Raw genomic sequence first — 115,343 nt, forward strand, 5'->3', positions numbered from 1 at the left:
CTGGAATACGGGGATGACACTGCCTTGTGAGCCGAGGACATTGCCGAACCTCACCGAAACACAGCGCATGCGCGAGGGCTGGCGCGAACCGACAATCATCTCGCCTAACCGCTTGGTGCAGCCCATGAGACTGCTCGGCTTGACCGCTTTATCTGACGAGATCAGAAGAAAATCTTCGCAGCCACATTCTTCGGCAATTTCTACCAGGTTCAGCAAACCGAAGACGTTGTTCTTGAATCCTTCGTAGGGGTTCTCTTCTGTCATCGGAACATGTTTGTAGGCTGCGGCATGAAAGATCACGCGGACACCGTGCTCCAGGAGCTGCTGACGCATGCGCTTCGTGTCAGTGATATCCGCAACCGAAAAGACGGTTTCCACATCGGAACCGGCCAGGGTATGCTGCTGCAGGTTAAACAGAGGTGTCTCGGACTGGTCCACGCAAATCAGCTTCTTCGGCAGGTAACGAACGATCTGTTTGCACAACTCGGAGCCAATAGATCCAGCAGCGCCGGTCACCATAACGACCCGCCCGCTCAACTTGGAGCGCACGTTCTCTGACTCAAGCCGCACCGGTTCGCGCCCCAGCAGGTCGTCCAAGTTCACCGCGCGCAGCTCAGAGATCGTGACCTTGCCATCAATAAGGTCAGCCAGGCCGGGCAGTGCGCGGAAAGGGACTCCGGAACGCCCGCAGAAATCGGCAATCCGCAGCATCTGCGTGCCGGTGGCTGAGGGAATTGCGATCAGAATCTCACTCACCGCCAAGCGATGCGCCAGCAGAGGAAGCTGGTCAATCGTGCCCAGAACGGGAACACCACAAAGTTTGGTCCTCTGTTTTTCCGGGTCGTCATCCACCAAACCTGCGGCGAGATAGTTTTTGGTCTTCAGCCCTTGCAGTAGTAAGGCTGCTGCCGAACCAGCCCCAACGATCAGCACCGGGGTTTGCGCTCCCAAACGGCGCGCCTGTTTCCACTGGAAGACCATACGCGCACCCACGCGCAGGCCAGCAAGAAAAAGAAAAGCAAGCACCCCCTCCAAAACATAGATCGAGTACGGGAACGAACGGACCCCCAAAAACACACGCTCGACGATGAAGAACATGAGCGAGCCGAGGGAGACCGCCTTCACCAAGTCCTTCAGGTCCCCGATGCCCGTGTAGCGCCAATAGCCATGGTTCAACTTGTAGTAATACATGCCAATCAATCGAATCGCTACCAGGACCGGCACAGCCAAAAGCAGCACTCGCAGGCGAGGCAGGGTGAAATCAAAGCGGAGCAACCACGCCGCCACGAGGGCCGCGCAAACTGTGAGCGATTGCCCCAGGAATATGATCCAATTGCGCCATCGTAGCAGCATGTTTCTTCCTTCCCCACTCTTCCCGGGACGATTTAAACTTCCCATAAATTCGGCCATATATTGGAGTGAGGGAACTACACGCTCCCCGTTGTGGCCGTATATATAAGGTTGGTTCTGTTATGGCGCGTCTGCGCCATGACCTGCTCCACCACCTCGCAAGTGCGCTTGATATGCACTTCGTTGAGCGTCGGGTGAACCAAGAACATCAGACTGTCTTCACCCAGTTCGCGAGCGACTGCGAACCGTTCACGGGGCCGCCATTCCGGAGGGAACGCCTCTTCGAGATAGACTTCGCTGCAGCTTCCAGTGCCGCAGGGCACACCTTGCGCCGCTATTGTTTGGGCGATGCGGTCGCGGTCCCATCCTTCTGCCAGCTCTTCTGGCATGACGAAGGCGTAGTACTTGTAATAGGCGTGGCCGACGTATTCCGGCACCGCCGGAATACGCAGCCCCGGTACACGCGTGAGATGCTCACTCAGCATCGCGGCATATCTGCGACGGGTGGCGACCCACTGCGGCAGTTTACAAAGAGCCACGCGTCCGACTGCGGATTGCACTTCGCTCAAGCGCCAATTAGTTCCAAATGAATCGTGCAACCAGCGGAAGCCGGGAGGATGTGTGCGGCGATACAGCTTTTCGTGGCTTTTGCCATGGTCCTTGTAGGACCACATGCGTTGCCACAGCTCTTCGGAGTTGGTGGTCACCATGCCGCCCTCGCCAGCGGTGGTCATGATTTTGTCCTGGCAGAAGGAGAACGCTGCAATATCGGCGAAGGAGCCAACCGGCCGTCCTTTATACGTTGCCCCGTGCGCCTGGGCGCAATCCTCGACCACCTTCAGGCCACGTTCGCGGGCCAGTTCCAGAATAGGATCCATCTCGCAGGGCCAACCCGCAAGATGGACAACGATGATTGCTTTCGTCGCCGGAGTGAGGACTGCACGAACCGTTGCGACGGTGATGTTTTGCGAATCGCTATCCACATCGGCACACACGGGACGCGCACCCACTGCGACCGCACAACTGGCCGAGGCAATGAAGGTACGGCTGCTGGTGATAACTTCGTCGCCCGGGCCAACGCCGAGTGCGCGCAAAGCCAATTCAAGGGCCACTGTGCCATTGGCCACGGCAACGGCGTACCGGCATCCCGTAAATTCGGCGAACTCACGCTCGAACTGGCGTCCTTCATTGCCCGTCCAATAGTTAACATTTCCCGATTCGAGAACACGGACCGCGGCGGCAATTTCATCCGGCGCGAAGTACGGCCACGGCGCGAACGGCTGCTCCATCGGGAGAACCACCTTCGGTTCATGATTGGCGCAGGCATTCATGAAAAGTTTCGTAACGGGAATGGGTTGACTGCGAGGCATTATTACGAGACGCGACTACGCCTTGGACACTTGGCCTTGCGCATAAACTTGACGATAGCTGGGAAAATAGCTGAGCGCTTCATCATGGGCTATGCCGTAATGTTCGCGGCTATACAGATCCAAGAGGGCGTAATCCTGTTCGAGATGAACTCGCTTATAAATGTGGAAGGCCTGGCGCAGCCGGGAAAAAGTTGACTTGAAACGAAAGATACCATCATCAGACTTGTAGCCTCCGCCGAGGATAAGCCGTTTCTTCCCGGCTTCCTGCGCCCAGCGAATCGTCTCCCAGATCACGGCATTCGTAGGGCGTACATGCTGGAAGGCCGCGTCAGCCCCGCCGAGAAACGAGAACACATCCGTATCATCGTGCAGGTAAAGCGTAGCGGCAACAATCTGGTCCTTATATTCGGCGAAGACAAACCGCGCGTTTTCCGGCAGCTCTTCTCGAAAGGCATGAAAGAAGCTGGAAGGAAAATAGTAGCCCTCCAGGGCGTGATTTCGCCGCATAGTGTCCTCATAGATCCGGCAAAACTCACGGATATGATCATCGGTCGAAGCGGCGAAGATTCTGACACCTTCCTGATTTGCAACGGATATGTTCTTCCGGCAGGAATGCTGAAGCTGTTGGCGCCATAGCTCTTCGGAGCTAAGAGTCAGGTCTACCCATACGATATCGCGATTGTAAACACAACCATTCGGGTTCAACACAGCCCGCGCACTGGACCAGGGATGGAGATGGGCGAACTCGGTCACGATCCCTTCTGACTGAAAAAGCGCACTGCAAAGAGCTGGAAAAGCAGTGATAAGGTCATCGTCAGCGCCGAACATCAGAGGTCCTGTGAAATCTGGCGTGCCTGAATCCCATTTGCCCCTCTCTGTAGTCTTGAACGGCAAGTCATTCGTAGAACGAAGCAGCAGTGGATAGCAAATGCAGGCGCTATCTGATTCCACCACGTAGAGACGCAGAGAACTTTGCCGGAATTCCGCGCATATTCTGGCGTAGCCAATGCTCCCGAATACACTGCGGCTTTCTGGCAGATATCTCAGCCACCTCTCGCGATCACTGGTTGTCAGGTAATGCTCTCGGAGCATCTTCTCAAGCCACCGCTTCGGTGGAGCATGCCTGGCCGGTAAGTTCCACAGCCATGGCTTCAAAGCGATCTACCAGCAAGGGGATGCTGTATGCCTTTTCGATGTAGCGGCGTCCGCGCACTCCATATTCCCACAGTTGTTCCCGCGACTGGCTGGCAAGAAATTCGACGGCACGCGCAAGTTCGGCTGGATTATCGGCTTCTACGGAAATGCCGGCGCCCGAATCACGCACGACATCATCATTGGTGCAGCTTCCAAACACGACGGGACGACCGGCAGCGAGATATTCATAGATTTTCTGGAAGCTCATCCAGCTCTTCGAGGCGCCATCGTTGCGATTGTTGATGATGAATGCATTGGAGCGATGCAGCACCTCTGCTACCTGCTTCTTAGGTACGGGATCGTCGAAGCGGACATTGTGGATGCCTTCGTTTTTCGCTCTTTCGACAAGCCCGGGCTTGTTTACACCATTACCAACGAACCGAATCAGCACATTCTTCACGCCATCTCCCTGCAGAATCTTGGCGGCATCCAGAATCGCATCGAGACTGTTCCACTGGTTGTGCGATCCCAGATAGGTCACTGTGAACTGGCCATCGTCAGGGGCGGGCCGGGGTTCGGGATTCATGCCGAAGTCCACGCCCTGAGGTATCCATACGATTTTTTTTGGGTCGGCACCGTAACGCGACATGAGATCGCCAGAATGTTGGGAGAACATGACAATGCCGTCAGCCTTTGCGTACAGGTAACGCATCGTCCTATCCACCAGCAACACAAACGGATGATGCTTGGGATGACCGCCAACCTCGGTCAGTATGTAAGGCCACAGATCACGTATCTCAAGCACGAAGGGCACGGCGTAGCGAGAAGAGAGCCGTTCGGCAGCGAGCGCCGTAAACGGGTCGGGACTCGACCCAAGAATCAGATCGGGACGCGGCAGCTGCGCGGCCCAGGCTCCTCGCCAGACGTGATAGGCAAAGTCGAACATGTTGGCAACGCGGGACATGGAGTTCGACTCGTAACCACGCGACAAAATGAAAGTAAAGGGTACGCGGTCGAACATCTGACGCTCCCACTTGGCGCCCGGGTTCATGATCATGTGTTTCCGTGTCAGGTGGTTGAAGCTGGAGGCAATGATCTGCACATCGTGTCCGCGGCGGATCAATTCACGAGCATGGCTGTAATGGCGTGTGCCACCCGCGTCAGTTGGCGGCAATGCATAGTGATTGATGAGCCAGATGTTCACGATTCAGTCCTGTGTGATCAGTCTTGCTGGTGCGTTCCGCTTGCGGTGGCAGGCACCTTGACAGCAAACTGTGCCGTCCAACGCTCCAGATCGGAGCGCGTGTGAGCGTCGGCCCCGATGACAAGGGATTCGGGAGACAGAGTCGCGGCCATGGCAGGACTCAGCACACCCCACCGTAAGCTAAGCTCGATGAGAATGCCCGCGTCGCGGGCCGCCTCCAGCATTTTGCGATAGAGTGTCTCCTGCTCCAAGGCCAGGCCACGCTTTACGTACCAGAGGCCGGGATGCACCCAGACAAAATCGATCTTTGGCCAACGGCGAGGATATGTCGCAACGACTTGCAGAAAGGCCTCAAGCAACAGACCAGGATTGTCAGGGAATTTGTGTTCCGCGATTCCAATCACTGCCGCCGCACTCAGGTGCTCGTCGCTGATATCGAGTGTGCCATCGGGCAACAGTTTCGCCTCAAAGCCCAGCACGCTCTGAACAACTCCATCGTTGCCAGCGAGTTGTACTTCGGCGGAGAAGCGCTTTACATCGTACCGAGGCTCGCGCCGGATGTGTTCCAGGAATATCACCGTATCGGCCCCGGCATTTTCTGCAAAATCCACATATTCGGCAACTGTGAGATGCCCGTCGGTATAAGGCGTATGCATGTGGAATAAATAGTGACCACGCCACCAATCAGATCTCAAAGCAGTCTCCTGACTCCACGCCAACTCCACCCCAGTAACGCAGGAATTCTGAAACATACAGAGGCTCCGACAACTTGCCGACCGGGTCTTGGAACAATTCCCTCACCCCGAACCAGATCACATTGGCTCCGCTGAACACGCTGGCAACCATTGTTCCCTGGATTCGTGGGTTGCATTCCAAGACCTTGGGGGTGCCGTCGTGAGCGAGCTTGAATTGAAAACCGAATGCATAGCGAAGTCCAAGCTCGCGGCCGGCAGCCAATGTGTATTCCGTCAAGTCCTCCCGCAGCTCGGTGCGGCTGTGGAACGTGATGCCAGAACGGATGCTCTCACGCACCCGTGGCACCGCGACCGAGAGTTGCGAACCAATAAACGCATCCACGGAGTACTCGCAGCCGGGCAGGTATTCCATCACCAGCAGCTCCGGCCAAGCGCCGCGCCGTAAGATTGCGATCAGTTCTTGCAGGCTGATCTCCAAGCCCTGGGGCTTCTCGGTCAGGAAGCGTCGCACGTCCCAGGCGTCTTCGCGGAGAATCCGTACCCCGCGCATCCCGTTAGACACGGGAGGCTTTACCACCACTGGCACATCTGGATACCCGAGCTTACTCGCCGCTGTGACCAGTTCGTCTTCCGTCTTGGTTCGCTGGCAGACGGGAGCAGGCAGGCTGAGACGCTCGAAGACTTTGATCACCGCGTCTTTGTCATTGGCAGAGGCAATCGCAGATGCATCTGACACCATAACTCGAATACCTGCTTGCTCGAGTTCCGTAAGCGAAGATGCAAGCTTGGCCGTTTCCCGAGTCGTCTGCGGCAAAATCGCTGATACGTTTTCGAGTTGGCAGATCTTCAGCAATGCCCCGATATACTCTGAGGTTTCAGGTGGTGGCACGATGCAGAACTTATCTGTCAGCAACGCGCCCACGACCTTTGCCTGAGTATCCACACCGATGATGCGCACTGGACGACCATCCGGGTTGTGCCGCAGTGCGTAAAGAGTGCCGCGAATGCCGGGCGCACCTGCGCCGGTCACCAGCAAGGTCAGCGTTTCGCCACTCGTCACCATTTGACCCGTATCACTTCGAAGGCTTCCGCATATGCGGCCCGAACCTGCGCGCCGCGTACTTTGGCCAAGCCATAAATGAACTCACTGGAAAAGTAGGGGCGTTGCAGCTCCAGTTGGCTCTCATAGGCCTGCAGTGCCGCCCATTTACTCTCGATATGTTTCTGTTCGAGCACCACAAACGCCTGAGCTGAAAAGTTGATGTGGTTCCATGGCAATTCGTATCCCCACAGGGTCACGTCTTTGAATGCCCGCACCGATTCGGCATGCAGCACTTGATGATCCTGGTGAACGTCGGTGCTGGCGGTGACAAAAACAGCCTCGGGCTGGAGCCGCCGTTTGAGTTGCACCAGCTCCTCCAACACCTCCTGCCGGTGATAGGAAAGACGGCGTACCGGATAGTCGTAGACCAGTGTGCCTTCCGGTTTCACGCCAAGCAAGCCCATGGCACGCGTAAACTCACAGCGCAGCCGACAGGCAGGCGAACCGGCGGGCAGTGATTCCTCTGCAGTAGAGAACGCGGCAACCGATACTTCCGCACCACTTTCGAGCAGCCGCGCAATGGCGCCGCCGCAACCCAACTCGGCATCATCGGTATGAGGAGCCAGCACTAACACGCGCGACACACCCTCGAATAGACTCCGCATATTGTTTTTAAAGTCCGCACACGTGAGAAACGGCGCCTGACTTATCCTCGCCCTGCGGGTTGCAGTTCGGCGTAGGTATCCATGAGACGCTGCGACTCGGACTCCCAGTTATAGGTCTCAGCAACGGCGCGCTGACCGTTGCGACCCATCTCAGCCGCCTGCGAAGGATTGCGGAGCAGCCAGACCAGCGCTTCTGCTATGGCCTCTGGATTGAGCGGATCAATCAACAGTCCGCATGCCGCTGGTTCAATGACGCGCCGGCAGACAGGGAAATCAGAAGCGAGCACCGGCAGTCCGGCCGACATATACTCGAACACCTTGGTCGGTTGTCCGTGCAAGTAATTCCCGTGCGGGTGATGCAGCACCAAGCCGACCCGGGCTCGCGCCAGCAGCGCCGCGACTTGAGGACGACTAAGCTGGCCCAGATATTCGACCACTCCATTTTCGCCGCCGCCGCCGAATTCCGCCTTCGCCCCCGATCTCACCTGGCCGCCGATCAGCAGCCTCGCCGGCATCTTCTTCGCCACCAGATGAATTGCCTGCGTCATCTCTCGCAGTCCGCGTAGGTCCGCCAGGCCGCCGACATAGACCACAACAGGGTCGCGCTTCTCATAAGGCAGGCTCTCGGAACAGCGAAGCTCGTGAGTCCACGGAAAGTTCTGGACAACTCGCGTCTTGCCAGGGCGAAATTTTCCTGCGATCTTCGGCGTAACCGCGATGACACGATTGCAGGCAGCGGAGAACACGGCTTCACAAACGCGTACAGCAATGGCAGCCGGGCCGTGCAGCGCGACAGGCAGCCACTTTTTGCCGCTCATCGTACCGCTGTAATCCTCATGCACGTCGTAGATCACCTTCTTCCCCCGCATTCTCAGGAGAACGCTCATCGGTAACAATTCCGGATCGTGGAAATGGTAAATCTCCGCGTTTTCACGAACCGCGGCCCGGTAAACCTGGGGAACGGTGTGCATCAGACGTTCGCGGCGGTCGCGCGGCGGCGTAACAGCGCGCAGCTTTACACCATCCCGGACCAAATCACCTTCCGAATGCGGTGCAATCAGCGTAACATCGTAACCCGCCATGGCCAGTGACTTGCACTCCTTGTGAAAGATGCGGGTGTCAAATGGAGGATGCACCGAGGTCAAATGGACTACACGGCAAGGCATAACCGTCTCCATCTATCCAAAAGTAAGATCACGACTGAGATTACCGCCATCATTTGTGATTGGGACTGAATAACGAGCCAACTCCGCCTCGCCTGCTTGTTGTTTCGCGTATGCAATCGCTTCTTCCAGCGATTTCGGGTTCGGCTCTTCCCCGAAGAGGATCACTGCCGTTGTTCGCCACAGAATCCTCATGTCGAGCCAAAACGAGCGGTGGTCCACATACCAGACGTCGAGCATGATCCGTTCAGGCCAGGAGATCTCAATGCCGCCATTCACCTGCGCCCAACCTGTCAGACCAGGAGGGATATCAAGACGCCGGCGCTGAAAGGCTGAGTATTCTTCTACCTGCTCCAATACGGTCGGCCTCGGTCCGATCAGTGCCATGTCGCCGCACAGCACACTGAGCAACTGCGGAAGTTCATCAATCTTGAAACGACGTATCCACCTGCCAACGAGTGTGACCATAGGATGGTCTCCCCGAACCTGGCCGACTATAACCGCGGGGAGATTATTGACTCTCATGCTGCGAAACTTCAGCAGCTTGAATGGGCGGCCGAACAAGCCGGCTCGCGTTTGACGATAGAAAACCGGGCCACGATCAATAAGCCAGATCGCACAAGCAGTGATCAGGAAAATAGGCGAAACCAGCAGGAGAAGCATGGCGCTGCCAAACACGTCAACCACCCGACGTACCATCTTGTCCGAAGCCTTTCCCCGCCGTGGGATGTCCCCTTTTGGGAAAATTCGATCCGACTTCAATGCAGACTGCCATCGCGCATGAGTCAAGGGATTACTCATGCGGAGGCCTCGGCCAGAATCGCCAATTGGCTTTCCTCGATCTCGTGCTCTGGCTCTTCGCTGGGCCTGGCCATTGGAGTAAGGTAGAGCAACATAGCTACAGCCAAACCTCCGTGGGTGATCAACACAGTGGTCGGCGCCGAATTACTCAATGCCAATGCAGGCATTGCGGCCAGCAACACCGCCAGTTCGAAATTACGTCGCGCGGCGATAGAATCGTACAGCCAAATCGCAAAGGCCACTAAGAGCGTGAATCCCAGAATTCCGGCTACGCCTAAATCAGCGAAGCCCTGGGCCCACAGATTAGCGTTCGCGTCTGTATTCGAGCTGCCGAAATACACGAAACCGATTTCTCTTGAAGTCTCAAGCACGCTTGCATCCCGATAGAAATGGTAGGCAATCCCGGCATGGGACACCTGCGAGAAGTGCTCGAAGTAGAAACCCGTCAGCAACCCCGGCCCCGCCAGGGTACGGCGTGTGAACAACGAAGAAAAGAACACGTTGCCGGTGACGTGATCGGCCAGCGCGCAAATCAGGATGATCGCGATCAAACCCGAGGTGAAAGCGAAACCAAAGTTGCGCCGCCAGCGCCGCATGAACACTAACACCATCGGCAAGAACACAGCGGAGAACACGACGGTCTTGAATCCAGTCACACCAAAAATGATGGCCTGGCCGATGATTCCGGCAGCCAGGTACAGAACCCGGCGATTGGCGATCCCGAACGCAATCAGAAATGGATTGAGCGCCTGGCCCAACTGTCCGACAGCATAGCCAAGGAGAGCCCCGCGCTCGGCAATGTATTCGCTGCGAATGTCGTACTCACTTGCTCCGGCAAACACGGAAGCCACGTTCGCCAGCACATTCGAGCTCCCATACGTGCACGCAAATCCGAGGCAAACCAACCAGATGAGTACGAATGCGGGCCAGAACAGAGTAGGACTTAGAGTGATCCGGCCGATTGCGAGCAACTTGGCCGAACAAACCAGGCAGAGAACGCCCATGCTTAGTAACAAGGAAATCTGGAGCGGGAAAAGCTTCTCAATCGGCACGCTCAGGCTCAACGTGGGCACCAGAATTGACGGTACGTAGGCAGCAAGATAGAGCCACCACACAATCAAAGCCGAGGGCCGGGAGAGAGAGTACGGCAACAACAACGCCGGCAGCACAGTGAGCGCAATCAGCCAAATCATCGTCCACGAATCGGGCCACGCCAGCCTGTAACCGTCATAGGAGAACGCGGGCGATATGATGACCGCGTATGTCCACAACAGTGCACTCATGTAGGCCCCGGCCACGAAGAGGCTCAGGAGTCTTTTCATTTCGCGCTCCCGGCCATTACGTCATCCACATCATGATCATGTGCTTGCGCAATTCGCTCGACCTGTTCAATCCGCTGCCCGAGTACCCCGACGCCGTACAGCTGCTTGCCGAACAGCCGCCGGTATGTTCCCGGAGACTGCACTGCAACAAAGGCGAATCCTTGATCCTCGAACCATTCCAAGACTTCGTTATAGCTGTGCCGGTGGGCGTAACGTGGAGAGAGCCAGTCGCGTAGACCATGATTTGTATTCGCCGGCTTCCACTTGTCCTTGTGGCGGAGTGTCATCTTGATGGGCACGTGAAAAATAGCAGTCAACATGGCGAAAACAGCATCGCGCAACGGTTTCGGTGAACGACTCACCAACGGCCGCAACACTTTCTCAAAATTCCATTTGGAGCGAAGAACCACCCCTTTAAAGCCCTTCGGAAGCAGGTGTGAATCCAGACTGTAGACCCAGATAAACAGATGCCCGCCAGGGGAGGCAAACGATGCGATCGAATCAAATGCCGCTTTGGTTGAATACGTATGGTGGATTACCCCCTGGCTGTAGACCACATCGAAAGTGGCGCGCCTAAATGGGAGATGGAACAGCGACGCAATCACGAGGTGAAATCGGGGAGTGGTGCGGTGAGTTCGTCCTCTCTGCAACAAGGCGAAGTTCAGATCAACCCCAATAATCTCGGCGTTGCCCACGGCGGTTTGGACTGCCACCGTTTCCGCCCCAAGACCAACGCCTATATTTAAAACCGTCTTGAATTGATCATGCGTCGGCTGCAGCGGCCTTAACCAGACCTGCCGGTTAAGTTCGATCAAGTCGTCAAGGGTTGAAGTAAAAGAAAGCTCATTGTCCTGAAGCCGATCCCATTCATCGCTGAAGGTTTCCTGTACCGATCTTTCGCCCGCCTCCGGATTGCCCGTCGGCATGGTGTAGCCCGAGACCACACCCATATGCTGCTGGTGCTTTTCACTAAATTTCCTGTGAACACACGTGGGAAAGATGAGCATGACGGGGATATACTCCAGCACCGGGTACCAGACGCGGCAACGCGCGCAGCTCAGCACGCCTTCTTTGACAACAGTCTCATGATCCAGCCCCCGATACTGTACTGATTCTGGCTGCGCCATCTGCACGCGTTCTTCGACGAATGCGTTCAGGTTGAGATCGCCGCCGCAAACGGGACAGCAAAGTAAGTCCCGCAATCTGTTCTTCAACTTCTCCTCCTCACAATGCTCCGGGTCCTGAACTAAGTTTGGAATTTGACTCCATAAACAGGCAAAGATCTGTTAGCTGTAAACCACGCCCAAGTCTTCTGTCCATCGGATGAGATTTACCCATCGCCATATACGGAAATCAAAGGGACTTCGACCTTTGCGGACCGACTCCCACTCCTGCTGGGCGATATCAAGGTTCAAAAAGGGAACGTGATGGGCAGCATCGCTGTCCAGAGTCGCGCGTACCCAACTATCCAGCAGCTTCAGCCAACTATCTTCGGGTGTGACAAAACCGAGCTTGTCGCGCCGGTCGAGTACGACGTCGGGCACGATGCCGCGCATGGCTTTTCGAAACACGGCCTTCGATGTGCCATCGGGAGCAATGATGTACTCTTCCGGAAGACCCTGCAGAAAGCACACCAAGTCGGGGGTCAGAAATGGAACTCGACTCTCTACCGAAAAGGCCATGGAATTCCGGTCTTCGTATCGCAACAGGCAAGGCAGGGTTTGACTGACACTGCGCGAGAGGCTCTCCCTCAGAACGTCCCGAACCGTGGTGTAGTTCACAAATGCCGGCCCAACTCCCCGCTCGGAGAACCAAATGCGATTCAGCCACGCTGGGATTGCATCTTTACCCGCGAACTTGCGCGCAACCGATTGCAGAGCAGGCGGCAAGAGATAATCGGCACAGCAGGCCAGCCCCTGATACTTACCAAATCCCTCGAGGTGCGAGAAGCCTTGCAGAAACTTCGCCGCCTGCGACCAGCAGCCATGGCGGAGCAGCGAAGCAAGCCGCGCACCCAGGTAATGCCGGTAGCCGCCCAGGATTTCGTCGGCGCCCTGGCCATCGAGCATCACCTTGATGCCTGCTGCCTTTGCCGCGCGAAACACCTGGTACTGCGCATACGCGCTCGTGCCTCCGAAGGGCTCGTCATGGAAATGCATCATGGTATCGAGATCGGCGGCAAGTTCGTTCGCCGTGGCCCGCACTTTATGGACGTGCGCTCTCGCCTCATGCCCCACGATGTCGATCCAGCGCTCTTCACTGATGGCCTTGTCTTCAGCAATGAAGCTAAAAGCGTGGATCTCGGCGTTGGTATCCAAGTGACGAATTGCCATCACGATTGAGGAGGAGTCAATACCCCCGGAGAGCGCCGCGCCCAGAGGAACATCACTGCGCAAATGCAGTTCAACGTTGCGCAAGAAGAGTTCGCGGACGTGTTGCGCCGCCTCGTCGAAGGAGATATCCAGGTCGCCATCGGATTCGGGCGACCAGTAACGTTGCGGCTCACCAGGACTGCCGCCCTCCAATGATATTTCCAGGATGTGCGCCGCCGGCAGTTGCTGGATGCACGAAAGCAGCGTCTGCGAGCCGAAATCGGTCATCCCGTAGCGCAGATAGAAGAGCAGCCGTTCCGCATTCGCCTCTGGCCGGGAAAGCCCAAATGTCAGCAGCACTTTAATTTCGGACCCGAAGCAGAAAAGACCATCGCGGAATGAATAGTAAAGCGGTTTGATGCCGAAGAAGTCACGCGCCAGCAGGACAATTCGGCGCTCGGTATCCAGGAGCGCAAACGCGAACATACCCACGAAACGCTGCAATGCCTGCGTGCCCCACTCCGCGTAGGCGGCCAGCAGCACTTCCGTATCTGACTGTGACCTGAAACGATGGCCGAGCCCCTGAAGTTCCTGGCGGAGTTCTTTGTAGTTGTAGATTTCTCCGTTGTATACAACATGGTAGTGTCCATCGGGTGTGCTCATCGGCTGCCATCCCGAATTGCTGGTGTCAAGGATCGAGAGACGGCGATGCAGTAACAGCACCTCGGGTTCGCGGTCGGGTGGAGTCCATTCGCGGCCACGCTCAACTCTGGCACGCGTGAACCGCAACCATCCGTAATCGTCGGGACCGCGATGCTCTATGCACTGCAAAACTGCCGGCGCACATGAAGACTTACCCCGGTCCGGCTGCGCAATGAAACCTGCAATTCCACACATGATGATTTTCTCGTTGAATCAGGCAGCCTTGGCTTGGGCCTGTGTGCTGAGGTTTGCCTTGAAACGCGTGATGATGCGAACCAATATCAGATAGTAGGCGACGCGCAAAGCGATGTTGACAATGGTTAGAATCTTGATCGTCTGCATCACTGCCATGCCACGCGACTGCGCCACGAAAAAGACCGTCAGCAGCGACCCTACGTACACCACGTCCCAGATCAGCTTCATCTCCTGGCCACTGAGCACGAGCACGACGCGGCTGACCGGACTGACGACAAACTCCGAGAGATACCATGGCGCAATCACGGCAGCCATAGTGCCGGAGAGGGCCCACTCTGCGCCGAACACCGAGCGAAACAGCGGCGCGCCCCAGAACCAGAGGACCATTGTAGGAATGCCACCCAGCAAGAGCAGGCTGAGGCTGGTGCGACTGAACAGGCGCATGATCCGGTCTGGCGTCTCGCGCACACAAGTAGCTAGGTGAGTATGGAACGTGTCGGCTACAGCGGCCGTGATCAGTACGCTCGGAACGGTGATCGCCCTCCACACCAGCGAGTAATAGCCTCCGACCGAGATGCCGTATAACCGGATCAGCAGCGGAACCGTAAGACCAAGACAAAGCGCGTCGAGAAATGAGGATGGAAGTGAATACAGCGGAAACTTGCGGTTTTGCCACAACACTTGCATCAACTCTTTCCGGCGAAAGCTAGTGGCGTAGCTCCGCAGCACCGGCCAGGCGCTGCGAACCATTCGGGACATGCCCATACAGCGCCCCAAAGCTTCGCCGAGCAGCAACCCTGCCGAATGAAAGCTGGCAAAGCCGCAAGCGGTTTGAAAAATGGCCCGCCCGGCGCTCTGGACCACAACCCCCTGCGACACCTGGCTGAATCGCTCTTCTCGCAGGCACAAGTAGCGCAGTGCGGAAAAAACTCCGAAGGAAGCAAGGGTAAGCACCATGAGCAGCGGTGTAAACCACGGCAAGACGCCATAACCAAGCACGGAAAAGTGGATCAGCACCCACAGAATACTCCCGGCCAGAACACTCATGGGCAACGCCAGGATGAGCGATGCAAAGGTCAGATACGCAGCCTCAGACTCGTCTTTGCCCGAGACGATGCTGGTCTCATATTGCAAGGCTACTGCAACGCCCACCACGCTAATAAAACTAGTGAAGAGGGCCAGCGCTCCGAAATTGTCCGGTCCGTAAATTCGCGTGAGAACCGGTGCGGCGGCAAGTGTGAATATGTGTCCGACGGCCGTTCCGCTGCTCAATATGCCGACATTGCGGACGAACGCACTCGAACGCAGGCGCGCGAACCGCGACGACGGAATGTTGATCAAGGCGCCGCCCCACTGCCTCAGGGTCACAAACGCCGACATTAGGACTGGATACTCATGTTTGAGGGTTCTTGAATCACTGACCTGCCGCCACAGGCGAATTTTTCCGAGGAGATAATTACAGAGCCGCCCTGCATGAGCATGGCATCAGTGTGTAACAGTCATCCCTTGATACTTGATGTTGGCTGCGGTAACGCTGGTGAGGGCGGATGTATTCAATACGATCGTGTCCGGCACTGTGGCGCTGCCCGTACTATCTACGAGAGCCAGGATACGCGCATTCAGGTCCGTGCCTCCCGATCCCGCTCCCGAAATTGTGATGTTCATGCCCTCAGGCAGACAGTCATACCAGAACTGAGTACCCCCGCAGTAGGTAGAGCCAGCCAAATTCGTGATTGTGGTCTGACCCGCTGTCATGCTTCCGATGGCTTGAACGTTCGTGGTGTCGTCCGAACCAAAACCAAGCAGAGGCGCAGTGACTGTCCAGTATGCGGTCCCGCTGGTGTTATAGATCGTATCTCCATATTGACCGATCAAGACAGTACTGGTTGGGTCGGTCACGTTATACGGGATGGTATACGGGGAGACAAACTGACTGGTTTGAACGTATGTGTAGGTATTGTCCGTTCCGAGGATTATGTGATTTTGCTCGTAGAACTGGTAAATCTGATATTTGGGAGCAAATGTGCTCAGCGACGGGTTGAGTTGATTGCCACTGATCGCTATGTCGTAGTTGCCTATGCTCACGAATTCAATCTGAGAAGACCCAACATCGTAGGCGGAGATCATGTCATGAGCAATGTTGTTCTTAATGGTCCCGTGCTGGTTGAGGTACCAGATATCCAAACAGCTCTGGTTCCAATTGTTGCAGGTGTTGTTCTCGTACTTGAAGTATTGCACTGCCTTCGCATAGATTCCACCCGTCTCGTTCCCGCTGCTCGCCCCCGATGAAGTTGAACCGAAGCCGCTACAGGTGTTCCACTCCACATCCACATGAGTGACGGGAACCATAATAGAGTCAGACGATACGGCAATACAGCTACGGTTCCCATAATTTGGATTTGCCGTTGAGTAGACACTGCTGGTAAATGTGTTCCGCAGAATATGAAGATCGTCAGCAACAGGGGTTATCGCTCCGTTTACCGCCAAGCCAGCGTCAACGCCGTACGCCGCATTGCTGCAGGAGTTATTAGTAAACCATTGGTGCTGTCCGCCGTGGGAGTCATAGCACTCCCAGGTCGGAATATTGCTTACGGTATTGCCATCCACCCAAACATATGTGTTGTAGTTGGCCTCACGATAATTTTCGTAGTCCGAGGCTATGATGCCATAAGCCAAACCGCTGGCTGCGGTCGCTGTGCTAACTGTGTTATTCAGGATGGAGATGTGATCGCCGCCCATACCAGCGGCAATGCCTGCATAGCTAAAATTAGTCACAGAGTTGTTCAAGATGTAACAGAAGGAACAGTACTTCACCACGATGCCGTAATATCCCTGAATGGAGTTGACGTTAAGGTTCTGGAAGGTGCAGTTCTTGCAATAATCAGCGCGGATGCCGTCCATTCCCCCAGTGGGGTTGGCTGTAACTGGTGTCCCGTTTTGGACCTGCAAATCGGTTACTTTGATGTTGGTGACTGGTGCACTTGAAGTCCCAAGTACCCTGATAATTTGCTTTGCTCCGAGACTCGAACCGGCAGTCAAAGTGGTGGAACTTGCCCCAGTTCCCTGCAGCCATATATTGGACGCTAATACGATCTGTGTATTGATGGAATATGTCCCGGCTGGAATTGTGATCGCTCCACCAGACGAGCCCAAAGTGGCGACACAGTTGTTAACTTGCGTTCCCATATCTCCGCCAGCAGATGAGGTGTTGCAAACTTGGCCGTGCGCCAGCACGGCGGTCAAGATTACGAGTGTTGCGATTGATACACTAGTCTTATCGCGATTGGAAAACAAAGCAAAGAAGCGGAAAAAACTTCGCAAACAGTTCGGTATTGTCACGGTCCGGCCTCCCGCTCCGCACATGACGGAGCTTACGCTACGGGTTAACTTGAACCCACTCTTTCAAACAGGAGAAGGTTCGCATGGTTCTTCTTTGGCGGTACCGGGTCAAGCACCGATTTTGGCTATTGTTTCTGAATTTAGGATTTCAGCAGCTTTCTTTTGCCGCACCCTGGTCGCGACTGGTGCCACTGCTCGGTGCACAGCCTGCGCAATTTCTTGCTGGTCACCTTTGTTGAGATACGGATGCATGGGCAAGCTGACGACCCGTTCAGCAGCAGCTTCCGCGTTCGGAAAGCTTCCGCGTCCCACTCCAGGAATTGCAAACGCGGGCTGAAGATGCAGTGGGATTGGATAATGCACGGCAGTGGGAATGCCTTCGGTCTTCAACTGCTCTTGAAATGCTTGTCGGTCTTCCACCTGGATTGTGTACTGGGCATAAACCGAGGTGTTGTGAGGCTCTACGTATGGCGTCGTAACCACGTCCTTAAGCAGTTCGCTTAAGGAAGCGCCAATGCAAACGCGATTTGCGATTTCAGCGTCGAATGTTTGGAGCTTTGCCAGAAGCACGGCAGCCTGTAAGGTATCGAGGCGGCCGTTGATGCCAACCAGCGGATGGTGATAGCGGCGGTCCTGGCCATGGAGCCGAATCTGCCGCATTCGGGTTGCTAGTGCTTCATCGTTGCTGAAGCATGCTCCACCGTCACCGTAACAGCCGAGTGGCTTTGAGGGGAAGAAGCTGGTGCACCCGATTGTGGAGAGATTGCACGAAGGCCGCCCCTTGTGGGTCGCGCCGAAGCTTTGGGCCGCGTCCTCGATGACGGCGATACCATGCGCAGCAGCCACTTCGTTGATGGCATCCATCTCCGCACATTGACCATAAAGCGAGACGGCGATGATGGCTTTGGTGCGCGGCATAATCACCGCATCCAGTAGCTTCGGATCGAGGTTGTACGTGCGCGGATCAATGTCCACAAAGACCGGCCGCGCTCCAAGCAGCGCGATGGTCTCTGCCGTCGCGACAAAGCTAAACGGCGTGGTTACGACCTCATCGCCGATGCCGACGCCAAGCGCCATCAGTGCAATCAGCAGCGCGTCAGTTCCACTCGCACACCCGATGCAGTACCGGCTACCGGTGCGCGCCGCCAGGCTCTGCTCAAGTTCCGCCACCTCAGGCCCCATGATGAACTGGCTATGCTGAAGAACTGCGTGAATGCGTGCATCAACGGCAGCTTTCAGGCTTGCGTACTGTGTCTTGAGGTCAACAAATTCCATACTTGCTCTGCTCATTCGAACTCCTCGATTAGCGTTGCGAGGCTACAGCTTCGGCAACACGGAGACCAAGGACCCGCGCCGTCGTCCACTTGCCCCCGAAGACGCTGACAACGTCTCGACTTTTTTCAATGGCGTATTCGCGTGTTGCTTTGTTAGGGTTCGCGTGGGAGCGGATCAGCGGACGCAACCCTGAGAAGACACCGCAGATATCCACGTTCCGCGATGGGAAATAGTGATGGTAAAGCTCCAGCAAATAGCTCGCCTCTTCCAGACTGCAGCAGATTGGCTCGCTGAGCTTCTGGCGCACCTCGGTGGTTCCTACCAGCGTTTTCGCCTGATGGGGAAGCACGAAGCAAATTCTGCCATCACTTGGGGCCTGCAGCAGAAAAGCGTTCTCACACTCAGAGTCGAGCAGGAGGTGGCTGCCGCGAATGAGGTCCAGATGGTGTTGGGCTTCGATGCCGCTCGTCTCCAGCAACTGCCGCGCCCACGGACCGGCTGCGTTCACGACCTTGTCGTAGCACCGCTGCTGCCCGTCAACTTGCACGGTAGCATCGGGTGATATGGCTTCGACTAAATTTTCCGTATGCATCCGAACGCCAGCCGCCGTTGCTTTTTCTGCTGCCCAAAGGCCGAGAGCCTGGTCATCCATCTGCCCGTCGAAAAAGGTGAACGCTCCCAGCAGACCTTCCGACCGCAGATCGCTGCAGGAACGAAGGACCTCTTCCCGCGAGCACCAGCGCGAATAACCAAGAGAAGCTTGCCCTGCGAGCCAGTCGTAAAGAGTCAATCCGCACCAGATCATCCATCCCGGCCGGCGGCTCCCCTTATAAACAGGCACGTTGATTTGCAGAGGCTTGGCCAAGTGCGGCGCTCTTACCATCCACCACCGGCGCTCGTGAAGCGCTTCCCTTACCAGTTTAAGGTGGCCCTGCTCCAGGTAACGCAATCCTCCGTGCAGCAACTTGGTTGAGGCAGAACTGGTTGCGCCCATCAACTGGCCGCGCTCGAACAGGTCAACCGAACAACCCTTGAGTGCCAGCGCCCAGGCGGACATCACACCATTGATGCCGCCGCCAACCACCGCTACTTTTATTGCGCCGGCTTGCAGCAAGTATCCATGACTTTGTAGTTCGAGTTGCACGCCCGGCAGTGAGCGTGATCGTTCGACAATTCCAGACGGATGCCACACTGGCAGATCCAGCCGATCCTCCTCCCGGGATTGCCCACGACCAAAGCGTAGTCGGGCACGTTCTTTGTGATCACGGTTCCAGCGCCGATCATGGCATAGCTCCCGATCACATTACCGCAGAGGATCACCGCATTGGCTCCAATCGTCGCTCCTCGCTTTACCAGAGTTTCTTGATACTCGTGCTTGCGTACGATGTGACTGCGCGGGTTGATCACGTTGGTGAAAACCATGCTGGGCCCGCAGAACACATCGTCTTCGAGCACAACCGCGTCATACACCGAGACGTTGTTCTGGATTTTTACGTTATTCCCGATTCGGGCTTTGCCTACGAAGACATTCTGTCCTAGCGAGCAGTTTGTCCCAACCTCCGCAGCGGAAGTGATGTGGGTCCAGTGCCAGATTCTGGTCCCCAGGCCGATCTTTGCACCCGTATCAATAATTGCCGTCTCGTGAGCGAAATAGCAGAGTACGGGCGCGGATATGGATTCAATCATGCTGGTGTTCCAGAGAACCAGTGTTCCAGAGGCCTAGTGTTCCAGAGGTAAAGACACGCGGCGCCCATCCCGGGCTGAGATGTACATGGCGGTTAGCAACTCCAGCGACCGCAGGCCTTCGCGGCCATCGGTGTCCGGCTCGCATCTTCCCCGCAAGACCTCGATAACGTTCTCGTAGTAAAGCGCGTGACCAGAGCCGTAAACCGACTGACTTACATAACTGCTCTCCTGCGTCAGATTGTCATCCGGATCAGGCGAGTCGAATTCCCAGTGCTGGATTTCATTCGCCGCGACGCCGCCCACGCGAGCCGTCCCCCGCTCGCCGAGGATGGTGATTGACCCCTCCATGTTTTTTGGATAAGTCAGCATGGTGACATTCAACGATCCCAACGCCCCCGAGCGCCACTTGATGCCGACAACCCCGGTATCTTCGACCTCGATGTTGCGGGCCAGAGTGCCAATGTACGCCTGCACGCTTTCTACGGGGCCAACTATCCAGTCGAGCAGATCAACGTAGTGGCTGGCCTGGTTCATGAGCGCGCCGCCATCGAACTCCCATTTTCCGCGCCAGCCTTCGCTGTCGTAATACTCCTGCGGGCGGGTCCAGAATACGTTGACTGTGGCCATAAAGATGCGTCCAAAGCGGCGCTTCTCGACGGCGCGCTTGAGCAACTGCAGAGTAGGATTCTTGCGGTTCTGTTTGACGACGAAGAGCCGCAGCCCAGCCCGGTCGAAGATTTCGACCATGCGCCTGCCGTCTTCCCAGCGCGTGGCCATCGGCTTCTCGGTTATAACGTGGCATCCCGCCTGGGCGGCTTCGATAGCTTGCCGCGCATGCAATCCGCTTGGAGTCGCGAGCATGACAATATCGGCATCTGACTCGGCCAACAACTCTGTCAATGTCTTGTATCCCTGCACTCCCTGTTGCGACATGGCTGCTTCCAGGCGCTCGGACTCGGTATCGCATACTCCCACTAGTTCGATGTCCTGCGCATGAGTGCTTGCAGACGAAAAATGGTTCTTCGAAATACGCCCACAGCCCACAATCGCAAGCCGTATCTTGCGATCAGTGATCTGTAACCGGGTAGTCAGACCTAACGTGCGAGTTGAAATAGAAACCGACATTGTAGATACCTTATTTCGTTAATCGTTGGTCAGAGTTCGAATCTGGATTCGGAGTTTGGCCGGCGCTGCTTGCAGACTTTACGGGCGCGCTGCGTAAACGGCTGCAACGCCCGCAGTCTGGAGTATGACGTCAATGGTGCGGCGGCCCATTCCACGAGTCAAACTGCCGGGCACGAAGATAATGTCCCCGGCCTGTAATGGAAGATCAGGGCTTTGCGATTTCAAAATCATTTTCAGATTCAAGGGAATCTCTTGCCGCGTTTCCTGAGTTGTACGGATGAGGCTGGCCTTGGTGATCGAGGCCGAGGATTTGATGCCTTCCGCCAACGCCAGCGCCTGCATCACGCTAAGGGTCGCACGACGGTCGAGCAGAAACCCCCCAGGCCGTTCAACGTCACCAAGAACATAAACGATTCCAGTCTGACCTACTGTGATGTTATCGCCCGGCAAGATTTCAGGGTTGCTTTGGCCCTCATCCTTGTCGCTCAAATCAACGTGAATGGTCTGTGTGGAATCTCCCTCACGCGCTATGGTGACCGTGTTACCGGCGCGTGAAGTCAATCCGCCAGCAACTGAAATGAGATCGCGAAGCCGGTGCGAGCGTAACAACGGATACGCGCCTGGCCTCGAGACTTCGCCCGTGATGTAGGCCGATTGACCAGCGTATTCCGCGACGAAGACAGAAACCTGTGGGTCTTTGACGAAGTTTCCCTCAATCAGTTTGCTTCGGATTAGTTTTTCGAGTGCACTCGGAGACATACCCTGAACAGCAATTTCCCCGATCAGCGCCATCGTGATCTTTCCATCGCTATCCACGCGGATTTTTTGTGTCAGCTCCGGGGTATCGAAGACGTTGATCTCGAGCAGATCGCCGGGGCCAAGCGCAACCCGCGCGCCAGTAATGCCCGTAGATAATGAATCTCTTGCAGCGAAGGTTCCCCCTGCTGTGGGGGCGCTGCCTGCTTGCTGCGCTTGAGGCTCAGTAGCCTGCGCCTGCACCCTGTCAGTTTCCCTCGCCTGCGCCGACAAAATCACGGCAGCCAACAGGATAAACAACAGTAAAAGGATGGTTTTAGACTGCTGCATTATTGCGCTTCCTTCCGTTCTCGTTGAAATAGCGGGCGTAAAGGGATGGGCTGTTGCCGTAGTATCCATGGGCCTTCAAATCAAAGTCGTTGATGATCGCGCCCGCCACGTTGGCATCTACACGAGCCAGTATCTCCTGGGCCCGGAACAGATCCTGGCGCCGGCTTTGCTCAGCACGCAGCACGAGCACGACGGTATCAGCCATAGTCGCGAGTATGGCCGCGTCGCTGAGACCGATAACCGGTGGGGCATCAATAATGACCTGATCAAATTCCTGGCGCCACAATGAAACCAATTCACGCATCCGGTCGGAGTCGAGCAGGTCGGGAGGCTTCGATGGCCTGGCGCCCGCGGGCAGAATAAACAGATTGGGCAGCTCGGGGTGAGGCAGGTAGGATTCTCTGGGGTCGCCGCCGGTGAGCGCCGCGCTTAATCCTCCGTTGCGACGAAGATTCAAGCAACGATGCAAGCCGGCCCAGCGCAGGTCGGCATCCACCAACAGCACGCGGCGTTTTTTCTGGGCGAACACCACCGCAGTATTCACGCTGGTCGTCGTTTTGCCTTCACGGGGCAGAGGGCTTGTAATTAAATGCACCTTCGGGGCTGGTCCGCCGTTGGGGAGAAGCAGCACCGTGCGCAGAGATCGGTAGGCATCGGCCATCTCGCTTTCCGGACGTTCCAGCGCCGCAACTAGAGTCGCACCGCTCGCGCCGTTTCGGTTTGCTGATGACAGAATTCCGCGTGCAGCACTTTCGCTCAAGTGGGGCACAATACCGAGCGCCGGCAGAGAGCCGACGTCAGCTACATCATTCGGCGATGCGATGGTGGTATCAATGTTGTTGAGCAGAAAGCACAACGTCAAACCACCTAACGAACCAACAAACATTCCCATTGCGAGATTCAACACGGGGCGGGGCTCGACAGGACTTACTGGAATTGCTGCCGGATCAATGACCGCCACATTCGTCGCTTTGAGACCCGCAATGATGCCGGCTTCTTTCAGCCTCTTCACCAGTTGTTCGTACAATTCGCGGGTGGCATCCACATCATGCTTCAGCATCGCGGCTTGGATGCTGGCCTCATTGGTGTCATAGGCTTCCAGCTTCTGTTTTTCAAATTCGTCATGCAACATGGACTCGCTCTTGAGTGCCGCTTCGTATTGGTCCTTGATCTTTCCGCGGGTACGATCAAGTTCCAGCCTGGTGGCCTCAGCGGCTTTCTCTAATTGCGCTTTCACCTGGATGACCTTGGGGTAAGCGTCGCCATACTTGGCATCTAGCTGTGCGTACTGGTTCTTGAGGTCAGCCTCTTGCGTGTGCAATACCTGCAGCGTGCTGCCGGGGGTGAGCTCTGCCAGAGACTCCGGATCGCCAGTCATGGCCACGCGGTAACGGGCTTCGTGCACGATGCGGTTGGCTCGTGCGTCCACGAGTTGCTGGTTGACAGTGGTCAACCTTTCAATCACAACATTGTGGTTTTCGTCGGTGCCAAAGATGCCTGTCTTTCTCTGATAGTCGAGGAGTTTTTCTTCAGCCAACTCCGCGTCTTTCTTCACATCATTCAGTTGCCCAGACAGCCAATTCGTTGGCCGCATGGCAGCCAGGTATTTCATCTGGAAGCCCTGCTCGACGTAGGTATCGGCGAGCGTGTTCACGACACTCGCCGCGAGTTCCCTCGATTTGCAGCGGAACCGGATCTCGATGATTTCAGTCTTTGGCACCGACTGAACATGCAACCGGCTGTGAAACTCATCCAGCAGCATCCTCCTGCATTCCGGACCGATACTGTCAAAAGACTGGTTCGGCGGCGTCACACATTCTGCTGGCCCGAGGATGAATCTTCTGTGCGCTGTTTCAGGGCGCTGATCCAGACGCAGTTGCTTGATCACATCCCATGCCAGGGCATCGGTCTGCAGCACGTTCACCTGGGTTTGTAGTTTGGTCTCAGAGTCCACTCCGGCAGCCTTCGCCAGAGCATCCATGTCGAAGCTGCTCGGAGAATCGAAGTCCACGGTCAGCCGGCCAATGCCTTCGTATCTGGTCGGCAGAACCAGTGAAATGATCAGTGCCGTCAGTATGCCCATGGCAAGGCAGGCGAAGAAGGCGGTCCTGCGCTTCAACAGGATCTGCCACACCTCGCGCAGTGTGATCTCGTCACGCTCGCGCGGTGAGCGCGGTTTCATGGCGAGATACGTTCGCGCGCCATACCCGCGCGGTATGATGCTGCCATTGGGTTCGTGTTTTTCGTTCAGATCCATCAGGGTTCCAAAAATCTCATGCTGAGTATTTGCCAGCAACCACTACACACAAGGTTCAAGTTCGTCCGCATAGACGTGCACCGCGAAGCTGCGCATGATGCAATCAACGCTGACAACCACACGCAGGTGGCCATCCTTGCGAATGACCACGCCTTCTAACCCGGCCAACGCTCCCGACCGGATACGCGCGCGATTTCCGACCTTAAGATAAGGATAGGGATCTACCTGCCGTAACCGCAGTCCGGCACGAAGAGTATCAATCTCGGCGTCGGGAAGGGGCAGTAACTCTCGGCCAGTGCCGACGATGGATACGACAGTTGGCACTTCCAGAACACGCACGCGTTCGGTGAGTGCAATCCTCGCGAACAAGTATCCAGTGAACAGCGGCAGTTCGACTTTCTGGGTCGTGCGGTTCTTCCAGCGCTTGGTTACGGTGTACAGCGGCAGAAACACCTCTACCCCCTTCATCCGAAGATGCCGTTCGACCCGCTTCTCCTGGTTCGAAGCGGTATACAGGGCGTACCAGTTGCGGACTGGTTCCATGCGAGAGGGGGTAGCTGCGTTAGGCGTCGAATCTTCGGCGTCCACAGCGTAAGCGGCTTGTCTCATCATTCAAGGTTGCCGTTAGGTATTGTTGGGTTTCTTTATTGGTATGTTGGAACCACTGTTGTGAGACGGTTGCGAGGAACAACCCTCATTCGGCCAAGGCTTCGCCATCGCGGCTTAGCCACTGCAGTTTTACACATGTTTTACACAGGCAAAAATTTAGAAGACAGGCAGCCCGATTAGTGATGGTGCTAAATATATTTGGGTTCCAATCTTCCAGCGATGACAATACTTTTGGTATGCTCGCCTGGCTTGCGGAGACCGAAACCGAAAATCTAAGTTAATTACTGCAGTTCTTGAATAGGGAAAATCCCAAGTGCGGAAAATCCTCGATTCAGAAAAACTATAGAGTGCGAATGTTTCGAACGCATTAAGATTCAGTGAATCGAAAGTTAAAATCCAGATACGAAAGTGGAAAAACGGAGTCGCATATGTCCTGTTGGCGCAGCAAAGGTCGTCCAGAAGACCATGCGTGTCTTACCGCTTGTAAGAGCCTGGAAGCTTACCAGCCAATTCGAAAATTTCGAAACTGCACTGAGAACTGACAACCGAGAACTGCTTTCCTAATACGAAAACGGTCTCGGCCACAGGCGTACCTTGGTTGTAACCGTTCCACTCGTGCCGCCGGAGTCGTTTATATTCACCGTTACATTCCATCCGCCGATTCTGTTATAGACGTGTGTGCCGATCACGTTATAGTTTTGGCCGCCGGTTGAGACAACGGTTGCTGCTGTGGGTGCGGTTCCGTCTCCCCAATTGATCGTAGTGCCCGAAAAGTCACTGGCTTTACTGTTGGGGTCGCTATCGGCAAAGCTGGCGACGACAAGGGTAAACGGCTTGCCCAAACGCACGCGCAGGTTTCGCCCGTTACCACCGTTGATCATGTAGTCCGCGGTCTGGCATTGAGAAAATTCCGAGGTATTGCCGCCGGGGTCAGTTGCGGTTGCGGTGACAGATTGCCCGCCTACATTCGGTGTTTGAAGAAGGATGGCGCTAAAAGATGCGTTGCCGCTGCCATCGGTGCTTACCGTCTGCGAACCCAGAAGAATCTGCCCCTGGCCGTGGCCGGAGGGACCGCAGGCCGGGCTGCTGAAGAACTCCACCCGGAAGGCGGTATTGGGCGTACTGTTCAGAGTTCCATTGATGGTGGTCTCATCGCAGGCTGACGCGTTGCTCAGCACCGGATAGTTTTGCAGGTTATTCGGCCCGGCATGCGGACCGCCCGGTGTATTGTTCGTAACCCCATCGTTGCCCAGATCAATTCCTAAGACTGTATTGGAAAAAATTGTGTTGCCTTCGATGGCATTGCCGGTCGCCGCGTTCGTGATGACAACAACTCCTTTTTGGTTATAAGCAATGGTGTTGCCGGAGCCGACGGTGGTTCCGCCAATCACGTTGTTGGCCGCGCCCAAGTCAACGGTCACGCCATAAGCGCCATTCCCCAGAGGAGCAGAACCAGAAACATCTACACCAATAAGATTCCCCTGGACCAGATTACCGTTGGTGCCGCTGCTCAGGATCAGGACCCCGTTCTGAAAATTTCCCGAGATGAGGTTGCGCGCAGCCGGCGTGGTTCCTCCTATACTGTTATTGATCGTTCCGCCGCCGAGCTGCACGCCTTGGGCGTTGCCCACGGCAGCCGTACCTGCGGCATTTGTGCCTATGAAGTTGCCCACTACAATATTGTTGTTTGCCGTTGGCCCGGTGATGAACACGCCGTAATTATTGCCGGAGACAACGTTGCCCGCCCCTGCCGCCGTACCCCCGATCGTGTTGTTCGTGGTGACGCCTGGACCGGCGCTGCCCGCGATGCGCACGCCAAAATTGTTGCCCAGGGTTGCAGTGCCCGCTGAATTGACGCCGATAAAGTTCCCTTCCACCAGGTTGTTGCTGGCGCCGGGGCTGTTGATGTCAATACCGGAGTTGGTGTTGCCTGAGATCACGTTAGCCATCCCGGCAGTTGTGCCTCCGATGGTGTTGTTACCGGCGCTGATCAGAGAGATGCCCGTGGAGTTGGGCACGGCGGCTACGCCTGCGGCGTTGGTGCCGATGTAATTGCCCAACACCTGATTTGCGGTTGCGCCTGCGCCATTGAGGTTAATGCCTGATCCAGCGTTGCCCGAGATGAGGTTGCGCGCAGCCGCAAGCGTCCCGCCGATGGTGTTATTGGCGGTCTGGATCAGGATGCCATCCCCATTACCCGCAGCGGCCGTACCGGAAGCATTCGTGCCGATAAAATTTCCTGCAATGGTATTGTTGCCGTTTCCGATCACCAGGATCCCATATTGGGAAAAACCATGAATCACCAGCCCGCGCACAGTCGTGTTTCCGCCGGTAATCGTAAGACCGGTCGCGCTTCCCGCGCCGCTGCCATTGAGTTCAATCACGGGTGTAGGGCTGGTGGGCGACTGGCTGTATCCATCGAGAAGAACCGGATTCGTGATGGCGGGCAGCGCCGAAGCCAGTGTGATGGTCTGCACTCCCCCTCCAGGAATACTAAAGGTGATCGTGGTCAGGTCGGGATCGGCGTTGACATCAAGGATCGCCTGCCGCAATGAGCCCGCCCCGGAGTCGGCGGTGTTCGTCACCACCGGATTTACGATGACCTTCCCGGTCATTGCGGCTAAATGGACTGAGCAGTAGTAAGCGAAAGTACCGGCGCTGTTAAAGGTAAAGCTAAACGTACTAGGAGCACTATGGGCCCCTGAATCCCACTTTCCGTCTGCCGTGCATGTGCCCGAACAGGTGCCCGAAGTCGTGGAATGAAAACCCGAAACCCAATCCCACTGGACCGTATCGCCGGCGTTGATCGTCGTGCTGCTGGTAGCGCTCGCGACATCAACGAAATTGTGCAGATTATTGACACCAACGTTGACGTGCCTTGTGGCTGCCCCGGAGGGCAAAATGGAAAGCAGCACAATGGCCAGCAACCTCAAGGCAAGGGAAAAAACGTTAGGACAGTTTCCCGCTAATGCTGAGACAAACTTGGTTATCTTCATGGCTCCTGCTCGTTAAGCGGAATCCAAACCGACCCCGGAAAATTGTTTAAAGTTTGTTTGTTGCTAGATTCTTAAAAGACGCAGGGCCCAATTACAACAGAAGATAGCCTGCTCGTCCGACCTATTTTAAAGTCGTGGAGTGAAAAGTGTTGTTAAAGTGTTGTTAATCAAAATCCACAAGTGGAATCTTTAAGACAGCGCACACCTTCCAGCCCGCCACCGGTTCACTTGCTAACCTGGCTAGTTTCAACCGCTTGGACTAGCTAAGCCCGATTTTGTAATGTTCCATGTGCAGTACGGAATTTTACGAAGCAGAACGGAGCCGGAGCGACAAAATGCATTCCGGCACCATTTAGGCCCAAAACGTGCGATCAAGCGTTCTATATTGGATCGCCTCGGCCAGATGCAAACTTTCTATCTGAGACGTCCCTTCCAGGTCGGCAATCGTGCGCGCAACTTTTAGAATTCTGTCGTGGGCCCGCGCGCTTAGCCCTTGTTGTTGCATCGCGCGCTCCAGCAGCCGCTCACTCTCGCCAGAAAGTTCACAGTATGTCCTGATCTGCCTGGCGCCCATCTGGGCGTTGGAGTAAATCCGCTCGCCGGCGACAGCAAAGCGATTAAGCTGCACTTCACGAGCGCGTATGACGCGCTCACGAACCTGCTCGGAGCTCTCTGGTGTGCTGCCCGTGCGTAGCTCTTTGTAGTTCACAGCCGGCACGTCAATGTGGATATCAATGCGATCGAGCAGCGGCCCTGAGATTTTGGACATGTAGCGCTGAATTATGGGCTGCGTGCATTGGCAGTCGCGCGACTTGTCATTAAAAAATCCGCAGGGACACGGATTCATCGCCGCCGCCAGCATGAAGCGGGCTGGAAAAGTCAGCGACATGGAGGCCCGCGCAATGCAGACGCTGCCATCTTCCAGTGGCTGGCGCATGACCTCTAGAACGTTGCGTGGAAATTCCGGCAGCTCGTCCAGAAAGAGTACGCCATTGTGGGCCAGCGAGACCTCTCCCGGACGCGGCACAATCCCGCCGCCAATCAGCCCGGCATCGGAAATCGTGTGGTGCGGCGAGCGAAAGGGCCTCACACCCACCAATCCCGTACCCGCGTCCAGCACGCCGGCAACGCTGTGAATTTTGGTGGTCTCCAGAGCCTCTTCGAAGGTAAACGGCGGCAGGATGGTGGGCACACGCTTGGCCAACATGGTTTTACCCGAGCCCGGCGGCCCGATCATCAGGATGTTGTGCCCACCGGCGCATGCAACCTCAAGCGCACGCTTAGCGGTTTGCTGCCCGCGGACATCTTTGAAATCCACGGCGAAGTGCTGCGCCTGCTGCAAGACTGCAGCCGGATCGCTGGCTAAAGGAGCAATACCATTGCTGTGGTTCAGGAAGTGGACTACCTCCATCAGCGACTTCACCGGATAAACATTCACACCCGCAACCACGGCTGCTTCGCGCGCGTTGACCTCAGGCACAATCAGGTTCAGGATCTTGCGGTTGCGGGTGGCCATGGCAATCGGCAGAGCGCCACGCACCCCCCGGATGCCGCCATCGAGCGACAGCTCGCCCACCAGCACATATTCCTTGAGTTCTTTCTTAATCAGCCCGCCATAGGCGCCAATGATTCCCAAGGCCATGGGCAGGTCGAATCCTGAGCCTTCTTTCTTGATGTCGGCAGGCGCAAGGTTGATGGTGATATGCGTCGGCGGGACATCGTAGCCGCAGTTTTTCAAAGCCGCGCGGACCCGCTCCCGGCTCTCGCGCACCGCGGCATCGGGCAAACCCACGGTATGAAACCGGTCTTCGTTGATCTTGATGCCAGAGACATCCACCTCGACTTCGATGATGTTGGCGTCTATCCCATAAACCGCCGCGCTGAGAGTTTTGAAGAGCATAAGGGAATCAAAGTAAAAGGATAACAGGGGTTAAATTGCGGAGTATAACGGCAGCCACAAAAAAAGAAAACGGTCTAGGCGTGAAAAGGCAGGAAATCGAAAAAATCGTCCGATCAAGCTTTCTCCTTCAATCGGACGCACCACCGAGCGGAGCGGCCTATGAATAGGCAGCTCCGCCCGAATTGGTGGTCGGTGATTGCAAAGGCCGGATAGGGGATCCGGCGGGGATAGCAACCACCTTACCTGTCGTCAGCGTCGCGCCCGGTAGATGCGGGGGCCGCGGGCGTTACGCCGACCCGGAATCCGCTCAACACCCAGGCACGCTGGCTTGGGGCAAATCTGGGCGCCAGAATGCCGTCGTTGATCTCACGGGTTACGGCAAAGCGGTTAAACGCGGTAGGAGGAAGATACAACCGCTCGTTGTTGGGGAACCCATCGGACGGGGTATCAATATCACCCTCTACCGCCGAGATGATGCCGTCGCCGTTGGAATCCACTCTTGCGACTTCGATGGCATAAGCGTCGAACAACCGCCGTTGCAGATTTTTCACATGAGGCTCAAACGATGCCAGCCTCTCGTAAACATCCAGATAAATCTCATTGGCCAGGCCGCTGGGCACGCCACGCTCGCGGAACTCGCGTTGCGCATCAACCGTGCCATCGAATTTATCTGGGTCGCGCGGAAGGTTGGGGTCATCGCCCACTCTCACAGGATCATTTCTAACTCCGTCAGGGCCTGAGCCCGGAACAATGGAGAGCAGCTTGCCGATCTCGCCGTCAATAAAAGCGTCAGGGATTTCACCGGTGCTGTCCGCCAGTCCTCCGGTGAAAGGCAGCTCGTAAAGAGGATGAATCCAGTTCGTACCCTGGTAGTTGAACTCCCAATAAGAGTGCACATCGCTTTGTTGCATAGCGTTGTAAGCGCCCATGCTCTCCTGAATGGGAACCACGTTGGTTTGCACGTCGGGAAAGTGATCGAACGGGCTGGGGAAGTGTACCAGTCTGCCATCCACCGTGAAGATGTTGCCGGGAGTGTTGTTGCCGCTGCCCATTGCCCTAAGCCTGGCTGCGTCCGCCGGCAGGATGGTTCCAAATTGTGCGTGACCATCAGAACGCGGCGTTGGGTTCACAGCAGGAACGGTCAGGTCGTGGATCATCCAGCCCTCATACCAGCCGCTTTCGTTGTTGATAACAAACAGCGGCGAGATGTCAGTGAACACATCAACAAAAGCTCGGGGATTGTTAGGATCGGTAGGCAGCCCGGGTTTCGGCTCCAGCACAACACGAACCGAGCCCACAGTGGGAAGACCGCAATTCCCGCCAGTGGCAGTTAATTGGACCGCGTCATTCACGCCCGGAAACAGCGCGGTGAAGACATTAGGTTCAAAGCCGGTCGTGTCGAGCAGGTAGTACTGAAAGAGCTGACTCGGCCCATCCGCCTCGGCAAATGCCTGGATCGGCAAGAACGAGTGCGGCCGGTCCGCTAACTGCGTGAGCCTGTCTTTGAGCGGCTGGGGCAGTTTACGAACGTCTCCGCGATTGGCTACGGTTGCGCGGTCCTGCGCGGCATTTGGATTAGCATGGCATGGCGCCGGTGGTTGCTCCGCAAAAACAATACCTGGAAGGAGCATCGTCAAGCTGATGATGACCAACAACATTTGAGGGTTGATATTTTTGAGTTTCTTCATAAAGGGGAACTGGTGCTTCATTGCTTTCTCCTTGCAAAATCAGTTTTGGGCTTGAAGTTTTTAGGTAGAACCCGGGAAGTCGTCACTTGCGGGGTCAATGCAAAACGTCGTACTGCATTTTGTAAGGTTAGAAAGAAACCAAAGTGCAACTGTCACAGCTTTATCAACTGCCTGTAAAAGCTTTGTCAATGTTTGATCTTCTGGCTGTGACGTTCTTCGTAGGCTTGTTTCATCAATAGGGTTGTGTCAGGGCACGGATTTAGAGCTTGCGGAAAGACTCTTCGTTACAGAAGACGTGTATCAGGGCTCGACTTTAGTCGGGCCATAAGTCGTTCAGAAGGTGTTGGGCTTTAGCGCCTGCAAAACAAAAATCGTGGTGGAAAGACTTTTTCCGCAGCCTCTTTATCCGTGCGGTAACGCGCCCTAATAAATATTGGGCTTTAAGCTCCTGCGGCTCCTTAGATCCCTTAGATCAAAGTCCCGCTTTGTGGGATTCTGTCTTGCGAGACTTCTTTTCCAGTAAGTCCCATTTTGGTACTTTGTTTCATTGCACCTGTACTTAAAAATCTTGCTTGAAAAATGGGCTTATTCGCAGTAACATCGCTTAATTCCAGGGCCATTCCGGCGCGCCAATCAAAGGGGTGTGCTGGAGCAAGCAAGTTCTCAATCTCTATCTTGAAAGGGCGAGCGCGACGGCGCAGCAGCTTGATTTTGGCTGCGGAGCCCTTGGATGAAGACTTTATTTTATGGGCCGCAGAGCCGAACCACGTATTGAGATCAGCCTGCCCGTCCGAGTGTGGGGGATGGATCGAAATGGGAAACCATTCATCCAATCTGCTTATACTGCGGATATCACCAGAAGTGGCGCGCGCCTGCGCGACCTGTTCTGTCTGGATAAGACCGGCGAGGTCATCCGCATACAGCACGGATTAAAGAAAGCCAACTTCACCATCCAATGGATTGGCGACCCGGGAACCACTCGTGGCGGAGAAGCTGGCATCCACTCCATGGATCCCGAGAGATACATCTGGGGCGTTCCGCTTCCTCAAGCCAGTTCGATAGACATTTACGAAGTAAAAACACCTAAGTCCCCCTTCTTGTCTCCGGACCGCGGAAACGTGTCTGCTTTCGCTGCGCTCACTCCCACAGCTTTGGCCGCTGAAGCCGCCAGGGTCACAAGGATTGAGGGCCGTTCCGGTGAAATGCGGGCAGCCACCCGCTACGCTTGCAACGGCACGGCGGAAGTAGGCCCGGAAGGCGGCAGCATCCCAATTTGGTGCGGCCTCAGTGATATCAGCATCTCCGGCTGTTACGCCGAAACCACCTCTCCTTTGCCGGTGGATACGCGGGTTTATGTCCGACTGAAAATTTTTGGAGTGCAGGTACAAGCACTCGGTATCGTGCGCACCACGCATCACGGAGTCGGCATGGGAATCTCATTCGCAGAAATGGGGGATGAAGACCAGGTAGAACTGCGTTCCATCCTGCAAGGCCTGGCAGTAAAGTCTCAAAATGGAGAAGCCGCTTCCGCTCCCAATCCAAATTCAGTTTTGTTCGCTCCCAAACCTTCGCCTGCACTCTTGCATGACCGCAGTCTTCTCCTGGTTCATAACCGTCCACAAACCGAGAGCGCCAAGAAAACGGCGCCCGCTGCTGATCCGCAAGTTGCCGATCGTCTCGAACAACTGGTCCGTGAGTTGGAGGAGCTGCCAGCGGCCTTCCGTCCGGAGATCGTAGATCCGCGCATCCTGCAAGAATTCAAAAATAGCGTTGATCACGCTCGGCGAGCCGCAAGCGCGGTGCAGCAATGGATGGAATTGCAATCACAGAACCGTGACCCCTTCCAGGCTCTTCACAAGCTGAATGAGGACCGCGTTCGCGTCGTCGCCGGCTTGAACCACCGCATCTCTATGGATATAGACGCCGGCGATATTGATCTCGACAACAACGGCCTGAACGAACTGTATGAATCCACCAGGGATCTGTACACCCGCCTGCAGAAGCTGTTCAAGAAATGGTAATAAAGAAGCATTCAGCACTCAGCCGTCAGCCAAAGCCTTTTCTAAATCGGAATTCGGCATTTACTTTATCTCTCCACCGCCATCGCCACCGAATTTCCTCCGCCCAGGCACAGTGCGGCAATGCCTCTGTGGGCATCGCGGCGAATCATTTCGTAGAGCAGCGTTACTAAGACCCGCGCGCCGCTTGCGCCAATGGGATGTCCTATGGCCACAGCTCCGCCATTCACGTTGACCCGGGCTGGGTCGAGGCCAAGTTCCTTCATTACAGCGATGGCCTGCACGGAAAACGCCTCGTTGAGTTCGTAAAGATCAACATCGTCGGCCTTCCATCCAGTCTTCTGCCAGATCTTGCGTACGCCTGACACTGGAGCCATCATCACCCACGCCGGTTCCACACCGCTCGTTGCCTGGGCCACGATGCGCGCCATCGGTTCCGCGCCCAGTTGCTTGGCGCGCTTATAGCTGGTCACCACTAACGCTGCAGCGCCATCGTTCACGCCGGGAGCGTTGCCTGCGGTCACTGTCCCATCTTTTTTGAATGCAGGCTTGAGCGCGCGCAGAGCTTCAATAGTCGTATCTTCCCGGACCGATTCATCTTTATCAAACAAAACCGGCGCCTCGCCTTTTTTCCTGGCCGGCAACTCGACGGGAACAATCTGCGACTTGAAGCGGCATTCCTTCCATGCTTCCGCAGCTTTGCGGTGCGAGTTGAGCGCGTACTCATCCTGCTGCTCACGCGTGATGCCGTACTTCTCGGCCACGTTCTCGCCGGTCATGCCCATGTGGTAATTGTTGTAAACGTCCCACAGACCATCGTTCACCATCGAGTCAATAATTTGCGCATTGCCCAGCCGGTATCCTTTGCGCGCCTGCGGCAGCAGATACGGAGCGTTCGTCATGGATTCCATTCCGCCTGCGACCACAATCTCGCTGTTGCCCGTTTGAATGGCCTGTGCCCCGAGCGCAACGGCTTTTAATCCGGAGCCACAAACTTTGTTGATGGTCATCGCGCCGACTTCGGGAGCGAGTCCGCCATTGAGCGCCGCCTGCCGCGCCGGGTTTTGTCCCAGGCCGGCGGAGACTACGTTGCCCATGATGCACTCATCCACCTGCTTGGGATCAACCTGGGCACGCTTCACCGCCTCGCGCACTGCAATCGCACCAAGCTGTACTGCGCTCAGCTCCGTCAGCGATCCTTGAAACTTCCCTACCGGCGTACGCACACCGGAGATAATGACAACATCGTTTTCGTTGTAAGCAGGCATACAGAACACTCCTGGAAGCAATCTCTAATTCTTCATTATAAGATGGATGACAGCTTCACAATAAGGGTGAGCGCGAAGCGAGCGCCGGATCGCGCGAGCGTAGCGCGAGGGCGAAGCGGTTTACCGCGGAGCCCTTAGACGAAAGCTAACGAGGTGACACTTGGCAACCACGACTCCCGTAACTCCAGCCGTCGAACAACCAAAGTACTATCGTCTGCTCGCGCCCTGGTGGCACACCTTGATACTTGTTGGAATTATGGTGCTTGCCTCGGGCGGGCAGGCACATACGCTCAACGGAGTCGTACAGCAGCACGGACGCATGCCGCTCTACATCACAACCATCGCCTTCGAATGGATACTGGTCGGCTTCGTATGGCTGGGGATCCATCGTCGTGGCATCCGTTTGCGTGACCTGATCGGCGGAAGATGGAAATCACCAGAAGATTTTCTGCTCGATATCGCCATCGCAGCAGGCTTCTGGATCGTATCCGTCGCTGTTCTGGCCGGCATGCAATACGCACTGGGCATCGTAAAGATGCACGACGCAGAAAACCTGGCCAAGGAGCGGCTGGCCAAGATCGGTTTTCTATTTCCCCAAACCAAGCTGGAAATAGTTTTTTACATCGGCCTGGCCATCACGGCGGGGCTTTGCGAAGAGCTCATATGCCGTGGCTACCTGCAGAAACAGTTCCACGCCATGACGGGCAACGTATATCTCGCCGCGCTTTTGCAGGCAGTTGTGTTCGGCGCCGCGCATGGTTACCAGGGTGTGAAATTGATGGTCGTCCTCGGAACTTACGGTTTTCTCTTCGGCCTGCTCGCAATATGGCGCAGGAGTCTCCGTCCTGGCATGGTGACCCACGCCTGGCAAGATCTCTTCTCTGGTCTTGTGGGACGAGTGATGTTGGAGCACATGCGATGAGCTTTTCAGAACTCGCTGAGCTCGAACGTAAAAAACTCGGACTCAGACGGTAAAACAAAATTCTTCGGCGATTTTTTTCTTTGAGACCCCGGTTGGGGTGTATCTGAATAATGACTTCATGTGTATTTTTTTCTTGACTTCATTTTTCAATCCTTCTATACATTGCTTAATCGCAACAGAGCATCGTTGCAACACATTCCATGCAGAATGGAAGGGAGAATAGCAATGCCAGCAAAAAAGAAAGCCAAAAAGAAAAAGAAGTAACATCGCTTTAGCGAAAAGCGAAAACCAAAGGGGACGCAAAATGCGTCCCCTTTAACTTTTTATTTCTTCAATCACGCAATGAATCGATGAACTACGTCTCTCCCGAACCGATCGCCTGCTTCTTGAACTCGCCCGCCAGCGTCATCTGCTCCGGCGCATTGCTGCCGGCTAGGCTCTGCACCCGATTGCCGATGCGCGCAAACTCGCGTGTGCTGTCTTCGTAGCTGCGCGCGGCATTGCGCAGGTGCGTGCCCAGCTTGGCGTAGACTTCATCAAACTCTTCCAGCTCCACTTCCAGCGATTGCAGCTCTCGCAAGATGCCTTCCGCGCGCTGGCTGATGCGCATGCTGTTCAATCCCACCAGGATGGTCTGCAGGTAGGCGTACAGCGAGTTCGGCGATACCGGCATCACCCGCTTCTGCACGCAATAGGAGTAGAGATCATTTTCATCTTCGTCGCGGATGATGGCCTCGTAATACACGTTCTCCGCCGGGATATACATCAGGGCAAAAGGCATGGTCCCCTCCGCCGGGCGGATATAGCGAGCAGCGATCTCATCAATGCGCTCCCGCACATCCTTAAGGAACTTCTTGCGTGCTGTCTTTTTGTCAGCGTCAGTCTGTGCTTCCGCAATGCGCCTGAAGTTTTCCAGGGAAAACTTGGAATCAATGGCCACCATGCCTTTCTCAAAGTGCAGCACCGCGTCAGCAACCTCGCCGGAAGGAAACCTGTATTGCATGCAGAACTGCTCGCGCGCAAAGACGCTGGCCAGCATGTTTTCAAGCTGGGTCTCGCCGAAGCCGCCTCGCAGCTTGGGCGCACTTAAGACGCGCTCCAATTCAGACATCGAGCGCGAAAGCTCTCCCAGTTGCCGCGCCTGCTCGGTCATCGTGCCCACTTGCTTCTGCAGACCGGCAAAGGTGCTTTGCACGTTGGCAATGCGGTCGTTGACCTCTTTGGAGCTGGAGCGCATGGCCTCAGCATTTTCGTTCAGGCGCTCGGCCACGTGCTGGTTCATGGCGTTCAAACGGTTCCCTACCTCCGCCATCACCGAAGTCAGCGAGCCCTGCATGTTGCTGCTTAGGCCCTGCATCTGCGTGCCAAAAACCGAGGTAATGCTTTGAATGGATTTCTCCGAACTCTCGCGCAGCAGGTTCATCTGGTTGTGCAGTGCCTGCATCTCGCGCTGCGAACCGCTGCGCAACAGCCAGACTAAAAGTCCGGCCAGCGCAACCGCTACTAGCACAATGACGGCTATTGCCATCGGCGACATCAATGGGCTCCTGTAGGAACAGCTTGCAGGGTTTTCTGGATTGTGTAAAGCCTCTGCTCGGTCTCCGGACAAAGCGTGTAGTAGGCGCAGCTTCGGCAATGGAACCCCGGAGTCGGCTCGAACTTGCCTTCTGCGATATCGCTGGCCACCTGGCGAATCTCATCTTCATGCGCGCTCAACTGCTCGGCGGAGCGGGAGGTTTCGATTCGCGTGTCGTCTTCCAGGTTATGAAAGATCAGCCGCTCAGGATGCAAACCCCACGCGCGCGCTGCGGCGATCGCATAGATGGAAAGCTGCAGGCTTTCATCGGCATTTTGCTGGTCACGCGGACGTCCGGTCTTGTAATCGGTGATTGCAACCCGATTTGCGGAATCGAGCGCATCCAGCCGGTCCATGCGGCCAATGACTTCGGTCCCGCCAATCTCGATCCGGAATGTCCTCTCCGTGTTGAGAACCAGAACCGGAGGCCCGGCCTTGTTTGTTTCGAGAAAAGTTTCGAGCTGCGTCGTACCGTGTTTTAGATAGAGCTGCTGTTGCAGGGGATCCTCAAATGGCATGTGCGACATCAGTTCGCGGAAGCGTGGCAAAAGTCTTTCGGCGCCAGGCTGCCGCCCGGCGCGCACCTCGTCGAAGTGAAATTTCAGGACCGTATGCATGACATTGCCAAACAGCATCGCCGCGGGCGTCTCTCCCGGCAACTGCCAGTCGTGCTCGATTTTGAAGCGCAAAGGACAGATCTTGTAACTCTCAATCGCAGTTGCGCTCAACGGCATGCGGCTGAAGTCGCGTTGCGCGGGAAGCTCGAGCCAGCGCGCAATCGAAGCTGCTGGTTGTATGGTCTCGGCTTCTGTCTTCACGTAAGGCCGCGCCGGACGTTGATGCAGAACTTGCGCCAGAGATTTCTCTTTCAACAGCTCCCGCAGAAATCCGTCGGGCGTTCCGTCCTTCCCCCGTCCCGGACGCGCATACAAGAGCAGGTGGTCGGCGGCACGGGTCACGGCTACATAGAACAGCCGGCGCTCTTCTTCATGATGCAATTTCTTATCGTCTTCATCTCCGCCATGCGGAGACCGCCGCAAGGCATCGGGAAAAGCGAACAGCGGCTCCTGACAGCGCAGGGGAAACGATCCTGTATTCAGCCGGATGACGTGTACCTGCTTCCACTCCAGCCCTTTGGCGGCATGTACGGTGAGCAGGCGAACCGCATCCAGTTGGTCGTCTGGTTTCTGCAAAGGCACCGTTCCGCGGGCTTCTTTGAAAAACTCGAGGTATTCCAAAAATTCGTACAGCGAGCCATCTTCGGTAATCGGCTTCTTCTCCCACTCGTTCACAAAATCGCGGAATACCGTCAGCGCCTCGCTCGCAGCATCTAAGCTGAAAACTTCAATGACTCGGCGAATCGTCTGCGCGGCCCTCGGATATTTCTCCAACCGGCTTCGGCAGCTTTGTATCGCCTCGAGCAATTTTCGGCCGCCTTCCAGCTTCCCCAGCGCAGCAATGAGATCAGTCTCGCTGCCGGTTTGGAGCAATGCGTCATGCAAAGCTTTGGGGTCAATCTCAAATTGCGGCAGAGCGGCGGCGCGAAAGAGGCTGATCGCATCCCGGGAAGAGATCACTGCGCGCAGCACCGCCAGTAAGTCGCGAATTGGAGTGCTTTCCAGCACATCAATGCCCGTGACCGTGAAAGGGATGTTGCGCAGAGAAAATTCTTCCGTCAGCTTTTCCCGCTGCGCATGAGTGCGGTAAAGAACGGCAAAGTCGCGCCACTGTAGCTCATCGTCAGAAGCATCACGAGTGGCGTGACGCTCGCGAACCAGTTCAGCGATGTCGGCAGCTTCAGCGCAGATATCCGGCGTCATGACCACGGTCGCCGGCGGTGCTGCCGGCGGCTTGCCCTGCCTGCTGGCCTCTTCCTCACGCGCTGAGCGCAGCGCTGCTCTCTTCCAGCCAACAACATCGGGATTCTTGACAATCGCGGCAAAAGCGATCTGCAAGATCGGAGAAAGTGAGCGGTGGTTACGCTCCAGCCGTCCGTGCTGAACTTTCGGGAAGCGCCGTGCAAATTCATCGAAAGCTCCGCTGGTGGCCCCACGGAAGCGATAAATGGCCTGGTCAGGGTCTCCCACGGCAAAGACGTTTTGCTCTGCGCCCGCCAGCAGCGCTGCCAGCTCAATCTGGGCGACGTTGGAATCCTGAAACTCGTCAATCAATATGAAGCGCGTATGTTTTTGCTCCTGCTCCAGCAAAACGAAATCCTGCCGCAGAATTTCCAGCGCATCCGCGATCATGTCGCCAAACGTTCCCATGTTCTTTGCCGCCAGCATCTGCTCCACTTTGGCGTAGACCTGGGCAATCTCCTCGCAGAGCACCACCACTTCATCGCGCGAGAGTTCTTCAAATTCCTTCGTGCGGCCTATACGTGGCAAAGGCAGCTCACCTGCCCGAAGGCGCTGAACATAGTTTCGATAATCGGAGGCTCGCACCAGCTCATCGCGGCAGCGGTCATAAAAACTCAGCAGGTCATCGAGAAACTTCCCGGGATTGGCCGCCTTGATAAAGCGCTCCAGCGGCAGTTGCGCAACGTTGCGGCGCAGATAGATCCAAAGGTCCTCACGGTTAAGCACCTGGAAGGCCTCTCCATGTTTGCGCAACACCCCATAACAGTAGGCGTGAAAAGTGGAAGCACACAGCCCGCTGGCAGAAATATTTTCGCTCGCCAGCAGGTTTGCAACCCGGTCATGCAGGTTTTTGGCGGCATTTTCCGTATAAGTAACGGCAAGAATCTCTTCCGGCGCGGCGTGAAGGTTGCGGATCAAATAAGCGATGCGCTGCTCCAGCACCGTGGTCTTGCCCGTCCCGGCGCCGGCCACGACCAGCATGGGGCCGTGAACGTGCTCTACCGCAGCGCGTTGAGCATCATCGAGTTGATTGTGCTGAGCAGACATGAACGTGGGAAGACAGACTGGCCATTATGCGGTAGAGTTGCCCCGCCAGCAACTCTGAAAAATACTTAGCGTTGGGTTGGCCCTAATGTCCTTTATTCTCTGCCCGCCATTGCCATCACCACTGCCAACGCGGCAATGGCCGCAGTTTCGGCGCGCAAGATCGTCGGGCCAAGAGACGCCGAGTACCACCTGGAATCGGCGAATTGCTTGAGTTCATCCGCCGTCCAACCACCCTCGGGACCGATCGCCAGCCCCAGCGGACCGGCTTCGGCCGCATTTTCCAAAATCTGCTTCAAAGACTGTGTGCGTTCACTCTCGGCAAGCACAATACATAAGCCCTGCACGCATTGTATCGCCGCCTCCAGCTTCAGCGGACCGGCAATCTCCGGTAGTGAAGCGCGGCGCGACTGTTGCGAGGCTTCGCGTGCAATGCGCCGCCAGCGTTCAGCTCTTTTATCGGCAGCAGCGGCAAGATGTTTTTCCGTGCGCCGTGCGATCACGGGAATGATGCGTTCCACGCCCAGTTCAACCGCTTTTTCAATGGCCCACTCCATGCGATCGAACTTGAAGACTGCAAGCAAGAGCGTGACGGAAGAAACTGAGCCGTCATCAGGTAGCTCTTCGCCTAACTCAAATTCCACCCGTTGCTCTGTGACCGAAGTAATGCGGCCTGCACGCACGACCGCCCGCCCATCAACCTGGGTTACGATATCGAATTGCTGGCCAGGAGTGGCGCGCAGCACGCGCGCCAGATGCAGGGCATGCTCTCCCGTCAGGGCGGCGCGTCCGCTTGTGTGATCAACTTCGTCGGCGATCCAGCGGCGGCGCATGGTCAGCGGCAATCAGCCTTAACTGAAGATATCTTTAACTTTACCGAACAGGGTTTTGCGTTCTGGTTTGTTTTCGATCTGCAGGGTCTCAGCCAACTGGTTGAGCAGCTCTTTTTGATTTTTTGAAAGCTTGGCAGGCGTTTGCACGCGTACTTGCACGTACAAATCGCCACGGCCGCTGCCGCGCAGTACCGGCACGCCTTTGTTCTTGATGCGCAGTGTAGCTCCGCTCTGCGTCCCGGCGGGAATGCTGAGTGTATGTGCACCATCCAGCGTGGGGACTTCGATCTCTGCTCCCAGGGCTGCCTGTGGGAATGAGAGGGGAACCACGCAGTAAAGGTCTTTTCCCTGCCGCTCAAAGAAGGCGTGCTCCTTCACGTTCAGGACAACATACAGATCGCCGGCAGGTCCACCGTTGATTCCGGCCTCGCCTTCGCCGGTAAAAAGAATTTTGGTGCCGTGTTCCACTCCGGCAGGAACTTTGACTCCAATAGTTTTTTCGCGGACCACCCGCCCCTGGCCCCGGCAAACGTTACAAGGATGCGAAATGGTTGTACCCGATCCATTACAACGGCTGCAGGTGCGCGAGACGCTGAAAAATCCCTGCTGAAAACGCACCTGACCGCGTCCACCGCAGGCGTTGCAGGCCGTAGCCGAGTGGCCCGGCTGTGATCCCGAGCCGTCACAGGCTTCACATTCCGCATAGGTGCGAACTTTGATGTCGGTGTTTTTGCCGAATACCGCTTCTTCAAACTCCAGCGTAAGGTCGTAGCGGATATCGCTCCCCTGTTGGGCGCGGGTGCGGCGGCGCGTGCTGCCGCCTGTTCCGAAGATATCGCTGATGCCAAACAGGTCGCCGAAGATATCGTTGAGGTCCTGAAAAGGAAAGCCCTCGACCCCGCCCCCGCCCATGTTCACGCCCTGATGGCCAAAGCGGTCGTACTGAGCCCGTTTGTTGGCGTCCATGAGCACGCTATAGGCCTCGGTGGCTTCTTTGAATTTCTCTTCCGCCTGAGGATTGCCCGGGTTGCGGTCAGGGTGAAACTGCATGGCGAGTTTGCGATAAGAGCTTTTGATCTCCTGCTCGTTCGCGCTGCGTTCCACACTCAGAACTTCGTAGTAGTCGCGTTTTGCGTTGGTAGCCAGTCCCATTTTTCCTTTGTGAGAATTTTTAGTGGTTCGGATTGCGCGCCACGCGCACCATGGCTGGGCGCAACAGGCGGTCTTTCAGTTTGTATCCACGCTGCAGTTCTTGCAGAACGTGATGGTCCGGCACCTGGTTGGTCTCCACCATTTCGATGGCTTGGTGAAGCTGCGGATCAAACGGCTCGCCTTCGGCGGGAACTTCGCGCAGACCGAGTTTGGTGAGGACGTCTGCAAATTGCTTGCGCACCAGCTCCACGCCCGAGCGGATTTCGGTTTTTTCGCCTGCCGAATTCTTCAGCGCCAGATCAAGGCTATCCAGCACCGGCAATAGTGAGGTCACCGCATTCGCCAATGCATAGTCGCGGAACTCCTGTTGCTCGCGCGCGCTGCGCTTGCGGTAGTTGTCAAACTCCGCCTGCAGCCGTGCCAAGCGGTCAAAGAGTTGATCGCGCTCCGCCTTCAGCTTTTGCAGCTCGTCAGAAGCCGCCGGGGTCGCAGATTCCACACCTTTGGCGGAGCCTTCCACGTAACCGTCATCAGCTTCGGCCGATGGCAGCTCGCGTTCCAAGTCTTCGGGTTCCAGATGAGTATTTTTTGTGTTCGCCTGGGCCATACTTTTAACTTTCCTGTTTTAGATTATCAGTTTATTTAGATTCATCCGGCTCGTTTAGGATTCGGTCAAACAGGCGGGCAATATAGGATACAGCCGTGATGCTGTGCTCATAATCAATGCGTGTTGGCCCCAGCACAGCCAGCGACCCTACCACCTCATTGCCGGAGCGCGCTGGCGCCCCGATCAGCACAAAATTACGCATCTCCGGGACTGCTTCCTCGAGTCCAATCACCACCCGCACGGCTTCCTGTTTGGCATCCACATAAGCAGACAGCAGCTCCACGACTCGCTGTTTTTCTTCCAGCGTCTTCAACAGCTCACGCAGGCGGGCGCGGTCCTGCTCGTTTTCCACCAGGTTAGATGCACCTTCAACATAGATGTTCTGCCCCGGCTCTTCTGAGGCCAACGCGCCCTGCCGGTAAAGTATTTCCACTGACTTCATCAGGCGGTCGTATTCGCTGCGCTCCTGCTCAATGCGGCGCGCAATTTCGGTGCGAATCTTTTCCATGCTCCAGCCGCGGAAGTTATCGTTGATATAGCGCGCGGCCAGATCCAGATCGCCTTGCAGGATGTCGTGGTCAACGCGCAGCACGCGGTCGCGCACCACTCCAGACTTGGCCACCACGACTGCCAGGATCTTCTGCTCCGCCAGGCGGGAGAAATATACGTGATCGAATGCGTGATTCAGTCCGCCTGACGTCATGGCCACGCCCACGCCGCTCGACATAAGGGAAAGCACGTGCGAGGTGCGCTCCATAAACTCCTGGACGTCGGTAACGCCGTGGAAGAACCCCTGAATCTTGTCTTCTTCCTCATGAGAGAGGCGCGCCTTGCCGCTGATTTGCTCCACGTAATAGCGATAGGCCTCGGTAGTTGGGATGCGTCCGGCGGAAGTATGGGGTTGCTCGAGGAGCCCCGCATCTGTAAGGTCGGCCATTACGTTACGGATTGTGGCTGCGCTCAGCCCCTCGCGGCTTTCACGCGCAAGGATGCGCGAACCCACGGGTTCCCCGGTTTCTATGAAGGTTTCCACGATAGCGGTTAGAATTTCCCGCCCTCGCGGCCCGATTTGTACTGGCTGCGGCACAGGATCAATCAATCCTTTAAACGATTTAGATGCAAAAGTTTAGATGAATTGCGTGAGCGCTAAGGCTATTTTAGCAAGTTTTGACTACAACTTTCAGCGGATCTGAATCACGCTCTCGCCGCGCGTGGCATTCTGTTCATTCACCCGTTCTACCACCTTGCGGGCAAAATCGTAGAACGACTTGCGCGGACCGGACTCTATGCTGGCGTCACCCAGCGCGATAGGGCTTCCCGAGTCTCCAGCGTGACGAATGCTGGCATCGAGTTCAATTCCACCGAGAAAAGGAACGCCATAAACACCGGCGGTGCGCTCGCCGCCGCCTTTGGAGAAGATATCCACCTCAGTATGGCAATGAGGACAGATGAAATAACTCATGTTCTCCACCAGGCCCAGAATATCAACCTTGAGCTGGTTGAACATCTCAATGGCTTTGCGCGCGTCTTGCAGGGCCACATCAGAGGGCGTGCAAACCACAATCGCGCCGCTCACCGGAACCGTTTGGATGAGCGATAACGCGACATCGCCGGTGCCTGGCGGCAGATCAATCAGCAGGTAATCCAGAACGCCCCACTCGACCTGCTGCAGGAACTGGCGGATGATCGAATGCAACATCGGCCCGCGCCAGATCAGGGGCTTATCCCCAGGATTCAGGAAGCCGACAGAGATCGCTCGCACCCCATGCTGCTGTAGAGGTTCGAGGCGGTTCTCGCCAATTACTTTGGGTTGAGCGTTTGTCCCCAGCATGAGAGGGACGTTGGGGCCGTAAACGTCGCCATCCAACAGGCCCACTTTAAATCCCATGCGGCTGAGAGCGACCGCAAGGTTGACCGAAATCGTGGTCTTCCCAACTCCGCCCTTACCCGAACCGATAGCTACGATATTTTGAATGCCAGGAAGCGGCTGCGGCCCTTGCGGCGGCGGTGCTCCGTGTGGAGGATGCGCGTGCGTACCCATAAACTTTGATTATACGCTTGCGAGCTACGGCCCCTGACACTGCCTTGAGACATTCCGACACGAAGCCCCTCATGATCCTTGAAGGTTAAAGGGATTCCTCGTCGCTGCGCTCCTCGGAATGACAATCTAGTCAGATTAATTAGATCAGGGTGGCGAAAGCAGCCCTATTTAGCTTTTAGTAATCTTCGGCTCCTGGACTACCGGTGCAAATTCGGTCGTACCCCCACCCCACTTGCTCACTAGTGTTCAGAGCCCTCGAAGCGGGCATGATCTCCTCGTATTTACTGGGGAAAGTCGCCTTCTAGCGGTGGGACTTGCTGGAGTAGTCCTGTATGTCCGCGGTGTTTACTGGATAGATATCATCAGTGGGGGTCCTTTCGGAGCACTGGGTTATTGCTTTTGTGAATTTCCAAAGAGCCTAAAGGGCACGAGTCCCCGCATTCTTGAATGCTAGACACACGTCTTAGGACAATTATGACCTACAATTCTTGAGAAATGAAGGATTTGATACCACGGTGATACCATCGGATTCAAGAACTGGATACAGCCGAGGGCGTACACGGATCACGCGAATGTAAGAAGGCCGGTGAGTGCCGTAGAAGCTAAAAAAAGCTTATCCAGCCCTTCGGGCCGGGCTAAATTATCGGCCGCGCCTCCGGCGCCTCTCACAACTCACTTCTCATACTTCGGCAGCAACTCCTGCGGGATCTGCGCCAAGGGAAGATACTTCTGGTCTTTCGCTGAAAGAATTGGATTGGCAACATTCCAATTGATATTCAACTGCGGATCGTTCCACAGCACTCCATGCTCATGCTCGGCATGATAGAAATCGCTGCACTTATAGAGAAACTCCGCCGTCTCGGAGAGCACGGCAAAACCGTGGGCAAAACCTCGGGGGACATAAATCAGGCGTTTGTTTTCAGCAGAGAGCACAGCACTCACCCAGCGCCCGAAGGTTGGCGATCCGCGGCGGATATCTACTGCCACATCCAGCACTTCGCCTTGCACCACCCGGCAAAGTTTGGCCTGCGCGTGCTGGAGCTGATAGTGCAGCCCGCGCAAAGTGCCGCGCACAGATTGCGAGTGGTTGTCCTGCACAAACTCATCATGAATGCCCAAGGCGGCATATTTTTCGCGATGATAGCTCTCCAGAAAAAACCCGCGCTGGTCGCCGATGACCTTGGGTTCAATCAAAAAAACATCCGATAGTGCGGTTTCAATGCGTTGCAAGCTCAGACGCCCCCGTGAATATTCATGCTTATAGGAGAAGCCCTCTATTCTAAAGCAGTTTTGCCGAAGGTGTGGAATGGCAATCCGGGGCCCGCAACTCGATTACAATTAAAAGTTATGGATGCATGGATCATCGCCGGCCGGAGCTTTCGTTCACGCCTGATTGTCGGCACAGGCAAATACAAATCCGGGCAGGAGACGGCGCGCGCCATTGAGGCCAGTGGCGCCGAGATGGTTACCGTCGCGGTGAGGCGGGTCAACCTGGACCGCAGCAAAGAGTCGCTGCTCGATTTCATTGATCCTAAGAAATATTTCCTTCTCCCCAACACTGCCGGATGCTACACCGCCGATGAAGCCATTCGCGCGGCCAGGCTGGGTCGCGAAGTCGGGCTCTCCGACTGGGTAAAAATTGAAGTCATCGGCGACGAGCGTACGCTCTATCCTGATGTGCAGGCCACTATTGAAGCAACGCGGGTTCTGGTAAAAGAAGGATTCGTGGTTCTTCCCTACACCAGCGACGACATCGTAGTTGCCAAGCGCCTGTTGGATGCCGGCGCCAGCGCCATCATGCCCTTGGGCGCGCCCATCGGCAGCGGCCTGGGAATTCAGAACGCCGCCAATCTGCGCATTCTGCGCGAGATGATTACCAGCGTCCCGCTCATTGTGGATGCCGGAGTAGGCACAGCCTCCGACGCATCCATCGCAATGGAACTCGGCGCCGATGGAGTGCTGATGAACTCCGGAATCGCTCACGCCGAAGATCCCGTGCTGATGGCCGAAGCCATGCATCACGCCGTCATCGCCGGCCGAGCCGCATACCTCGCCGGTCGCATGCCCAAAAAACTCTACGCCACCGCCAGCTCACCGCTGGAGGGCGTCGTGCGCTGAAAAGACTATCTTAAAAAACAAAGGCGGCCCATCAGGCCGCCTTTTGATTTGCAAAACCAATTCTTAGCTTTTGGTGGCCGGTTCGGGTGTCGTCGTTACCTTCTGCACATCAATCGTATTGGTATCGGCATTTACATGGGCATCCACGTCCACGTGTTCACCTTCGTGCCCCTTCAGGGCCTCCGGATTCGAAACGGCCCATACCTTCTTCTCCTTGTCGTCAACAAAAACAACTTTCTTGCCGGCGGCGATACACTTCTTGGTGCACGCCTCGGCCCCAGCGTGGGCAGCCTTGGCACCGCAGCCCGAGTCGCTCACCCAGCCGGAAACGGTCACGGTATCGCCGGACGCGGTCTTGCCCGTATCGCCAGATTTTTTTGTGTCTTGCGCGAAAGCAGCAATGGAAGTGATGACGGCCAGCGCAAGCATGCTCAAATAAAATTTCTTCATGGGGGGATCTCCTGTGTGGCGGAATACCGCCAGGGTATGCAGCTTGAAAACTGCGTGGATGGTGGAAGATGCCACAACCTCTCAAGCTGTGACAGCCTTGGTTCCTCTGGACAAAGGCAAGGCGCCTACCACTTTTACCGCGACTTCATCTGAATTGCAAGTGCCTGCGGGCCTTAAGTTGCAATCAACTTTACCTACATGGCTGAAGTGAAGCGGGGCAACTATTCTTCCAGTCACTTGCATCGCAGCGCCTACTCGCACATCCAACGCAGTGCAATATTGATTGCCGAGATTGTCTTATTTGCGGGAGAAAAGCATGCTCATCATCCTATTCCGATCCAAACTGACTGCACAGGCCGGCGAAGACTATCAAGACACGAACGCAGAGATGGAATCGCTGGTCCGGCAGAACCCTGGATTCATTGACGTAAAGAGCTACAAGTCCGAAGATGGCGAGCGGCTGACCGTGGTCTGGTGGAAGGGACAAAGAATCTCTGCGCGAGTGGAGAGAGCTGGCACGTCATCGCGAAGCCCAGAGTACCGGCCGCGAGAAATGGTATCAGTACTATGAAATGGAAGTTGCGACGGTCGAGCGTACCAGCAGTTTTGAAAGAAAGCCGGAGCGCGATGAGAAATGATAAGCCTCAAGCTTACTGCTTCTTCGCCGTCGCGTTGGCAGGCGGCTGCTGTTGTGTGGAATTTTGCGGGGGATAGGTAAACACCATTTCGCCCGGACGGGCATAACGCAATTGCTCGCGCGCCTCCCGCTCGATGGTCTTCGGGTCTGAGCGTAAAGATTTGATATCCGACTGCAGGCGCTCATTTTCCTTCTGCAGATTTTCGATCTCGCCCTGCAGATTGCGGTACTCCACGCGCTTATGCTCATAAGTAAAGATGCCGTTGGCCCCAAACACCACATGCCAACCCACGAGCGCTGCCAACACACCAACGCCTACCGTCGCCAGCTTGCGGCGGCGCGTGTAGATCCATTCGCGTGTTGTTTCAATGATTTCCAAAAATCCTTAATGCCGTAGCACCCAGTCCTTGGCGGCCGCACTCAGCTTCTGCACATCTTCCGTCGAGCGCCCCTCCGAATAGATCCGTACCACAGGCTCGGTTCCCGAAAGGCGAAAGCACACCCACGAGCCGTCCTCAAGGACCAGTTTCAGCCCATCGGTGCGCACCACTTCCGCAACTTTTCTGCCGCTGAACTCATGCGGCTCTTCCCGTAACTTACTAGTTAACTTTGCCTTAACATCCTCCGTCAAGGGGAAGTTCTCGCGCAGGGGATAAAAGGAACCTACTTTGACAAATAGCTTTTGGAGCTGCTGGCCGAGCGATCCTGGTTGTCCCGCGAGCGAGCGTGCAGCCAGCATCTCGCAGCACAGCAACCCAGCCAGCACGCCATCTTTTTCCGGGACATGATGCCGGATAGAAATCCCTGCGCTCTCTTCGCCTCCAATTGCGATCTTATCTTCTTTAATCAGTTCGCCGATGTATTTGAATCCCACCGGAGTCTCATAAAGTTGGATGCCGTAATGCTTAGCCAGGGCATTGATAAGATTCGTGGTCACCACCGATTTACCGACGCCATTTTTCCATCCTCGGCTTTCGACCAGGTATTCGAACAGCAGCGCGATAACGTAATTGGGCGAGATAAATGTTCCGTCGGCATCCACGATACCGAAGCGGTCCGCGTCGCCATCGGTTGCAATGCCGATGTGCGCGCCGTTAGCTTTCATCGCCTGGCGCAGGTCATTCAGAAATGGATCGTCCGGCGCCGGAGCATGCCCGCCGAACAATACATCTCGGTAATCATGTACCGTGGCGACTTCGATACCGGCTTCCCGCAAGAATACGTCGGAGTATCCCCGCGCCGCTCCCCACATTGGATCGAAAGCAATCTTGAGCTTTGCCTTCTTGATCGCATTTAAATCCAGAATCTCGTTGAGGCGCGCCAGGTAAGCGGTTTTCACCTCCACGCTTTCTGCAACGGCCTTCGCCTCGGCTTTGGCCGGCTGCGCAGGCAGGCTGTCGAACTCGGCAATTGCAGCTTCAATCTTTGTTGTCACCTCGGGCAGCGCTGGCGCGCCATCGGGCGTAGAAAATTTGATGCCGTTGTATTCCGGTGGATTGTGCGACGCTGTGAAATTAATCGCTCCGTCGGATTGAACACGGATCACCTCATAGGCAATGGTGGGCGTAGGTGCAGGCTCGGGTACGACTAAAGGTGTAACGCCATGGGATTCTAAAATTCCCTGCGCCAGCTCGACAAACGTCTCTCCCAGAAAGCGCGGGTCGCGTCCGACGATGACTCGATGCTTGTCTTTCCGTGGTTTTTGAGAAACCACGTAGCGGGCGATCCCATGCACCGCACGCCGCACGTTGGCGAAGGTAAAATCTTCGGCCATGACAGCGCGCCATCCTGATGTTCCGAACTTGATTTGGACCATAATAGTTAAGAATAACCTCTCGCAGATTGTAAGATTCAAAACAGCTTCAGCAAGACAACCTAAGTTAATGATACATTCGTCTCTGCTTCTTAATCCCTGAACTCACGGCAGGCCCGCTATGACTGCTAACGCGAACGACAAAAAAATAATTCTTACTACCAGCGGCACCAAAGAAGAAGCCGAGGATATCGCCTGGGCGCTGGTCGAACGCAAACTGGCGGCCTGCGTCAACATTGTGGCGCTGACCTCGATCTTTCGCTGGAAAGATGAAATTGACAGCAATCCGGAGTTCCTGCTCATTATAAAAACCACGGCTGCGGCGTTTGACCGCGTGCAGAATGCAATCAAAGAACTGAATACCTACGAGCTGCCGGAATGTATACAACTTTCGATTGAAACCGGCAGCGAAGCCTACCTGAAGTGGATTGGCGAATCAGTGGAATAATGAACTTGAACCTGCTGTTATGTAACTTTTTCTGCAGTTTCAGCATCCCATCCAGTAGATAATGACAGCAATAGCAGTCGCAATCCACTTTGACGCCGCTGCCGTACTGCATCTAGAAATGAAGTTATTGAGACGTTCACATGTTGATTAAAAAGCCTTCTGATATTCCTTACTCTGAAGTTACCCCAAAGTCGCTTTACATGAACCGGCGCAAGTTTTTGGCCGCTGCTGCCGCCGCAGGAGCAGGCCTGGCAGGTGCAACTTTCTGGAAGATGTCGCAATCATCTTCGCCGGTCCTGGCCGGGACAAAATACGACAACCTGGTGAAGAGCCCTTTCAGCACCACGGAAAAAATTACGTCTATGAACGACGCGACCCACTACAACAACTACTATGAGTTTGGGACCGACAAATCTGATCCGGCCAAAACCTCACAGAGTTTCAAAACCAGCCCGTGGCAGGTTTCAGTTGAAGGAGAGGTCAAGAAAAAGCGCGTCTTCCAGCTCGAAGAGATCGCCAAGCTGGCCCCCATGGAAGAACGCATCTACCGCCATCGTTGCGTTGAAGGATGGTCCATCGTAGTCCCCTGGATCGGGTTCCCCTTGAGCGTCCTGATCAAGCAGTTCGAGCTTACCTCCAAGGCCAAGTATGTTGCCTTCGAGACGCTTTATGATCCCAAGCAAATGCCCGGCCAGCGCGGCAGTCTGTTCGGCAGCGGGCTGGATTGGCCCTATGTCGAAGGCTTGCGCATGGATGAAGCCATGCACCCTCTCGCGCTTCTCTGCTTCGGCATGTATGGTGAATCGCTGCCCAACCAGGATGGCGCGCCGATTCGTCTCGTGCTCCCGTGGAAGTACGGCTTCAAGAGCATCAAGTCCATTGTGAAAATCAAGTTCGTAGATGGCGAGCCGCCCACCACCTGGAACAAGCAGGCGCCAAATGAGTATGGTTTTTATTCCAATGTAAATCCCAGTGTGGACCACCCGCGCTGGAGCCAGGCCACCGAGCGCCGCCTGGGTGAATTTTTCAAACGCAAGACTCTCATGTTCAACGGCTATGCCGACCAGGTCGCCAGTCTCTACAACGGCATGGATTTGCGTAAATACTACTGACGAAAAATCAACCGGACCCATGCCCCCAACTTTTTCACCTTCCATGAAATGGCTGAAGCCGCCGGTATTTGTGCTTTGTTTGGCGCCGGTCGCGATTCTGTTGTTACAGGCATTTCACGATCAGTTGAGGGCAGATTCTCTGCTGACTGCACTTCATCTCAATCCAGATCTGGGCGCGAATCAGATTGAAAAAGTTACTCATACCACCGGCGACTGGATTCTGATCTTCCTTTGCATCACGCTGGCCATCACACCTTTGCGCAAGATTTTGAATCAGCCCTGGCTGATCAAGTTCCGCCGTATGTTTGGTCTGTTTGCATTTTTTTATGCCAGCCTGCACTTCTTGACCTATATCTGGCTCGACCAGTTTTTTGACATGTCGAGCATTCTGAACGATGTGGCCAAGCGCCCATTCATTACCGCTGGGTTCACAGGCTTTGTTCTGCTGATTCCGCTGGCGCTAACCTCAACCGCCGGATGGATACGCCGCCTGGGCGGGAAACGCTGGCAGTGGTTACATCGCCTGATCTACATCAGTGCTATTGCCGGCGTGGTGCACTACTACTGGCTGGTGAAATCGGATGTCCGCCTTCCTCTTCTATACGCTGCAATCGTGACCCTGCTCTTGGGGTTCCGCGCCTTTGTGGCGATTCGCAATCAGCGCCGGCAACTGGCCGCGGATTCGGCCCAGCCTCGTGCTGCATTTCGTCCTACTGAGGCGGCGAAAGACGCAGAATAGCCGTAATTTCTCTCTACAATCTGTTTTGTTGGGCTGGATGAGCGAACTAAGGCTTGCTGGCTTCGGCGGCGGCGGCCAACTGTTTGATGAGGGCTTCCATAAGCTCACGTTGGCCTTGTTCGAATTCTTCAAAGATGATTCCCATACCGACCCCTGGATGCGAGGCCTGCACATGCCCTGAGCAACGGAACTCGGTCATCTTGGTTTGCACCCGCATATTCAATTGCGTCCCCACAGCAAGTGGAGAAAACGTCTGAACGTAGACGCCGCCAAGTGAGATATCAGTCAAGGTGCCCCAAAACCCTCCGGCAGAACCCTCCGGACGCACTTCGACCCCGCCGTCACACACATAACGAACGTGAGACCGTTTTTCAGTAAACGACATTACCTACTCCCTGCAGGCGGAGTCATTGCCAGCGAACCTGATAGTGGCGATACTTTTGCAGAAATCACCTGAAAAAACAAGCTTGAAATTGTATTTTGAACCAGCAAGGCTAACCTGTCCGAGAGGCCAACGTTCTGCCGAAGGCCGGTGGGTATCGGGCTTGAACTGCCTGAAAATGTGCTTGAAATTATCCGCTAACTCGTGCAATCTGATGGGTATAGTACTTCCGTAACTTAGTTGATTATTGCAATTTCCCCCATCTGAGGTTACTGTCTTAGATTGAAGAGCTGCAGTTTTATAGGCTAGCTCCCCCAATTATTACTTAGCTAACAGCAGCGCCCTAATATTTATATCTTAGATAACTTTGGGGAGGAGCTTCTTTTGTGAAAAGACTGCGCCGCAAGACAAATCAAGCAAACCGTGGGTTCAGTTTGATCGAACTCCTCATCGTTTCGCTGATTATCATTATAATCACCGCCATTTCCATCCCCCAAATTAAGAGTACCTTGAGGGAAGCTCACAACCGGCAGGCATTCGAACAAGTTTTGACAGCGATGCGGCGGGCCCATGAAATCGCTGTAGACCGGCGCCGTGTGGTGGTTTTGACCTTTAATACAAAGCCCAGCGCTACTACTGCTGCAACCATTACGTTCACCCAGCAAGTTCTGGTGCCCGGCAACCCTCCCACTTATGTTCTCGCGCCCGCCGTCAATTCTTTTAATCCAGAGACGACCACTCTGCCGCTGGACATGGATTTCATAACGCCGGCAGCAGCGGTCACTAATAATCCTGATGGCCTTGGGCCGCCTGGAAGTGGAACCGATTTTGGCTATTCTGGCGTGGTTGGCGGAGCAGGCTTGAACACGATGTACTTTCAGGTTGATGGCACGGTGTTGCGTGACAGCCAAACCGGCGCCGTAGCCAGCGGCGTAATTTACGTGGGGCGGACTGGCGACCCCACTTCCAACCGGGCTGCTTCCATCCTGGGAACAACTGGAAGAGCCAAGGGTTGGCGCCTGAATCAAAAAACCAATAGCTGGGTGATTTACTGAGCGAGTGGAAAATACGATGATGAAAATTCAGCATAAATCGGCAACAGGCGATAAAGGGTTCACCCTTGTCGAGGTCCTGATTTCCATGGTCATTCTGGTGATAGGTTTACTGAGTATCCTGGCGCTCTTTGCCAAGGGCCTTTCCGCCACTCAGTATGCCCAACAGGATATGATCGCCAAACAGAAGGCGCGCGAGCAGTTAGAGGCCATTTATTCCGCCCGCAACGACGGCAGAATTACCTGGGCCAACATCACCAACACCCCAGTCCCTGCACCGGGTATCTATTTCCCGACGGGATTTCAACCTTTGTACAGGATGACGGATAGCTCTACCGAACTGGTGGGATCAAACATCAATAGTGGGGTCCCCGATTTTATTGTGACGCACGATAATAGTGGAAACTTTCTAAAGGTCAACCTGAACAATTACACGCGCCAGGTGAACATCCAACTGGTGGATCCAACCAATCCCAACTTGAAACAAGTTACGGTCACCGTGAGAGTAATCACTCCGGGCGTAGGCACCCGTGACTATCAGGTGATTGGATATGTTTCCAAAACTCAATAGGTGAGATTGCGCATATGAAAACTTCATGTCAGCAACGTTTTCGGAACCAACGGGGATTCTCCCTGGTCGAGCTTTTGGTGGCCATGGCCATCACGATCATCGTCATGGCAGCCGCCATGATGATGTTCATGAAATCCCTGGACACCAATGACATGACCATGCTTATAGCTGAGATGCAGGCCAACGCGCGCGCCGGAACCAATGCCCTCGCGCAGGATATTAACCAGGCGGGCACCGGGATTGCCTGGGGCGGCTACACTCTTGCCCAAGGCCCAGCGGAGAATTTCGGTAATAACGCGACCTACATGAATCCCAATAACTTCTACACTGTGCCTGCCAGTGCGGGTCCCCCTGCTACCCCTGCTACTAACGTCATGTACGGAATCACTCCAGTGGATGGGGGTGGGCCGGCAATCGCGGGGCCTGCAAACAACGGCGCTGGGGCGCCGGTTCAAATGGATGGCATCAATTTGGTGTACGCCGACCCAGTCCTGAGCAGTAGCGACCCCACAGTCTCCAATTGGACTACCCCTCCTGCTCCTGGCCCTGCTGTTGCAGACGCTGGAGCCAACATTACTATCACGATGCCCAATGGCATGTTACCCGCCGTCAACGATAACAACAGCGGCATACGAATAGGCGATGTGTTGACCTTGAATAATTCGGTCGTGGGCGTTGTCAGCAATGTTGCCCCCGGCCCTCCTGCAATCATTACGCTTTCCCCGGGCGATCCTTACAACATAAATCAATTTGGCCCTGTTGGCGCTGGAACACCGGGAAGCGTCAGGTCACTGGCGCCCTACCCAATCTCCGTTAATGTGATGAGGCTGTATGTGATCACCTATTTCCTGCAGGGGATAGACGCCGCGGGTAATCCGGTGACCAAGGCGGCGGCGGCCACAGCGGTGGACTTCCGGCTTATGCGGCAGGTCAATCAGCAGGCAGCCACGATTGTTGCCGAACATATCAATTACCTGCAGTTCTCTTACGACTTGGGAGATCCCAGTTGCCTGACAACCGCCCCCATGTCCCACATTCCCAATGCCGTGGAACCGACTGCTTGTGGAATCCCAACTGCCAAACCGGCCTATGACAAGATCAGGACCGTGTATATCAACCTCGGGGCGCGTTCGGCCAAACCCGATAAACGGGGGGTGTATTACCAAACCACCGTTAACACTACCGTCGGCCCCAGGAGCTTGAGCTATAACAATACTTATCCCGCTGACAAGCCATGATTGTTTTAAGGATACTTGGAACAAAGGAACAGAATTTCGCAGTTTGTAAGCACTTGGAAAAACAGAAGGACATGTTTATGAAAAACTCATTGTGCAGATCGAAATCATCTTCGGCAAATTCCTCAGCCCGCGGCATGGCGCTCGTTACTACGTTGCTGCTGCTGATCATGCTCTCGGCTTTGGCCATCGCCTTTACGCTGGCGGTAAATACTGAAAACCGCATGCAAGGCACCGACAAGGGCAACACCCAGGCCTACTATGGCGCCGAAGCCGGCATGGAAAAAATGATGATCGACCTGAATGGGCTCTACAATACAGCGGCGGCGCCCAGTGTGGCCCAGATCCAGGGTCTTAGCGCGCTCTCGACCTGTACGTCGCCCTGTCCCTTCCCTGTCATTCCCGGCATTCAATACAGCGAATACAACTTTAATACGACCCCCAGTGCCACGGATCCAACCCAGCCGAAAACCTGGCCCTCCACCGTCCAGGCTGGCCCCAATGCGGGTCTCATTGCGGATGTTATTCCCATAACGCTGTCAGTGACCGCCAAGACCAACGCCAGCGAAGAAGTGCGCATGATCCGGAACGTGGAAGTGGCGCTGATTCCGGTCTTCCAGTTCGGTGTCTTTTCTGATAGCGATCTCGATACTTTCGCCGGCCCTCCCATGGAGATTGGCGGCCGTGTCCAGACCAATGGTGACCTCTACCTGGCGGCCGGAAACGGAGGCGACACGGCATTTTTGGGCAAGCTGCGAACCGCCAAAGAAGTGGTCCGCGATTTTCTCGCCAATGGTGCTTCCATGACCACCCACACGGGAATTGTGGAGATACCCACGGCCACCGGGGGCTGCAACTCGCCCGCCAAGTCTGCCTGCCGGCAACTCTCTTACACCGGTCCTAATGAGAGTAGTTGGCAGGGCGGCGTATGGCCCGACACCGTAGATCCTTTTGGCAACAGCTTTGGCGGTAACCTTAACACCACCCCCGGCTGGGGAGGCATCTCGAGCACTTACTCAGGTTTCCTGCTGGCGCACGAAGACGGGGTCAAGCCGCTCAGTCTGCCCTTCGTCCAACCCGGAGTGAGTAACATTGAGATCCTGCGCCGTGGCCAGACTACCGACCCTGTTAGCCTCACTCAATCTCGCCTTTACAGCAAGGCCCAGATTCGCGTACTGCTGGATGATGATCCCGCCGATCTTCCCGGCGGTGCTGGTGATCCTAACAATATCCGTTTGGCCAACACTGGCACTTACGCCAATGGCGTGCCGGTCACCGTATGGCCGGCGGTGGTCCCTAACCAACAGCTCACGACCACGGCTTGCAATTCAGCCTGCACCACATTTTTTGCTGAAGGGACGAATGCAGCTATTCTCGGCCCCGGCCCCTTCACCGCCGACACGAACTGGGTGCTTCCGAAATCTGATGCTGGCGGCACTTACACCGAGAATGGTACTCCGGTGGTTGATAACGGCATGTCACCGAACACAGCCCCCTACATGACAGACAACCCGAATACGCCCTTGAAAAAGAGATGGAGCCTGATTGATGGCTGGCTCAGGGTTGAGGTTCGCAAGGCCGATGGCAGCTATCTGCCGGTTACCGCCGAGTGGCTGAAGCTCGGCTTCGCCCGCGGCTTTGACACGCCGACTGCCCCGTTGAGCAATAGCGTGCATCCCCAGGCCATCCTGATCCTCCAGCAATTGGCCAATCGCAAGGCCATGAGCAACACCCTTACCAATCCAACAGGTGGTCCCGCGATGATTCCCGGTATCGTGAGCGAAACCACCGGCAAGACAGTTGGTAATCCGCTCACCCCCGCTCTTACCGCTCTCGGCGTCACTGATCTGAAGAAGGATACGAGCGGCAAGTGGGTCTATGCCGGCGATCCCACGCAAGCTAATAACAATCCAGCCTCAGTCACCCCTAGTGCTACTGTCGGAAGCAATGCCTTCAATTTCTATCCCATCAACATGTATGACAGCCGTGAAGGTGAACCTCGTGAGAACACAAACCCCAATGGCGGCGGCACGAATCGCGTCGCTGGCGGAAATTATGGCTGCACCGTCAATGGGGTCATGAACGTCACTGAAATTGACGTAGGCAACCTGCAAAAATGGTTGACCGGCGCCACCGGCACCAACGGCACCCAAGTGGAGAACGTGTCGCAGAACGGTTACATCCTTTACTTCTCTGATCATCGCGGCATGCTTCCGGAGGCTGCGGCACCCAAGGCAGGTCCGCCGATCATTCTTGGCGCTTACGGCTTTGAAGACGTCATTAACCCTGGCAGCTCCCAGGGAATACCAAACAATGCAACCACCCCGATGGATGCAGGCGAAGATGTTGAAATTGCCGGCGATGCCGGCTCTGGCCTGCTGGAAGTCTATGGCTCAGCCAACCTGGGTCTGGGCTTCGGCTTCAATCCGGGTGACTTGGCGCCAGGAAGCGTCATGGCGGCCGGCGCCCACAGGGGTGATGAAGTATTCACGCGCCTGCCCAAGTGTGACATTGGTCGCGCCAACTGGGTCTCTGGTGCCCGTCACGGTGTACGCCTTATAGATGGCGGTCCCGGCAATCTGCCTCTGCGCGCCAACGGCGACCCCAGCAACATTGGCGGCTTCACCGTGGCTAGCGACAATCCTGCGTACGTTGAAGGCAACTACAATGCCAGCGCTGCCGGATGGGATAACCCCGTGGCTCCGGCGCCGGGCTATCCGCACGCCTCCGCCGCCGTCCTGGCCGATACGGTTACTCTGCTCTCCAACTCCTGGAATGACCTGAATAGCTTCGCCAGCCCGGGCAGCGTTACCGGCAACTACAATGCGACGACGGGCACCATCACCACTCCGAATATCATGGGCCGCGTGGCTACGGCCACCTACTATCGCCTGGCCATCGCCAGCGGCAAGAACGTTGACTTCCCGCTTCCCACCTATGGCACCAATGGCACCCCTATTGGCACCAACGGAGGCGCAACCAATCCGGGTGATTTGGACAAAACCGGGACCGTCGGCGGCCCTCCCAGTGACTATGGCACCGATGGCGGTATTCACAACTTTTTGCGTTATCTCGAGACTTGGAGCAAAATTGACCTGGGCAACGTCGTGATTCCTTCAAGTGGCTCCTTCTACAACGGCTCCATGGTAAGTCTGTATTACTCCCAATACACGACCGGTGTGTTTAAGTGCTGCGGTACGGTCTATCAACCGCCCAACCGCAACTACCACTTTGATCTGGACTTCCAGAACCTCTCCGAGGTGCCACCAGGTACCCCCAGGTTCCAGGAGGTCATCAACGTGGGCTACAAACAGGACCTGACATATAGATAAGCTGATTTATCGGTAACAGCACTCGTCCATAATCCAAAAGCCCCGCCGCACGCGGGGCTTTTGCTTTTCCTTTCGTGTTCCTTCGTTTGCCTTTGTACCCTTTGTGGTTAGCTTTTTGATTTATTGTTGTATCTGAATGCACACCAACTTCCTGCTCCGTACCGACAGCTATAAGTTCACCCACTGGAAGCAGTATCCAGCCGGGACGACCCATGTCTATAGCTACATGGAATCGCGCGGCGGCATGTTTCCTCAGACCCTGTTCTTCGGTCTGCAGTACTACCTGAAAAATTATCTGCAGGGCCCGGTCTTCGACAAAAACGACATTGCCGAAGCCGAGGACTTCTGCCGCCAGCACTTCGGACACAACGGTTATTTCAACCGCGCCGGCTGGGAATACCTTCTGCAAAAATACTCGGGGCGGCTGCCTGTAAAAATCATGGCTGTACCCGAGGGTACCGTGGTTCCTGTGTCCAACGTGCTCATGACCATCGAGAACACTGATCCTAACTGTCCCTGGTTGACCAATTACCTGGAAACTCTGCTTCTGAAAGTCTGGTATCCCATTACCGTGGCGACCCTCTCCTATGAGATGAAGAAGATGTTCCGCCACTTTCTCGAGCTGAGCGGGGACCCCTCTTTGCTTCCCTTCAAGGTCCACGACTTCGGCTACCGCGGCGTCTCCAGCGAAGAGACTGCGGCCATAGGCGGAGCCGCCCATCTCATCAACTTTCAAGGCACCGACACCGTGGCCGGTATTCAGATGCTTAAAAATTTCTATGGCGCTGCCGCCATGCCTGGCTTCAGCGTGCCCGCCGCGGAGCACTCCACCATCACCGCCTGGGGCAAAGAGGGCGAAGCCGATGCTTACCAAAACATGCTGAAGCAGTTCCCCGAAGGCATCGTCGCCTGCGTGAGCGATTCTTACGACATTCTCAAGGCTTGCGCTGAGATCTGGGGCCAGCGTCTGCGCCAGGCCGTCCTTGATCGTAACGGTGTCCTGGTCATCCGCCCCGACTCGGGAGATCCCAAGCGCGTGTTGCTCGAAGTCTTTCAGATTCTCTCGGAACGTTTTGGCTTTGAGATCAACTCCAAGGGCTACCGTGTGCTAAACCCTAAAGTTCGCGTCATCCAGGGAGACGGAATCAATTACTGGACCATGGGCGACATTCTGACTGCCATCACCAAAAGCGGATGGTCCGCCGACAACCTCACCTTCGGCATCGGTGGAGCGCTCCTGCAGCAGCTCAACCGCGATACCCAGAAGTTCGCTCTGAAGTGCTCCAGCGTGACCGTCAACGGCGTGCAGCGCGACGTCTACAAAGACCCGGCAACGGACCACGCCAAGGCCTCCAAGCGCGGACGGCTGGCGCTGGTGCGCGGCAGACAGCATCTGGAAACCGTCACGCTCGGCGAGCAAAGCAATGTTCCTGGAAATTTGCTGGAGACTGTTTTTCTCAACGGCGAGTTGCTCAAAGAATTTTCACTCGAAGAGATCCGGGATCGAGCAAAAATCGGATCTTGAAATCCTGGAATTTAATCAAGTTTTAAAGTCTGGTAAGTTATTTATTATCAATAGCTTAGCCTTATTTATGGAACAGGGGATGGCTGACCCTTGTTGGGGTTTGTTGAATCATCTTGGCCTGTGCCATGAAACGTGCGAAACTCAAGGGCGCTGCATGAAATATTGCGACATCTGCCACCAGACCTATCCCACCGAGTTCACCACCTGTCCGCGCGACCAGAGTCCCTTGCGTACGACCACGGAGCTGCTGCAAGGCATGGTGTTGCGCGGCAAGTATGAGATTCAGGAGAAGCTCGGCGCCGGGGGCATGGCGACGGTCTACTTGGCCAAGCACAAGGCTTTTAGTGAACTGCGCGCCATCAAGGTGGTCAGCAGCCGCAACCTGGAGGACCAGAACTTCATACGCCGCTTCAAGACGGAAGCGGTTATCACCCGCAAGCTGCAGCATCCTAACGCCGTACGCGTGGACGATCTCGACGAAACCGAAGACGGCCGCCCGTTTATCGTCATGGAGTATGTGCAGGGCGCCAACCTGCGCAGCACGATCCAGAATGAAGGTCCGCTGCCGGTCAAGCGCGCCCTCAATATTGCGGCCCAGGCTGCCGCTGCCCTGGCGGCGGCACATGAGCTGGGAATCACGCACCGCGACATCAAGCCCGACAACATTCTTCTGATTCGCCAGCCCGATGGCAGCGACCTGGTCAAGGTGCTGGATTTTGGCATTGCCAAGGTGCGAGAAGGCTCTTTCGATATCGGCGCCGGATACACGGCCACGCAGACGGGTTTGATCATCGGCACGCCGCAGTACATCTCTCCGGAACAGGCCAAGGGCGAGCATGGCGACCAGATTGACGGCCGCGCCGACCTTTACTCGCTGGGGATCGTGCTGTACGAGATGGTGACCGGGCAGTTGCCCTTCCAATCGCAGACCGCGGTGGGGATGCTGATGCACCACCTGCAAACCCCTGCTCCTGATCCGAAAGTAGTGAAGCCGGATTTGAACATTCCCCCGGCGCTTTCGGCGTTGCTGCAGAAGGCGCTGGAAAAAGACCCGGCCAACCGCTACCAGACGGCACAAGATATGTTGCGCGCGATTCAGGCGGTGCAGCAGTCTTTAGGCGAAGGCAAAACCACGATGGTGCTGACCCCGGAGGCCTGGAACGCCTCGCCAAGCAGCACTACAGCCAACCTGCCAGCCCCCGCAGCACCAACCACGCGCAGCACGGTTTACTCTCCAGCAAAAACGCAGCCTGCTACTGCGCCTCAACCCAAGCCTGCTACCGCGGCGCGGCCTGCCCAGGCACGGGCCAAACCGGCCCCACCTAAAAGCGGCAAAGGTAAATGGATTGCTTTGGCTGTCGTGGTGATTGGCGTACTGCTGGTGCTGGGAAAGATGCAGCGTGACAAGCTGGCGACGAACACTAATCCCGCGCCGCAGCCGACGCCCACCGTAGCTTCCCACGAGCCCGCTACACATTCTGCTCCGGATGATGCCGCCATCACCACTGAAATTCAGCGTGCGATTGCAGCCACAGAGTGGGCTAAAGAAGCCTCCATCAATGTTGGGGTAAAAGACGGCAATGTGACCCTTACCGGCAAGGCCCCCAGGCACTACGATGCCGATATGGCCGGCGCGATTGCAGCCAACATCAGCGGGGTAAAGCTGGTGCACAACGAAATTGCTGTTCCCACTCCCACGCCGGCGCCTACACAGGTTGCGCAGATACCCACTAAACCAACGAAGACAGATAACTCTCAGCAGAAAAAACAAGAGGCCGCGCTCAAACAACGCGTAGACCAGTTGATTCAAACCGGAGTCTTCCAGCGCGAGAACCGGCAATTCGGTGGGGCCATGCAAAGTTTTCGCGACGCCCTGAAATTGGATCCGGGGAATCAGCAAGCTGTGACTGAGATTAAGAACACAGTCAAAGCCGCCGGGCTGGCCGGGAACCAGGCAGGACAACCGCAGCAAAATCAGAATGTCCCATTAAAGTTCTGGCAAGTGCGCGCCATGCTTGAGGCCAAGATGGTGCCGCAGAAAATTGTTGGTGCCGTACGTTTGCGAGGCGTGGATTTTGGCCTCACATCCGATCAGGAGCAGACGCTGCGCGATGCTGGGGCAAATGATGGCCTGATTCGTGTGATTCATAATAATCGGCGATAAGAGAATTGGGTCATTGGGCCATCGGATCATTGGGCCATTGGATCATTCGACGAAGGGGCAATGCCACGCACAATTTGACCTGAACGAACCCTCACCCAGACGAAAAATCCTAAAAAAAAAATGAAATCCACATGCCAAAATGGGGTAGTTCCAGAATGGGATTTTATATATAAGACCAATGTTTTCTTATATTTACAGGCGCCAATAAAGCACTCTATAGCTCATTGAGTGCAAGCCGCCTTCCATCCTCTCGAAAATCGTTGACATGCCTTCTGCAACCGGGCTATTACATAATTACAGCCTTACTGAAATGTTTCGAGTAAGGATGCAATTTCCAGGTGAGTTATCCGGGAAAGCCTCTTAACGCCCCCCGCAAAGAAGCACCCAAGAAGTTCCCTCCTGCTTCCCCTCAGGCGGAAGGGGTGAATGGAATCAGTACAAGAGGAAAAATATGCATACGCACGCACGCCATCTTGACAAAGTAATCTCGAGCCGGGTCCCGACGCGCATTGCTTCGCCGCGACACGTTGCACCCGGAACGTGGTCAATTGGTATCTATGCGGGCCGCTCCCCTCTGCAGCTTGCACCTTTACCCAGAATCATTAACCCTGTTCTGACTGCCTGGCATGTCACCGATGTTCCGGCGCAGTTCGTGGCCGATCCGTTCATGCTGCAGTCAGGAAGCATGTGGTACATGTTTTTTCAGGTCATGAACGCGGTCAGCCGCAAGGGCGAAATTGGACTGGCGACCAGCCGCAATGGAGCCACCTGGCAGTACGAACAGATTGTGCTGAACGAATCTTTTTCGGTGTCGTTTCCCTGTGTGTTCCGGTGGAACGATGATTTCTATATGGCCCCGGAGAGCACACAGGCCGGCGCAGTACGGCTGTATCGCGCCACATCTTTCCCGGATAAATGGGAATGCGTGAAAGACCTGGTCGAGGGCACCCATGCCGATCCTTCCCTGTTCTACTTTCAAAGAAGATGGTGGATGTTCGCATGCCCCTCGCAACAGCAACACGACGTACTTTCTCTCTACTATGCCGACAGTCCCACCGGGAAGTGGACACAACATCCCCTCAGTCCGATTATCTCTGGCAATAATCGGATCGCTCGTCCCGCTGGAAGAGTGTTGCCGTGGAATGGAGGGCTAATCCGATTTACCCAGGATTGCTACCCCACCTACGGGAAACAGGTTAGAGCTTTTCACATCTCTGAATTGACCCCTACAACATACAAAGAGGAAGAGGTGGCGGAGAGTCCTATATTGGCCGCGAGTGGAAGCGGCTGGAATGCTTTCGGAATGCATCATCTGGATATTCACTATTCCGGAAATTCGCGATGGTTGGCCTGCGTGGACGCAATCGCATAAACGCCTCCAGCGTTTGCGGCCCACAGGCCAGCTTTGATTTGTCACCAAACAATAACCCCCTCACCGGCCCCCCAAATTCATCCGGCAGAAGCGTAGAGAGAGCGCTTCTGCCGGATCGTGTTTTGCAAGCGTCCCAAGTCCTTCCTTGCTTCGCGCCGTTTAAACCTTCAAACCGGACCATGCGTAGATTATGTGACTGCAAACTATGATCTTGCATCTAATTTGACAGAGCTGATCTCTGGCTATGTGGACTGCAGGAAGTCAAAGGCAAGATCCGAAGAGCTCCCTTCAACGCTTCGATCGCCCGGCAACTGAACACATATTGATGAAGACGAGTTCTCAGGTGGTCGCGATACGGAGCTATCACTCTTGGGGATGCTTCTCTGATCAAATATTCTATTTGCCCGCAGAGCGGCCGACATGTGGAATTGACTTCACCGGACGCCGACAGCAACGGCGTCCGGCGAACGAGTAGGCAGAGCTGACCTTTGACAGTGCACCATTGTCCACGCTTGGTTCAGGGTGCGGGCTCCCCAAATGCCTTCTGCCTACTCGAAACAATTAGCAAAGCAAACCAGCGGTAAATAACGGAAATCTGGAGTTCGGGGGTTATAACGACATCAGTGCCTGTTGTCCTTTGGTCTCCGCCTCCTTCCAGCTCCAGAAACCATGGCGCAGGTTACGTTCCAGCGATCTGGGAAATAAGATTTGCTCATATTTGACAGATTCCCAAAATGATGGCAGAGTGAGAACAGGATTTCAGCAATGATTCGTAAGCCCCATACCGATAGCTTCCCGACACCAGCCAGCCAAACGTGGCAAGGTGCGGGGCAGGGTACGTTTATGTAACGGGGGCTAATCCAATATTTTTTGGTTTTTCTATAAGCCTCCGACAAAAATCGGGGGCTTTCGTATTTTTGGGGCTGACGCATTTGGTGGCAAATCAATGTGTCGGGTCGGTGAGGAATTATGTGTTTAAGAGCTGGACAAGAATTCGTAGTTCGGCTGGTTCGTTGGCTGAGACGCATGTGGCATAAATTTTGGGGAACCAATATGAGCATTAAAGAAGAAATCGAACGAGCGGCAGAATTTGGAGAAAAATTCGAAGAGCTTGTTGTTGCAAGAAAGGAGTGTCCTGCCGGTGACCGCAATATGTTGCTCATCGGGTACTGGTCTCTCATCTTCGACTGCCACAAAGGAATTTTGTCTCTCTTAGCAAACGAGTTTTATGGCAGCGCCTTTGCACTCGTTCGCCCAACTTTGGAAGCACTGGTTCGCTCGCATGTTGTGCTGATGGGTTCCGAAGAAGACGTACAAAGGATCAAAAAAGACGAATACAGCGTTAACTTCAAGACAATCGGTGCTCAGATTGACGCAGCCTTTGGTTATGGCACGTTGCTTCAAAAGCTCTTGGATGCGGCTCTGAAAGCTCTTCATAGTTTCACGCATTCAGGCATTTCCCAACTCGGAAGACGCTTTGAAGGGAACGACCTCAAGCTCGCTTATTTCGATGAGGAAATTATTGAAGTGATTCGTACTACTACCAGCGCCGTTTATTTGGTTACGAGATTGGTTACTATGCACTTCAAGTTTGAAGAGGAGGCAAAAGCTGCCGAGGAACTGTTCCTGCAATGGGGAAAGCGTTCTTGAGCTGTCTTTTAGGCCTAAAGGAGGCTTGGAACGAGGCTCGTGCTAAGAATTGCCGGGTCGTCCAATGGCAGGACGCGAGTCTTTGAAGCTCGCTATCAGCGTTCGATTCGCTGCCCGGCAGCCAAAGTTCGAGGAGTGGTGAAGGCTACGGTTACTTCTCTGGTAAAGAAACACACCGCATCCGCACGTTCCCTCCTCATGAAAATGTACGGCAGCCAAGATTTTGTTGCGGGATCGGCTAAATGGCAGGCCCACTGGCTCTGACCCAGTTGATGTTGGTTCGACTCCAGCTCCCGCAGCCATGGCGCTATCAGACAAGGGTAGTCTACGAGCCCGTCAAGCTCACAATCGGAGTTCGACTCTCCGTGGCGCCGCCAAGATATAGGGGTGATGACCCGATGGGAAGGGCGCTCGTCTCCAAAACGAGTTTAAGCAGGTTCGAATCCTGTCACCCCTGCCAAAGTTTGAAACGCGAGCATGGTATAGCGGCTGGTGCCTCGGGCTTCCAACCCGATGACGTGGGTTCAACTCCCACTGCTCGCTCCAAAGTTTTGAGCGGCTGTAGTTCAATGGAAGAATTTGACGTTGCCAACGTCAGGACACCGGATCGATACCGGTCAGCCGCTCCAAAGGTTTAAGGCTGGTGTAGCTCAGTGGGAAGAGTGCGGGCCTCGTAAGTCCGTGATCGGCGTTCGAATCGCCGCACCAGCTCCGCTGGTATAGCTCAACGGGAAGAGCCCGCGCATGGTAGGCGCGAGACCGCAGTTCGAGGCTGCGTGCCAGCTCCAATTTTGCTGCTGTAGCTCAGTGACAGAGCCATCGCCTTGTAAGCGATAGACGAGCGTTTGATTCGCTCCAGCAGCTCCAGATGTGGCGGGATTGGCCGAATGGCTTAGGCATCGGATTGTGGCTCCGATCACGAGAGTTCGATTCTCTCATCTCGCCCCAAAATGGGCGCGTAGTTCAACGGGAGAATCCTTGGCCTGCAACCAGGAGATGAGCGTTCGATTCGCTCCGTGTCCACCAGATTTTGAAAGGCAACAATGCATGGTCGGTTAGCACTGAGGGTCAGTGTGCTGGACTGAAAATCCAGAAAACTCCGTTCGATCCGGAGACCGACCGCCAATCGGGGTATGGTGTAAGGGCTGGCATCCGTGCCTTGGGAGCACGTGGTTCGGGTTCGAATCCCGGTGCCCCGACCAAATTCAATGAAGAGGTTTTTCGATTCTGATTTCTGAACCTTAATTCGAGTAGATCGAAACAATCGTGATGTTGTATTCATCATGCAACCACGAATGCTCGGGCCGACCCAGCCCGGGTCTTCCGGGCAAAATTATTTCATCTCTCCCGCACACCGGATCCCGATATAAGTGCCCCGGACGCCTGGCTTGCGCGTCACGCGGCTCGACCAGCGGGCGTTTCTCAGGCCTCCGAGCCAGGAACCGCCGCGCGTAATGCGGTATTCACCCTCCGAGGGACCTTGCGGATCCGTCACAGGGTCCGCCGTATAAGGTTCGTACCAATCCGCCGTCCACTCCGCCACGTTGCCCAGCGAATCATACAGCCCATAGCCGTTGGGCTGTTTCTGCGCCACTGCATGGGTTTGCTGTGCGCTGTTGCCAGACCACCAGGCAATCTCGCCGAGGCTCCAGTTGTTGCTCTTGCCTCCTCGCGTTGCGTACTCCCATTCGGCCTCGGTCGGAAGGCGCATGCCTATGGCCGAACAATAACCATGCGCCTGGAACCAATTCACCGAATCCACCGGAAGGTCTTCGCCAAGAAATGAGCTTGGGTTGCGCCCTACCACATGCTCATACGCTGCCTGCGTGACTTCTGTCTGGCCAATCCAGAATCCTTTGGTGATGGTCACTTCGTGGGCCGGCTTCTCATCAGGATAGCAATCTACGTCATCGGGCGAGCACCCCATCATGAACTTTCCCGGCGGTATCCATACATATTTCAGGCCATCGAGCGGGTTCACTTTGACTTTGTCTGCGTTCGTCACGACGCCCGCGGCTTCACTGGCCGCAGACGTTTTTGGTGGAAGAGGAATGACCACCGCGGCCGTCTTCAAATTGTCGGCAGCTTTTTTCTGACGCGCAAGCTTGGATTTATGCTCTTCCCCACCTTCGCCTTCTTTATCGCCGGTCTGGGCTTGCAGAGCAACCGAAGGGACCGGCGAAGCACTCGGGTGTGGCCAGAAAAACCACGCCACCAAAACCACCGCAGCGATCACAACCACCAAGCCCGCAACAGCGATGGCGCCGATTCTTGCCGGTTTAGCCACGCTGGTTGAAGAAACTCCCGAATCGGATGAAGCTTCCAGAGCAAAAGCGAGATCAGAGGCCGACTGGAAACGTTGCGCTGGGTTCTTCTCCAAACAGCGATGTACAACCCGCTGCAGCCCGGGGGGAACTCCGGTTGTGATCTGTGAAACCTCCGGCGGATCTTCATTCAGAATTACGCTCATCGTTTCCACCGAAGTGGCTTTCTGGAACGCGCGTTTTCCCGTCAGCATCTCCCATAGGATTGCCCCGAAGGCAAAAATATCTGCACGATGATCAGCCGGCTGCCCCCGCACCTGCTCCGGTGACATGTAACCGAACGTTCCCATCACCATGCCGGGTTGCGTTGCTTCGAGCGCATCAGGCGGGTTGCAGCCAGGAGCCTCCGGAGGCCGCATAAGTTTGGCTAGACCAAAATCTAAAATTTTGACCCGGCCATCGGTGGTGACAAACAAATTCTCAGGTTTCAGATCGCGATGAACAATCCCTTTCTCGTGCGCCGCGGCTAGACCATGGGCGACCTGCACGCCGTAATCAACCACCTTGCGAAGCTGTAGTGGCCCCGCGGCGAGCTGCCGCCGCAGGGTATCGCCTTCCAGCAACTCGCACACCATGTAGGGCGTGCTTTCATAAGTCCCCATCTGATGCACAACCAGAATATTGGGATGGTTCAGCGCGGCCGCGGCGCGGGCCTCCTGCTCGAAGCGCCGCAATCGGTCGGGATCGTTCGAGAGAAATGGCGGTAAAACCTTGATCGCAACATCGCGATTCAAGCGCGAATCATGCGCACAATACACCTCGCCCATGCCGCCTGAGCCCACCAGTTTTTGCACTTCGTATTCGCCCAGCTTCATTCCTGGCCGGAGCGTCACTTGCGAGGCTGAAGATTGCAGGAAGCTGGATTGAAGCTGGTCGCTGGAAGCGAGGAATGCTTCAATTTCTTTGCGCAAAGAATGGTCAGAAGAGCACACCCGGTCGAGGAAAGCGGCGCGTTCTTCCGGAGCCAGCTCCAGTGCCTGATGGAGCAGTTCCTTCGCTCGCTGCCATTGTTCATTTGTCATGGTGCTCGGCGCCGCTTATTTCATGGTGCAACCAAATCCGGGCGGTTGCCCAGTCTCTTTTCACGGTTGCCGGCGAGATGCCGAGCACACGCGAAGTTTCTTCGATCGAGAGACCGGCAAAAAAACGCAACTCCACAATTCGGCTTTGTTGCGGGTCAATCTTGGCCAAATCATTGAGGGCATCATCCAGGGCCAACAGGTCAACGCTGCGGGTTTTGGTGGCGATAACATCCTCTTCCAGGCTCAATTTAGGACCGTCGCACCGTTTTCCTGCTTTTCGTTGGCGGGCGTAATCCACTAGAATTTGGCGCATCAGGTGGGCAGAGACTGCAAAAAAGTGCTCACGGTTCTTAAAATGCATCGGCTGCTGCTTCATCAGACGGAGATAAGCTTCATGCACCAGGGCGGTACTCTGCAGGGTGTGGTCGGGACGTTCATTGCGAAGGCGGTAGTGCGCCATGCGGCGCAATTCCTTATAGACGAGCGGAAGTAACCGGCGCAACGACTCCTCATCGCCTGCCTGCCATTTGACCAGCAGCTCGCTTACAGACTGGGATGTAGGTTCTGGCATAAGCACATACGGGGAAGTGAGTGCTTTGACGGAAAGATATCTGCTCTCGTAGCCGAAGTCAATGTTATTGACGTAGCAAATACATCCGCGTAGGTAATATTTTTTGCGAATACGTGAGCCAATCCTGCTCAAAATTTCGCTTTAACAGTTAAAGACCCAACTTGGTATCCCGATGACAATTCTGGCCCTTGTCGAAGGGTCCCAGTGAAGTCGTAAGGCTAAAAAGGAGAATCTAAGAAGATGAATATCATGCGACGTAATCTGTTCCGAGTTATGCTGGCGATGGCACTGCTATGCACCGGCATGGCATTTGCCCAAAAGAAACCGCCAAGAGACATCAGCCACAAGCGCCATCCCAACCTGGCCGCAGCCCAGCGGCTTTCTGCTCAAGCCTACCAGAAGGTCGTGGCAGCCCAGGATGCTCACGAGTTCGATCTCGATGGCCACGCCCAGAAAGCCAAAGATCTGCTCGACCAGGCCAACCAGGAGCTCAAGCAGGCGGCAGAAGCTGCCAACGAAGAACGCAAGTAGTTTGCTAAGTGAGTAGGTAGGCAAGCGTCGCAGCAAGCGCGGCGCTTGCCGTTTTCCCCGGAGAAAAGTATCAAACGGAGAAATGTCATGAAACTCGTCGCCCAGACTCTTTTTCTGTTCCTTGGGCTAGGACCGGTGCTTGCCTACTCGCAAGGCCTCCAGGCCCCACCAAAATTTAAGCACGTGATTGTGGTTTTCCAGGAAAACCGTACGCCCGACAATCTCTTCCAGGGATTGCTGACCTGGCCCGGCATTGATCCGAAAAAGTATGACATCCAGCCCAGCGGGATGGTCGCCGGCACCTGTAAGAATCCGCAGGCACCCAGCATCGCCGGTGGCACCTACGACCCGGCAACTTGTTCCATCACAGGCGGAACACAAGAGAATCGCTGCCTCGAGCCCCAGCCGCTCGCAGGTGGATATGACCCCAGCCACAGCCACTGCGCCTTCCTCACCATGTATGACTCTGGCAAGATGGATGGCGCCGGTTTCGTCAAAGATAATTGCCACAAGGCGAAGAACTGCACGGGCAACGGCGCCGGGCAGTTTCTCTCCTACAAGTTCACACCCAACATTCAGCATCGGCTCGATCCTTACCTGCAGATTGCCGCCGAATACGGCTGGGCAAACCGCATGTTCCAAACCAACCAGGGACCGAGCTTTCCTGCGCACCAATATCTTTTCGGCGGAACTTCGGCCCAGACGGCCGCAGACGATAAGAAGGCTGCTTTCATCGCAGAAAATCCGGGCGGCATCATGATTGCGCATCATGCCTACCCTGGCTGCCTTTCGCCACCGCAGGAATCGAACAGGGTGGTTTCTCCTCTTCCCAGCGGAGAGCAATGTCCGGCGGGTTGCACCTGCTACAGCAACGGCAGCAAGGAGTGCAAGATTACCCAGGGAACCGAGCACAACCTGTGCTTCGATCATCCCACGCTGGCGACGCTGCTCGATCAGCACCAACTGAGCTGGAAATACTATGCGCCCTCGCAGGGATCAATCTGGAATGCTCCGCATTCGATTAAAGAAGTCTGCCAGCCCGACTACACCACCGGCAAATGCACAGGCCCGGATTACAACAATGTGGATTTCAACCTGACCCACGTGGTCGGAGATATTAATGATTCTTCCTGCAAGCTGGCTGCTGTGAGCTGGGTGATTCCTGACGGGCAATGCTCCGATCACGCCGCCGTCAGCAGGGCCGGAGGACCGGCATGGGTCGCCTCCATCGTCAACGCAGTAGGCCAGAGCAAATGCAATTACTGGAAAGACACCGCCATCGTGATCACCTGGGACGACTGGGGAGGCTGGTATGACCACGCGAAGCCGCCCGTACTGCCGGGAATTCAGGGCGACTACCAACTCGGCTTCCGCGTGCCGCTGCTGGTGGTCTCGGCTTACACCAAGCCGGGCACGGTGAGTGATGCGGAGAGGGACTTCGGCAGCATCCTGCGCTTCATCGAAGAAAATTTCAACCTGGGCGTGGGATCTTTGGGATTTGCCGATGCGCGCGCTCACCACGGCCTCGACGAATTCTTCAACCAGAGCGCGGGCGACTTCCGCATGATTCAGGCGCCACCGGTTCCTCCTTTCTGCACCATGGCGCCAGGTCAGGGCGTAGCCCCTGACGACGATGCTGAGGAAGGCTCCGCTCCCAGTACTAGCGATGTTCCGCAACCGCAACGCAGAAATCGGAGGCAAAGGCAGGGACAGCCTGTTGCCAACTGATCGATCACTTTTACACCCGTCCAACCATGGTTCTGTAATCGTCAACCTACAACCACCCAGCCGGCGACCCTCCGGCTGGATGCTTTAAAAAAGGGGAAGAAGACTCTGCAGTAAGACAATAATCGCTCAACTCGAAAGGAGATACCTTTTATGAAGACACCGCGCTGGGGTAACATCAGCACCTACTATACCTTGATCACCATCATCTGCATGGCGTGCGCTCTGGGAACGAATGCTCGCGCCCAGGGACCTATGGTGACACCCGCGAGGCCCAACATTGTTTTCATTCTCACGGATGACTTTTCAATGAACCTCGTGCAGGAAATGACGCAATCCAAATACCACGGTTTGCAGGACATGATGAACGAGGGCACGACCTTCTCTAACTTCTTCGTCAGCGACTCGCTCTGTTGCCCATCACGTTCCTCCATCTTCACCGGCAAGTTTCCCCACAATACTGGTGTCTTTACCAACACTTGGGCGCCCGCGAAAGGCCAAACGGATGGCGGATTTGGAGCATTCATGAAAAATGATGACCAAAAACACACCTTCGCCCTTGCCCTTCATCAGGCCAAACCCGCATACACGACCGCCATGCTCGGCAAGTATCTCAATGGCTATCTTCCCTGGGACACCGAGCCCTACAATAAGCCCAACATTCTCAAAAACGGCTGGGGATGGGACGAATGGTATGTGGCCGGCAACGGTTACCCCGAATTTACGTATGACCTGTTCCAGGTTCCAATTCCAGATCCTGCCGGCTCCGTTCAGCATTACGGAATTGATCCGGAAAATTACATGACCGACGTCCTGTCAGGACTGGCTCAGGACTTCATCAAACGCGCCAAAGGGCCTTTCTTCATCGAGATTGCGACCTTCGCGCCCCATGCGCCTTACCGGCCTGCCTATCGTGATGAAACCGCGTTTCCCGGCCTGCAAGTCCCGCGCACGCCCACCTATGACGCGCGTCCCGATGCCCAGGCTCCGGATTGGATGAAGGATATCCCACCGCTCGCCCAGCCCGAGAAGGATGCGATGGATGACCAATTCCGCTTGCGCGCGCAATGCACCTTGTCCATTGACAAGATGATCAGCGACATCCGGGCGACCTTGCGCGCGCTCGGCAAAGATAAGAATACCTATATCTTCTTCAGCGCCGATAATGGCTATCACATGGGTGATTATTCATTTCTGCCTGGAAAAATGACGCCCTTCGACCTCGACATCCGAGTTCCGCTCGTTGTCACCGGCCCTGGAGTCTCTCACCAGACCCTCAGCGAAATCACCCAGACTGTAGATCTGGCCCCGACCTTCACCGAGCTTGGCGGCAACACCGCGCCCACGGAACCCGATGGGCATAGCCTGGTTCCGCTGTTGCACGGTAAGAACCCGGCATGGCGTCAGATGGCGCTCATCGAGCACCATGGGCCACCCGATGATGCTTCCGACCCTGACAACGAAAAGCATGAGAAGTCATCCGGTGATGCCAATCCGCCCAATTATGAGGCGCTTCGCAGTGATACCTACATGTACGTCGAGTATTCCAATGAAACCAGGATTACATCCGTTTCTTCCACCAGCACCGATGCCACTTTCATGGTGAAAAATAACTTCATCGTGGTGGGCACGCAGGTTTCAATTGCCGGTGTCAGCATTCCGCAGTTCAATCTCGATAACCAGGTGGTGACGGCGGCCACCCCAACCCAGTTCACCATCCATGGCTCATTCTCCCCTACGGCAAGCACCGCCACGACCGGCACTGTGACCGCAGGCAAAAATGGCGTGAGCGAATACGGATATTACAACCTGGATAGCGGCAGCACAGGCTACGACCCGAACGAACTCAAGAACGTCTTCAATAGCCTTCCGCCAGCCACAAAGACGACCCTGCATGACGCAGTCGTAACCAATACAACCTGCGGCGAGACGGGGAAGCCCACCTGCTGGCAAGCACAGCAGTAGACATGCCAAATTTGGAAGCGATGCTCCCGTCCAACCCTGGTTCTGTAAACGCCAACCCACAACCACCCAGCCGGTGACCCTCCGGCTGGGTGCTTTAAAATGACATGGCCCCATTGTGGTATCAAAATCTTGGTCGCCGAGAAATCGTGGACTATCATCGGCCTGGAAGCCTGCCCCGGCGTGCCGCGGGTGTATCCAGCACCCCAGGGTGCGGGGTCATTGCCCAAAAAGCTCTTTGAAAACTTACTGATTGCGGTCCACGTTCACGACTCTTAAGATTACCGGCTCAGCTACACCGGGTGTTTAACACTTCAAACTCTACTCGAAACCATTACTCCGTCTCATCCGTAAGAGATTGAATGTCAATGATTTAGAGCTGCGGACATTACTTCGAGTAATGGGGGGTGGGGACTACTTTAATCCGGTTTAGCGAGCATCTGGGCCGCGAGCAAAGATGAAACGATCCGGGTTTGGTTCTTCCCGGCTTGGGCCGTTCCACACTAGCAGCTAGTGACTCGCTTGACCTCGCTCTTCCCCGCTATTCATGCGGGTCAAACCATGATTCGAAAGCGCGGCCCCACTAGCTAGCAAGTGGGGTACCCGCCAGGCTGACATCCACAGCCCACGCAGTATCACTTCATCGTCTGAGAACTGCTGCCTGGCAGCGCTCTCAGCACGAGCGTCCACGACATGGGCTTTTCGGGTGTGATTACGCTGTTGCGGGCCTCCAGGTTGAGGTAGAAGGGGATGTAACCCCGGCTGCCTTTGCCCCACGCACTGTTCCCTGTCGCGCAAAGCTCGGTTTGAATCGGCCAGTCAGAATGCTTGACTGTAACTTCGAGCGAGCCTTCCGGCGAGTCAAAGCGGTCAATGCGATGTCCGTCTTCGAAGCGGGTGGCATCGCGGTCTCCCGTTGTGGGAATAATCACCCAGAAACGCCGGATGGTTGTCGGCTTGGAGGCTGAAACTTTCTCCGTACGGAGCAAAGAGTTGCCTTCGACCTTCCACTCCACCTGCGCTGTGATGCCGGGGTCTACAATCTCTCCTGATTTGGTGCCCAACACCGCCCATCGCTTCCACACTACGCGCAGGCTAAGTCCGTCGGCGGAGGGAGTAATCTCATCGGCGCCATCACCGGCAACGATGACGCGGCCATCTTCCAGTTCCAAATAGGGAGTCATGGCCGGGACTGGTTGCTGCACTGGAGGGGCGTATCCTGGCAAACTGTAAGGAGCGGGCAGGTAATCGGAAATTCCGGGCACGGGTCCGGTGGTGATGGGAAGCGCGAAGCGGAGTTGGCCATGGCGCACCAGCCATACGCCCGAGGGACGGTCGCCTTTGCGGAAGTATTCAAAGCGCGCCATTTCGGGCAGCGTCACGTGCGCTGGAAATGAAGTAATGTGCTCATCGCTCATCGCTTGCATGAACAATGCCTGCGCGCCTGCCACTTTCCCAAAAAAGGCCGTCGTCTGCTGCCACTCACGCGTTGGGCTGATGTAGCTGTAGTTCCCCCGGCCAAAGGCAAATACATTGAGCAGGTGGCGATTGGGTTGAAAATCATTTTCCAGCCAGCGCCAGGCCGCGTAGTATGCGCTGGCCAGTTGCGGCAGAGGCGCGGGGCGAAATTGAGGATGCTTGGCCAGGAAGGCGACGATCTCCGTGGTGTCAATGTAGCTGATGACTCCCAGGCTGCGTCCCCAGGGATAGCCATAGCCATCAGGCGAAAGCAGGTCCCACCATGTGCGCATCTGCGCTTTGAGCGTGGGCTCCATGGCTTTCATTACATCCTCGCGCCCCAGGGTTTCTGCCGCATCATAGACGAAACGCGCGTATTCATTCGAATAGCGGTCATAGCGGCCGGTGGGAATGCTGTCATCAGAATAAAGATTGCCTTTGAGAAACTGGTCGGCGGCGCGGTCGAGCACATCATCGGCAAAGGCGCGGTCGGTGATGATCCCCATCTGATAATCCAGGGAAACGATGCGCGCAGCCACGCCGAAGTAGTTCTCCGGAAGATTGATGACATGCCCGGTCTTCTTGTCGTAAAAGCGCTCCGGATCAAGCAGCGATCGCCATTGTGTCTGCTCTTCCGGCGTGAACGACTGCCAGAGCGCGTTGCTCTTCAGGTCTGTACCGAAGCTTCGCAATGAGAGTGCGCCAGCCAATTGCGCAAAGGTCTTGCCGCCTTGCCTGGCTTCGATGAGGCCTCCCTGGCCGATGAGGTAGGTGACCTCCCGCCCGGCAATTGTCTTATCTCCTGAGAGAGCGGCATAGGAGGCGACGGCGCGGGTGAATGTCCCCCAGTCGAAATCGCCGGTGGTAGGCACGCCGACAACGCGCTCCTGCGGAGGATTAAAAGAGTGAATATCGGCAACGTGCGCGCCGATCTCTCGCCCCAGAAAGGCAGTGATCTCTTTGGAAAGCTGATCGGTTGAAACCGTGTCTGAATTCGATGGAGAGGACGGCTGCTGAGCCCACAGGCAGGAAGTTGTGAGAATGCAAAGCAGGCAGACGAGTCTGGCGCTTTTAAGAAAAATCATGAAGTAACTGTATCCCCTGGATCAGTCTCTGTAACAAATCAATTTTTCAGCGCAGCGTGCAACAACAGAACATCAACACCATCATTGGAAGATTCGAGCTTGTCGGCCAACTCTTCGTATCGAGGTTCGTGATAGTTTGCCGCTGCTCTCAATAATGGTGAACTAAGTTCTGCGGCGGTGAAGCCGGTGATTTGCTGATACTCCCATTTTTTTTGTCCAGCAGCGAAGGGCACGAGAAAATCGAGCGCCTTGCGGATGCTGCGCCCATCAGAAGTCTTGAATGACCACAGGTCAACGCCCAGCGGCTTCCCCAGTTGAGCCAGCGTCATCAGGCCGCGCAGATTCATAATGCTGTAGCTGAAGGCCCGCGTGCGGGCGAGTTCGAGAGGCTGGCTGCCATCGGGCTCAATTTGCGTAGCGATGCGCTTGCTCTCCGCCTCTCGTATCACCTTCCGGGCCAGTTCACGGTTTCCCAGAAAGAGCGCAAAGTCAGCAAGCTGGATGTCATAGTAAGTGCCGTGATTGTTCTTTGCTTTGCCCTCGCCGATGCCGTTCGGGCTCTCTTGCAGCCATTTGACGTAGGCGCGAAACCACTCTTCCATTCCCTTCTGGTCTTTCGCGCTCCAGTTCTTGGAGCCCGCCAACAGGCCGATGGCGTCCACGACGTTCGTGAGGTCCTGGCTTTCCAGGACTCCTGTAGGCCTTCCATTGTTGACGCCGGGAATTCCCTGGGCAAATTCCAGGTTCGGATTCATGCGCGTCGCCGGCTCAAGAAACCAGGTGCGTAGCAGCAGGGCGGCACGGGCCGCGTAGGTTTCGTTCCCGGTGAGATAAAAAGCCAATGCCAGCGTGCGCGCATCTCTGCCTAGCCGGCCCATGTTGCCATGATCAGGGAGCTTGTTGATTTCGGGATTTTTCTCGCCATCGTGGCGAATATACGGTCCGCTGGGGTTCTTGGAATCAGGCCAAAAATATGGCGCCAGACTCATGTAGTCGTGCTTGTCGCCACTGGGTGGAGTGATATCTTTCTGCGTGACCGAAAAAGGACCTTCTGTCATCGCCTTGTCGGCGGCATCGCGTGCAGCGATCACCAGAGGATCCTTAGGACCCGTGCTGGAATGTTTCTGGGCTGCTAATATTTTTGCGTCGAGCAGGAACACGCGCGGAAGCTCGCCGGCAACTAAAAATGTGGAGCCGAGCAATAGCGAAAAAGCAATTTTAAGTATTCGACTCATAAACTCTCATTTCGTCCCAAAGCACGGATTTGAATAAAGAAATGAACATTTTAATTTCGCGATTGCGGTTTTTTCCGGATCTTTCTAAATCTTTACTTATCTTTACGAACTACCAATTGTGCATGGTTCCATCCAGTTTGCGATTCACCGGCAGGTAAGCGCGTTCGTAGGGATACTTGGCGGCCAGGGCTTCGTCAATATCTACGCCCAATCCGGGTTTATCTCCCGGGTGCATAAACCCGTTCTCGAAGGAGTATGCGTGGGGAAATACTTTGTATGTCTCCGGTGTGTGCGGCATATATTCCTGGATGCCGAAATTGTGCACGCTCAAATCGAAATGCAGCGCGGCTGCCATGCACACCGGGCTGAGATCCGTGGCTCCATGGGAACCGGTGCGCACATGGTACAGCTCGGCAAGGTGCGCAATCCTCTTCAGGTGCGTGATACCGCCGGCATGGACGACACTGGTACGAATGTAATCAATCAACTGCTCTTGAATAAGCTGCTGGCAATCGTAGATCGTGTTGAAAATCTCACCAACGGCAATGGGAGTTGTGGTGTGCCGGCGAATCAGACGGAAACCTTCCTGCAACTCAGCCGGTGTGGGATCTTCCAGCCAAAATAAATGGCTGAGTTCAAGACTTTTGCCGACCCGCGCTGCTTCAATCGGGGTCAGGCGGTGATGAGCATCATGCAACAGGTGGACTTCCTCACCATATTCCTTGCGCAGGCGCTCGAAAAGCCGCGGGATGAAATTCATGTACAGCTCGGTGGACCAGAGATTCTCCGGCGGAGCGTTTTTCTCGGCGGGCTCGTAGTACATATCCCCGCGGCCGATGCCGTAGGTGCTCTTCAAGCCAGGGATCCCTGACTGTGCGCGGATAGCCTTATACCCGAGCTTCATATAATGACCGACGGCTTTTACAGTGTCATCTTCGGTCTGTCCGCTGGCGTGGCCATAGACCAGAACGGAGTCGCGCGAGGCGCCCCCCAGGAGCTGATACACGGGGGTATTGAGGCTCTTGCCTTTAATGTCCCAGAGTGCGGTATCCACGGCGGCGATGGCAGTCATGGTCACCGGACCGCGCCGCCAATACGCACCTTTATAAAGGTAGTGCCAGATGTCCTCAATCTTGCGGGCATCGCGGCCTATCAACAGCGGCAGGAGGTGGTCGGTAAGATAGCTGGCTACGGAGAGTTCGCGGCCATTGAGCGTGGCATCGCCCAATCCGTAAATACCGTCTTCGGTTATGATCTTGACGGTGACAAAATTCCGGCCAGGACTACAAACAATTACTTTTGCATCTGCGATCTTCATGTTTAATATAGTGATTTCGATTTCGTTCTAAATTACAGTCAATCATAAACCCAGGAAAACCCCATACATGAATACTTCCCTTGATCTTTCAGAAAAAACTGCCGTCATCATTGGCGGAACCTCAGGAATCGGCCTGACACTCGCCAAAGGACTGGCGCAAGCCGGGGCCAATGTCGTGCCCACGGGCCGGCGCGCTGACCTCGTAAAATCGGCGGCGGAAGCGGTCCGCGAAGCCGGCAAACGCTCTCTCGCTATGCCTACGGATGTAAACGACCGAAGCAGCCTGCAGGCGCTGTTGGATGCCACTTTGGCTGAATTTGGGGGCGTCCATATCCTGGTGAACTGCGCCGGACGCACCAAGCGCACTCCCACATTGCAAGTACCGGAGAACGAGTGGAATGAGATCCTGGAGACAAACCTCAACGGCACATTGCGTGCCTGCCAGGTCTTTGGCCCGCATATGGTGGAACGCAAGTATGGCCGCATCATCAATATCGCTTCTTTGACATCATTCGTGGCCCTCTACGAGGTTGCCGCGTATGGGGCCAGCAAGGCGGCAGTGGTGTCTTTGACCCGATCGCTTGCCACTGAATTGGCGCAGCATGGGGTCTGCGTCAATGCCATTGCCCCGGGGATCTTTCGCACGGCGCTGAATTCGGGGCTGCTGGATGGGACTCCGCGCGGCCAGGAACTGCTGCTGCGCACTCCTATGAAACGTTTTGGCCAGGCGGAAGAGCTGATCGGCGCAGCGGTTTTTCTTGCGTCTGAAGCGGCCAGCTTCGTTACCGGACAGGTGCTCGTGGTGGATGGCGGCTTCCTCGCCAGTGGGGTAAATCAGTAAGCACGCCACGTCATTGTCCTGAACTGTTAGCGGTGTTCGGCGCTTCCAGGGCCAGCAACGTTTCCAGCAAATAATAATCTCCATAGACCAGCGCGCCATCGGCAGGACGCGTGCTGCTGCCGTGGCGCAGTACGCCTGGGGGCGTATGATCATCTTTCCCGACCGGAGTGAGGTAGCGATCAATGAGTGATTGCGTGATGCGCTCGCTCTCTTTTCTGTATTGAATTGCGCGCTGCTTATCCTGGGTGAGTGTGGAAAGTTGCAGCAGGCCGTCGGCGATGATGGCTGCGGCGGAGCTATCGCGGTTTCTGAACCGAATCCCTTCGTCATTCATGTCGTACCAAGTCACGCCGTCTTCGGGAAGATCTTTCAAGACATGCGCCGCAACCTTCTCAGCGGTCGCGAGCATTCGTGGATCGTGAGTTTCCCGGTAGGCAACCGTGAAACCATACAGCGCCCAGGAGGCGCCGCGGGCCCAGGTCGTGTCGGCGGCGAATCCCTGGTGGGTATGAAAGAACAGCGGCTCACCTGGTGGCACATGATTGGGAATATCCATTTGCATATCGGGAGATCCGCCGCGCAACACAAGCTGCTGCGGACTGTCGCCCGGGTTGTAATGCACCGACTGAATCACCGCGCCATCGGGACGAACCAGCCACTCCGATGCACGCACAGCATGTTTCAACCCAATGTCGCGCCATTTGGGATCACCGGTCTCGCGGCTTGCCCACCAGAGAAGCTGGAGGTTCATCATAGTGTCAATGATGGTGTCGTCTCCGCCGGGCTGCCAGGCTGCAATCAATTGCGTGGTGGGATTAAAGTGTTCCGCGAGCCGGTCCGCCGCACGCAAAGCACTTTCGCGGTACTTGGGGTCATGGGTTTGCTCGTAAGCAAACACAGAGGAGTACAGATACAAAAAACCCGCATCGTGATTTACTTTCGACTCTTTCCCCATCAGACGCGAGGTCCAAAGCTCGGCCCAATGACGATATTTGTCGTCCTTTGTATAGGCGTTGAGCTTCCAGAGTTCCCCGGTCCAAAACCCTCCCGTCCAGAAAAAGCCTTTGCGTTTTTCCCATTCGCCGGTCTGGTTGTCACCGTCTGTGAAAAAACCAATTCCGTTGCTGTGGTCAAAGTCTTTGGGGTCTGCGGCGGAGATGACCGGCTCCCATTTCGTTGCCGTACGGTCAACGGCTTCGCGTATCAACTCGATGGCTTGCTTGTAGGTCTTGGAGGCGGCAGGAGAGAGCGTGTCTGCCGGGGCGGCCTGTATTCCCGCTTTGGTAGAAAGGATCTTCACGACTGCAGGTGCGCTCATGCGTGACGCTCTTTCCTTCACGAAATCCAGGAATTGCTGTTGGCTGGTAAGAGCTGTGCTGGGCAGGATGCGGGAGGCGTCTTGACGCATTTCCTTCTGATTGCCGGCGCCAACCCGGTTGTTGCTGGCCTCCTGGTCCCAGGCTGCAGCCGCGTACCAACTGGCGGCGCCACCTTGCAGCGTGAAGGTCAGCAGATGGTTGCTGCTATCTTCGTTCGGTGTCGCCGAGACGGTTGGAGCAACCACGATAACCAGGCCGAGGTTCGTATCCTTTAATTCTTCGGTGGCCTTCGCTCCGGGCGCAACCACTTGTGTACCCCAAGTTGCGAGCCATGTGGGACTTGCACCCTTGTCAGAGTGGACTGCGGGCGCACTCTGCTTAAGCGGCACACCGGTAGCAAAAACCAGGTCGTCGGCGCCTGTAGCGGTGATGGTATGAATAAAACCGCGGTCCCCTGCCCACTGTGTGAAACGCGAATGCAGCGTGACCGATTTTCCCCCGACCTTCCAACCTTCGTAGGTCAACTCAACAATCGCCCGAACCGGGCCAGCGGAAATCACGCGCCAGCTACGCTTATCAACATCGGCAACCTTGACGAGTTTGCCGTCTACCCAGGCACCGACTGAGCCAATGCCGAGCGCATTACCGATGTCATAGATATCGCGCCCATCGGGTGATTCATCATGGTAGGGATACTCCGGCGTGGCGAATCTTTCGAGTTGCAGCGTGAGACGGCGCTTGCCGTACAGATCAATGGCATTGCGCGGATCAAAGTAGATGCGCCATGCATTGAGTTCTGACTCCCAGCCAGGCCCCTGGATCTTGGTGGCGAACAAGGCATCTGTGTGCTTGGGATAGTCGTCACGAAGCCGGAAGATCCTGTCAGCGTCGCCGTATGTGATGGAAACAATTCGGGTCTGGTGCGGCTTGAGATCAATCTGGAAAGCCAGTTCGTCGGCTTTGTTGTCGCCATCGAGGTCATCCACCTGCGAAGGCAGCTCGGTGGTTTGCAAGGCGGCGGCGTCTTCCGGCAACGTGGCTGCATCGCTGGCGGTAACAATCAACGTACCGGCGTGCAGGTCGGGAGCAATCTTGCGGAGTTCCGGCAGTGATAGAACAATGTTCTCGGCAGGACGGTCCAGATCGGTTGGATTGGTGACTGCAACCTTGATGCTCGACAAATGCGGCTCGGCGAGCGCACTCCCAACCAGCAGCAGAGAGGCAAGAAACCATTTCATGTTGCCCATTCATTCACTCCTACAATCTCAATAGCGTCATTCAAGTGATATGTCGCCCCTAGCGGGGCTGCGGTCATTTTTTACCAACACCCAGGGCTCACGCCCTGGGTTACTCAATGCCGCCCCTTCGGGGCTGTGTTGTCGCACGAGGGGAAAATCGTCGTCTCCAAGAAGAATGTCAACAGAGCCAAATATGCTCTAGACATAGTCTTGGCGGCAGGGGGTAAACACGTCAATGACATGCGATTTCTCAATAGCAGCAGCCTGATGTTCAATACCTCCACGGACGACGAAGCTGTCGCCGCCACGCACTTCGAAGGTCTGGTCACCACAGGTGACCTTCAAATGGCCAGCCACCACATAGACGAGCTGGTCGTGAGGGTGACTATGCCGCACTCCGACCCAGCCTTTTTCCATGCGGTGCTCTGCCAGAAATAACTTGTCGTTATAGGAGCCGACTACGCGGGTAAGCCCGGGTTCAGGCGTGCTCTGCCTGGCCTTGGCAGCGGCCACAACCACAACATCGGGAAATTCATGCTTCACGGTAGGTTCCATGATTGGACCTCAAATTACTTTCCTGCGATAGCGGCGGGCTCAGCCTGGCGTGCCTGCTGCACGATCGCGACATATTTTTTTGCCAACTCGGTGATCTCTGCCATATTTCCTGATTTCAGGGCCGAGGCCAAAACCAACTCTCCTCCGATGCCGAGCGCGGCCGAACCGCTACGGATGAAATCCGCAGCCGTATGGAGGTTCACGCCACCGGTTGGAACCAGAGGAATCTGCGGCAAGGGCGCTTTGAGCGCCTTGATGTAGCTGGCCCCGCCCATTGCGCTACAGGGAAAAACCTTTATGAAATCAGCGCCGGCTTCCCATGCGGTAATCACTTCGGTGGGGGTAAGAGCCCCAGCCAGAATGAGTATCCCGTGATCGTTGGCAAACTTAACCGTCTCCTGCTTGAAACCGGGCGTCACCAGAAAGGTTGCGCCCGCCTCCAGGCAACGGTTGGCGGTGTAAGCATCCAGAACTGTACCGGCGCCGATCATAACTTCACGACCCAAGGTCTTATTTAATTCGGTGATTGCTTCGAAGGCCCCGGGGACTGTCATGGTGACTTCTAAAATCGAAATGCCCCCGGCATACACAGCTTCACTGGCGGTGATGGCCTTGCGCACGGATGACGCCCGTATTACCGGCACAATTCCAACTTCAATCACCCGTTGTTTAACTTGCTCTTTGGTCATGATTCAGTCCCTACTACCGAGAATAGTCCAGTTCCACGGGGTTCAGCTTCGGCGCTAGCCGCTGAACAATCAACAGCGCTAACACGTATGCCGATCCGCCAAAAATAAAGATCGGCAGGTAGCTGTGGGTCAACTGCACGACGTAGCCGGTTATCACCTGTATCAATACACCGCCAATGGCACCACCTGTAGCACCGATGCCGACTATGCTGCCAATAGCCTTGCGGGGGAACATGTCTGATGCAGTGGTGAACAGATTCGCCGACCATCCCTGGTGCGATGAAGTTGCCAGGCTGATGAGCGCAACCACGAGCCAGAGGTTCTTCGAAAAGGGTGCGTAGATGACAGGCACAACGCACAAAGCGAATATCAGCATGGCAGTTTTGCGAGCGGCGTTGATGCTCCATCCGCGTTTAATCAGGTGCAAGGGGAGCCAGCCGCCCACGAGGCTACCGACGGTGGCGGCATTGTAGACAACGATCGTAGGAAGAATGATCTGCTTGAGGTTCAGGCCAAAACTTTCTTGCATGTATTTGGGGAACCAAAACAGGTAGAACCACCAGACCGGGTCGGTGAGGAACTTGCCGATGGTAAAAGCCCAAGTCTCTTTGTGCGGCAAAAGCCGGCCCCATCTGACAGTCTCGATGCGATCGGGCGGGTCACTTTGAATATATTCCAGTTCCGCTTTCGAGATGCGCGGATGCTCTTCCGGCTTGTGATACAACAGCAGCCAGAAAACCAGCCAGACAAATCCCAACGCACCCGTGGCAATGAATGCCGCCTGCCAGCCGTAGGTCAAGGCGAGCCAGGGCACGGTGAGGGGCGCGACCACGGCACCGATGTTGGTGCCGGCATTGAAAACACCGGTAGCCAGAGCCCGTTCCTTTTTCGGGAACCACTCTGCGACGGTCTTGATGCAAGCCGGGAAGTTCGCCGATTCACCCAATCCAAGAAATGCCCTTGCGATGCCGAAGGTAAGCGCGGAATGCGCCGCGGCGGTTGCGACACCGGCCAGACTCCAAAGCGTGACCGCAACAGAGTACCCTTTTCGCGTCCCGAACCTATCCATGACGTAGCCTGCACCGAGCAGGCCAATGGCATAAGTCGCCTGGAAGACGCCGGTAATGTAGCCATACTGGATGCTGGTCCAGCCGATGCTGGTCTCCAGCGTCTTGGCAAGCATACTCAGAACTTGCCGGTCGAGATAGTTGATCGAAGTGGCAAAGAACAGCAGCGCGCAAATCGTCCAGCGGCAATGACTCCAAGTTCGCGGGGTGGCGGCCGCTTCCGTTGATGCCTGGACAGAACTGGCTGCGCTGCTGATTGAACTGGGGTTGGATTGCAAGCCCATGATTATATCCTCAGCGCGCTATGCGTGCGCTTTTACCTTTCATTACTTGCAAGACTTCGCTGAGTGTCGCCATGGTTGTGTCGCCCGGCGTGGTCATGGCAAGCGCACCATGGGCCGCCCCGCATTCCACGGACCATTGCGCATCCTCTCCGGTAAGGAACCCGTAGATCAGGCCGGAGGCAAAGGAGTCTCCGCCGCCGACACGGTCATAGATTTCGAGGTTCTCACGGTTCGACGCCTGATAAAACTTGCCATCGTGGTAGCAAATTGCGCCCCAATCATTGATTGTGGCGGTTTTGGCGTTGCGCAGGGTCGTGGCAACCACGGCAAAGTTAGGAAATTCCCGTACCACCTGCTCGATCATCGTTTTGAACCCGGCCGGGTCGAGATTCGAGTGGTTGGCATCGAGTCCGGGAACCTGGAAGCCGAGAGCAGCGCTGAAGTCTTCTTCGTTGCCGAGCATCACGTCCACATAAGGCGCGAGTTTCCGGTTGACCGCCTGTGCCTGCTTCTGGCCGCCAATACTGCGCCACAATGAATCACGATAGTTCAAATCATAGGAAATGAGAGTCCCGCTCTCTTTGGCGGCTTTCATCGCCTCTTCGGCAACTAAAGGAGTGGTCTCGGAGAGCGCGCAAAAAATTCCGCCGGTATGCAGCCAACGCGCGCCTTCTTCTTTGAAGATCTTCTTCCAATCAATTTCACCGGGCTTGAGCTGCGCCGTGGCGGTGTGGCCGCGATCGGAACAACCCACGGCGGCGCGAACACCGAAACCGCGCTCGGTAAAGTTGAGCCCGTTGCGCACCATGCGTCCTACGCCGTCGTACTTCACCCAGCGCACATGACGCTGATCCACGCCGCCCTGGTACATCAGGTCTTCTACCAGACGGCCCACAGGATTATCGGCCAGAGCGGTCACGACCGCAGTGCGCAGTCCGAAGCAGCGCTTCAATCCGCGCGCGACATTGTATTCTCCGCCGCCCTCCCAGGCGCGAAAATTACGGGCGGTGGTGATACGTTCATCTCCGGGATCGAGCCGGAGCATCACCTCTCCCAGACTCACCAGATCCCAATGGCAGCTTTCTTTAGATTTAACTTTCAAGGTTCCCATAATGACCTAATCGCTACATTGCTAACGGCCCATCCATCCGCCGTCCACGACCAAAATATGCCCGTTAACATAATCGCTGGCCGGTGAAGCGAGAAATACCGCAGCTCCACACAGATCCTCAGGCTGTCCCCAGCGGCCCGCTGGAATGCGTTCCATGATCTGTCGCGAGCGATCGGCATCGGCACGCAATGCCGCCGTGTTGTCGGTCGCCATATAGCCCGGGGCAATAGCATTGACGTTGATTCCCTTCGACGCCCATTCATTGGCCAGAGCTTTGGTGATCCCAGCTACCCCCGATTTTGCGGCCGTATACGAAGGCACGAAAATACCGCCTTGAAACGACAACAGCGATGCAATGTTCACGATCTTGCCCCGGCCTTGCTTCAGCATGTGACGGCCGGCAAGTTGCGAAATGCGGAAGACCGCGGAAAGGTTCACCGCAATCACCTGGTCCCAGAACTCCTGCGAGAATTCGGCGGCAGGGGCGCGCTTGATGGTTCCGGCGTTGTTCACCACGACGTCAATGGAACCGAAATCCTTGACGGTCCGTTCCACCAGCTCCGTGCAAACCGCCGGGTCAGAAACGTCGCCCTTGACGAAAAACGACTTCCGCCCGAGAGCGCGGACCTTATCGCAAATATCGTTGGGTTCGGGGAACAATCCGTGGCAAGCCACATTGGCGCCAGCTTCAGCGAACGCATTAGCAATGGCTGCACCCAGCCCCTGTTGAGAACCGGTTACAAGCGTGTTTTTGCCTTCCAGACTGAATGTCTTGAGAATCATGTATACGTGCTCACTTTATTTGATCTTGGCCGGCCCCAGCCCGTACGCAGACGGTCTGCGAGGACCGCACCAGGGTCTCCAGGATGACTGATCAAGAATCAATTTTTTATTTTCTGCTGGCTTCAAGTCCCGAACCGCCCTGGCTGAACGCAGGTTGCACATTCACCACGCCGAACTGCCGATCTTCCTGCTCGCGGTGTGCAGCCATGGCCCAGAGAAAACCAATGCGATGGTTGGGGATCGAAACGTTGGGATGGTAGCCGCTGGGCATCAGCACCGCGTCTCCATCGCGCACAACCGTCACCAGCTCAGGATATTCGGTGTCATTGTAAACAAGCTGAATACCAAAGGCGGGCTTGGGCATATCAAAATAGACGTACATCTCTTCCAACATGATCGCGTGCTCGTGCGGGGGCCAACTGGTCCAATTGCCCGGTTCGGAGAAGGTAAAACCAGCGAGCAGGCGCCCGGCTTCAACATTTTTGCCTACCAGGATGTTGAGATGGCGCTGCTGGCCGGGTGTCCCGGTGCTGAACTTCAGCGAGGGATTTTTTTCTACCTCCGAGTACGGCACGAATTGCAAAGGATAACGGTTCTTCACTTCCGCGGAAAACTCGGCGATATCAACTTGTCCATTGGTGCTTACGGTGATTTCGCTGTCCCGGGGAATGTAAATAGCATCATATTGCTTAAGATGAAATTCTTCTTTGCCGACTTTGACAGTCGCCTCACCCGAGAGGTTGATCAAGCTGGTCTCGTGATCGCCGTTCTTGAAAGAAACCGATGGCGTGGAAGCGTTTAGAATGATGCGTCCATAGGTCAGGTGCTTGTTGGTGCTGTTGTTGGGTGAAACCGAAATATTGCGGCCTGTCTTGGCATTGGTATGGCGAAAAACCATCCGATCGATTGCAGGCAGTGTTTGCGTGCTCATAATTTATATCTCCGCTGGTCTTAACATGTACGACCCTGGTCTAGCGGGCGACGCTGGATGAAGATCATTCTCATCCCTATTGCGTATCGCCGACTCCATCAAAATATTAACTTAATTGGCGTTGCTTCAATCTCAAAGTTCACGTGGTGAAACGCCGAAAGTTTGGAGAACCTCTTGCCCAATTGAAATTTCATTCTCGTGCCGGCATTCCAGTTGCCGACACGCATGGCAGTTCCAGCCCCAAATTATTAAATCTCCTGCCAGCTTTCCAATATATCACGATGTGATATACGGTCTTACGAATTGATTCTGGCTTCGAAGACAAACTTTTTGCCCCAAAGCTGCAACTGTGACAACTACACGTTCACAATCCGGGCACGCGCAACCTTGTCGCTTCGCTTATCATTTCTTTTGCCGTTTTTTACGTCCGGCATGGCGTGAAAACCCAGCTCCTTGGACAATGCTTCAGCCGCAGAGATAACCGATTTGGCGAGAAAGGGGATTTTCTCAGAGCCCACACGGAAGGTCGGCCCGGAAACACTGATGGCCGCTACCGGGTCTCCGGAAAAATCACGGACAACCGTTCCGACGCAGCACACGCCCTCTTCATTTTCCTCATTATCAACGGCGTAACCGAGCTCCTGTACCTTCGTCAGCTCGGCTTTGAGTTCCATCATGGTGCTGATTGTTTTTCGTGTGAGGGAACGTAAACCATGCTTCTGTACGGCGATTTCCACTTGATTTTCAGGCAGATACGCCATGATGGCTTTGCCCACGGCGGTACAGTATGCGGGATTTCTGCGTCCTACACTCGAAGCCAGACGCACGCTGCGCCCGGGTTCGACCTTATCGAGATAAACCACTTCACCATCGTCATAGATGCACAAGTGCACGGTCTCGCCGGTTTCCAGGACCGCTCGCTCCAAAAAGGGCCGGGCCCGCTCGCGAAGATCGAGCTGCGATACCGCCCTCGTCCCGAGTTCGAAGAGTTTTAACCCCAACCGGTATTTGCCCGTCTGGGAGTTCTTTTCCACCAGCTTGTGGCGTTCGAGGACCATAATCAGACGGTGGGCTGTGCTCTTATGCAGGCCCAACGATTCGGAGATCTGGCCCAGGGACAGATCAGGACCATCTTGAGAGAGCGCCTCGAGAATGGCCAAGGCGCGATCAAGGACTTGAATCTGGTAAGGCGACCGGTTGTCACTACTTGTCTTACTATGCGGCACGGTGCGTCATTATATAAGAGTGGGGGGCTAAGTCAAGATGGATAATTTCATGAAAGTTTAGCGCGGCAGAACATAAAAATACACAGCTTCAAAGTGGCAGGCACTGCCCAACATCACAAAAACGTGCCAGATGGTATGGCTCAGGCGTACCTTGATCCATCCGAAAAACAGGGTCCCAAAGGTATAGCACAGGCCGCCGGCAATCAGCCAAAAAATTGCGCGCAGCGGCAGATGGTCCAGCATGGGTTTCAGGATGAATATGGCAATCCATCCCATGCCGATATAAAAAAGGGTCGAAACAAAAGCAAAGTGTCCGGTAAAAAAAGCTTTGAGCAAAATTCCGGCCAGGGCCAGCCCCCACATCAGCACAAACACCGCCCAGATCCAGTTGCCTGCACCACGCAGGCTGACCAGCAGAAAGGGTGTATACGTACCGGCAATCAGGAGGTAGATGCAACAGTGGTCCAGGATTCGAAAGACGCGTCTTACCCCGGCTTTTCGGAAGCTGTGATAAAAAGTCGAGGCAGCATAAAGAAGCACCAGCGTCGCTCCGTAAATAGCACAACTCACTACGTGCCACGCGGTGCCGCGAATGGCGGCGAACGTCACCAGCAGGGAGAGGCCGGCAATGCTCAAGACGAGTCCAATGCCGTGGGTCACGCTGCTCGCGAGTTCCTCTTTCCAATCGGTCCACTCGAGATGTGGATTGGACTGCATCCTGAACCGAGGTTCGATCCCTTAATCAAAGTGTACTTCCGACTTCTGGAATTCACCTAACCCGTAGGCACTGCGAATCGGGATTGCAGATGTGGGGACGAACGCAAATTTGGCTACAGGCCGCCGGCGCAAGCGGCCTGCAAGATCTTGATGCCAAACTAATTTAACTTTGGAAGGCTAGCAATGAGAATACACGCTCACTGCCAGTGGGAACTTTCTGGTATACCCGGAACTATTTCGGGGGCGGTGTAGTGGTGGTGTCGGTTGAACCTTTCTTGTGCTTGCTTCCGTGGTGCTCGCCCTTGTCACCTTTGTGTTGATGATGATGCTTCTTGCCCGTGCCGGCGGTATTGGTACTCGAGCTGCCGGTGGTTGCGCCCGTTGAGCCGCCTGTAGCTTGTGCAACTGCAAGGCTGGCGCATAGTGCTAAGGCAAACATGAGTGTGAGTAGCTTTTTCATTGTGTTTCTCCCTGGTGGGCAAAATTGCCCGTATCATTAAATACCGATGGAACCTTTCTGGCAATAGGCAAGTAGGGCTATTTCCGCGGCGTCCAATTTTTACGATCTAAAACTTTAAACAGAGCTGCGTATCCTCATCAGAACAGGCCGAAGACGCCGACACTGTCGTGGGTTCCCACATAAACCTTTCCATTAGCGATGGTAGGAGTAATGAATTTATTGCCGGCTCCAAAATTACTGTCTCTACCGCCGGGCGCTTGATTGCTGTTATAGAGTTCGGTGGCCAGGTTGGCAGCGTCATAGGCATGTAACACCGTGGGACCACTCTCATTTGAATCTGCCGCCCACACAATGCCATTCGTAACACCGTTGGAAGAAATACTGGGAGTTGCTCCCGGAAACGGAAAACTATGGGCGGAGTGAGATGTCGGCGAAAGGCTCAAGCGCGCATTGCTGAACTGGAAGGCACGTAGCTGTGTGCCGACTGATCCAAAATAAACGTTCCCGTTAAAATACGCCGGCATGGAGAAGACGTTCGCCAAAACAGCCCCCAGGTCCTGATAGAGGTTAGGATTGCTATTCGTGTTGGGACTGTTGGTATTAAATTTGCCCATGTTGTCGCGGTCCGCCAGATAGATATGGCCATCCTTACCCGCGCCCACTGCCAGATGCCAGGTGTGGCTTAGGTTGTCAGTGATATCCGGCAAAAGCATCAGGCCACCCGATCCAAGGTCTTCGTCGGCGTTGCTCTCCTGGACCGTATTCGACATCGTGAAATAGTCTGCAACGCTCAAACCACTTGCAGTGGAAAGTTTCACAATGGCGTTGCCGTAATCGCCTTTGTTCGGGAAGCCATTGCCATCGAGCATAGGATCAAACGTGCCATTTCCCAACATTCCATAGACAAATCCGCCACTGTCAGCGGCCAGCCCCGCGCCGGCGTTCCACAGCGCGCCTTCACTTCCGTTGGGTGTCAGGTTGATCACGCTGGTTTGCGCGAGGGTGTTCTCGTCGTAGGCCATGATCCACGAAGTGTACGGGCCGCCATCGCAATGGGATGACCAGGCGGTATAGATCTTTCCGTTCAACAGCAGCAGCCCGGGTCTTTCTTTGTAGAGACCGGGATTAAAGGTAACTGTGCCACCGATGCGCGGGAAAGTCGCATGCACATCCACTGGACCACCCAGCATGTCAGCGCCCGTGGTCAAATCCAGGGCATGCACTCGATGGAAGTAAGTCCCTGCTCCATTTTTGCTCATGGCGACAACGTAGATCATGCCATTGGGTCCCTTGGTGAGATCAATCACAGGCGTGGACGTGACACCAATCTCGGGCGTGACCTGGCCGCAGCCGCGATCATCAGAGGGTGATTCACCTGCCTTCAGCATTGAAACTTGCCAGTACTGCGCGCCAGTATCGGCATCGAAGGCATAAACACTATCGTGCTCGGTGGCCACAAATAGAACATTATGAATTCCCTGGTTGGGAATGTTTACTGCGGGCACGTAAAGGGTTTGCGCATCAACTTTCCCATCAACAGGGATGTTGAACAGCAACCGGAATTGGTTCATATTCACGTTGGCAGGAGTGAGTATCGCCTCATGCGAGTTCAAGCCGGTGCGGCCATTGTCGTTGTGGTAGGTGAGCGTTCCACCATAGGGAGCGTTCACCTGGATTGAAACTGTTTTGGTCTGCGCAGGCGGAGAAAGCGTGGTTGCAGTAATGGTATGCACCGGGCCTACGCTCATGATCGTGGGTGTATATACGCCGCTGCTGGAGATGAAACCGCTGGCGTTATTTCCTGAGCCCACTCCATCAATGGACCAGGAGACAGGCAGGTTGGGGGTAAACTGCTGGGTTTGCAATACAGAAATGGTGATGGTTGACGGTGAAACCGCCAGTACCGGAACAACCTGAAGACCCGTAGAGCCGGTTAACCCCTGGGTCGCTGAAATCGTGGTGCTCCCAGCAGTCACGAGCGTCGCCACGTTATTTGTCATGGTTGCTACGAGGGTATTTGATGATGCCCAGGTAGCACTGCCGGTAAAGTTCTGGGTGCTGCCATCAGTATAATTGCCAGTCGCCGTATAAGTAACTGGACCTGCATTCACCACCACAGCCTGGCTTGCCGGGGTCACCGTAATTGAACTCAGCACCACGACTTGAAGACCTGTAGAACCGGTCACAGTCGGGCCAGCGTTTGAAGTCGCGGAAATGAGAGTCGTCCCGCCAGCCACCAGCGTCGCTACGTTATTCGTCATGGTCGCTACCCCGGGAATGGAGGACGCCCATGTAACCGAGCCGGTAAGGTTCTGCGTGCTGTTATCAGAGTAGTTGCCGGTCGCTGTGTAAGTAACCGTACCCACGCTCAAGAGCGGGTGTGCGTTCGCAGGAGTCACCGTAATCGAATTCAGCACCACAGCACTCGAGACAGTAAGCTGAACTGAAGCCGACAGCGGCCCTTTGGAGGCGGTAATGGTAACAGGTCCCAGAGTGCTGCCGGCAGTGACCAGCCCAGTGGATGGATTAACCGTGGCAATGCTGGTGTCGGAAGAGCTCCACTGTACCTGGTTGGTGATGTTTTCGCTAAACGTGGATTGTGACGCGCCGCCACGGAAGAATACCCGTGAGGCGCTGAATTGCAGAGTCTTCGTAGGCACCAGGGAGAAGCCCGAAGGCGCAACTTCCAAGGCAAACGGCCCTGGCGCAGGCCGAACAACCACTACTCCTGTCATCGACGCCAGGTGCACACTGCAGTAGTAAGGAAAGGTTCCCACCTGATTGAATGTGAAGCTAAAACTGAAAGTTGCAGCGTGCTGACCCGAATCCCACGTGCCATTGGAGGTGCAGGCGCCGGAACATGTGCCCGAAGTGGTTGAGTGAAATCCCGATATCCAGTTCCACTGCACGGTGTCACCCTTGCGAATGACGGTCGTGCTGGTGCCACTGACGGTATCTTGGAAGGAATGCGCGCTGCCCGGACCTATATTAACAATCCGGGTGTCGGCGAAGCTTAGTGAGGCCCCGCCAAAGGCGAATGCCAGCAATAGTATGAGTGCATGGGTTCTGCACCGCAGGAATAAATCTAAAATATCCCGGCACAATGACGTTCTCATGCTCAAACACCGCTCCTTGATTGTTCAGTTTTCGTTAGTGTGAGGGAGGAGAATGCTGGAGCAACTAATATTGAAGCAACCATAGTGGGCATTACAAGCAGGAAAAAGGACACGTACTACTGGTTCATCAGAAACCATCTGCTGACGATGCAAGTTGATACCGCCTGCCGTGAGATTCTTCACCAGCAGGACCAGAATTTCCTTTTACGAGGGGAATGCAGGCTGGGGTTCCGGCCACAACACACCGATCAGGCGAAACAAACGCTATGACTTGGTTCAGGCTCGCCTGCGTTTCGCTGAAACTGCTATAGAGCTATAATACCTTAGCTCCAATTTATTTGGACAATGCAAGAAATTATTGACAATCCCCTCTATAACTGCTATATAGCTTTGTCGCCAATCTCGGAGTAGATTTACTCCAACTTAAGGAGAGCCTGCAATGAAGCGCACCCATCGAGTCACGTTGAGCGCCGGGGTCCTGCTGCTGCTTCTGTTCTTCACCCTTGGCACCACTTCGGCACAAAGCATTCCCACCTGGCAACCGAACACGGCTTACGCAACCGGCGCATTGGTCATGTTCAATGGTGTGGAGTATCAATGTATCCAGGGCCACACTTCTCTGCTTGGATGGGAGCCGCCCGTTGTGCCTGCACTCTGGCACCCGGTCAGTGGAACTCCCAAACCCACGCCTACTCCCACCCCAAAACCGACCCCGACGCCTAAGCCAACTCCTACACCGAAACCAACTCCCACGCCCACTCCAAAACCAACACCCACGCCGACGCCAAAGCCCACCCCCACACCGACTCCCATTCCCGGAGTGGGAAACGGAAGATTACTCGTAGGCTATTGGCACGACTTCGATAACGGCACGGGGTTCATTCCGCTGGCGAATGTTCCGCAGGCTTACGACATTATCAATGTGGCCTTTGCCACTCCTGCCTCAGGATCAACCTCGAACATCACCTTCTCGGTGTTCCAGGAAGGCGACTCGCAGTTCATCTCCGATATTGCGGTCTTGCACAGCAAAGGCAAAAAAGTCCTTCTTTCCATTGGCGGGGCGCTCACAACCGTCCAGTTGAACTCTTCCGGCGATGTACAGACTTTTGTCAGTTCGGTGGCGGGCATTGTGCAGAAGTACGGCTTCGATGGAATTGATATTGATTTTGAAAACAATTCTCTCTTCCTCAATGCCGGCGACACAGACGTCAACCATCCCACTACGCCGGTAGTCGTAAACCTGATCGCTGCGCTCAGGCAGCTTCATAACCAGTTGGGCTCCACGTTCATGATTACTATGGCGCCTGAAACCTTCTTTGTGCAGGTGGGCTTCAACAACTATGGCCCCGGGCAGTTCGGAGGTGACCCACGGGCCGGCGCCTATTTGCCGGTCATCAATGGCATTCGGGATGTCCTGAGCTACCTCTGGGTGCAGCAATACAATTCCGGACCGGTGAAAGCGCTCGACGACCAGTACTACAACATGGGGGGACCCGATTTCCACGTGGCCATGGCGGAAATGGTGCTGCAAGGCTTCCCAGTGGCTCACACTCCCGGAGACGTCTTTGCTCCGTTGCGGCCAGACCAGGTCTTGATCGGTGTCCCAGCGAGCCTGAACGCAGGAAATGGGTTCCTTTCGAATTCCCAGATTGAAACCGCGTTGAACTACGTCACCAGGGGAACTTCGTTTGGGGGAAGCTATCAACTGAGAAACCCTGCCGGCTATTCCAATTTCAGGGGGGTTATGACCTGGTCTATCAATTGGGATGCGTTCTCAAGCTTGCAGTTCTCGGGTGGAATGCGGAGCTATCTCGACTCTCTGCCCCCGGTCCATTGAAAAGACACTGATGCAACATGGAAAGCAATGTCCAGCCAGCTTACCGCAAGCTGGCTGGGCATTGCATCCCTAAGTCTGGAGAGATTGCGGAAACCGGCACAAGTGTGAAGCTGCGAAATCTCATAATGTGAGACTGAAATAGACTGAAGTCCATGACCTTTTTTCTGCGCTTGCTTTAAATAATTCAGCATAGAATAGCCCCGCTAAAAACAACTCCACCCTTGCCCCCATAAAAGGGTTGAACCTAAAAAAATCTCCAGAGGAGTCGCCCTATGAGCCTGAAGCTTAGAGCTCGATTTGTGCCTGTCTGTCTCTTTTCACTGGTTGTGTTGATCTTTTGTCTGAGCACACCTTTTAATACCCACGCCGGAACAACCGGCACACCTGAAGCTGGGCGGCCCTCTGCCCTGGCTGCGAACTATGGCAACCTTCCTCTGAGTTTTGAACGCAATGAAGGACAGACTGATGCACAAGTGAAGTTTCTCTCTCGTGGTGGCGGCTACACCGTGTTCCTTACCTCACAGAGCGCAGTACTGGTGTTGAGCAAGCAGGAGCCGAACAGGACACAGAATGCGAGAAACAAAGCCAGCAAGCAGACAGGGGCAAAAAATCTGCCGGTCAAAGTTACGGCCACTGTAGTGCGGTTGCAACTCGCGGGAGAAAAACTAAATCTTGCACCAAAAATCAGTGGACTGGCCGAGCTGCCTGGACGCAGTAACTATTTCAAAGGGAGCAATCGGCAACGCTGGGCCACCAATATTCCCAATTACGAACAGGTGCAATACCGCGGCGTCTATCCTGGCGTGGACATGGTGTACTACGGTAACCAACGGCAGTTGGAATATGACATGGTTGTGGCGCCCCATGCCGATCCCTCGGCCATTCACTTCCAAGTGCAGGGAGCAAGGAGCATGGAAATCGCCCCTTCCGGCGATTTAATACTGCATACCACGAACGGTGATGTGGCGCTCCGCAAACCTCTGCTCTATCAACCAAAGATTGCCCAGCAGAAGATTGCCGGCACAATACCTTTGTCACCGAATGAAGGGCCAAGCAATGCAAGCCCATTGTCCTCGCCGGCCGCGGACCAACCTGCGCCGCGAGAAATGGTGAATGGCAGCTATGTCATCCAGGGAAACGAAATTCAATTTCAGGTGAGCGCTTACGATAACAACCGCCCTCTAATCATTGATCCGGTTCTGACTTACTCAACGTTCCTGGGCGGGAGCAGCTTCGATCAGGGATCGGCAATTGCGGCGGATATCAACGGCAATGCTTATATCGCGGGTGAAACCAACTCGCCCGATTTCCCCACGACCAATACGATTAATCCCTTCAATCAAGCTCAGATGGTTTTTATCGCCAAGCTTAGTCCCGCTGGAGACAGCTTGGTCTACTCCACCTATCTGGGTGGGGCCAATCCGAATGATTTCGATTCCGCATCTGGCATCGCCCTCGACGGCAATGGTAACGCTTATGTAAGCGGAACCACCTCGGACACCGACTTTCCCGTAGTCAATGCTTATCAAGCATCCCCGCCAGACCCTGCTGCAAGTAATGTTTTTGTAAGCAAACTGAATGCGGCCGGCAACTCGCTTTTGTATTCCACGTATCTCGGTGGTACCAATAATGGCGGCTCTTTCCAGTCACTCAATTTCGGCAACAGCATTGCCGCGGATGCAAACGGCAACGCTTATGTAACCGGGAATACCAGCTCTGATAATTTTCCTCATACCAGCAATGCCTTTCAACAGACTGATCCCGTAGGTCTGGGCTCTCTTATCGCCGTACCTTTTGTAAGCAAGATTGACACCACGCAGACGGGGGTTTCATCGCTGGTATATTCCACGTACCTGGGAGGAGCGGCCCCCAATGCCTTCAATCGTGCAAACGGGATCGCCACCAACGGCCTGGGCAAGGTCTATATCACCGGTACCACCAACGCGCCCGACTTCCCTACCAAGAATGCCTTCCAGAACAACCTGGTCGTCGGCTCTCAAAATGCGTTTGTGAGTGTACTTGACACTACGGCTTCGGGTAACGCATCGCTGATTTACTCTACGTATCTGGGCGGCAAGAATGGGAGTATGACCGATAGCGGCGCGGACATAGTTGTAGACAGCACCGGCAAGATAGATGTTACAGGCATTACGGGATCCACCGGTTTCCCGGTGACCTCCAATGCCTTCCAAAACAGCCTCGCGGGCGCTTGCAGCAATGCGTTTATCAGCCAGATTGATCCGACCCAGTCGGGCGCGCCCTCTCTGGTCTATTCCACGTACTTCGGCGGCAACGATTCATTGTCACAATGCACGGAAGAAGGTCATGGGATCGCCACCGACAGTACCGGCAAAATCTATGTGACTGGACAAACCGATTCCTCCAATTTCCCAACCAAAAATCCTTTGCAGGCCATGTTGCCGGAAAGTGGAAGTTTTGAGCAGAGTGTTTTCGTAAGCCAGTTTGACCCCAGCCAGCCGGTAGCGGTCAACACCCTGTTGTTCTCCACCTATCTTGGCGGCAGCAGGGGTTCAAATAATGGTGACCGGGGCTATGGGGTAGCTGTGGACAGCAATGGCGCGAACGTCTACGTCACGGGCGCAACCGACGCGTATGACTTCCCGGCGGTAAATCCACTGCAACCATACAGTGCCAATGGAGACGCTTTTGTAGCCAAGATCAACCTTGCAGGGACCTCGCCGGCCATTTTACTTACACCCAGTTCGCTGAGCTTCGATTTCCAGACGGGAGGCACAAGCAGCACTCCAAAGCCTGTCACTGTCAAGAATGTTGGTACGGCCTCGCTCACCATATCTGCAGTCTCGGTGAATTTCACCGGCTTCAGCATAAGCGGCAATACCTGCGCGCCCCTCCCATTTGCGTTGACGGCCGGCAGTACCTGCACAATCAGCGTAATTCACAACCCGCCGCAGTCAGGGAACTGGTCGGCAAACCTGGTGATAACAGACAGCTCCCTCGGAAGTCCGCATAAGGTGTCACTCCGGGGTGCGGGAGCTAACGTCGCGCTGGCTTCTTCGCTGAACCCTTCAAGCTATGGTCAGACCGTGACCTTCACTGCAACGCTCACCTCTGGCGTACCAGGAGGCCCGCTTGGAGGGACGGTTCAATTTTTCGATGGCACGAATGCCGTGGACACTCAACCCGTTGTCTCCGGAGCGGCGACGTTTGCAAGCTCTACTTTGATACCAGGCTCGCACGTCTTCACAGCCGTCTACAGCGGTGACACTTTCCGCAGTGGCAACATCTCCAATGCAATTACACAAGTTGTCAATCAAGCAGCGACCACAACCACCCTGACTTCTTCACTCAATCCCAGTGCCTTCGGTGCGGGCAACCCGCCTACTTTTACAGCTACGGTGACGACAAACAATGGACTAACAACCGTGGAAGGCGGAACTGTGACGTTCAAAGATGGAGCGGCCACGTTAGGCACAAGCACTATCTTGCCTGACGACACAGGACAAACCACATTCACTCCGGCATCCAACACAGTCCTGGGGCTGGGCACTCATCCCATTACGGCTATTTATCAAGGTGACGCTACTCCTGCAAACTGGGGCCCCAGTACGAGCAGCGTTCTCAATCAAGTGGTTAAGCCGCCAACTTCAACTACCCTGGCGGCGCAGATCAATGGCAAACCTGCCGGCGGAACTGCATACTTTACCCGCAACCCGGCCCAAAAGCTGATACTCGCGATAACTGTAACGGGAAATGCTGGTACTCCGACCGGGGCGGTGACCGTAACTTCGGGCAACGTAATACTAGGTCCACCAATAACCTTGGTGACGGTGAATTCAACCACAGCCACTGCAACGTTCCAGGTAACCGGCCTGCGGGTGGGACTGAACCAGATTAATGCTGTTTTCCCTCCAACTGGCCCGTACGCGGGAAGCACCTCGAACACAGTCATGGTGTATCAGTCGCCACGGCCGAAGGTACATTAGGGCGTGTTCGTCCGCGGTGAGCTTTTCTGAGTACCAAGTACTAAGTACAGTTTTTTACGTCCCGAGCTAGCAGGGGGTACCTACCCTAAACCGATCTGCGTAAATCTGCGACCATCTGCAGCGGCTTTTTCTGAGTACTGAGTACTATTCTCCGCCTCTGTTATCCTAAAAAGCTGCGGTTCCATTACATGTCACTGCACAAACTCCTCTCCGGCACTTAAAATTGTGCTTCAAGGAACTTTTTTCAAACTAGCTTTTTCGGACGACCATGGAAGACTTTTCAAGAATCAAACGCCTGCCGCCGTACGTGTTCAACATCACTACGGAGCTGAAGAACGCCGCGCGCAAACGCGGAGAAGACATCATTGATTTCGGCATGGGCAATCCCGACGGCCCGACGCCCAAGGCCATTGTGGACAAGCTGATTGAAGCGGTGCAGCGCCCGGCCACGCACCGCTACTCGGTCTCGCGCGGCATTCCGCGTCTGCGCAAGGCTATCTGCGATTGGTACAAGAGGCGTTACAACGTAGAGCTCAACCCGCAGACAGAAGCGATTGTGACCATCGGCTCCAAGGAGGGCATCGCCCACCTCTGTCTGGCGACACTCGATCGGGGAGATACGGTGCTGGTGCCGAACCCCAGTTATCCCATTCATGTTTACGGCCCGGTGATTGCCGGCGCGGATATCCGCAGTGTACCCATGAAAGCAGGGGTTGATTTCCTGGCCGAGCTGGAGCAGGCGCTGCGCCTGATGTATCCGCGGCCCAAGCTTCTGATTCTGAACTTCCCTTCCAATCCCACTACACAATGCGTGGACCTGACATTTCTCGAGCGTGTGGTCGCGCTCTGCCAGGAATACAAGCTGTATGTGGTGCACGACCTGGCCTATGCCGACATCGTATTCGACGGCTATCGCGCGCCTTCGATCTTGGAAGTACCGAACGCCAAGGAGATCGCGGTAGAGTTTTTTACTTTATCGAAAAGCTACAACATGCCCGGCTGGCGCGTGGGATTCATGACGGGGAATCCTAAGCTGGTGGCGGCGCTCAGCCGCCTCAAGAGTTATTTCGATTACGGAACATTTACACCCATTCAGGTCGCGGCCATCCTGGCGCTGGATGGCCCGCAGGATTGCGTAAAACAAATTTGCGAAAACTATCGCAAGCGCCGCGACGTCCTGGTGCAGGGCCTGAACAAGCTCAACTGGCAGGTTGAGCTGCCCAAGGCCACCATGTTTGTGTGGGCGCCGATTCCCGAGAGCTATCGCAAACTGGGCTCGCTGGAGTTTTCCAAAAAACTGCTGACCGATGCCAAGGTGGCGGTAAGCCCGGGTATCGGCTTCGGGGAATACGGCGACGACCACGTGCGCTTTTCCCTGATTGAAAACGAAGAGAGAACGCGCCAGGCAATTCGCGGCATTAAACACATGTTGAAAGCCGATGGCATGGCGTGAGTATCCGCCGATTGCTATTTCAGGAGGGCCGCGCCCGCCTGAGCGCATTGGCCATCATGGTCGGGGGTATCTCCCGAGGCGCCGATGGCGCCCACGATCTTGCCATCGATCACCAGCGGCACGCCGCCTTCTACCGGCACTGCGCCTTCAACACCGAGAATTCTTAAACCGGTGCCGCCTGCCGCCAAAGCATCCTGAAACGCCCTGGTGGGGCGCTTGAAGCGCGCCGCGGAGCGTGCTTTGTCAATGGCAAGATTGGCGCTGCCCAGTTGAGTGGCGTCCATCTTCTCGTAATAAACCAGGTTGCCGCTGGGATCAACCACCGCCACTGCCATGTTCCATTTATTTTTGAGCGCTTCCGCTAACACTCCGGCCGCTGCTTTTTTCGCGTCCTCAAGGGAAACGGATGGACCATATGGGTTGGGCATCATCTGCGCTCCTGCACGCAAGGCGCACAAGGCAACAACTGCGAAAATCAAAGTCTTTACCGATTTCATTGACATGGTGCTTCTCTCCTATCTTTATATATATGACCGCAATTTCAATATTCCACCGCTCCGAATCGATTCGCCCAGCAAGAGATTGAGACACACAGGAGCGCTCTGCAATTTATCAGATAACACCTCACATGAAAATGCTCTATTAACGATAGAGTTCCCCGAGGCCGCTCCCTCTTGCATCCAGGAGTATTGATGAAGTACGCTGCAGGGAACTACGAACCCCCAACCTTGGCCGCACATAACCCGGGACCGCACTTGCCGTGTGGTATCACAGTGATATCAAACCATTTATTTCTCAGGAATTGTTGGTTATCATTGTCCTGGGAAGTGTGTCTGGCGTTCAAGAATGCGGAGCATTTCTCGGGTGAGCACCAAGTGAGCGCCGGATAGTGCGGGGCGCAACCTTCTTGGGGGCTGCGGAGCCTTATTTGAAATGGTCTTTGAAAATTCGCAAAAGCAGTGCCCGTTTCTCAGTCCTCAGTGCTGAAAAACGGCCCCCGGATGTTATATATCCAGTAAACACCGCGGACTCTGCGCGACTGCCTCAGCAAGTACCCGCCGCGACCGCGGCGTTCCCCAGTAAATACGCTGCGATCATGCTGTTTTGTGGTCTCCAACCACTTGCTTGCAAGTGGGGAGGGGGGCTATCAGGAGTGCTGACCGGATGCAGAGCTTTGATAACTAAAAGGTAAATGGCGGCTTGCTCACTCCTGATTCAATCCCTGCCAATTCTTGAAACTGGTCTGGTAACTTTTGGCTACAAGTCCTTTCATATTCCAAAATTCCAAAGGAGTTACTTTAGTAACGGCCCAATATGAAATAAAGACTCAAACGTATGTCAAAATGGGATCAATAATTCGGGGGTTTGTGCTGCTCATCAGATTTTAGACACATCGCATGCGGGTCAAATATCGTATACTGTTGCTAACTGACTCCCCAGATTCGTGTAGCGATAATATTCATTGATCACTTTATCGAGGGGCATAATGGCAGTAGCCACTGACTCGCAAAAAATATCTGGCAATTGGAAGCGCGCCTGCTCTATTTATCCCATCTACATGGAACTCTCCAAGCGCTTTGAGCTGGGTATCCCACCTTGCAGCGACCTCGAATCACCATCGGCCCAGACCAACAATGAGGCCCTGGTGCGCGCGGAGCAGTGGTTTCGTGATGCAGACCATCTGATTGAAGTGCATCACATACGAAAGCTTTTGGGCCAAATTACGCTGGATGAAAATGTCTTGCATGACATCCTTACCCGGCAACTTGGCAAAGAACCTAAGAGCGAATCGGACCGGGACAAAATAGATTTCCTTCTTGTCCAGTATCTTGCGCAGTGTTTGCCGGCAGGCGTGTCGGCCCACGAACTCAGTCTTCAGCAGGCCGCCGAGGTGTTGCGGCCAATTCTGGGTGATGCCAGCCAGCCCCAAGCAATTCCGCGCCTGGAAGAGTGCATTGAAGACCTGAACCGGTCACAAAGTCTTGGCGATTTCATGGACCACATGATTCTCGAACGAGGACGCGCGGTAAAAGTTGCGGGCCGGGAAAAGCCTTTTGATCCTTTGTCCCTGGTTGCGTTTACGCGTTTCAGCTTCCTGGTGCGGCTTGGCTCAATTCGTCTTGTGCATGAAGATATTCTAGGATTAGACGAAGACCTGAGGACCCTGGAAAACGCAGGCGTTAAAAAAGTTGATTGCAGCTCAGCCGACCTTTCCAAACATGAATCCTTCGCATCCATCCGTAGGATGAGCGAGAAATGGAAGCAATCTTTTCCCGGAAAATATTCACAGAACTACTGGTTCACAGATGTTATCCGCGTGCGATCGTGCGTGAAGATGGAAATAGACCGACTGGCAGGCAAGAAAGCGGGCGAGGAGAGCTCATCCTCGGAAGGTGCCGGCAAAGCCAAGTCGCACGCGAAAGTCGAGGAGTTCCAGCTTAAGAATGAAGTCACGCGCTATATTCAAGAGATCGCAAGCCAGGTCAAATCCATAAAAGACGCACGCGCAGCCAACGCAATTAAGCTGGGTGAGTTACGGTTGATGCTTTCTTCCGAAGAGGTGGAGGCTTTCAGGCATGACTCGGGAGAGACAAATCTTCTGCTTCATAAGGTTGTCGCGGTGCGGGCCCTTCTTCTTACAGCCTTGGATAAGCCCGATACTATTGATCTTGCCGCAGCAAAAGTACTGGCGCAATCAGAAGCAGCAATCCTGCAGGAACGGATTGTTGCCGCCAGGGAAAAAGGCGATACCGATGTCATGGTCAATCTGACAGCCTGCGCGCGCTCCCTGCAAAAAGCCCTGGACAAAAAAGGTAAGACGACGAATTGATATCCTCTTCACTTCTTTCCTTCAGGTTCGCCCCAACGATGGCTTCGATCGCCTCCTCCTAGCAAGAGATTGATTTCACTATGACGCCCAAAACAATGAAAAGAGGATTATAGTAGTGAGCACTGGATTCTATGCCCTTGTGCCGCGCCATATCGCAATACTTAATGTTAGGGTTGCTGACGAGCGGGACACTCTACTCGCAAATGCAGGCACCTGCACTGCAACCAGCCACTAACCAGACGCCGGGTGCACTGGTTCACAAGAGATCGAGCGGGCAAACGGCGCGTAAGAACCATACCCTGTCTTCATGGCGAGTTGCGCTGCCTCCTTACAAATTGCCTCCTTCTCCTCCTCGCATCAGCTACGTCAATGGAGAGCTTACAGTCGTAGCGAACAACTCCACTCTTTCCGATGTGCTGAATGCGATTCAAAGTGCGACTGGAGCAAAGATCGAAGGAGTCACACCAGCGAGCACCGACCGGGTCTTTGGGCAGTTCGGCCCGGACTCGCCGCGTACCGTGTGTAGTACGTTGCTCACCGGCTCGGGGTATGACTTCGTTATTATGGAGTCTGCCGACAACCGTGGCTCACTACAGCAAATTATCCTGACAGCACGCTCGACGGAACTGGCCGATTCGCCATCGTCGCAGAGCGCTGTGGCTTCTGAATCGCCAGCTGGCGATACCAGTGACAGCCAGGATATGGCCGATGCAAACGAGCAGGCCACGGATGCGAATCAGGCACAGATGACGCCGGAACAACAGCAACAATTACCACCGCAAGATCAACCATCAACACAAAATCAGCAGGCAACGCAGGGCCAGCAGCCTGGCGTGGCTCCCACACATCCGCAGCACTGGGGCGCAAACTATCAACCGCCACCGCAAACTACTCAGCAGAATCAGCAAGAACAGCAGCAACACTAGATTTTCACAGACCAAAAAAGAGGTAATAGTTTGCGAGCCAATGCCAGCATTCTTGTTCCGGTACCTGCTCGGCCTAGAGCCTGAAGTTCCCAGAACGGTATCTTGGAGCAAAAAAGATAGGGCCGGTCCAAATGCTTATTCGGACCGGCCCAAGGTTGTGATGGCGACTGCGGCTGTCTTTCCGCCGCAGTCGCTATCTGGTTATTGGAAGAATTTCAAGAACTCATGGTTGTAGGCCAGCGGTGGTTGGCCGTTACCGTTCGAGGTACTGAGGCCGCCGCTGCCGTTGGGTGTGTCGCGATCGAACGCCCAGAAACGGATGGTTGCCAGGCCATTGGACTTAGCGAAGTTGCTCAACGTGTCCACATCGGCCAGACTGGTGACCTCGTCCTGGGTATCGTTCTGACCAATCATGATGGTGACCCCAATGTGGTTCATGGGGATGCCACTCTGCTGGTTCAGTGCTTGCGCGGCTTGGACTGCTGACTGGCCCATGTCGCAGCGTGCGTTCACCACCACGCAGTTGCCTGGGTTCGCCGAGCCGTAGTCCATCGCCATCAGGTTGACGACGTAGTTCCCGCCCAGCCCCAGCCGCTTGATCTCATTGACCACCGTTCCGCCGACGCTTCCGCCGGTGATCGGATTGGCTGCGAGAGTACCTAGCGATGGGATAGTGAAGCTGAATTGCAGGTTGGGGAACTGCTGCTCGGCCGCCATGGTCGAGGTAATCAGCTCGTCGATCGCCTGCTGCGACTGGCCGCTCTCGATATCGAAGTCGACACCGACCAGGTTCGCAGAGTTATATCGGTTGATGAAGCCGATCAACCCTGATCCGCTGGAGCAACTGAATGAGCCTGCTGCCCCGCCGGTACCCAGAATGTATCTCTTGCCGGCGCCGACGAAGGCCTGCACATTGGTTGCTTCCATGGCTGGCGAGATGCCGGCCCAGCTCTCTGAATCGCAACTGCTGGTGGCAAAGGCCCAGACCAGCGTCGAGTTTGGCATGGCGCTGGTGACCGGTTGCACCGAGCCTGTTACCGCCGATCGCTGCGCGCCGGTGTTGAAGTCGGCGTTGATCGTCACGTCTTTGTAGGCGGCATAGATGAAGCCCGGAGGCGTGCCTCCGCCACCGCCTTTTGCTGTGGTTACACTGACGGCAGCGCTTTGCCCCGATGAGCCGGCAGAATCCACCGCTGCCACCGTGAAGCTGTAAGTGGTTTGCGCGGCAAGGCCGAAGACGGTGAAGCTGGTTCCGTTCGATGTCCCAGCTGCGCTTCCGTTCTTGAAAATGGTGTAGCTCACCGCGCAATTGGAAGCTGCGCTCGCGGCATTCCAACTCAGGTTTGTGCTGCTGCTCGTGGTTCCTGAGGCTGACAAGCCCGTCGGGGTAGAAGGCAGTGTCGAGCAAGTACTGCAGGCCCCATGTGAAGTCCAGACCTGCCCGCTGCCCGGGGGACCGTTATGCGTGGCCGGGTCGTCACCTTGTGTCCACCAGTTGTTGGTGTAGTTGATGCCATTGCGGGTCACGAGCGTTCCCGGAGCGGCATAAACCGTGCTTGCATTCCACGCCGGTCCGCATCCGCCGCCACCGCCGCCACCACCGGGGGGTGGGGTAGGAGTAGGTGTCGGTGTAGGAGTCGGGGTCGGTCCCGGACTGCCGCTGACGGGTTGCCACAGGGCGGGCGTATTGGGAGGCTCCCAGCCTACGAGTGAGGTGTGAGCCTGGATACACTTATATTCCACACCGTTGAACATCACCAGTGCACCTATCGCGTAGGAAGTATTGGGTTGCCAGTTTGGAATTGATTGCGCTGAACTTGCCAGCGGGAGGAGGAGCAGCAGCAACAGAATGCAAGTGCTCACAATAATCAGGGGCGTCCTCTTCATGGTTAAGCTCCTTGGGCGGTTGTCCACCCGGTTTTTGTAAGTTTTCTACAGCCAACAAAATACATTTGATCTAGTGGAACGCCTCAAACGACTGCGAGAATTGGAATGTATTTTGCGAGACACCGCTGCACACGGGTGAGGCAAAACCCTGGTTGGGGCAACTGCCGTTATCGCGTGCCAAAGACCAGAACGCAAGCCGCGTAATGTAGCTGTTCGATGCGGTGAAGTTCAACAACGTATTGACATCGGAAAACCTGAAGATTTCCGTGTTGGTATCGTTGACTCCGATCATGGGCGTAACCCCAATGCTCGAGCTCAGCCCAGCCGCCATCACCTGGTTGTGGGTGTTGCTGGCAGCCTGGGTTGCGCTGAGTCCCATATTGCCACCGTTGTCATTGGCCGACCCCATATCCATGGCCATGACATTGACGACATCGGGATTGAATCCAGCCTGATGCGCGGCGGCAAGCAGATCGGTGCCCGCAGTGACAAGCCCACTGGAAAGAACCGGCAGCGTTAAAGAGATGGTCAGATTGCCATTCGCCCTCTTCAGCCCCGCCAATGCCTGCATGAGCACGGACGCGTTGACCCCGCCTTCGATATCGAAGTCGAGCCCTGCCGGATGGTAGGTGTTGACCACCGCCTGGTACATCGCCTGCGCTGAACCCGCGTTACCGCACGAGCTCAGAACAGAGCCGTTCGCTCCACCAAAGGCGATGTAGACGGTTACCCCATTCGACTGCAACTGGCTGATTGCGGTCGCGACCGGTGTTCCATTCGGGAAGGTTGTTCCGCCAAGCCCGCCCCAAACCGCGGTGCAACCACCATCCACCATAAACGCAAGTGTGATGGCTTTCAGACCAGCCTGCTGCGCCATGCTCACTACCTGTTCGCCCACAGCCAGACTGATGTCGTCATACGGCGCGAATACCTTGCTGCCACCACCGCCGCCTCCTCCACCACCTTTGCCTGTGGTTACGTTGACCGCGGCGCTCCTGCCAGAGCTGCCCGCAGGATCCACTGCGGCGACTGTGAAGCTGTAGGTGGTCTGCGCTGCGAGACCAGTCACAGTGAAGCTGGTACCGCCCGCGGTCCCAACAGAATTCCCATTTCGAAATACTGTGTAACCGGTCACGGTGCAATTAGAAGCTGCGGTAGATGCATGCCAGCTCAAGTTTGTACTGGATCCTGTGGTCCCCGAAGCTGATAGTCCCGTGGGCACCGAGGGAAGGGTGGAACAACTGCTGCAAACCCCGACTGAAGTCCACGGTTGGCCGCTACCCGCGGGACCGCTATGCGTGGCAGGGTCGTCACCTAGCGTCCACCAATTGTTCTTGTAGTTAACTCCATTACGGCTCACTAGGTTTCCGGGAGCACTGTACACGGTAGTTGGATTCCAAGCTGGCCCGCAACCACTGCCGGCACTGGGCGCCTGTGCGGAAGTTTGCGCTGAACTAGCCAGCGGGAGGAGGAGCAGCAGCAACAGAATGCAAGTGCTCACAATAATCAGGGGAGTCCTCTTCATGGTTAAGCTCCTTGGGCGGTTATCCACCCGGTTTTTGTAAGTTTTCTACAGCCAACAAAATATCTTTTTCGGCCAATGGGATAAGTACAAGTTCCTACCGGTTCGCCTTGGATCATTAAGAAATTTCATAATGTGCTCTATAGCACTATGGAATTGGACTGACATCGTATAAAGGAACATTGCGCATGTCAATACCTAAATTTGGCGGCTAGCGAGAGAGCCTGCAGAGTTCGGCATTCTATTGCTATATAGCATTATGTTAAAGATTAAGAAAAAGATGCGGGTTGCAGAGATTGCACTTAAGCAGGTCTATTTCTTGAGGCATATATCTAAGGCTGGGTCGAGGCTACGCTCGCTCGCCAGGCGAAATCACCACGCCATCCATCACTACTCTACAAAGATGATTGATAAATTCCTCGGAAAGTGGAGCATAGCGAATAAGAAAACGAAAGTAGATCGCTCCGTAGAGCGCGTCGAGCAGAAGATCCATATTGAGGCTGCGGGGTAATTCTCCCCGCTTCATGCCGCGCCGCAATGTTTCGTAGGCTTCTTGGCGGCGGGGCCGCATGAACCGGCCTCGGAAAGCATGAATGAGTTCGGGATCGGATTGTCCTCCACCGATGAGGGCAGCAACGATGCGTCCTTCCCTTCCGCGCAGCACGCGTACCAGTTGTTTCATCTGCAGGTTCATGTCAGTGCGGACAGAACCTGTATCCGGGAACCGAAGCTTCGCATCAGTCATCGAGAAAAATGCATCGGCTACCAGGGCCGCCTTGTTAGGCCACCAGCGGTAGACAGTCGCTTTGCCGACGTTGGCGTCGGCGGCGATGGCTTCAATGGAAAGTTCCGGAAAGCCTGTTTCCCGCAGCAGTTTCAACGTGCTTTGCAGAATGGCCCGCCGGGATTGCTCACAGCGAGGGCGGCCAGGTGTACGTCTGGTTTGCGTTCCGTTGCTCGCCGCACCATTCACCGCGGCATAACCCAGTTGCTGCATTTAGCAACATTATCATAAAATCTAGAAATTGAATCCGATACGTTCTGTTTCTGATCTATTCCCGTAATCCCGGACTTAAAGACTTCGGGCTGTAGTTTCCTATCACAGGGGCTCACCAGCGATGTGGATCGTAAAGTTAGCGCTACGGCGGCCGTATACCTTCATTGTGATGGCGCTGGTCATCATTCTCCTGACGCCACTGGTGGTTATTCGCACACCCACCGACATCTTCCCTGACATTAATATTCCCGTCATCAGCGTCGTCTGGAATTACGGCGGCCTGGCGCCCAGGGAAATGGCGGACCGCGTTGTCAGCGTGGCCGAACGCGGCATCACCATTACCGTCAATGATATCGAGCATATCGAATCGCAATCGCTCAACGGAGTCGGCGTAATCAAGATTTTTTTTCGGCCGGGCACGAACGTTCAACTGGCCCTCTCGCAAGTCACGGCGATCATGCAGACGGCCACGCGCCAGTTGCCCACGGGGACTACGCCGCCGCTGATCGTTACCTACACGGCTTCTTCGACGCCTATTATCCAGCTTGGATTGAGCAGCAAGACACTCGGAGAGCAGGATTTGTTCGACCTGGGCAATTATTTTCTGCGTTCACAACTTGCGACGGTGCAAGGCGCGTCACTGCCCTTCCCGTATGGCGGCAAACAACGCCAGATCCAGGTGGACCTTGATCTTCCCAAACTTCAAGCCTACGGACTGGCGCCCATTGACATTGTCAATGCAGTGAATGCGCAAAACCTCACTCTGCCCTCAGGCACGACGAAAATTGGCTCTTTGGAATACCCGGTCGAGATGAACGGCACTCCGGAGACAATCGAACAGTTAAATGATTTGCCGGTAAAAACAGTGAACGGCTCCACGCTGTATATGCGCGATGTGGCCCACGTCCGCGACGGTTTTTCGCCTCAGACAAATATTGTTCGCCAGGATGGCACTCGCGGCGCGCTGATGTCGGTCATGAAGATTGGCACAGCCTCGACGCTGGATATTATCAACTCTGTCAAAAACGTGGTCCCAATTGCTGCCCAGTCCCTGCCGCGAGAGCTGCAGATCAAGCCCTTGTTCGATCAATCGTTGTTTGTGCGGGCCTCCATCACCAACGTAATGCGCGAGGCTGCGACTGCCGCGTTGTTGACCGCGGCCATGATCCTGCTCTTTCTTGGGGATTGGCGTCCGACCATCGTTATTACAGTTTCCATTCCGCTCTCAATTGCCGTTTCGGTAATTTTGTTGAGTGCGCTGGGTGAGACCATCAACATCATGACGCTGGGTGGGCTGGCGCTGGCGGTGGGTATCCTGGTCGATGACGCCACGGTGGAAATTGAAAATATCGAGCGCAACCTTGCCATGGGCAAGGAGATGAAACCGGCGATTCTGGATGGCGCTCAGCAGATCGCGGTGCCGGCCTTTGTTTCCACGCTCTGTATTTGTATCGTATTCGTGCCCATGTTTTTCCTGACGGGTGTCGCAAAGTTCCTATTCGTGCCGCTGGCGGAAGCAGTGGTATTCGCGATGCTCGCCTCTTATTTCCTCTCGCGGACCCTGATTCCTACGCTGGTGATGTACATCATGCGCGGCCATGAGCACAGAGGCAACGTTCCCAAAACTGCTCTGGGCCGCTTTCAACGTGGCTTTGAGCGGGCATTCGAGAGATTTCGCTGTTCCTACGAACAACTCCTGGAAACCGCGATTGAGCACCGCAAGCTTTTCGCAACTGGTTTTGCAGCCTTCTGTGTACTTTCGCTCGGGCTGGTGTTTTTTCTGGGACAGGATTTCTTCCCCTCTGTGGATGCCGGTCTGATCCGCTTGCATGTTCGCGCTCGGCCGGGGTTGAGAGTGGAAGAGACAGCACGGCTTTGCGATCAGGTTGAGCAGGTTTTGCGGCAAGAGATACCGGCAGAAGAAGTGCAAACCATTCTGGATAACATCGGCCTGCCCTATTCCGGCCTCAATCTTTCCTACAGCAATTCGGGGGTCATCGGCACCAGCGATGCCGAGATCCAAATTGCACTTAATCCTGAGCACCATCATTCGACCGCAGCTTACGTGAAGCAACTGCGCGAAGAGTTGCCGCACAAATTTCCTGGCGTAGAGTTCTTCTTTCAGCCCGCGGACATCGTGAGCCAGATTTTGAACTTTGGTTTGCCGGCGCCGATTGATATACAGCTTGTGGGCAATGACTTAGACAAGAACTACGTGATTGCACAGCAGATTGCCAACCGCATGCGGCACATTCCGGGTGCGGCTGACGTACACGTGCAGCAGGTCATGGACCTTCCCACTCTGCGTATGGATATTGACCGCACGCGGGTGGCCCAGGTTGGCATGAATGCTCGCGACGTTGCGCAAAGCGTCCTGGTAACACTGAGCGGCAGCGCCCAGACAACCCCGAACTACTGGCTCAATCCCAAAAACGGCGTTACCTATTCGGTTGCAGTGCAGACACCACAGTATCGGATAACTTCTCTGCAAGACCTGTTGAATACGCCGGTCAACGATCCGGCAGCACAATCCCCACAGGTGCTCAGCAACCTGGTAACGGTGTCGCCGACTGCGCGCCCGGCGGTGGTGAATCACTACAACGTGCAACCTGTGATCGACGTCTACGCCACCACACAAGGCCGCGACCTCGGCGCCGTGGCTGCTGACACCATGAAAGTTCTGCAACCGTTTCGCGAGAATTTACCTCGCGGTACCCGCCTGATTGTTCGCGGGCAGGTGGAGACGATGAAATCATCTTTCTTCGGCTTGAGCATTGGTCTACTCATGGCCATTGTGCTGGTGTATCTGCTCATTGTGGTGAATTTCCAGTCCTGGCTTGATCCGTTCATCATCATTACTGCACTGCCCGGAGCGCTGGCCGGTATCGCCTGGATGCTGTTTCTCACACACACTACCTTGAGTGTCCCTTCACTTACCGGCGCGGTAATGTGCATGGGAGTGGCCACAGCAAACTCAATTCTTATGGTCTCGTTCGCACGCGATCAGATGCAGTTGGGCGTCTCGCCATTACATGCGGCTGTGCAAGCAGGCTTTACACGGGTTCGGCCCGTACTCATGACCGCCCTGGCGATGATAATCGGCATGCTTCCTATGGCGCTGGGCTATGGCGAAGGCGGTGAACAGAACGCTCCGCTCGGACGCGCCGTCATTGGCGGGTTGATGTTCGCAACCGTAGCAACACTGTTCTTCGTACCTTCGGTTTTCGCAATCATTCACGGCCGCAGGCAAACGCTGCCGCTGGAAACGAAAGAAGCTGATTCGAATTAGTGAGAGAATCAATGATGGAACCGGAAATAGATACCGTGCAGTCTTACGAAACAGAACCACATCGCATTCCGCCCGCGATCGAGCCTTGTCCTGATCTGCCGCCGGCCTCTCCGCGCCGCGCCAGGCTGATTGTAGCGGTGGTTTTGTCGGTACTTTTTGTCGCGGGCTTGATCACACTGTTGGAGCGGCTTTCGGAACGGTACGCACTCGCGAAAGAGACCGAGAGGAGTTCGGTGCCAACGGTTGCGTTTGTACATCCTGTTGCCGAGCCAGCGGATGAAGAGCTTGTGCTGCCAGGCACATTGCAGGCCTATGAGGAATCGCCCATCTACGCGCGTACGAACGGATATCTGCTCCACTGGTACAAGGACATCGGCAGCAAAGTCAATAAAGGTGAGCTGCTGGCCCAGATTGATACGCCCGAAGTGGACCAGGAACTATTACAAGCACGGGCGGCGCGGCAACAGACGCAGGCGCAGCTTCAGTTGGCCCAGATATCTTCCCAGCGCTGGGAAAACTTGCGCAAGAGCGACTCGGTCTCGCAACAGGAAGCTGACCAGCAAACCAGCGGATATCAGCAAAGCCAGGCCAACCTCGCCGCCGCGGATGCCAACGTCCGCCGGCTTGAGCAGCTCGAATCGTTCAAGAATGTTTATGCTCCCTTTTCCGGCGTTCTGACCAAACGCAATGTTGATATAGGCACGCTCATCAACGCAGGCGCGGGTGGGCGTGAGATGTTTGACGTGGCCAAGGTTGATACTTTGCGCGTGTATGTGGATGTGCCGCAAACGTACGCACTGGCGGTCAAGACCGGAACCACGGCAAATGTCACGCTGCAGGAATTGCCCGGACAAAAATTTGAAGGAAAAGTAACGCGCACAGCCAATGCAATTGATACGACTACGCGCACTCTGCTCACAGAGGTGGACGTTCCCAATTCAGAGACGCGTCTGCTGCCGGGTTCATTCGGACAAGTCCATTTTGGAGTCGCCAACTACACGCCAGAGGCGAGAAAAGTCACCATCCCAGTCAACGCTATGCTCTTCCGTTCAGAGGGCCCGCGGGTCGCAGTGATAGGCGACGATGGCAAAGTTCAACTGCGCCCGATTTTGATTGGACGCGATTACGGCGCCACGCTGGAGATTGTTAATGGCTTGAGCGCGACGGACCGGGTCATTATTAATCCTTCCGATTCCCTCGAAAACGGGCAGCAGGTAAACGCGGTTACTCCCAACGATGGAGTACAAAAGAAATGAGGCGCCGGTCGGTAGTAATCATAACGGCATTCATCAGCGCATCATTCATCGGCACATCTCTGACCGCATATGCTGTCGGGCCGAAATATAAGCGACCGGCTGCACAGGTACCTACTGCCTGGAAGACTGGGCCGCCCTGGCAAACGGCCGCTCCGAAAGACTCCATTCCAAAGGGGGCATGGTGGGAGATCTTCAAAGACAATCAACTGAATGATTATGAACAGCAGCTCTTGAAAGCAAACCAATCGCTGGAAGCTGCCCGGCAACGGCTCGACCAGGCACGCTCGCTGGCAAGGATTGCATCAGCCGGATACTTCCCACAGCTCAATGCCGACCCAAGCGGCGCCCGGCAGCGCCTCTCTGGCAACCGCCCTGCTTTGAGTACGGTTGTGCCGACCGTACCGGTTACACAGAACAATTTTCAGCTTCCTTTTTCTCTGAGCTACGAGTTGGATCTCTTTGGCCGCGTACGGCACAATCTTGAAGCCGCGAATGCTTCCCTGCAGGCGACGGCGGCGGACCTCGAAAATATTCAGCTTGTGCTTACGGCAGAACTCGCAGCCGACTACTTCACGATCCACGAACTTGATTCCGAAATCCAAGTCGTACAAGAGGCAATCAAGTATCAACAAAAAGGCCTGGAGCTTGTGCAGAACCGCCACACCGGCGGCATCGCCTCCGGACTTGAAGTCGCCCAGCAAGCGGCTGTGCTCGACTCTACCGCCTCGCAGTTGCATCTGCTGCAACAGCAACGTGATCAGTATGAGCACGCGATTGCTGTCCTGGTTGGGACTCCAGCCTCTGGTTTCAGTGTGCCCAGCGCCCCGCTCAATGCGGCAGCTCCACCTATCCCGCTGGGAGTTCCATCCGACGTGTTAGAGCGCCGGCCTGATGTTGCCACCGCCGAACGCGGTATGGCTCGCGAGAACGCGCTGGTAGGAATAGCGACTGCAGCTTTTTATCCCAACATTACGCTCTCGGGAGCTGGTGGGCTGCAAAGCCGCGCTCTGGTCTCGCTGGTTTCCGCGCCCAGTGCATTCTGGGCAGTTGGCGGAGATCTTTTACAACCCGTTTTGAATGGTGGGCGCAATCGCGCAAATCTTGCCGCCGCAAAATCGTCTTACAACGCATCAGTGGCTGACTATCGTCAGTCTGTGCTGACCGCCTTTCAGCAGGTGGAAGATGGCTTATCGGGGTTGAATGCTCTGTCGCAAGCCTCCGCGTCTCAGAATGCCGCAGTGGAAGATTCGCGCCACGCTCTGGAAATTGCCAACAATCGTTATGTTGGCGGGTTGACCTCATATCTCGATGTCATCACCGCGCAAACTACTTTGCTCTCGAACCAGCGGCTGGCGACCCAGTTACTGGGCCAGCAGATGGTCACTTCCGTCTATCTGGTCAAAGCGCTCGGCGGCGGATGGGATGCATCTCAGATCCAAAACCAGCAAGTGCATCCTTCGGCAATACAGGCCCTGCAGCAATAGAGCTGGGGATGATGACGGGGCTGAACGGCTAAGAGCCGGAAAAACAGAGAATTGTGGACATAAAAGTGCGACCAAGTATAATTTTCAGCATCTAAATTGTTTTGTGCGTATCGCGCAAGTCTGAAACAATTTCCTACCCCTAAACCCTAACCCTATGCACTAAGAGTGAACATGGCGAAACCGATTTTACTCAGCGTGGATGACGATTCGGATGTTTTGCGGGCCATTGAACGCGATCTGCGTTCGCAATATGGCGCGGAATACCGCGTCCTGGCGAGCGATTCTCCCCAGGGGGCGCTCGACCTTCTCAAGCAGTTGAAGGTACGCAATGACAGCGTAGCTTTGCTGCTGGCCGACCAACGCATGCCCAAGATGGATGGCGTGGGGTTTCTGCAGGAAGCAATGCAGATTTTCCCTCAGGCCAAGCGGGCGTTGCTCACCGCATATGCCGATACCAATGCTGCTATCAATGCCATCAATGAAGTCAGCATCA

Annotated in this window: 85 protein-coding genes and 12 tRNA genes (2 of these 97 running past the window's edge); 40 read left to right on the forward strand and 57 right to left on the reverse strand. The window is 55.3% G+C overall.

Going from position 1 to position 115,343, the window contains the following annotated elements; genetic code table 11:
* The 24 genes from VK738_01080 to VK738_01195 all read right to left on the reverse strand — a co-directional run.
* Positions 1 to 1,353 carry the 5' portion of a nucleoside-diphosphate sugar epimerase/dehydratase gene (locus VK738_01080; protein HTD21225.1) on the reverse strand. 546 nt of this gene lie to the left of the window's left edge, so 1,353 of the gene's 1,899 nt are visible here — the first part of the coding sequence; its start codon is at positions 1,351 to 1,353; its stop codon lies beyond the left edge, outside the window.
* Between the two features lie 74 nt (positions 1,354 to 1,427).
* Complete coding sequence (locus VK738_01085) at positions 1,428 to 2,681, reverse strand: DegT/DnrJ/EryC1/StrS aminotransferase family protein (protein ID HTD21226.1); 1,254 nt, start codon at positions 2,679 to 2,681, stop codon at positions 1,428 to 1,430.
* A 54-nt stretch (positions 2,682 to 2,735) separates the two neighbouring features.
* Complete coding sequence (locus VK738_01090; GenBank protein HTD21227.1) at positions 2,736 to 3,473, reverse strand: GNAT family N-acetyltransferase; 738 nt, start codon at positions 3,471 to 3,473, stop codon at positions 2,736 to 2,738.
* A 343-nt stretch (positions 3,474 to 3,816) separates the two neighbouring features.
* On the reverse strand, positions 3,817 to 5,058 hold the full coding sequence (locus VK738_01095; GenBank protein ID HTD21228.1) for a glycosyltransferase family 4 protein: 1,242 nt from the start codon (positions 5,056 to 5,058) through the stop codon (positions 3,817 to 3,819).
* 17 nt (positions 5,059 to 5,075) lie between these two features.
* A complete protein-coding gene (locus VK738_01100) occupies positions 5,076 to 5,753 on the reverse strand; it encodes a PHP domain-containing protein (GenBank protein HTD21229.1) in 678 nt (225 codons plus the stop codon).
* Entirely contained in the window at positions 5,743 to 6,816 is a 1,074-nt protein-coding gene (locus VK738_01105) for an ATP-grasp domain-containing protein (GenBank protein HTD21230.1), read from the reverse strand. Before VK738_01105 ends, VK738_01100 begins: the two co-directional genes overlap by 11 nt.
* Positions 6,810 to 7,439 (reverse strand): PIG-L deacetylase family protein, encoded by a 630-nt coding sequence (locus tag VK738_01110; GenBank protein HTD21231.1) that lies wholly within the window; start codon positions 7,437 to 7,439, stop codon positions 6,810 to 6,812. Before VK738_01110 ends, VK738_01105 begins: the two co-directional genes overlap by 7 nt.
* A 62-nt stretch (positions 7,440 to 7,501) precedes the next feature.
* Positions 7,502 to 8,626: a glycosyltransferase family 4 protein gene (locus VK738_01115; GenBank protein HTD21232.1), complete on the reverse strand. Its 1,125-nt coding sequence runs from the start codon at positions 8,624 to 8,626 to the stop codon at positions 7,502 to 7,504.
* Positions 8,627 to 8,638: 12 nt separating this feature from the next.
* Positions 8,639 to 9,322, reverse strand: a complete 684-nt coding sequence (locus VK738_01120; protein ID HTD21233.1) for a sugar transferase — start codon at positions 9,320 to 9,322, stop codon at positions 8,639 to 8,641.
* 98 nt (positions 9,323 to 9,420) lie between these two features.
* Positions 9,421 to 10,746 (reverse strand): hypothetical protein, encoded by a 1,326-nt coding sequence (locus tag VK738_01125; protein HTD21234.1) that lies wholly within the window; start codon positions 10,744 to 10,746, stop codon positions 9,421 to 9,423.
* Complete coding sequence (locus VK738_01130) at positions 10,743 to 11,960, reverse strand: methyltransferase domain-containing protein (protein ID HTD21235.1); 1,218 nt, start codon at positions 11,958 to 11,960, stop codon at positions 10,743 to 10,745. Before VK738_01130 ends, VK738_01125 begins: the two co-directional genes overlap by 4 nt.
* Positions 11,961 to 12,032: 72 nt before the next feature.
* Positions 12,033 to 13,955, reverse strand: coding sequence for an asparagine synthase (glutamine-hydrolyzing) (gene asnB, locus VK738_01135; GenBank protein ID HTD21236.1), 1,923 nt, complete (start codon positions 13,953 to 13,955; stop codon positions 12,033 to 12,035).
* Between the two features lie 18 nt (positions 13,956 to 13,973).
* Positions 13,974 to 15,335, reverse strand: coding sequence for a hypothetical protein (locus VK738_01140; GenBank protein ID HTD21237.1), 1,362 nt, complete (start codon positions 15,333 to 15,335; stop codon positions 13,974 to 13,976).
* Positions 15,336 to 15,440: 105 nt separating this feature from the next.
* Positions 15,441 to 17,294: a glycosyl hydrolase family 28-related protein gene (locus tag VK738_01145; GenBank protein ID HTD21238.1), complete on the reverse strand. Its 1,854-nt coding sequence runs from the start codon at positions 17,292 to 17,294 to the stop codon at positions 15,441 to 15,443.
* A gap of 108 nt (positions 17,295 to 17,402) precedes the next feature.
* Positions 17,403 to 18,584 carry a DegT/DnrJ/EryC1/StrS family aminotransferase gene (locus VK738_01150; protein ID HTD21239.1) on the reverse strand — a complete coding sequence of 394 codons (1,182 nt, stop codon included), beginning with the start codon at positions 18,582 to 18,584 and terminating at the stop codon, positions 17,403 to 17,405.
* Positions 18,585 to 18,597: 13 nt separating this feature from the next.
* Positions 18,598 to 19,761 (reverse strand): FAD-dependent oxidoreductase, encoded by a 1,164-nt coding sequence (locus VK738_01155; protein ID HTD21240.1) that lies wholly within the window; start codon positions 19,759 to 19,761, stop codon positions 18,598 to 18,600.
* A complete protein-coding gene (locus VK738_01160; protein ID HTD21241.1) occupies positions 19,662 to 20,255 on the reverse strand; it encodes an acyltransferase in 594 nt (197 codons plus the stop codon). Before VK738_01160 ends, VK738_01155 begins: the two co-directional genes overlap by 100 nt.
* Positions 20,256 to 20,288: 33 nt before the next feature.
* A complete protein-coding gene (locus VK738_01165) occupies positions 20,289 to 21,380 on the reverse strand; it encodes a Gfo/Idh/MocA family oxidoreductase (GenBank protein ID HTD21242.1) in 1,092 nt (363 codons plus the stop codon).
* A gap of 78 nt (positions 21,381 to 21,458) precedes the next feature.
* On the reverse strand, positions 21,459 to 22,466 hold the full coding sequence (locus VK738_01170; protein HTD21243.1) for a polysaccharide biosynthesis/export family protein: 1,008 nt from the start codon (positions 22,464 to 22,466) through the stop codon (positions 21,459 to 21,461).
* Positions 22,453 to 24,723, reverse strand: a complete 2,271-nt coding sequence (locus VK738_01175; GenBank protein HTD21244.1) for a polysaccharide biosynthesis tyrosine autokinase — start codon at positions 24,721 to 24,723, stop codon at positions 22,453 to 22,455. The genes VK738_01170 and VK738_01175 overlap by 14 nt, the downstream gene beginning before the upstream one ends.
* 42 nt (positions 24,724 to 24,765) lie before the next feature.
* Positions 24,766 to 25,335 (reverse strand): UpxY family transcription antiterminator, encoded by a 570-nt coding sequence (locus VK738_01180; protein HTD21245.1) that lies wholly within the window; start codon positions 25,333 to 25,335, stop codon positions 24,766 to 24,768.
* A gap of 557 nt (positions 25,336 to 25,892) precedes the next feature.
* Positions 25,893 to 28,328 (reverse strand): plastocyanin/azurin family copper-binding protein, encoded by a 2,436-nt coding sequence (locus VK738_01185; protein ID HTD21246.1) that lies wholly within the window; start codon positions 28,326 to 28,328, stop codon positions 25,893 to 25,895.
* Positions 28,329 to 28,680: 352 nt separating this feature from the next.
* The gene (locus VK738_01190; protein HTD21247.1) at positions 28,681 to 30,228 is read right to left on the reverse strand and encodes a YifB family Mg chelatase-like AAA ATPase; all 1,548 of its coding nucleotides are present in this window, start codon (positions 30,226 to 30,228) and stop codon (positions 28,681 to 28,683) included.
* A 239-nt stretch (positions 30,229 to 30,467) separates the two neighbouring features.
* Positions 30,468 to 31,937 (reverse strand): hypothetical protein, encoded by a 1,470-nt coding sequence (locus tag VK738_01195; protein ID HTD21248.1) that lies wholly within the window; start codon positions 31,935 to 31,937, stop codon positions 30,468 to 30,470.
* 725 nt (positions 31,938 to 32,662) lie between these two features.
* Between VK738_01195 and VK738_01200 the strand changes: the two genes are divergently transcribed.
* On the forward strand, positions 32,663 to 33,937 hold the full coding sequence (locus VK738_01200) for a PilZ domain-containing protein (GenBank protein ID HTD21249.1): 1,275 nt from the start codon (positions 32,663 to 32,665) through the stop codon (positions 33,935 to 33,937).
* A gap of 65 nt (positions 33,938 to 34,002) precedes the next feature.
* Here the strand turns inward: VK738_01200 and VK738_01205 are convergent, their stop codons facing one another.
* The gene (locus VK738_01205) at positions 34,003 to 35,202 is read right to left on the reverse strand and encodes an acetyl-CoA C-acetyltransferase (protein HTD21250.1); all 1,200 of its coding nucleotides are present in this window, start codon (positions 35,200 to 35,202) and stop codon (positions 34,003 to 34,005) included.
* 160 nt (positions 35,203 to 35,362) lie between these two features.
* Between VK738_01205 and VK738_01210 the strand changes: the two genes are divergently transcribed.
* Positions 35,363 to 36,124: a type II CAAX endopeptidase family protein gene (locus VK738_01210; GenBank protein HTD21251.1), complete on the forward strand. Its 762-nt coding sequence runs from the start codon at positions 35,363 to 35,365 to the stop codon at positions 36,122 to 36,124.
* A 355-nt stretch (positions 36,125 to 36,479) separates the two neighbouring features.
* Here VK738_01210 and VK738_01215 read toward each other — a convergent pair whose 3' ends face one another.
* From VK738_01215 to rfbC, 8 genes are all read right to left on the reverse strand, one after another.
* The gene (locus tag VK738_01215) at positions 36,480 to 37,661 is read right to left on the reverse strand and encodes a DNA recombination protein RmuC (protein HTD21252.1); all 1,182 of its coding nucleotides are present in this window, start codon (positions 37,659 to 37,661) and stop codon (positions 36,480 to 36,482) included.
* Entirely contained in the window at positions 37,661 to 40,606 is a 2,946-nt protein-coding gene (locus VK738_01220) for an ATP-dependent DNA helicase (GenBank protein HTD21253.1), read from the reverse strand. The genes VK738_01215 and VK738_01220 overlap by 1 nt, the downstream gene beginning before the upstream one ends.
* A gap of 92 nt (positions 40,607 to 40,698) precedes the next feature.
* On the reverse strand, positions 40,699 to 41,448 hold the full coding sequence (locus VK738_01225) for an RsmE family RNA methyltransferase (protein ID HTD21254.1): 750 nt from the start codon (positions 41,446 to 41,448) through the stop codon (positions 40,699 to 40,701).
* A 6-nt stretch (positions 41,449 to 41,454) separates the two neighbouring features.
* A complete protein-coding gene (gene dnaJ, locus VK738_01230; GenBank protein HTD21255.1) occupies positions 41,455 to 42,588 on the reverse strand; it encodes a molecular chaperone DnaJ in 1,134 nt (377 codons plus the stop codon).
* A gap of 19 nt (positions 42,589 to 42,607) precedes the next feature.
* A complete protein-coding gene (grpE, locus tag VK738_01235) occupies positions 42,608 to 43,195 on the reverse strand; it encodes a nucleotide exchange factor GrpE (protein ID HTD21256.1) in 588 nt (195 codons plus the stop codon).
* 31 nt (positions 43,196 to 43,226) lie between these two features.
* Complete coding sequence (gene hrcA, locus VK738_01240) at positions 43,227 to 44,282, reverse strand: heat-inducible transcriptional repressor HrcA (protein ID HTD21257.1); 1,056 nt, start codon at positions 44,280 to 44,282, stop codon at positions 43,227 to 43,229.
* 93 nt (positions 44,283 to 44,375) lie between these two features.
* Complete coding sequence (locus VK738_01245; protein HTD21258.1) at positions 44,376 to 45,236, reverse strand: Mrp/NBP35 family ATP-binding protein; 861 nt, start codon at positions 45,234 to 45,236, stop codon at positions 44,376 to 44,378.
* Between the two features lie 672 nt (positions 45,237 to 45,908).
* Complete coding sequence (rfbC, locus tag VK738_01250; GenBank protein ID HTD21259.1) at positions 45,909 to 46,466, reverse strand: dTDP-4-dehydrorhamnose 3,5-epimerase; 558 nt, start codon at positions 46,464 to 46,466, stop codon at positions 45,909 to 45,911.
* Positions 46,467 to 46,583: 117 nt separating this feature from the next.
* Between rfbC and VK738_01255 the strand changes: the two genes are divergently transcribed.
* On the forward strand, positions 46,584 to 47,354 hold the full coding sequence (locus VK738_01255) for a thiazole synthase (protein ID HTD21260.1): 771 nt from the start codon (positions 46,584 to 46,586) through the stop codon (positions 47,352 to 47,354).
* A 63-nt stretch (positions 47,355 to 47,417) separates the two neighbouring features.
* Here the strand turns inward: VK738_01255 and VK738_01260 are convergent, their stop codons facing one another.
* Positions 47,418 to 47,804 (reverse strand): hypothetical protein, encoded by a 387-nt coding sequence (locus VK738_01260; GenBank protein HTD21261.1) that lies wholly within the window; start codon positions 47,802 to 47,804, stop codon positions 47,418 to 47,420.
* A gap of 316 nt (positions 47,805 to 48,120) precedes the next feature.
* On the opposite strand from VK738_01260, the gene VK738_01265 reads away from it, so the two are divergent.
* Positions 48,121 to 48,375: a hypothetical protein gene (locus VK738_01265; protein HTD21262.1), complete on the forward strand. Its 255-nt coding sequence runs from the start codon at positions 48,121 to 48,123 to the stop codon at positions 48,373 to 48,375.
* 79 nt (positions 48,376 to 48,454) lie between these two features.
* On the opposite strand, the gene VK738_01270 is transcribed toward VK738_01265, so the two are convergent.
* Entirely contained in the window at positions 48,455 to 48,820 is a 366-nt protein-coding gene (locus VK738_01270; protein HTD21263.1) for a septum formation initiator family protein, read from the reverse strand.
* Between the two features lie 6 nt (positions 48,821 to 48,826).
* On the reverse strand, positions 48,827 to 50,257 hold the full coding sequence (locus VK738_01275) for a phosphoglucomutase/phosphomannomutase family protein (protein HTD21264.1): 1,431 nt from the start codon (positions 50,255 to 50,257) through the stop codon (positions 48,827 to 48,829).
* Positions 50,258 to 50,375: 118 nt separating this feature from the next.
* Between VK738_01275 and cutA the strand changes: the two genes are divergently transcribed.
* From cutA to VK738_01290, 3 genes are all read left to right on the forward strand, one after another.
* Positions 50,376 to 50,702 (forward strand): divalent-cation tolerance protein CutA, encoded by a 327-nt coding sequence (gene cutA, locus VK738_01280; GenBank protein HTD21265.1) that lies wholly within the window; start codon positions 50,376 to 50,378, stop codon positions 50,700 to 50,702.
* A 140-nt stretch (positions 50,703 to 50,842) separates the two neighbouring features.
* Positions 50,843 to 51,814, forward strand: a complete 972-nt coding sequence (gene msrP, locus VK738_01285; GenBank protein ID HTD21266.1) for a protein-methionine-sulfoxide reductase catalytic subunit MsrP — start codon at positions 50,843 to 50,845, stop codon at positions 51,812 to 51,814.
* Between the two features lie 19 nt (positions 51,815 to 51,833).
* A complete protein-coding gene (locus tag VK738_01290; protein ID HTD21267.1) occupies positions 51,834 to 52,553 on the forward strand; it encodes a protein-methionine-sulfoxide reductase heme-binding subunit MsrQ in 720 nt (239 codons plus the stop codon).
* Positions 52,554 to 52,599: 46 nt separating this feature from the next.
* Here VK738_01290 and VK738_01295 read toward each other — a convergent pair whose 3' ends face one another.
* Complete coding sequence (locus VK738_01295) at positions 52,600 to 52,938, reverse strand: PilZ domain-containing protein (GenBank protein HTD21268.1); 339 nt, start codon at positions 52,936 to 52,938, stop codon at positions 52,600 to 52,602.
* Positions 52,939 to 53,321: 383 nt separating this feature from the next.
* On the opposite strand from VK738_01295, the gene VK738_01300 reads away from it, so the two are divergent.
* From VK738_01300 to VK738_01395, 20 genes are all read left to right on the forward strand, one after another.
* On the forward strand, positions 53,322 to 53,990 hold the full coding sequence (locus VK738_01300; GenBank protein HTD21269.1) for a prepilin-type N-terminal cleavage/methylation domain-containing protein: 669 nt from the start codon (positions 53,322 to 53,324) through the stop codon (positions 53,988 to 53,990).
* A gap of 16 nt (positions 53,991 to 54,006) precedes the next feature.
* Complete coding sequence (locus VK738_01305; protein HTD21270.1) at positions 54,007 to 54,558, forward strand: prepilin-type N-terminal cleavage/methylation domain-containing protein; 552 nt, start codon at positions 54,007 to 54,009, stop codon at positions 54,556 to 54,558.
* Positions 54,559 to 54,572: 14 nt separating this feature from the next.
* Entirely contained in the window at positions 54,573 to 55,796 is a 1,224-nt protein-coding gene (locus tag VK738_01310) for a prepilin-type N-terminal cleavage/methylation domain-containing protein (protein ID HTD21271.1), read from the forward strand.
* A gap of 77 nt (positions 55,797 to 55,873) precedes the next feature.
* Positions 55,874 to 59,125, forward strand: a complete 3,252-nt coding sequence (locus tag VK738_01315; protein ID HTD21272.1) for a PilX N-terminal domain-containing pilus assembly protein — start codon at positions 55,874 to 55,876, stop codon at positions 59,123 to 59,125.
* A gap of 136 nt (positions 59,126 to 59,261) precedes the next feature.
* Positions 59,262 to 60,650, forward strand: a complete 1,389-nt coding sequence (locus tag VK738_01320; GenBank protein HTD21273.1) for a nicotinate phosphoribosyltransferase — start codon at positions 59,262 to 59,264, stop codon at positions 60,648 to 60,650.
* Between the two features lie 154 nt (positions 60,651 to 60,804).
* Positions 60,805 to 62,814 carry a protein kinase gene (locus VK738_01325; protein HTD21274.1) on the forward strand — a complete coding sequence of 670 codons (2,010 nt, stop codon included), beginning with the start codon at positions 60,805 to 60,807 and terminating at the stop codon, positions 62,812 to 62,814.
* Positions 62,815 to 63,265: 451 nt separating this feature from the next.
* Positions 63,266 to 64,186, forward strand: a complete 921-nt coding sequence (locus tag VK738_01330) for a hypothetical protein (GenBank protein ID HTD21275.1) — start codon at positions 63,266 to 63,268, stop codon at positions 64,184 to 64,186.
* Between the two features lie 1,053 nt (positions 64,187 to 65,239).
* A complete protein-coding gene (locus VK738_01335) occupies positions 65,240 to 65,836 on the forward strand; it encodes a hypothetical protein (protein ID HTD21276.1) in 597 nt (198 codons plus the stop codon).
* Between the two features lie 50 nt (positions 65,837 to 65,886).
* Positions 65,887 to 65,960 (forward strand) — tRNA-Gln (locus VK738_01340).
* A gap of 103 nt (positions 65,961 to 66,063) precedes the next feature.
* Positions 66,064 to 66,138, forward strand: a tRNA-Gln gene (locus tag VK738_01345).
* Position 66,139: 1 nt separating this feature from the next.
* Positions 66,140 to 66,213, forward strand: a tRNA-Asp gene (locus tag VK738_01350).
* A gap of 6 nt (positions 66,214 to 66,219) precedes the next feature.
* Positions 66,220 to 66,296 (forward strand) — tRNA-Trp (locus VK738_01355).
* Between the two features lie 11 nt (positions 66,297 to 66,307).
* Positions 66,308 to 66,382: transfer RNA gene (locus VK738_01360), tRNA-Gly, on the forward strand.
* A gap of 9 nt (positions 66,383 to 66,391) precedes the next feature.
* Positions 66,392 to 66,465, forward strand: a tRNA-Gly gene (locus VK738_01365).
* A 10-nt stretch (positions 66,466 to 66,475) separates the two neighbouring features.
* Positions 66,476 to 66,547 (forward strand) — tRNA-Thr (locus VK738_01370).
* Positions 66,548 to 66,549: 2 nt separating this feature from the next.
* Positions 66,550 to 66,624: transfer RNA gene (locus VK738_01375), tRNA-Thr, on the forward strand.
* Between the two features lie 5 nt (positions 66,625 to 66,629).
* Positions 66,630 to 66,703 (forward strand) — tRNA-Thr (locus tag VK738_01380).
* A gap of 6 nt (positions 66,704 to 66,709) precedes the next feature.
* A tRNA-His gene (locus VK738_01385) sits at positions 66,710 to 66,784 on the forward strand.
* Between the two features lie 4 nt (positions 66,785 to 66,788).
* Positions 66,789 to 66,862: transfer RNA gene (locus VK738_01390), tRNA-Ala, on the forward strand.
* 101 nt (positions 66,863 to 66,963) lie between these two features.
* Positions 66,964 to 67,038, forward strand: a tRNA-Pro gene (locus VK738_01395).
* Between the two features lie 131 nt (positions 67,039 to 67,169).
* Here VK738_01395 and VK738_01400 read toward each other — a convergent pair.
* Positions 67,170 to 69,182, reverse strand: a complete 2,013-nt coding sequence (locus VK738_01400) for a bifunctional serine/threonine-protein kinase/formylglycine-generating enzyme family protein (protein ID HTD21277.1) — start codon at positions 69,180 to 69,182, stop codon at positions 67,170 to 67,172.
* Positions 69,172 to 69,753 carry a sigma-70 family RNA polymerase sigma factor gene (locus VK738_01405; GenBank protein ID HTD21278.1) on the reverse strand — a complete coding sequence of 194 codons (582 nt, stop codon included), beginning with the start codon at positions 69,751 to 69,753 and terminating at the stop codon, positions 69,172 to 69,174. The genes VK738_01400 and VK738_01405 overlap by 11 nt, the downstream gene beginning before the upstream one ends.
* A gap of 249 nt (positions 69,754 to 70,002) precedes the next feature.
* Between VK738_01405 and VK738_01410 the strand changes: the two genes are divergently transcribed.
* The 3 genes from VK738_01410 to VK738_01420 all read left to right on the forward strand — a co-directional run bounded on the left by VK738_01410 (position 70,003) and on the right by VK738_01420 (position 73,974).
* On the forward strand, positions 70,003 to 70,284 hold the full coding sequence (locus tag VK738_01410; protein ID HTD21279.1) for a hypothetical protein: 282 nt from the start codon (positions 70,003 to 70,005) through the stop codon (positions 70,282 to 70,284).
* Positions 70,285 to 70,371: 87 nt separating this feature from the next.
* On the forward strand, positions 70,372 to 72,012 hold the full coding sequence (locus tag VK738_01415; protein ID HTD21280.1) for an alkaline phosphatase family protein: 1,641 nt from the start codon (positions 70,372 to 70,374) through the stop codon (positions 72,010 to 72,012).
* A gap of 150 nt (positions 72,013 to 72,162) precedes the next feature.
* Entirely contained in the window at positions 72,163 to 73,974 is a 1,812-nt protein-coding gene (locus tag VK738_01420; GenBank protein ID HTD21281.1) for a sulfatase, read from the forward strand.
* A 632-nt stretch (positions 73,975 to 74,606) separates the two neighbouring features.
* Here the strand turns inward: VK738_01420 and VK738_01425 are convergent.
* The 3 genes from VK738_01425 to manD form a co-directional block, all read right to left on the reverse strand.
* A complete protein-coding gene (locus tag VK738_01425; GenBank protein ID HTD21282.1) occupies positions 74,607 to 76,514 on the reverse strand; it encodes a hypothetical protein in 1,908 nt (635 codons plus the stop codon).
* Positions 76,515 to 76,552: 38 nt separating this feature from the next.
* Complete coding sequence (locus VK738_01430) at positions 76,553 to 77,749, reverse strand: alginate lyase family protein (protein ID HTD21283.1); 1,197 nt, start codon at positions 77,747 to 77,749, stop codon at positions 76,553 to 76,555.
* Positions 77,750 to 77,858: 109 nt separating this feature from the next.
* A complete protein-coding gene (gene manD / locus VK738_01435) occupies positions 77,859 to 79,067 on the reverse strand; it encodes a D-mannonate dehydratase ManD (protein HTD21284.1) in 1,209 nt (402 codons plus the stop codon).
* Between the two features lie 67 nt (positions 79,068 to 79,134).
* Here manD and VK738_01440 point away from each other — a divergent pair, with 67 nt between their 5' ends.
* Positions 79,135 to 79,908, forward strand: coding sequence for a glucose 1-dehydrogenase (locus VK738_01440; GenBank protein ID HTD21285.1), 774 nt, complete (start codon positions 79,135 to 79,137; stop codon positions 79,906 to 79,908).
* Between the two features lie 10 nt (positions 79,909 to 79,918).
* Here the strand turns inward: VK738_01440 and VK738_01445 are convergent, their stop codons facing one another.
* The 11 genes from VK738_01445 to VK738_01495 form a co-directional block, all read right to left on the reverse strand.
* On the reverse strand, positions 79,919 to 82,474 hold the full coding sequence (locus tag VK738_01445; protein ID HTD21286.1) for a DUF4861 family protein: 2,556 nt from the start codon (positions 82,472 to 82,474) through the stop codon (positions 79,919 to 79,921).
* Positions 82,475 to 82,663: 189 nt separating this feature from the next.
* A complete protein-coding gene (locus tag VK738_01450; protein ID HTD21287.1) occupies positions 82,664 to 83,020 on the reverse strand; it encodes a cupin domain-containing protein in 357 nt (118 codons plus the stop codon).
* 14 nt (positions 83,021 to 83,034) lie between these two features.
* The gene (gene eda / locus VK738_01455; protein HTD21288.1) at positions 83,035 to 83,709 is read right to left on the reverse strand and encodes a bifunctional 4-hydroxy-2-oxoglutarate aldolase/2-dehydro-3-deoxy-phosphogluconate aldolase; all 675 of its coding nucleotides are present in this window, start codon (positions 83,707 to 83,709) and stop codon (positions 83,035 to 83,037) included.
* A gap of 13 nt (positions 83,710 to 83,722) precedes the next feature.
* Entirely contained in the window at positions 83,723 to 85,060 is a 1,338-nt protein-coding gene (locus tag VK738_01460) for an MFS transporter (protein ID HTD21289.1), read from the reverse strand.
* Positions 85,061 to 85,070: 10 nt separating this feature from the next.
* Positions 85,071 to 86,162, reverse strand: a complete 1,092-nt coding sequence (locus tag VK738_01465; protein HTD21290.1) for a sugar kinase — start codon at positions 86,160 to 86,162, stop codon at positions 85,071 to 85,073.
* A 30-nt stretch (positions 86,163 to 86,192) separates the two neighbouring features.
* A complete protein-coding gene (gene kduD, locus VK738_01470) occupies positions 86,193 to 86,954 on the reverse strand; it encodes a 2-dehydro-3-deoxy-D-gluconate 5-dehydrogenase KduD (protein ID HTD21291.1) in 762 nt (253 codons plus the stop codon).
* A gap of 106 nt (positions 86,955 to 87,060) precedes the next feature.
* Positions 87,061 to 87,885 carry a 5-deoxy-glucuronate isomerase gene (locus VK738_01475; protein HTD21292.1) on the reverse strand — a complete coding sequence of 275 codons (825 nt, stop codon included), beginning with the start codon at positions 87,883 to 87,885 and terminating at the stop codon, positions 87,061 to 87,063.
* A gap of 356 nt (positions 87,886 to 88,241) precedes the next feature.
* Positions 88,242 to 89,111 (reverse strand): IclR family transcriptional regulator, encoded by an 870-nt coding sequence (locus VK738_01480; GenBank protein HTD21293.1) that lies wholly within the window; start codon positions 89,109 to 89,111, stop codon positions 88,242 to 88,244.
* A 57-nt stretch (positions 89,112 to 89,168) separates the two neighbouring features.
* The gene (locus tag VK738_01485; protein HTD21294.1) at positions 89,169 to 89,828 is read right to left on the reverse strand and encodes a hemolysin III family protein; all 660 of its coding nucleotides are present in this window, start codon (positions 89,826 to 89,828) and stop codon (positions 89,169 to 89,171) included.
* A gap of 232 nt (positions 89,829 to 90,060) precedes the next feature.
* Entirely contained in the window at positions 90,061 to 90,288 is a 228-nt protein-coding gene (locus VK738_01490) for a hypothetical protein (protein ID HTD21295.1), read from the reverse strand.
* 137 nt (positions 90,289 to 90,425) lie between these two features.
* A complete protein-coding gene (locus tag VK738_01495) occupies positions 90,426 to 93,404 on the reverse strand; it encodes a hypothetical protein (protein ID HTD21296.1) in 2,979 nt (992 codons plus the stop codon).
* A gap of 439 nt (positions 93,405 to 93,843) precedes the next feature.
* Here VK738_01495 and VK738_01500 point away from each other — a divergent pair, with 439 nt between their 5' ends.
* The 3 genes from VK738_01500 (at position 93,844) to alaC (ending at position 100,659) form a co-directional block, all read left to right on the forward strand.
* A complete protein-coding gene (locus tag VK738_01500; GenBank protein HTD21297.1) occupies positions 93,844 to 95,241 on the forward strand; it encodes a glycosyl hydrolase family 18 protein in 1,398 nt (465 codons plus the stop codon).
* Positions 95,242 to 95,513: 272 nt separating this feature from the next.
* Positions 95,514 to 99,206, forward strand: coding sequence for an SBBP repeat-containing protein (locus VK738_01505; GenBank protein ID HTD21298.1), 3,693 nt, complete (start codon positions 95,514 to 95,516; stop codon positions 99,204 to 99,206).
* Positions 99,207 to 99,474: 268 nt separating this feature from the next.
* The gene (gene alaC, locus VK738_01510) at positions 99,475 to 100,659 is read left to right on the forward strand and encodes an alanine transaminase (GenBank protein HTD21299.1); all 1,185 of its coding nucleotides are present in this window, start codon (positions 99,475 to 99,477) and stop codon (positions 100,657 to 100,659) included.
* Positions 100,660 to 100,673: 14 nt separating this feature from the next.
* Here the strand turns inward: alaC and VK738_01515 are convergent, their stop codons facing one another.
* Positions 100,674 to 101,162: a heme-binding protein gene (locus VK738_01515; GenBank protein HTD21300.1), complete on the reverse strand. Its 489-nt coding sequence runs from the start codon at positions 101,160 to 101,162 to the stop codon at positions 100,674 to 100,676.
* A 983-nt stretch (positions 101,163 to 102,145) separates the two neighbouring features.
* Here VK738_01515 and VK738_01520 point away from each other — a divergent pair.
* Both VK738_01520 and VK738_01525 read left to right on the forward strand, forming a co-directional pair.
* Positions 102,146 to 103,489, forward strand: a complete 1,344-nt coding sequence (locus tag VK738_01520; protein ID HTD21301.1) for a hypothetical protein — start codon at positions 102,146 to 102,148, stop codon at positions 103,487 to 103,489.
* 131 nt (positions 103,490 to 103,620) lie between these two features.
* The gene (locus VK738_01525; GenBank protein HTD21302.1) at positions 103,621 to 104,415 is read left to right on the forward strand and encodes a hypothetical protein; all 795 of its coding nucleotides are present in this window, start codon (positions 103,621 to 103,623) and stop codon (positions 104,413 to 104,415) included.
* A 201-nt stretch (positions 104,416 to 104,616) separates the two neighbouring features.
* Here the strand turns inward: VK738_01525 and VK738_01530 are convergent, their stop codons facing one another.
* The 3 genes from VK738_01530 to VK738_01540 form a co-directional block, all read right to left on the reverse strand.
* Positions 104,617 to 106,302, reverse strand: coding sequence for a carbohydrate-binding protein (locus tag VK738_01530; GenBank protein ID HTD21303.1), 1,686 nt, complete (start codon positions 106,300 to 106,302; stop codon positions 104,617 to 104,619).
* Positions 106,303 to 106,372: 70 nt separating this feature from the next.
* Positions 106,373 to 107,827, reverse strand: a complete 1,455-nt coding sequence (locus tag VK738_01535; protein HTD21304.1) for a glycosyl hydrolase family 18 protein — start codon at positions 107,825 to 107,827, stop codon at positions 106,373 to 106,375.
* Positions 107,828 to 108,173: 346 nt separating this feature from the next.
* Complete coding sequence (locus tag VK738_01540; protein HTD21305.1) at positions 108,174 to 108,821, reverse strand: TetR/AcrR family transcriptional regulator; 648 nt, start codon at positions 108,819 to 108,821, stop codon at positions 108,174 to 108,176.
* 121 nt (positions 108,822 to 108,942) lie between these two features.
* Here VK738_01540 and VK738_01545 point away from each other — a divergent pair, with 121 nt between their 5' ends.
* From VK738_01545 to VK738_01560, 4 genes are all read left to right on the forward strand, one after another.
* Positions 108,943 to 112,110: an efflux RND transporter permease subunit gene (locus VK738_01545; protein ID HTD21306.1), complete on the forward strand. Its 3,168-nt coding sequence runs from the start codon at positions 108,943 to 108,945 to the stop codon at positions 112,108 to 112,110.
* A gap of 11 nt (positions 112,111 to 112,121) precedes the next feature.
* A complete protein-coding gene (locus tag VK738_01550; protein ID HTD21307.1) occupies positions 112,122 to 113,366 on the forward strand; it encodes an efflux RND transporter periplasmic adaptor subunit in 1,245 nt (414 codons plus the stop codon).
* Positions 113,363 to 114,850 (forward strand): efflux transporter outer membrane subunit, encoded by a 1,488-nt coding sequence (locus VK738_01555; protein HTD21308.1) that lies wholly within the window; start codon positions 113,363 to 113,365, stop codon positions 114,848 to 114,850. Before VK738_01550 ends, VK738_01555 begins: the two co-directional genes overlap by 4 nt.
* A gap of 171 nt (positions 114,851 to 115,021) precedes the next feature.
* Positions 115,022 to 115,343, forward strand: the 5' end (the start) of a protein-coding gene (locus tag VK738_01560; protein HTD21309.1) for an FAD-dependent oxidoreductase. It continues 1,346 nt past the right edge of the window; 322 of the gene's 1,668 nt are visible here — the first part of the coding sequence; it begins with the start codon at positions 115,022 to 115,024; the stop codon falls past the right edge of the window.

The organism is Terriglobales bacterium (assembly GCA_035487355.1).
In the GTDB taxonomy this organism is placed as follows: domain Bacteria; phylum Acidobacteriota; class Terriglobia; order Terriglobales; family Acidobacteriaceae; genus QIAW01.

Bases quoted from the DNA above. Each gene is read 5' to 3' on its own strand.
- VK738_01085 (HTD21226.1), bottom strand. From the start codon at position 2,681: ATGAATGCCTGCGCCAATCATGAACCGAAGGTGGTTCTCCCGATGGAG.
- VK738_01105 (HTD21230.1), bottom strand. From the start codon at position 6,816: ATGGTGACGAGTGGCGAAACGCTGACCTTGCTGGTGACCGGCGCAGGT.
- VK738_01115 (HTD21232.1), bottom strand. From the start codon at position 8,626: ATGCCTTGCCGTGTAGTCCATTTGACCTCGGTGCATCCTCCATTTGAC.
- VK738_01120 (HTD21233.1), bottom strand. From the start codon at position 9,322: ATGGTACGTCGGGTGGTTGACGTGTTTGGCAGCGCCATGCTTCTCCTG.
- VK738_01125 (HTD21234.1), bottom strand. From the start codon at position 10,746: ATGAAAAGACTCCTGAGCCTCTTCGTGGCCGGGGCCTACATGAGTGCA.
- asnB (HTD21236.1), bottom strand. From the start codon at position 13,955: ATGTGTGGAATTGCAGGTTTCATTGCGCAGCCGGACCGGGGTAAGTCT.
- VK738_01140 (HTD21237.1), bottom strand. From the start codon at position 15,335: ATGTCGGCGTTTGTGACCCTGAGGCAGTGGGGCGGCGCCTTGATCAAC.
- VK738_01150 (HTD21239.1), bottom strand. From the start codon at position 18,584: ATGAGCAGAGCAAGTATGGAATTTGTTGACCTCAAGACACAGTACGCA.
- VK738_01160 (HTD21241.1), bottom strand. From the start codon at position 20,255: ATGATTGAATCCATATCCGCGCCCGTACTCTGCTATTTCGCTCACGAG.
- VK738_01165 (HTD21242.1), bottom strand. From the start codon at position 21,380: ATGTCGGTTTCTATTTCAACTCGCACGTTAGGTCTGACTACCCGGTTA.
- VK738_01170 (HTD21243.1), bottom strand. From the start codon at position 22,466: ATGCAGCAGTCTAAAACCATCCTTTTACTGTTGTTTATCCTGTTGGCT.
- VK738_01175 (HTD21244.1), bottom strand. From the start codon at position 24,723: ATGGATCTGAACGAAAAACACGAACCCAATGGCAGCATCATACCGCGC.
- VK738_01180 (HTD21245.1), bottom strand. From the start codon at position 25,335: ATGATGAGACAAGCCGCTTACGCTGTGGACGCCGAAGATTCGACGCCT.
- VK738_01185 (HTD21246.1), bottom strand. From the start codon at position 28,328: ATGAAGATAACCAAGTTTGTCTCAGCATTAGCGGGAAACTGTCCTAAC.
- VK738_01190 (HTD21247.1), bottom strand. From the start codon at position 30,228: ATGCTCTTCAAAACTCTCAGCGCGGCGGTTTATGGGATAGACGCCAAC.
- VK738_01195 (HTD21248.1), bottom strand. From the start codon at position 31,937: ATGAAGCACCAGTTCCCCTTTATGAAGAAACTCAAAAATATCAACCCT.
- VK738_01200 (HTD21249.1), top strand. From the start codon at position 32,663: ATGGGCCGCAGAGCCGAACCACGTATTGAGATCAGCCTGCCCGTCCGA.
- VK738_01205 (HTD21250.1), bottom strand. From the start codon at position 35,202: ATGCCTGCTTACAACGAAAACGATGTTGTCATTATCTCCGGTGTGCGT.
- VK738_01215 (HTD21252.1), bottom strand. From the start codon at position 37,661: ATGTCGCCGATGGCAATAGCCGTCATTGTGCTAGTAGCGGTTGCGCTG.
- VK738_01220 (HTD21253.1), bottom strand. From the start codon at position 40,606: ATGTCTGCTCAGCACAATCAACTCGATGATGCTCAACGCGCTGCGGTA.
- dnaJ (HTD21255.1), bottom strand. From the start codon at position 42,588: ATGGGACTGGCTACCAACGCAAAACGCGACTACTACGAAGTTCTGAGT.
- grpE (HTD21256.1), bottom strand. From the start codon at position 43,195: ATGGCCCAGGCGAACACAAAAAATACTCATCTGGAACCCGAAGACTTG.
- VK738_01245 (HTD21258.1), bottom strand. From the start codon at position 45,236: ATGGGTACGCACGCGCATCCTCCACACGGAGCACCGCCGCCGCAAGGG.
- VK738_01255 (HTD21260.1), top strand. From the start codon at position 46,584: ATGGATGCATGGATCATCGCCGGCCGGAGCTTTCGTTCACGCCTGATT.
- VK738_01260 (HTD21261.1), bottom strand. From the start codon at position 47,804: ATGAAGAAATTTTATTTGAGCATGCTTGCGCTGGCCGTCATCACTTCC.
- VK738_01265 (HTD21262.1), top strand. From the start codon at position 48,121: ATGCTCATCATCCTATTCCGATCCAAACTGACTGCACAGGCCGGCGAA.
- VK738_01275 (HTD21264.1), bottom strand. From the start codon at position 50,257: ATGGTCCAAATCAAGTTCGGAACATCAGGATGGCGCGCTGTCATGGCC.
- cutA (HTD21265.1), top strand. From the start codon at position 50,376: ATGACTGCTAACGCGAACGACAAAAAAATAATTCTTACTACCAGCGGC.
- msrP (HTD21266.1), top strand. From the start codon at position 50,843: ATGTTGATTAAAAAGCCTTCTGATATTCCTTACTCTGAAGTTACCCCA.
- VK738_01290 (HTD21267.1), top strand. From the start codon at position 51,834: ATGCCCCCAACTTTTTCACCTTCCATGAAATGGCTGAAGCCGCCGGTA.
- VK738_01295 (HTD21268.1), bottom strand. From the start codon at position 52,938: ATGTCGTTTACTGAAAAACGGTCTCACGTTCGTTATGTGTGTGACGGC.
- VK738_01305 (HTD21270.1), top strand. From the start codon at position 54,007: ATGATGAAAATTCAGCATAAATCGGCAACAGGCGATAAAGGGTTCACC.
- VK738_01310 (HTD21271.1), top strand. From the start codon at position 54,573: ATGAAAACTTCATGTCAGCAACGTTTTCGGAACCAACGGGGATTCTCC.
- VK738_01315 (HTD21272.1), top strand. From the start codon at position 55,874: ATGAAAAACTCATTGTGCAGATCGAAATCATCTTCGGCAAATTCCTCA.
- VK738_01320 (HTD21273.1), top strand. From the start codon at position 59,262: ATGCACACCAACTTCCTGCTCCGTACCGACAGCTATAAGTTCACCCAC.
- VK738_01325 (HTD21274.1), top strand. From the start codon at position 60,805: ATGAAATATTGCGACATCTGCCACCAGACCTATCCCACCGAGTTCACC.
- VK738_01330 (HTD21275.1), top strand. From the start codon at position 63,266: ATGCATACGCACGCACGCCATCTTGACAAAGTAATCTCGAGCCGGGTC.
- VK738_01335 (HTD21276.1), top strand. From the start codon at position 65,240: ATGAGCATTAAAGAAGAAATCGAACGAGCGGCAGAATTTGGAGAAAAA.
- VK738_01400 (HTD21277.1), bottom strand. From the start codon at position 69,182: ATGACAAATGAACAATGGCAGCGAGCGAAGGAACTGCTCCATCAGGCA.
- VK738_01405 (HTD21278.1), bottom strand. From the start codon at position 69,753: ATGCCAGAACCTACATCCCAGTCTGTAAGCGAGCTGCTGGTCAAATGG.
- VK738_01410 (HTD21279.1), top strand. From the start codon at position 70,003: ATGCGACGTAATCTGTTCCGAGTTATGCTGGCGATGGCACTGCTATGC.
- VK738_01415 (HTD21280.1), top strand. From the start codon at position 70,372: ATGAAACTCGTCGCCCAGACTCTTTTTCTGTTCCTTGGGCTAGGACCG.
- VK738_01420 (HTD21281.1), top strand. From the start codon at position 72,163: ATGAAGACACCGCGCTGGGGTAACATCAGCACCTACTATACCTTGATC.
- VK738_01425 (HTD21282.1), bottom strand. From the start codon at position 76,514: ATGATTTTTCTTAAAAGCGCCAGACTCGTCTGCCTGCTTTGCATTCTC.
- VK738_01430 (HTD21283.1), bottom strand. From the start codon at position 77,749: ATGAGTCGAATACTTAAAATTGCTTTTTCGCTATTGCTCGGCTCCACA.
- manD (HTD21284.1), bottom strand. From the start codon at position 79,067: ATGAAGATCGCAGATGCAAAAGTAATTGTTTGTAGTCCTGGCCGGAAT.
- VK738_01440 (HTD21285.1), top strand. From the start codon at position 79,135: ATGAATACTTCCCTTGATCTTTCAGAAAAAACTGCCGTCATCATTGGC.
- VK738_01445 (HTD21286.1), bottom strand. From the start codon at position 82,474: ATGGGCAACATGAAATGGTTTCTTGCCTCTCTGCTGCTGGTTGGGAGT.
- VK738_01450 (HTD21287.1), bottom strand. From the start codon at position 83,020: ATGGAACCTACCGTGAAGCATGAATTTCCCGATGTTGTGGTTGTGGCC.
- eda (HTD21288.1), bottom strand. From the start codon at position 83,709: ATGACCAAAGAGCAAGTTAAACAACGGGTGATTGAAGTTGGAATTGTG.
- VK738_01460 (HTD21289.1), bottom strand. From the start codon at position 85,060: ATGGGCTTGCAATCCAACCCCAGTTCAATCAGCAGCGCAGCCAGTTCT.
- kduD (HTD21291.1), bottom strand. From the start codon at position 86,954: ATGATTCTCAAGACATTCAGTCTGGAAGGCAAAAACACGCTTGTAACC.
- VK738_01475 (HTD21292.1), bottom strand. From the start codon at position 87,885: ATGAGCACGCAAACACTGCCTGCAATCGATCGGATGGTTTTTCGCCAT.
- VK738_01485 (HTD21294.1), bottom strand. From the start codon at position 89,828: ATGCAGTCCAATCCACATCTCGAGTGGACCGATTGGAAAGAGGAACTC.
- VK738_01490 (HTD21295.1), bottom strand. From the start codon at position 90,288: ATGAAAAAGCTACTCACACTCATGTTTGCCTTAGCACTATGCGCCAGC.
- VK738_01495 (HTD21296.1), bottom strand. From the start codon at position 93,404: ATGAGAACGTCATTGTGCCGGGATATTTTAGATTTATTCCTGCGGTGC.
- VK738_01500 (HTD21297.1), top strand. From the start codon at position 93,844: ATGAAGCGCACCCATCGAGTCACGTTGAGCGCCGGGGTCCTGCTGCTG.
- VK738_01505 (HTD21298.1), top strand. From the start codon at position 95,514: ATGAGCCTGAAGCTTAGAGCTCGATTTGTGCCTGTCTGTCTCTTTTCA.
- alaC (HTD21299.1), top strand. From the start codon at position 99,475: ATGGAAGACTTTTCAAGAATCAAACGCCTGCCGCCGTACGTGTTCAAC.
- VK738_01515 (HTD21300.1), bottom strand. From the start codon at position 101,162: ATGTCAATGAAATCGGTAAAGACTTTGATTTTCGCAGTTGTTGCCTTG.
- VK738_01520 (HTD21301.1), top strand. From the start codon at position 102,146: ATGGCAGTAGCCACTGACTCGCAAAAAATATCTGGCAATTGGAAGCGC.
- VK738_01525 (HTD21302.1), top strand. From the start codon at position 103,621: ATGCCCTTGTGCCGCGCCATATCGCAATACTTAATGTTAGGGTTGCTG.
- VK738_01530 (HTD21303.1), bottom strand. From the start codon at position 106,302: ATGAAGAGGACGCCCCTGATTATTGTGAGCACTTGCATTCTGTTGCTG.
- VK738_01535 (HTD21304.1), bottom strand. From the start codon at position 107,827: ATGAAGAGGACTCCCCTGATTATTGTGAGCACTTGCATTCTGTTGCTG.
- VK738_01540 (HTD21305.1), bottom strand. From the start codon at position 108,821: ATGCAGCAACTGGGTTATGCCGCGGTGAATGGTGCGGCGAGCAACGGA.
- VK738_01545 (HTD21306.1), top strand. From the start codon at position 108,943: ATGTGGATCGTAAAGTTAGCGCTACGGCGGCCGTATACCTTCATTGTG.
- VK738_01550 (HTD21307.1), top strand. From the start codon at position 112,122: ATGATGGAACCGGAAATAGATACCGTGCAGTCTTACGAAACAGAACCA.
- VK738_01555 (HTD21308.1), top strand. From the start codon at position 113,363: ATGAGGCGCCGGTCGGTAGTAATCATAACGGCATTCATCAGCGCATCA.